Raw genomic sequence first — 114,889 nt, 5'->3', positions numbered from 1 at the left:
GTACGGCGCATCCAGGTGCGCCATCACGCTCCAGTCGAAGAGTGGCAGCGCCGGTGCGACCGAGTGGAGCTGCAGCATCTCGACCTCATCCCGGTCGTCGAATGCCTCGACCATGTCGGCGTGCCGGCGCGAGAAGATCATCGAGCCGGCGCTGGTGCCGAGGTAGACCTTCTCCTCGAGCAGTTCCTGCAGGAGTGGCGCCAGGCCGGAGGCGGTCCATGCGTGGGCCAGCCAGTGGTTGGTGCCGCCGTAGCAGAAGATAACGTCCGCGGACCTGAGTCGCTCCTCGATCACCGCTCGAGGGCCGCCGAACAGCGACATCAGGTCGAACTGCTCCCAGCCCAGAGAGTGGAGCTGCGTGAGGTGCTCGAGGGTCGAACTGTTGTCGCCGTCGAACGGCAGGATCGCGTCGATGATGACCGCGATGCTCGACTCGGCGGGAGGGCGATCGAGCAGCCCGAGGAAGGTCTCGCGGACGAGTTCGTTCTGGAGTCCGCTCGACGTCAGAAGCATGCGCATGACAGAAGCCTGCCACTCGCGCCTTCCTGAGTCACGCCCCCAGCTGCGCCGCGATCTGGTCCAGGTCGGCGGTGCCCGAGAACTCGACGACGCGCCCCTTGACCACCCGATAGAACCCGTACTCTGCTACGTTCACGTGCCGCCGGCTCGGCGCGATGCCGCGGAAGACGCCGGTGTGCGTCCCGCCCCCGCGCAGGTGCACGGCGAGGCGGTCCTCCTCGACGACCAGTTGGATGCGCCTCCACTGCCAGTCCGGAAACCCCTGGAAGAGGGAATCGAGGTCGCCGATCCACGCGTCCGCGCCTCCTGGCAGGTGTGCGCGCTTGACCGAAGAATCCACGAACTCGCGCACGTCATCGAGGTCGTGCCGATTGAGCGCCTCGAGATAGTCGGCGAACCACTCGCGCATCTCCCAGGGCTCCATTGTTCCATTATCGCCGCGAGCGAGCCGGGTCCTGTCGTTCACACAATGCACATCGGGGGTTAATCGACTTCCGGCCGCCCATCTTCCAGCATTGTCCGAACGGCAACGGCGCCGCGGTCCCGCCCACCTCGCGAAAGGCGTCGCAATGAACCGTCCCATTCGAGTGTTGTCGCTGTACGAAGGATTCTTCGCGGGCGGTGCGCGCATCCTGCACACCGATGTCATCGCCGGCCTGCACGGCGCGGGCGACCAGCATCACAGCGTCCTGTCGATCGCGTCGGCCGCCCGGCGCGACTCGTCCGTGCAGCACCTGCACCGAGACCCGCGCTACCTGCGCCTGAAGGCCGCCGGGCTCGAGATCTCGACCCTCGGTCGTGTTGCGGGAGCGGCCGCGTTCGAGCCGTCCACGTTCACCGACCGCGAGCTGCTCGTTGCCGCGCAGGCCGTGCGGCAGGCAGACGTCATCCTCTCTCTGAAGGAACAGCCGCTCGGCCTGCTGCTCGCACTGAGCGAGCGCGGGATGATGCCCCACATCCCCGTCGCCGCGTGCCTGCATCGATCCGACCCGCTGCACTCGGGGCCAGCCGTGTCCTGGCTGGGGCAGGCGGCCGAGACGGGCCTTCTGAGCGCGGTCATCTCGTGCGCGCAGTCGACGAGTGACGCATACGAGTCCTTCCTCGCTCCGACAACCGAGCGATTCGTGGTCGGCAACGGCATCGACACCGACCGCTTCCGCCCCGGCACCGAGGTCGAACAGGCGTCGACCCGCCGCCTGTTCGGCATACCGTTCGATGCGCCGGTCGTGGTCTTCGCCGCCCGCTTCGATGCGATGAAAGACCCTGGCCTGTTCCTCCGCTCCGTGGCGGCGTTCTCGAAGCGCCGACCCGACACACACTTCCTCGTCTGCGGCGCCGGGATGACGCTCGACAACGCCGCGTTCCTCGCGCTGCTCGACGAGAGCGGCGTGACGTCCGCGATGAATGTGCACGCCCTCGGAATCCGCGACGACATGCCCGACATCTACCGCATCGCCGACATCGTGGCGCTGACGAGTGCCTTCGGCGAGGCGTCGCCGCTGTGCCTGCTCGAGGGCGCGGCGTCGGGGGCGACGCCGGTCACCACGGACGTCGGCGACTCGGCGCTCACCGTGCGCGGCATCGGTTTCGTCACCGGCCACGACCCGCTCGAGATCGCGGCGACCTGGTCGGCTGTGCTGGACCAGCGAGCCGAACTGCGCGAGCGCAGCCTCGCGTCGCGCCCGCGTCTCGGGCGGCAGCGGATGATCACCGGCTACGCGGACGTGCTCAGCGCTTTGGTCGAGCGGGCTCGGGTCGCGGCCTAGGACGTTCCTCGTCCTGTCGTGGCGAAACGGTACATTAGGAGGAGTGAGACCAGCATCGGCCCGGACCCGTCTATGCGCTCTCCCTGTCGAAGGATGAACGTGGGGATTCCGCTTCGAGTATCGGCTGCCGAGCAGCAGCGTCTCATCGAGTGCGCTCGCGAGCCCATCCGCCGACCCGATTCGGTTCAACCGCACGGCGCGCTGGTTGTCGTCGACGCGGCGACATGGCAGATCGTCTCCATCAGCGATAACGCCGTCACTTTCTTCGGCCGTGAAGCGACGGATCTGCTCGGCCAGCACATTTCCCTGGTTACCGGAGTGGAGCCTCTGCCTGCCTTCGCCGAGGTGCTCGACAGCGCCACGATCGCGGCGAACCCGGTTCGGGTTGCCGTCGGCGAGCAGTCCTTCGACGCGATCCTCAACCGGAGCGGGTCGACGGCGTTGATCGATTTCGAGCCGGTGCTCAGCGACGTGGATTCGCAGGCGACCGCCGCGATCTTTGCGGCGATGCACCGCCTCGCCTCGTTCACGACGGCCGAGTCGCTGTGGGCGGCTGCGGCGCGAGAGTTGCACACGATCACCGGATTCGATCGGGTGATGATCTACCACTTCCACCCGGACGCCCACGGCGAGGTTGTGGCTGAGGTTGCGGCCGAAGGCATGGATCCCTACCTCGGCCTGCACTATCCGGCGTCGGATATCCCGTCGCAGGCCCGGGAGCTGTACCTGCTCAAGTTGTCGAGGGTCATCGCCGACAGCCGTGCTGCGCCGTCCGGCCTGCTGGGTCTGTCGGACCCCGAGGCGGTCTCGACCGTGGCGATCGACCTGAGTCGAGCCGAGCTGCGCAGCGTGTCCCCGCACCACCTGGAGTTCATGTGGAACATGGGGCAGGCGTCTACGATGTCGTACTCCCTCGTGCGTGACGGCGAGCTGATCGGCATGATCACCTGCGCCCACCGCACGGCGCGTCGCGTCTCCTTCGAGGTGCGCACCTCACTCGAAGTGCTGGCGAACCAGATCGCCCTGCAATTGAGTTCGATCAAGGCCCTCTCAGCGATGGCAAAGCAGATCGAACTGCGGAATGTGCGCACTCGCGTTGTTTCCGGCCTCGTGGACAACCCCGACATCTCCCGTGAGTTACTGGGCGGGCTCGCGACAATGCTCGACCTCATCCCGGCGGATGGCGCAACGGTGCGGCTGGGCGGCATCGTCGCGTCCGTGGGTGCGGCCCCCGGTGAAGACGGGCAGCTGCGCCTTACCGACGCGCTGCGTGCGCGCGTTTCGGGCCTCGCCTTCGCGAGCGACTCCCTGCTTCTCGACCACCCCGACCTCGCACCGATCGCACCCGCGATCGCCGGCGTGCTGATGGTTCCGGTGGGTGTCGAGGGTGACTATATCGCCTGGTTCCGTACCGAGAAGCTGCATTCGGTGAACTGGCTCGGCGACCAGTCGGCCTCCAACCGCGCGACCGTACTGTCGCCGAGAAACTCCTTTACCTCCTGGAGTCGGGATGTCACGGGCGTCTCCGCCCCCTGGGACGACTTCGAGGCGGAGGCGACCGAGCTCGGTCGCGACATCGAGCGGGTGCTGTTTCACCGTTCCGAGTCGCGGCTCGCTCTCGTCGCCCAGATCGACCCGCTCACGGGTCTCGCCAACCGGCGCCGGCTGCTCGATCGACTCGATCACGCGTTCGCCGGGCATCAGAGGGGGGATGACGTCACCGTGCTCTTCCTCGACCTCGACGGCTTGAAGCAGGTCAACGATTCTCTCGGCCACGACATCGGTGACGCCGTGCTCATCCGCGTCGCGAACCAGCTCGTGTCGACGGCGCGGGCCAAAGACACGGTGGCGCGCATCGGTGGCGACGAGTTCGTGATCGTCTGCGAGAACACCAGCCTCGAACAGGCCGAAGTGCTCGCGCAGCGCATCCTTCGCCTGATCAGGGTCACCGCTGGTGACGCCGAATACGCGTCGGTCGCGATCACCGCGTCCATCGGCATCGCGGATGCGGCCACGGCCGCCGACGGTCCCGATCTGCTGAAGCAGGCGGATGCCGCGATGTATCGGGCAAAGCTCTCAGGGCGCGACCGCAGTTCGCGCTAAGACCTAGTCGTCGGTCACGGTGATGGTGACCTGAATGTTACCGCGGGTCGCGTTCGAGTACGGGCAGAGCTGGTGGGCCTCGTCGGCGAGTTCCTGCGCGACGTCGTGGGGCTGGGTTGGGATCACGACTTCGAGGTGCACGGCGAGCTGCAGGCCGTCATCCACACTCACCAGTTCGACGCGCGCGCCGACCGTCGCGTCGGTCAGCTGGATCTTGCGCTGGCGGGCGACGCTGTTCAGGGCGGAGTGGAAGCAGGCCGCATAGCCGGCCGCAAACAGCTGCTCGGGATTGAAGCCCTCGCCGGATCCGCCGAGCTCCTTGGGTGCCCGCATCTCCAGGTCGACCATGCCGTCGCTAGTGGTGACGTGACCGTCGCGGCCGGCACCGGTGGAGAGGGCGTCGATGGAGTAGATCGTGGGCATGCAAGTTCCTTTGTTCGGGGGTGACCGTTAATGCAACGTGACTCGCGGCGACGAATTCCCTAGTCCTCGAGCGCGGCCCCGCGCAGGTCGGGCAGGGTGAGGGCGGCGAGCGCGGCCACCGCGAAGACGGCGGCGAACACCCCGAACGGCAGCGCGACCCCGCCCGCGGCGAGCAGGGCGGGCACACACAGCGGGGCGATGATCGAGGCGAGGCGCCCGAATCCGGCGGCCCAGCCGGCGCCCGTACCGCGCACGCGCGTCGGGTAGAGCTCTGGCGTCACGGCGTAGAGCGCGCCCCACGCGCCGAGGTTGAAGAAGGAGAGCAGTGCGCCGAAGACGAGGATCGTCGTGACGTCGCCAGCCGTGCCGAAGAACCCGGCCGACACCGCGGAGCCGGCGAGGAAGACCGCGAGCGTGACCCGGCGTCCCCACTTCTCCACCAGCCAGGCCGAGACCGCGTAGCCCGGCAGCTGAGCCAGCGTGATGATGAGTGTGTACTCGAACGACCGCACGAGCGAGAAGCCCTGCGCCACGAGCAGGGTCGGCAGCCAGATGAAGGCACCGTAGTAGGCGAAGTTGACGCAGAACCAGACCAGCCAGAGCGAGATCGTGCGGCGACGCAGGTGCGCGCCGAACAGTGTGGCGATCGAATTCTTCCTGGCGACGACAGGGGCCTCCTCAGCGGCCTCCGGCGTCTCGACTCCGGCCGCCTGCTCGAAGTCGGCGACGATCGCCTCGGCTTCGGCGTGACGGCCCTTCGCCTCGAGAAAGCGCACCGACTCGGGCAGGCGCAGGCGGATGAAGATCGCCCACACCGCGGGAACGGCACCGAGAGCCAGAGCCCAACGCCATCCCGAATCGCTGGTCGGAATGATGAAGTAGCCGATCAGGGCGGCGGCCGTCCAGCCGACAGCCCAGAACGATTCGAGGATGACGATCACGCGCCCACGAATACGCGCGGGCGCGAACTCGCTCACGAGCGTCGAGGCGACGGGTAGCTCCGCGCCGAGGCCGAGTCCCACGAGAAAGCGCAGCGCGATGAGTGCTCCGACCGAGAGCGCGAGCGCCGAGAGACCGGTGAAGACGCCGTATACCAGCAGGGTGAGGGCGAAGACCTGGCGGCGCCCGAGCCGGTCGGCGAGCAGGCCGCCGAGGCTCGCGCCGATCGCCATGCCGAGGAAGCCGGCGGAGGCGACGAATCCGAGCTGGCCGGCATCAGCCTTCCAGGCCACGGCGAGCTGCGCGATCACGAACGAAATGAGGCCGACGTCCATGGCGTCGAGTGCCCAGCCGACCCCGCTGCCGCCGAGGAGGCGGGAGTGCTTGCGCGTCCAGGGCAGTGTGTCGAGGCGTTGTGATCGCGTGCGGGGAGTGGCTGTCATGTGCGGCTTCCGTCGTCGAGGTCGCCCTGTTCGGCGAATAGCCGAGCCTAACGTGAGGCCGTTCGGCAACGCAGAAGCCCCGCGGTTCTGGAGAACCGCGGGGCTTCGTCGAATTGCGACTAGTGCGCGGAGTAACCGCCGTCGACGAGGTGGTAGCTACCGGAGATGAAGGATGCCGCGTCGCTCAGCAGGAACAGCGTCAGTGCGGCGACCTCCTTGTCGGTACCCAGGCGGCGCGAGGCATGCTCGCCTTCGAGGGCGGTGAGTGCTTCCGCCGACAGGCTGGACCGAACGAGGGGAGTGTCGATGAAGCCGGGGCCGACCGCATTCGTTCGCACACCGAGCGCGGTGTATTCGAGAGCTGCAACCTTGGTGAGGCCGATGAGGGCGTGCTTGCTGGTGACGTATGCGGCGTTCTGCGCGATGCCGACCGAGCCGAGAACCGAGGCCATGTTGACGACGGCTCCACCGCCGGCGGCGACGATCGCGGGCAGCTGGAACTTGAGGCCGTAGAAGACACCGTCGAGGTCGACGGCGCGTACGCGGTCCCAGGCGGCGATGTCGTAGTCGCCGATCGTCTGCGGTGCGGCGCCGATGCCGGCGTTGTTGACGGCGAGGTGCAGGCCGCCGAAGGTCTCGGTCGCGAAGGCGACGGCCGCTTCGGAGTCCTCCCACTGGGCGGTGTTCTGGGCGAAAGCGGCAGCCTTGCCGCCCGCGGCGACAATCTCGTCGACGACGCTCTGCGCCGCCTCGACCTTGATGTCGGTGATGACGACCGATGCTCCCTCGGCTGCGAGCTCCCGCGAGATCTCCGCGCCGATTCCGCTGCCGCCGCCGGTGACGATGGCTACCCTGCTGTCGAACCTGGCCACAACGACCACTTCCTTACTTATTCGATTGATGGAATTACGCACCAAATCTACATGCGTTCACATCGAATAACCGACAAACGTCGGATAAAATTTCCGACCGCGCTGATATGGCCGTGAGTCGAGAACTGCCACAATTTCAGTCGTCAGTGCGCGCGGCGATCGCGTGCATCGCCGCCGCGATCTCCTCGGTCTGCGGGATGTCGAACTCGACGTGCCCCGTACCGTCGCTGAAGATCAGGTCCCAGAGTCCGGGGTGCTGGATCAGCGTCACCGTCAGGTGCCCGCGCGTGAAGACTCGGATGTTGCGCAGCTGGATCTCGGAGTGGTCGACCCAGCCGACCAGGTCCTCTTCGCCGGGGAAGCCCGGCAGGCCGTAGGGATCCTCGTCGTCGGCGATGTGAACCATGGCCTCACCTTACGACCGAAGTTCCGCCGATGACTTTACAAGCGTTTACTTATGCTGTAGCTTCGAGGTGTAAGCAAACACTTGTAAACCTAAGGAGCTTCCCATGACCACCTCAACCATCTCCCGCGATACCTCGGTTCGCGCGCCGCTGTTCATCCAGATCGCGGCCTGGGCCATTCCGGTCCTACTGCTCAGCGGCTTCGCGATGATCGCGCTGCTTCCCGTGCTTGTCGCCCTGATCGGGAGCTTCACCGACCAGCGGGCGCGCTACCTCCGCTGGTGGACCACCGCGGTCGCGGCGCTCTACTCGATCCCGCTCGTCATTTTGAACGTGCGCCCCGACCCCGCCGGCAGCCTCACGAAGGACATGCACCCGGTATTCCTCGTGCTCATCGTCGTCTCGGCCGCCGCGCTGCTGGCTCGCCTGTACATCGGACGCCGCAAGTGACCGGCGTGTTGGAGGTCGTCATCCCGGCCATTGTGGAACCGTCGGAGTTCGAGTTGCGCGAGCGCACCCTCACCCCTCCCGGTCCTGACCAGGTCACCCTGCGCATGGAGGCGACCGGTGTCTCCTTCGCTGAACAGCAGATGCGCCGCGGTCGGTACTACGACCAGCCGGCCTTTCCCTTCGTCGGCGGATACGACCTGGTCGGCACGGTGGTCGCCGGTGCTGAAGACCTGCTCGGCCAGCGCTTCGCCGTCGTCACCAAGACCGGCGGCTGGTCGAGTCTCGTGAACGTGCCGGTGAGCGACCTGCTGCCCGTGCCCGCCGACGCGGACGCCGCCGAGGTGGAGACCCTGATCGTGAACGGCATCACCGCGTGGCAGATGCTGCACACCTCCGCCCGGGTGGCGGCCGGCGGAACGGTCGTGGTGCTCGGCGCCAACGGCGGGGTGGGCAACCTGCTCGTGCAGCTGGCTGTGACTGCCGGGCTGCGCGTCATCGGCACTGCGTCGCCCGCCCACCACGAGCTCGTGCGCTCGCTCGGTGCGGAGGTCGTCGACTACCGGGACCCCGAGCTGTACAGCGTCATCCAGAGTCTGGCGCCCGACGGCGTCGACGCTGTGTTCGACCACGTCGGTGGGCCGGGGCTGGTGGAGTCATGGCGATTGCTGCGGCGCGGCGGCACGCTCGTTTCCTACGGCAGCGCGTCCACGATGCACGGCACCGGCAGCGCGCAGCTGCCGATGCTGCAGGCCTTCGCGCGGGTCGTTCTGTGGAACACACTGCCCAACGGGCGGCACGCATCCCTCTACGACTTCTGGGCGGGCCGACGTCGTCGCGAGACCTACATTGCGAGGCAGCAGGATGCGCTCGGCAACCTGCTGCGGCTGGTCGCCGTCGGCGCGGTGCGTCCGCAGGTGGCCGCACGCATCCCGCTGTCGCAGATCGTTCGGGCGGTCGAGCTCGCCGAGTCTCGCACCGTCGCGGGCAAGGTCGTGGTGGTCGCCGATGAGTGAGCGCGGCCGCGCAAGGGAAACGGCTGTAACCTCAAGACCATGGTGACCACCGGCGAGCGACAGCGCAACGCGCGAGGTGAAGGCGCACGACTGCGGCTCGAGATCGTTGCCGCGACGCAGGCCCTGCTCGCGGACGGCGAGACGGCGACGCTGCGCTCGATCGCGCGACGCGCGGGCATCTCCGCGCCCTCCATCTACCGGCACTTCCCCGACGTCGATGCGGTGATGTCTGCGGTCGCCGATGATGCTTTTGACGAATTGGTCGACGCGCTCGTGCAGAAGCGCGATCGGCACACTGATCCCGTCGCCCGGCTCTGGGCGATCAGCGACGGCTACCTCGACTTCGCCCGCGATCGCCCGCACATCTACCGCGTGATGTTCGGCGGGGTGTGGAACGCGGCTGCCGCGCTCGAGTTGCACCCCGGCGAGGACGCGCACTTCCGCGAGATGGGCATGAATGCGTTCCGCCTGCTGGTCGCCGCGATCCAGGCCTGCGTCGACGACGGAACGTCGAGCAGCACTGACCCTCGGCGCGACGCCGCGGCCCTGTGGGCGGGCCTGCACGGACTCGCCCAATTACTCGTCACCGCTCCGCTGTTCGACTGGCCGGCCGAGACCGACCGCGCCGTGGTCCGTTCGCTCGCGCGACTGAAGGCCTAGCGGCGCATCGCTTCAAGCAGCACGTCTTCCGAACCCGCGTAGATGCCGTCCGGCCGGGGCCAGTGCGAGATGACGTCGGTGAAGCCGAGTTCGGCGGCCCGCGCGCTCTGGTCTTCGAAGGCGGCGACACTCGAGAGCGAGAAGACGCCGTTCATGTCGAGCGCCAGATATCGATCGATCGATCCGGGATGCCGCCCCACGGCCTCCGCCGCATCGTCCAGGCGACCCGCGAGCCCGGCGACGGCGCTCCACCACTCGTCGCCGTGCACACCGTCCGGTCCGGTGGTGACCCACCCCTGCGCGTGCTTTGCGACGAGCGCGAGCCCCTTCGGGCCGTTGGCCGCTAGTACGAACGGCACGCGCGGTGACTGGGCGGGGGCGCCGACCATCCGCGCGTTCACCGCCGTGAACCACTGGCCGTCGAAGGAGATCGCGCCGTCGGTCTCGAAGCGCAGCAGGGTGTCGAGGCTTTCGACGAACTCGGTGAAGCGCTCGTGCCGCTGGCGCGGGCTCAGCTCGGTCTGGCCGAGCACGAACGCATCGAAGCCCGTGCCGCCCGAGCCCACACCGAGGAGGACGCGGCCGGCGGCAACGTCATCCAGAGTCGCAAGGTCCTTGGCGAAGGGCACGGGATGACGGAAGTTAGGCGAGGCCACGAAGGTGCCGAGCTTGATCGTGGATGTCACTGTTGCCGCTGCAGTCAGCGTCGGAATCGTCGCGCCCCACGGTTCATCGGCGAGTGAGCGCCACGACAAGTGGTCGTAGGTCCACGCGTGATCGAAGCCGAGCTCCTCGGCGAGCATCCACTTGCGACGGGCCTCCGGCCAGAGGTCCTGCGGGAGGATGACGATTCCGTGGCGCATTACTGCTCGTGGGCCTTCGCGAGTGCCTGCTCGAGGTCGGCGATGAGGTCGTCGACGTGCTCGATGCCGGCGGAGAGGCGCAGCAGGTCGAGAGGCACCGGGCTGCCGACACCCTCGACGCTCGCGCGGTGCTCGATGAGGCTCTCGACCCCGCCGAGCGAGGTGGCGCGTTTCCAGAGCTTGGTATGCGCGGCGACGGCGATGGCCGCGTCCTCGCCTCCGGTCGCGCGGATCGCCAGCATCCCGCCGAAGCCGCCGGTCATCTGGCGCTTGGCGATCTCGTGGCCGTGGCTGCTCGGCAGGCCGGGGTAGAGAACCTCTGCGACGAGAGGATGCCCGTCGAAGTGCTCGGCGATGGCCAGCGCTGCCGAACTCGCGGCGCGCACGCGCAGGTAGAGGGTGCGCAGCCCGCGCACAAGCAGCCAGGACTCGAACGAGCCGAGCGTGCCGCCCCCCTGAGCACGCACGGCGCGCACGCGCTGCCAGTGCTCGTTGTCACCGCGAGTTGTCACGGTGCCGGCGGTCAGGTCGGAGTGGCCGTTCAGGTACTTGGTCGCGGAGTGCATCACGAGGTCGGCGCCCAGCTCGAGCGGCTTCGTGAGCACGGGGGTCGCGGTCGTCGAGTCCACGGCGAGCAGGGCGCCGGCCGCGTGCGCGATCTCGGCCGTCTCGGCGATGTCGGTGATCGTCCAGAGGGGATTGGCAGGCGTCTCCACCCACACGAGCTTGGTCATCCCGGGCCTTATTGCGGCCTGCACCGCGGATGGGTCAGTCATGTCGATCAGTTCGACGTCGAGGCCCCAACCGGTGGCGAAGCCCATCAGCCAGTTGCGCAGGCTCCAGTACATGACCTCCGGCGCGAGCACGTGGTCGCCGGGTCGCAGCCCTTGGAAGACGGCGGTTGCGGCGGCCATTCCGCTCGCGAACAGCAGTGTCTCGTGCCCGGACTCGAGGTTCGTGATCACGGCTTCGGCCTGGTCGAACGCCGGGTTCTGGTCGCGCATGTAGACGCGCCCCGAGCGGTACTGGTTGTCCTCGTCGCGCAGGAACGTGCTCGACACGTGGATCGGCGGGTTGATGGCGCGGGTGGTCTCATCGATCCAGCCGAGCGCTTGGGCGACAACACTCTCCGGTCGAATATTCTCGTTGTGCATGGCTCAATGCTAGACGCGCTCCCTCGTGCCGAAACTCAGGAGCAGACGGGCCAGGACCGGACTATCCAGTGCTGGGCGCTGTGCTCCTGAGTTTCCGTCCGGCTATCAGCGGCGAGTGAGCCGCCCGGCCAGGAACGCGCCTACCGCGAGAGCCCCGACCAGCACTCCGCCGATGCGCCGCCGCTGAACCCGCTGGGCGGCGGCCGGTTCGGGAGCCCACGCGTCTCCCTGCCCGCCGGTCGCATTGCGGGCGAAGAGAATGAGCCAGGCGAAGATCACGAGCACCGCGACCAGCTCGAGCGCCGTCAGGTTGTAGTACCCGATCAGGAACAGCACCCCGCCGACCACGATCACCCCGATCACCACGAACGTCGTGATGACGAAACCCTTCGGCAGACCCTTGAGCAGCGTCGGTACGAGCACGAGCAGCACGGCGAATCCGACGAGCGCCGTGCTGGAGAACGTGTTGTGGGCCAGCACGCTCACATCCACGGGTACCAGGCCGACGCCGGTCAGGGCGATGCCGATGATGATCAGCAGAATCCGGATGACGCTCACCCCGCGCAACCTCATCCCTCGCGGGCCGGGCCTCGACCGCAGGTCCATCGTGAGGTAGTCGGCAAGGGTGATCATGGCGAAACCGGCCACGATGATCGTGAGGTTAAAGGCCTGGGCGGAGCCGTTGCCGCCCATCCCGAGCGCGCTGAAATTGCGCTGCCACCAGGTGGCGTCGTCCGCGGTCAGCATGCTCGCGAACACACCCGCCACGAGGAAGAGCGCCAGCAGAGAAGCGAGCGTCTTGGTGGAGATCTGGCTCGCGATGAGGAACAGCGCATACGCGGTGACCCCCGCGGTGACCGCGACGAGGGTGCTCGAGGTGAGCGAGTTGAGAACGAGGTCGCGGAAGGCGAGCTGCAGCACCTGGAAGATCGAGCCGATCATCAGAACCGCGACGCCTACGCCGGTGAGGGTCAGGCCGAGCACATCGATGACGCGACGGTAGAGCGAGCGGCGGCGCCAGCGGATCTCGTCGGCCGACTGGCGGATATAGCCCAACACGAAGGCGATGGCGCCGACGATCGCGGACACCGCAGCCGCGAGGCCCGAGATCGAGCCGGATCCGCCGAGGCCGGTGAGCTGGCCGGAGAACGCGATGAATCCGGAGACGTATCCGACGACCGCACCGCCCGCACCAGCAATCAACGCGTAGGACTCGATGTTGCGGTTACCGGCCCGGGGGCCTTCCATGCCGGTCATGTCACAACGGTAGCAAGGTACAGTGAAGCGATGACGCGTCTCTCGCTGGGGATCCCGAGCGCCAGGCGTGACCCCGCTGCCCGGCCGCAGGCTCTCGGGCGCCCGCATTCGCCCGGCCTGATCGACCAGTTCGGCCGAACGGCCCACGACCTGCGGGTCTCGATCACCGAGAAGTGCTCGCTGCGGTGCACCTACTGCATGCCCGAGGCGGGGCTGCCGAACATTCCGCGCGAGAACCTGCTGACCGCTCCCGAGATCGCCCGACTCGTGGGCATCGGCGTGCGCGACCTGGGCATCACCGACGTGCGCTTCACCGGCGGCGAACCGCTGATGCGCGCCGACCTCGCAGAGATCATCGGGCTGAGCTCCGCGGTCGCCGAGGGCGCATCGATCTCGATGACGACGAACGGTATCGGCCTCGACAAGCGCATCGACGAGCTCGTGGCCGCCGGCCTCACGCGTATCAATATCTCCCTCGACACCGTCGACCGCGACCACTACGCGCGCCTCACTCGTCGCGACCGGCTGCCCGCGGTGTTCCTCGGCATCCGCGCCGCACAGGAGGCCGGGCTCACCCCCCTCAAGATCAACGCCGTGCTGATGCGCGACACCCTCGCCGGTGCCGCCGAATTGCTCGAGTGGTCGCTCGCCAACAACTGCCGCTTGCGCTTCATCGAGCAGATGCCGCTCGACGCCGACGAAGCCTGGGCGCGCGACAACATGGTGGACGCGGCCGAGTTGCTCGACGTGCTCGGCGCTCGCTTCGATGTGAGCTCTCCGAGCCGCGAAGACCCCTCGGCCCCGGCCGAAGAGTGGCTTGTGAACGGTGGCCCGCAGACAGTCGGCATCATTGCCTCGGTCACTCGCTCCTTCTGCTCAGCCTGCGATCGCACCCGCCTGACCGCTGAGGGCACCGTGCGCTCCTGCCTGTTCGGCGACGACGAGACCGACATGCGCGGTCTGATGCGCGGCGGTGCCGACGACGAGACCATCGCCGACTGGTGGCGCGCCGCCATGTGGGGCAAGCAGGCCGGTCACGGCATGGAGCGCGCCGACTTCGTGCGGCCCATCCGCAGCATGGGTGCGATCGGTGGCTGAGGTTCTCGTGCGCTACTTCGCCGCTGCAGCAGAGGCCGCCGGCACCGAGGAGGAGACGCTATCGGCGACCACGGTCGGCGAGCTTCGAACGATTCTGAAGGATGCGTACGGCGAGCCCATGCAGCGCGTCCTCGCCTCCGGATCCTTCCTCGTCGACGGTGTGGTGAGTCGGGATGACGCCCGTGCGCTCGGGCACCGCGTCGACGTGCTCCCGCCCTTCGCCGGAGGCTAGGGCATCCGCAGCAGCGCGACACCGCTCAGGTTGATGCGCGGGTGGCCGTCCACGTCGATGATGGTGAACAGCACATCACCGCAAGTCGAGCAGCGCACCACGGTGCCCGCGCCGCTAAGGTAGACGAGAGCGACCGCAAGCTCGGCGGTGTGGCCGCAGCCTGCGCACTCGCCCGCAGCGGTCGTCATGTCCTGCTCGAAGATCTCCGACAGGGTGCCGGCGAGCACGTTGCCATCAACATGAGTCATCAGGTTCCTCCGAAACGCTCGGTCTTGACGCGGGCGGGGTCGTGTCCGAGCTCCACGAGCCAGTCCGCGATGGCTTCGACGAATCCGGTGGGTCCGCACACGAAGACGCTCGGCCTCTCGGACGCGGGGATCGTGTGCTCGGCCAGAACCTCGCGCGTGACGCGACCGGGGAGCACGGGCCATCCAGTCGGCACTTCGCGGGTATAGACGGTGGTGCGTCCGTAGGTCGTGGTGAGCCCCTCGAGCTCGCTCGCGAAGAACACGTCGCTCGGCGTGCGCACCGAGTAGAGCAGCTCGAACCGGGCCCTACTGCCAGCCGCGGCGTGCGCGCGGATCATCGCCACGATCGGAACGATGCCCGAACCGCCGGCGATCAGTTGCACCGGTTCGGTCTGCTCGGGCTTCCAGACGAACCAGCCGCCGAGCGGTCCGCGCACCTCGAGCTCGTCGCCGACCGCGAGCACGTCGACGAGAAATGGCGACACCTCGCCGTCGGGCAGCCGGTCGACGGCCAGCTCGATACGGTCACTGCCATCGGCGCTCGCGATCGAATACGACCGGGTGGCGGTGTAGCCGTCCTCAGCGGTCAGTCGCACGTCCACGTGCTGGCCGGCGATGTTGCCGCCCCAGCCGGGCACGTCGAGCACGATGCTGCGGCCGCTCGGCGTCTCCTCGCGGGTGCTCACAACCCGGCCCGACTTCCAGCGGCCCACTACCAATAGCGCTGCTCCTGCCAGGGGTCACCGTAGATGTGGTACCCGTTCTGCTCCCAGAACCCGGGGTCGTCGTCCGCCGTCATCTCGATCGAGCGAATCCACTTCGCGCTCTTCCAGAAATACAGGTGCGGGATGAGCAGCCTCGCCGGCCCGCCGTGCTCCGGGTCGAGTGGCTCTCCGTCGAACTCGAACGCGATCCAGGCCTTGCCGTCGAGCAGGTCGTCAAGCGGAACATTCGTCGTGTAGCCGCCGTAGGAGTGCGCCATCGTGTAGTCGTACGAGGTCTCCACCTCGGCGAAGAGGGTGTCGAGCGAGACGCCGCGCCATGACGTGCCGAGCTTCGACCAGCGCGTCACGCAGTGGATGTCCGTGCTCACGTCATCGATGGCGAGAGCCTGCAGGGCCGCCCAGTCCCAGCTGTGCTTCTCGCCGGTCTCGGTGTTGATCGAGAACTCCCACTCGTCGAGGTCGACGCGGGGCGTCGGACCCGCGGAGAGCACGGGGAAGTCGTGGGTGAGGAACTGACCCGGAGGGAGCTCGGGGCTCTCCTCGCGCTGTCGTCCTGAGAAACCTCGAGTGAATCCAGCCATGGCGACTCCCAACCTGATTGTTGATCAGGCTAGTGCCGCGGTGCAGGAGTTGCCTAGAGCCCGACCCACTCGGTGGCGCCGTCGGCGAGGTGCTGGCGCTTCCAGATCGGCACCGTCTGCTTGATCAGGTCGACGAGGCGCTCGGAGGCGGCGAACGCCTCGCCCCGGTGAGCGGCGGCGACCGTCGCGACCAGGGCGACGTCGCCGATGCCCAGGGTGCCGATGCGATGGGCGGCCGCGACCCGCAGCCCTGTCTCGCTCGCGATCGCTGCGCATGCCTCGTGGAGGAAGCGCTGGGCTTCCGGGTGAGCCGAGTACTCGAGGGAGGAGACCGCCGAACCGTGATCGTGGTTGCGGATGATGCCGCGGAACGTCACGAGAGCGCCGTTCTCGTCGGAGGCTACGAAGTGCTCGAGCGCAGCGGCATCCAGAACATCGGTCGTCACGATCGCGAGCACGTCAGGCATGCGTACCGCCACCGGCGACCTGCGCCACGAGGTGTTCGAGCACGTCGGTGAGCACTTCGAGGCCGTCGGAGACGCCCCCGGTCGATCCGGGCAGGTTGACGATCACGGTGCCGTTGGCCGTGCCGACGACTCCACGGCTGAGTGCAGCCTTCGGGGTCTTCAGCAGGCCGCGCGCGCGGATGGCCTCGGCGATTCCGGGCACTTCCCGGTCGATCACGGCAAGCGTCGCTTCGGGGGTGCGGTCGGTGGGGCTCATGCCGGTGCCGCCGGTCGTGATGATCACGGCGGGTGCTGCAGCGAGCAGGCTCGCGAGCCCGGCGGCGACGTCGGCGTCGGCCACGATGGCCACCTCGTCGACCGCGTAGCCGCGCGCAATCAGCCAGTCGCGGATCGTCGGGCCGGTCGTATCGACACGTGTGCCTGCAGCTCCAGCGGTCGAGGCGACGAGCACCGCGGCGGTCGCGGGGCGCACCTCGGTGGATTCCTCGCGCGTCCAGTGCCCGCGCTTGCCGCCGGTCTTGTCGTCGAGCCTCACGTCGGTGAGCACGGCTGCCGGGTCGACGGCCTTGATCATGTCGTGCAGGGTGAGACCGGCGATGGCGACGCCGGTGAGCGCCTCCATCTCCACACCGGTCTGCCCGGTGGTGCGGGCGGTCACGGTGATGCCGATCGAGTCCTCGCCGAAGTCGAAGTCGACCTTCACCGAACTCAGCGGCAGTTGGTGACAGAGCGGGATGAGGTCGCTTGTGCGCTTCGCCCCCGCGATGCCCGCGATCCGCGCCGTGGCCAGCACGTCGGCCTTGGGCAGGTCGTCCGCTCGCACGAGGGCGATGACGTCGGGCCTGGTGACGAGGCGTCCACTCGCGGTCGCCGTGCGGTGGGTCACGGCCTTGCCGCCGACGTCGACCATCCGCGCGCGGCCGTCGGAGTCCAGGTGGCTGAGTTCGCTCATAGGGTCCAGGTCTCCACTGTGTCGCCCGCTTCGACACGTGTGGTCTCGGCCGGGATGTCGATCAGAACGTCGGATGCCGCGAGCCCCGCGACCAGGTGCGACCCCGGTCCCGACACAATGCTCACCGCGTTGCCGTCGGTGATGCGCCCGCGCAGGAACTGCCGCTTGCCGGGGACCGAGTCGATCGCCGTCTCCACCGTGTGATGCCTCTTCTCGGCAGGCGCGCGTCCCGCTGCCGCACGCAGCAGCGGCGCGACCAGCACCTCGAACGAGATCTGCGTGCTGACCGGGTTGCCGGGAAAACCGATCACGGGAATGCCGTGGAACGCCCCGAGCAGCTGTGGGCCGCCGGGCTGCATGGCGATCGTGCCGACCGTCGCGCCCAACGGTTCGAGAAGTTCGCGCACCACCTCGAACTCGCCCATCGAGATGCCGCCGGAGGTGAGGATGAGATCCGTGTCGACGGCAGCCTCGCGCAGCGCGAGGTCGAGCGAGGCGACCACGTCGTCGTCGTTGCGCACGAGCGCGCTGACGACCGCGCCGCTGGACTCGACGAGCGCCGCGAGGGCAACACCGTTCGCATCGAAGAGCTGGCCGAGGAGCGGCTCGACGCCCGGCGCGATGAGCTCGGCACCGGTGGTGACGACGGCGATCCTGGGAAGGGCACGCACGTCGACGCTCGCGATCCCGGCCGCCGCGAGCACGGCGAGGTGCCTCGGCGCGAGCGTGAGCCCCGCGGGCAGAAGTGTGTCGCCGATGCGCGCGTCGCTGCCGGCCTCGCGCACGAACTCACCCTGGGCTCGACTCTTCAGAACGGTGACCGTCGCGCCGGTGCTGGTCGTGTCCTCGACGGGCACCACCGCATCCGACCCTTCGGGGATGACCGCGCCGGTCATGATCTGCATCGCGGCCCCGGCGGGCAGGCTGGTCGGCTCGGCGGCCCCCGCGGCGATGATGCCTGCGATCGGGAGGGTGACCGGGGGGCTCGCGACATCCCGGGCACGAACTGCGAAGCCGTCCATCTGCGAGTTGCGGAACAGGGGCAGGTCGACGGGCGAGAGCACCTGGGCGACGGTGACGCGACCGAGCGCTTTTCCGAGGGCGACGGTCTCGGTGCGCGGGGCGAGGGCGTCGCGCAGGTGGTTGGCCACGATCGCGACGTACTCGTCGACGGGAATGCGGTGCATCAGTACCTCGCCATGGTCGGGTCGATCTCGCGAGCCCACGCGTCGATGCCGCCGGTGAGGTGCCGTGCACGATTGAAGCCGAGCGACTGCAGCAGGCCGAGCGCCTGCGCCGACCGTATGCCGTGGTGGCAGACGAGCACGATGTCGGCGTGGGGGTCGAGGGTCGGGGCGACCGACTCGAGTGATCCGAGGGGGATGAGCAGGCTGTCCGGCAGCGCCGCGATCTCCGCCTCCCAGGCCTCCCGCACGTCGATGATGAGCGGATGCATCCCGCTCAACTCACGCGCCGAAACATCGGTCGACCGCTTCTCGACCCCGCAGAACGCCTCATAGTCCACGAGGGCTGTCACGGCCGAGCGCTGCGGATCGGGGCCGAACTGGAGCTCCCGAAAGCTCCCGCCCAGCGCGTCGTAGGCGGTGACGCGCCCGACGAGCGGTGAGCCGACTCCAGTGAGCAGTTTGAGCGCCTCACCGGCCATGAGCGCGCCGATCACGGCGACCGTCGCGGGAAAGACGCCGCCCTCTTCGCAGGAGAGCACCGAGCCGGGAGAGGGCGGTGCGGGAAACAGGTCGCGGTAGCCGGGGCCGCCGGGCGTCGTGACGCTGAGCTGCCCACCGTATTGCGAGACGGCGCCCCACACGACGGGGATGCCACTCAGCTCGGCCGCGTCGGCCACGAGGTAGCGGGTGACGAAGTTGTCGCTGCCGTCGATGACGAGGTCGTGGTCGGCGAACAGGGGGAGAGCGTTGGCGGCGGTTAGACGTTCGCCAACCGGGGTCATCACGGCCGGAGCGATCTGCAGCGCCCGCGCGCTCGCCGACTCCGCTTTGTTGCGGCCGACGTCGGCCGTGGAGTGCACGTACTGGCGGTGCAGGTTGCTGAGCTCGACGGAATCGTCATCCACAACAGTCAGCGAACCGACACCGGCCGCGACCAGCGCGGGGATGACCGTGCTGCCCAGCCCGCCCGCTCCGATGACGAGCACGCGGGATGCCCCGAGCGCCTGCTGCGCCCCGCTCCCGAAGCCGGGGAGCGCGACCTGTCTCGCGTAGCGCGCGGTGTCCGACTCCATGTCGCCATTGTCGCAGGTCGCGCCGCACGGCTGAGAGTTCCGCATCCGCGCCATAATCGCGTGGAATGACCCGCACAGGCGGCAATAAGATCGACGCATGACGGATTTCCGAGTAACCGAAGCAGCCGCGCTGCTGGGAGTGAGTGACGACACCGTGCGTCGCTGGTCGGAGGCCGGTCGGCTCACCCTGCACAAAGTGCACGGGCGTTCGGTGATCAGGGGCGCCGAACTCGCCTCGCTCGCGCAGGAGCTCGCCGCCGAATCCGCACTCTCCACGGCGTTCCCGTCGTCCCGCGCCTCTGCACGCAATCGCATCACCGGAATCGTCACGAAAGTGACGAAGGACGGCGTGATGGCGCGGGTCGACATGCAGGCCGGACCGTTCCGCATCGTGTCGCTGATGAGCCGCGAAGCCGCCGACGAGCTCGGCCTCGAACCCGGATCGCTCGCAACCGCGAGCGTCAAAGCCACCAACGTCGTCATCGAGATCCCATGAGAAGGGTGCTCGCGGTAGCCGCCGTGCTCGCGCTAGCCGGCTGCGCGCCGGCGGAGCCCGCTCCGGCCGCGTCGGAGGACACCCTGAGCGGCAGCATCACCGTGTTCGCCGCCGCATCGCTCACGGAGTCGTTCGAGCAGCTCAAGAGCGAGTTTGTGAAGGCGCACCCCGACGTTGCGATCACCTTCAACTTCGGCGGCAGTTCGGCGCTCGCCGAGCAGATCGTGCAGGGCGCCCCGGTCGACGTGTTCGCCGCCGCCAGCCCCGCCACCATGGCGACCGTCGTCGACGCGTCGCTTGCGAGCGACCCCACCCATTTCGTCTCCAACATCCTCGAACTCGCCGTGCCGACCGACAACCCGGCCGGTGTGAAGGCGCTCGCCGACCTCGAGAACGCCGACCTGAAGGTGGCCTTCTGCGCTGCCGAGGTGCCGTGCGGAGCCGCGACCGTCACGGTGCTCGACGCAACCGGCCTGACGATCACCCCCGACACCTACGAGCAGGACGTCAAGGCCGTGCTGACCAAGGTCGAGCTCGGCGAGGTCGACGCCGGCCTGGTCTACAAGACCGATGTGCTCGCCGCCGGTGACGCCGTGCTCGGCATCGAGTTCTCCGAAGCGAGCGAGGCCGTGAACCTCTACCCGATCGCGACGCTCGCCGACTCGCAGAACGCGGAAGCCGCCGATGCGTTCGTCGCGTGGGTGCTTTCGCCCGAGGGCCAGGAGCTGCTGCAGACCTGGGGGTTCGGTGCGCCGTAGGTCTTCCTCGATTGCCCCAGCGCTCTGGATCCCCGCGGGGATAGCGCTGGGGCTTCTCGTTCTGCCCCTCCTCGGGCTCATCATCCGGGCGCCGTGGGCGCAGCTTCCCGAACTGCTCTCCCGTCCGACCGTGCTGCAGGCGCTCGGCCTCTCGGTCGGCACGGCGGGGCTCACGACCGTGCTCAGCCTGCTGCTGGGCGTCCCGCTCGCCTTTGTGCTCGCATCGTCGGTCGACTGGCCCGCCGTTCCGCGTCGGCTGGTGCGCGCCCTCGTCACGGTTCCGCTCGTGCTGCCGCCGGTCGTGGGTGGTGTGGCGTTGCTCCTCCTCCTCGGTCGCCGCGGTCTCATCGGCCAGCCGCTCGATGACTGGTTCGGGATAACGATCCCGTTCACAACCGCTGCCGTCGTCATCGCGCAGACCTTCGTGGCGATGCCGTTCCTTGTGCTCTCGGTGGAGGGTGCGCTCCGGGCATCCGATCGCCGCTTCGAGATCGCCGCCGGCACGCTGGGCGCGTCTCGCTTCACGATCTTCCGCCGCGTCACGCTGCCACTCATCGCGCCCGGCATCGGGGCGGGCGCCCTACTCTGCTTCACCCGCGCGCTTGGCGAGTTCGGGGCGACCATCACGTTCGCCGGCAGCTTTCCGGGGGTCACGCAGACCCTGCCGATCGCGACCTACCTCGAGCTGCAGCGTGATCCGGATGCCGCCATAGCGTTGTCCCTCGTTCTCATCGTCGTGTCGATCGTGGTGCTCGTGAGCCTGCGCGACCGCTGGACCGCAGGACTCAGCTCGTGACCCGCCTCGAAGTGGCGGTCCGGCTCGCGCGAGGCGGCTTCGACCTCGACGTCGTGTTCTCGCTCGCCGAGGGCCGCACTCTCGCGATCGTCGGACCGAACGGCGCGGGCAAGTCGAGCCTCGCCGGCGCCCTGGCCGGTTTCGTTGAGGTGCGGGATGGCCGCATCCTCGTCGGCGATCGAGTGCTCACCGATACCAGCGCCGGCACCGACCTGCCGATGGACAAGCGTCGGGTCGGCGTCGTCTTCCAGGACCATCTGCTGTTCCCGCACCTCACCGTGCTGCAGAACGTCGCGTTCGGCCCGCGCTCCATCGGTCGAGAGGATGCCACGGCGCACGCCACCGCCTGGCTCGACCGCCTCGGCATAACGTCCCTCGCGGCGCAGCGTCCCCGCCAGCTCTCGGGCGGACAGGCGCAGCGCGTCGCGCTCGCCCGCACTCTCGCGGCCGAGCCCTCCGTGCTGGTGCTGGACGAGCCCTTCGCCTCGCTCGACGTCGAGGTGCGCGCGGACGTTCGAGCGGAGGTCGCCCTCCACCTCGGGGGATTCTCCGGCCACACCATCCTCGTCAGCCACGACTATGAGGACGTGGTCGCTCTTGCCGACGAGGTGCTGGTCATCGAGTCGGGGCGGGTGTCGCAGCGCGGAACCCTCGCAGAGATCGAGGCGACTCCAGCAACCGCCTACATCCGACGACTGCTGAGCGGACGCGGCGAGGCCTGATCAGCTCGCGAGCCGCGCCATCCACATCTCCGGCTTCTCCAGCTCGCTGAAGCCGAACTTCTCGTAAAGCCCGTGCGCATCGGCCGTGACGAGACCCCAGCGTTTCAGATGCATGGGCTCCAGGATGTCGTGCACGCCGCGCATGAGGGCGACGCCGACGCCCTGGCCGCGAACGTCATCCGAGACAAAGACATCGCAGAGCCACGCGAACGTGGCGAAGTCAGTGATGACGCGTGCGTACGCGACCTGCTCGCCGGCCTCGTCGAACATGCCGAAGTTGAGGGAGTTGTCCATCGCCCGATCGTGCACGTCGGCCGCGCGGCCCTGGGCCCAATAGGACTCGTCGGCGAGCCAGCCGAGGATGCGCGGTCGGTCCATCTCGGTGGTCTCGGCGGAGAAGCGGAAGGTCATTGTCCGAGCCAACCGGCCCGGGCGCAACGGGGCAAGAGGCCAATCGGGTGTTGCTGGCCTTTCGTGCCACGATAACCCCATGGAACGCATCGGCATCATCGGACTGGGCCGCATGGGCGGGCCCATAACGGCACGCCTGACCGCCGCCGGGTTCGCCGTCGCCAGCTACGATTCGCGCCCCGATTCCGGTCGCACGATGGATGACGCCCAGGCGCTCGCCGCCTCCGTCGACATCCTGGTCACGGTGCTGCCCGGCACGCCCGAGCTCCGTGCGGTGATGGCCGAGATCACGATGACGCCGGGCACCCTGTGGCTCGACCTGACGAGCGCGGATCCGCGGGCGGCCATCGAGATCGCGAGTGCCCTCGCCGAGCACGGGGTCGCGAGTGTAGGCGCACCGATGGGCGGCGGGCCGGGTGCCGCGGCGGCCGGGGAACTCACGTTCTTCGTCGGGGGAGCCGAGACATCCAGAGACCGGATCGCACCGGTGCTGGGAGTGCTCGGCACGTCCACGATCATGGGCGACGACGTGACCGCCGGCTACACGACCAAGCTGCTCGCTAACACGCTCTGGTTCGGGCAGGCGATCGCGGTGGCCGAGGCGCTGCTGCTCGGGCAGGCGCAGGGCATCGAGCCCGGACCGCTGCGCGAGGCGCTCGCCGGAAGCGCCGGCGGCAGTGCGTTCATCACCCAGCACCTTCCCGCGCTGTTCGACGGCGACTATCTCGCGACGTTCGGCATCGACCGCGTCGTCGAGGAGCTCGACTCGGTCACGGCCCTCGCGCGCGAGCACGGCACCCCGATCGAGCTCACGGACCTGGTCGCCCGCACGCACCGCGAGGCACTCGACGAGTTCGGCCCGATCGACGGCGAACTGCTCGGGATGAAACTGCTCGAGCAGCGCGCGGGCCGCGAGCTGCGCTAGCCGAGCGCCGCGGGCAGCTCCGTCACGTCCGCAAGAACCACGTGCGCGCCCGCCGCCTCGAACTGGGCCCGGCCGTGCGCGCCGCTCAGTACCCCCGCGACCAGCCCGGCACCGGCTCGCAGTCCCGAATCGACGTCGCTCGTGGTGTCCCCGGCCACGGCGATCGCGGAAACCGAACTCACCTGCGCGCGAAGGGCGGCCAGCAGGATCATGTCCGGCGCAGGACGCCCCCGCCCCGCGTCCACGGGCGAGAGCGCGAAGTCGACCAGGTCGTGCCAGTGCAGGGCGGTGAGGATCGCATCCCGGGTCATCGGCGAGAATCCGGTGGTCAGGGCGACGGTGAGGCCCGCATCCCGCAGCGATCGAATCGTTGCAGCCGCACCCGGTATCTCGGTGATCCCGTCCTCGGCGACCAGCTCGGCGTACGCACCCTCGAAGGCGGCGGTCGCGGCCGTGGCGGCCGCCACATCCCCACCGCTCAGGTGCGTGAAGACGTCGATCTTCGACATGCCCATCGTGCGCCGCACGTAGGCGAGCGCATCGTCCCAGGGCAGGCGGTCGGCGACGCCCGTGCGCTCGGAGGCCCGCTGGAACGCTCGCTCGACCACCCCGCCGTCGAGCACGGTCGTGCCGGCCATGTCGAGCACAACGAGTTCGATCGCGGTCATGGTGTCCCTTCCGAGGCGACGGCGCCGAAACGCGCCGCGAGACTGTGTTCGGCGAGGCCGAGTCCTGTGGTCATGCCGATGCCCGTTGTCGCTGCGAGAACGAGGATGCCCGGCTCCGCCTCCACCCGCAGAAACTCGTCGGGGCCGCTCGCGTACACGCCCTGCCAGCGCTCGATCACGGTGGGGGCGGGTATCCCAAACAGGGATTGCGCCTCCGCGAGCAGCAGCTCGGCCGCGCCCTCGGGCTGGAAGGGCACTACGGACACCCCGCGCGCGTGGGTGTCGCCGATGATGAGCGACCCATCGGGCAGCTGCGTGTACATCTGGTTGAGGTCGAGCGCGCCCAGGTCGGGGCGCTTGGCGTGCAGCCTCTCCCGCACCGCGGCGGCTTCGGGCAGGGACGCGAAGCGGCTGTAGCGCACCAGCGACCAGCCGGTGAGGAGGGGAGCGTCGAGGGTGACCGTCGCGCGCACGCGAATCATGTCGAGCGAGCAGCGCACGATCCCGACGCGCTCGGCGAGTTCAGGCAGCAACTGGTCAATGTCGTGGTTCACCGCCACCACGATCGTTCCCGCCTCGACGACGCCGCGGGAGGTGTGGACGCGCCCGGGCTCAAGGCTGCCGACGGAGGTGCGCATCCGGAATTCGACACCGAGGGATTCGAGGTACGCGGCAATCGCGGGGGCCGCCGTGCGCGGGTTCACCTGCAGGTCGGCGGTGAGGTGTGCGCCGCCGACGGCGATGCCGGGAGCGATGGGCGCGGTGGTTTCGAACTCCGCAGCGCTGAGCAGTAGGAGTCCGTCGTCGGCCGAGGCCTGGAGAAGTGCGAATTCGTCAGCGTGCCGGGCGACGATGAGCGTGCCGGATTCGCGCAGCCAGAAGTCCGCGTCTCGCGACAGGCGCAGCCAGAGTTCGCGGGATGCGTCGGCGTACCCGCGCGCCTCACCCGACTGCGCGCTGATGCAGAGGTGCCCGAAGTTGCGGATGCTCGCGCCCTGCGGAACGTTCGTGCGATCGACCACGAGAACGCTGAGGCCGCGGCGAATGGCGGCGAAAGCCGAACCGAGTCCGACGATGCCGGAGCCGACCACCACGACATCGAAGGAATTGTTCATCGTGAACTCACCCTATCGAAACGAAGAGTCGCGAAAAGGGTCGTGATTGCTGCGAGAAGGCCGGGAGCGAGCCCCGCGATATTGCGCGAGATGCCCACGAGGGCGAGCATGAACACATAGGGACATCTACGTTGATGTCGCATCTGAATCGCGCAGGAATCCGGAGCTTCAGTCGCCCTTCGATCACGCAGCGTCGGGCCGTCACTGTTGGTAGGTGTGAGCACGCGAGTCAGTGATTGCCCTGTGTCCGTCGGGTCGGGCACAGGGCTTTACTCATGCCCGGCCACGGCAGGCCCACGCGGGTGCCAGTGCACTCCGCGCACGCTCTCCGGGTTGGCAAGAAAGCTCAGGATGCAGGCGAATCGCTCCTCGCGGTCGGTCGAACTCTCGAGCGTCACGTGCTCGCCGGTCTGCGGGTGCACGCCGATCGCCTTGTAGAAGACACTGCTCGAACCCCGGATGACGTGTTGGCGCACCCAGCCCACGAGCCGGCCGCCGTCATCCCGAAGCTCCCACAGCGGGCGCTGGTAGCGGCGCCGCGGCGGCACCTCGGTGATCGTGACCATGGCGGGCTCCCTGGTGTTTCGGAGCAGCCGGCCTCTGCGAGTCGATCGTACGACGCGACCACCGACAGAGGGTCAGTCGTGGTCGCCGTTGCCGTGATTCGCGGGCTCGGGAACGAGCCGCAAGCCGGACATGGTGTTGGCAGCGAGGGCCAGATCGTCGATCCAGCGCCGGTTGATCGTGGGCGGTCGGCTTCCCGAGAACTTGTAGACGAGCGGAATCATCGGATTCATCCAGAGCGAGGTGCGGGTGTCGGAGACCCTGCCCTCTTCGACCCAGCTGAAGTAGAAGCACTCTCCCCGTCTCAGCTTCGCGCCGATGACGATCTGCAGGTGCGCAAGCGCGCGATCGTCAAACTCGGCCACCTGTCCGTCGCCGTAAGAAAGTGTTCCCATTTTTGACTCCACCAACGGCGCGCCTCAATATACGGGTGATCGATGCAAACGCTTGGAAATGATCATAAGCACGAAAACAGCAAACGGCGAATAGTCGTCACGTATTTGAAGAGCTAGAGCGACGGCTCATCCTTCGCCGAGAGCGTCATCACGACCTCGCCGAGGAACTCGTGGCCCTCCAGCTCGCGCTCGAGCCAACGGAGGGTGAGGGCGACGTCATCCTCTGCCGCATTGCCGACGAGGTCGATCGCGGCCACGAGGAACAGGCGCTCCGGGCCGAGGAACTCGAGGTGCAGGTAGGTGACCCGGTCGATCTCGGGGCGATCCTTGAGGCGCTGCAGCACGAGCTCGCGCGTGGGTTCGTCGATCGCCTGGCCCAGCAGGAACTGGCGGTTGCGGTCGATGAGCACGATCGCCACGACCCCGAGCAGCAGTCCGACGGCGATGGAGCCGATCGCGTCGAAGACGGGGGAACCGGTGAGCTGGTGGGCGAGCACCCCGATAAAGGCGATGAGGAGGCCGGCGAGAGCTGCGGCATCCTCGAAGAAGACGGCACGAACCGTCGGGTTGGAACCCTGCAGCACCTGGCCAAGCAGCGAGCGCCCACGCTGTCTCGCCGACGACTTCGTCTGGCGGAACGCTTGCATGAACGACACGCCCTCGAGAACGAACGCCCCGGCCAGCACGATGTACGCGATGGCGAAGTTGTCGGCCGGCTCGGGGTCGATCAGCTCCTGGATGCCGTGCTGGATCGACACCACGGCCCCCGCCGTGAATAGTCCGAAGGCGGCGAACATCGACCAGATGTAGGCGTCCTTGCCGTAGCCGAGAGGATGCCGCGCGTCCGGCTTGCGCGCCGACCGCCGTTCCGCGATCAGGAGGAAGATCTCGTTGCCCGTGTCAGCCCAGGAGTGCGCGGACTCGGCCACCATCGACGCGGACCCGGTGAGAACCGCGGCAATCGTCTTGCCGATCGCGACCAGCAGGTTCGCCCCGAACGCGATCAGCACGGTGATCACTGGGCGGCGGCTTCCTGGCGGTCGATGCGTTCGAAGATGATGCGGGCGGCCTCGTCTTCGATCTCGTTATTGCGCACAGCCATGGAGACCGCGTCGCGCTGCGCGGTGAAGCCCTCTGCGGCGTCGGCGACGGCCTGCGCGGAGGCGAGCTGGCGCTCCTCCTCGGCGTCCTCTTCCGTCACGTCGATCTTCAACCGTCGGGCCAGCAGCGGAACGGTGAGACCCTGCAGCAGGAGGGTGCCGATCGCGACGGTGAACGCGATGAACTGAATCAGCGTGCGGCCCGGGAACTCCTCGCCGAACCCGTCGACCAGCGGGATGGAGCCGGCGGCGGCCAGCGTGACGATGCCGCGCATGCCCGTCCAGGAGACGAGCAGGCTCTCCTTCCACGACAGCGGGCGCGGGGGCTGCCGCATGTTCCGCTGGCGCTTCGGGCGCTCGATCTTCTGGCGGTCGGGACGTCGCTCCGCCCAACGCTCGTCGCGCTCGCGCCATCGTTCCTCACGCTCGGCCTGGCGCTGCTCCATGCGCTCGACCTGCTGCATACGTCGCACGACTCGCGGGTCAGACGGGTCGATCGCTGCCCGCTTCGCGAAGATCCAGGCGTCGAACAGCCCCTTGCCGTAGAGCGCGGCGACCCAGGCGATACGAATGAGGATGACGGCGAGCAGCACCAGCAACCCGAGGCCCAGGGCCTCGCCGAAGCTGTACTCGGTCTCCGCAAGATCCTCGATGACCCAGCGCACCTGCAGGCCCATATAGGCGAAGACGAAGGCTTCGAGCGCGGTCTCGATGACGGGCCAGACCTGCCGCTCCATGCTGCGGGTGCGGAAGTCGACTCCGCGGGTCTCGCGCCCCGGGTTGTACTGGGTGCCGATGCTCACGGTGAAGCCGGCGATGACTACCGCGAGCACCCCCGATGCGTGGAAGGACTCGGCGACGAAGTAGGCGGCGAACGGCAGGATCAGGCCGAGCGCCGTCTCGAGGGCCGGGCTGCCGAGCAGCGACCGCACGGTGATGGCGATCACTCCGAGCACCCATCCGATGACGATGCCGACGACGCAGCCGTAGACGAACAGCCAGAACGGGTTGCTGATGAAGGTGTGCGTGCCGGCCGCAGCGGCGACGGCGAGAGAGAAGAAGGTGAGGGCCGCGGCGTCGTTGACGAGACTCTCGCCCGTGAGGATCGCGACGACCCGGCGCGGCAGGCCCAGCTCCTTACCGTGGCTGACGATGGTCACGGTGTCGGGCGGGGAGACGACCGTGGCAAGCACAAACGCTCCGGCCACACCGATCGCGGGCACGATCCACGAGGTGAAGAAGCCGATGATCACCGTGGTCACGAGCACGAGGGTGAACCCGAGACCGACGATCGGCTTGAAGTTGCGCACGAAGGTGAAGAACGAGAAGTTGACGGCGGCCGCGTAGAGCAGCGGCGGCATCACCAGACCGAGGATGAGGTGCGGCTCGAGCTCAAGCCGCGGCACCGCCGGGATGAAGGATGCCGCTCCCGCGACGAGCAGGATCACGAGCGAGGGCTGAAAGCCCTTGCGGTGCCCGAGCGCCATGATTCCGAGTGCGATGACGGCCATCACGAGGAAAAGTGCGCCAGTCATTCCCTCGACGCTACTCAGCTTTGGCGCCGAGGCATACTCTGCGGGGATTGTTCCTCGCCTTCGCCTTCGCACTCGACCGAGCCGTTCCGGGCATGCTCCCAGTCCCGAGGTCGATCATGGCCCCATGACCATGAATGAGCCCGTCCAGGACGGCAGCAACGAATCCCTCACCAGCGCACAGATCGACGGGATCGTCGAACAGACCCGGGGAGACCTCGCCGCCGGGCACGTCACCGACCTCGTCGAAGCGCTCCGCCAGCGGTTCACCGACGCCGGCATCTCGGTGACCGAGGCGCAGCTGCACTCGATAGCGGGGGAGGCCCGCAGCTAGTCGGCGGGACCGCCCGACGCGGTGTCTTCTTCGGTCTCCGGGTTCTGGAAGTCCTGATCGTCGGACGTCGATCCGTCGGGCGTGGTGTCTTTGTCCTTTTCGGTGCTGATTTCAGTCATACCCCGACGGTACGCCGCGAGACGGCATCGGCCAATGGGTGACGTAGCGTTGTCACCGTGTCCACAGTTCTTCGAATAGTCGCAGCAGTGCTGGTGGATGACGTGGGCCGTGTCCTGCTTGTCCGTAAGCGCGGCACCACTTCGTGGATGCAGCCCGGCGGCAAGATCGAGCCAGGCGAGCTGCCGCAGAACGCCCTCGCCCGCGAACTCAACGAAGAGCTGGGCCTTGTGCTCGACCCCGGCGACTTCGAATACTGGGGCCGCTTCGAGGCGGAGGCCGCAAACGAGCCCGACCATACGGTCGATTCTGACGTCTTCTTCGTGACGGTCAACGGGCCGGTGGCCGTGGCCGCGGAGATCGAGGAGCTGCGCTGGATCACCCTCGGCGAGGATCACGGTCTCGTGGTCGCGCCACTCAGCGAACTGCACTTGTTCCCGCTGTTGGCCGAGCGCCGCGGATCTCGTCCTCTGGGCTGATGCAGTGCGGGGTCGTCATCCCTAGTTTTGAGGGGTGAGAACCGCACCCCTGCTCCCCGCGCGCGTCAATCTCACACTCGACCTCGTGCTCGCCCTGCTGTTCGGGGCGTTCGGCCTGTGGGTCACGACCGCGAGACTGCTGCCCCGTGCCACCTGGCTCGCCCTCGTCATCATGATCGCCGCGCTGATCTGCCGCCGCATCGCCCCGTCGGTGGCACTCGGTCTGGCCTGGCTTTCGGCGATGGCGCAGATCGCGACCGACCAGGACATCTCCTTCCTGCAGATCGGCACGGTCATCGTGCTGTACTCGGCCGTCGCGCACGGTCGCAAGTGGCTGCTCGTGATCGCCGCCATGTCGGTGCTCATCGGCACGGTGGTGGCGGTGATCTACCTCGCGCCCTCCTACTCGTGGGCGTGGAACGTCATCCCGGCCGACACCGGCTCGCTGCGCCGCCGCGTCGCCGTGCTGGTGATCGTGCCGGGCAGTGTGCTCGGCGGCGCGTGGCTCGCGGGCCTCGCCGCCCGGCTGCTGCGCCAGCGCCAGGCCATCACCGATGCGCGCCTCGCCGCCGAGGAGGAATCGCGTCGTCTCGCCGTGCTCGCCACCCTCGCCAACGACAAGGCCGAACTCGCGCGTGACGTGCACGACGTGATCGGCCACTCGCTCGCGGTCATCATCGCGCAGTCCGACTCGGTGCAATACATCGATGCTTCGGATGACGCAGCGATGCGCAAGGCCGCCGCAGCCATCGCCGACACCGCCCGCCGCTCCCTCGGCGAGGTTCGACAGGTGCTGAGCGATATCGAGGCGGTCGACACGGGCCAGCTGTCGCTGCGGCACAACCTCGACGGACTCATCGAGAACGTCACGCGGGCCGGCGCGCGCATCGACAGCACCGTGGCGGGCGACCCGCTGCCGCTCGACGCCCTGCGCGCCGAGACCGCGCACCGGGTTCTGCAGGAGGGGCTCACCAACGCACTCAAGTACTCGGATCGGGCGAGCGCTATCCGGGTCTCGCGCCGCTGGACGGCCGACGCGCTGCAGATCGAGGTGCGTAATCTCGTGCCGGTCGGCGGTGCCCCGACCATCGGCGAGCACTCCGGTTCCGGTCTGGCCGGGATGCGGCAGCGACTCGAGCGCGTGGGCGGTCAACTGCAATACGGGATCACCGACGAAGGTCGCGGAGGCAGCTTCATCCTCGCAGCGCGGCTACCGGTGGCCGCGCTGTGAGCGCGATACGCGTGGTGCTGGTCGACGATCAGGCGCTGTTCCGTGAGGGCGTCGGCGTGATCATCTCGGCGCAGTCGGACATGGAGGTCGTGGGCACCGCGGGCGACGGGGCGCAGGCGCTCACCGTGATCGAGGCGACTCGTCCCGATGTGGTGCTCATGGACATCCGGATGCCCGTTATGGACGGCGTGGAGGCGACCCGGCAGCTGTTCGAGCGCAACCCCGATCAGGCTCCGCGCGTGATCGTGCTCACCACCTTCAACCTCGACCTGGCAGCCGCGACCGCGATGCGTTTCGGGGCGAGCGGGTTTCTGCTCAAGGACTCGACCCCCGACTTCCTCTGCGCCGCGGTGCGGGCCGTACACAGCGGGTCGTCCGTGATCGCGCCTGCCGACCTCGCCGAACTGTTCGCGCCCCGGACAGCCGCTCCGACGCCGGCGCCCGCCACCTACGAGACGCTCTCGGCGCGCGAGCGCACGGTGTTCCAGTCGGCGGCGCGGGGGCTCAGCAACAGCGAGATCGCCGAGGAGTTCTTCCTCAGCCTGCACACCGTCAAATCGCACATCAGCACGATCCTCGGCAAGCTCGGTCTGCGCGACCGGGTGCAGCTGGTCATCTTCGCGCACGACCACGCGCTGCTCGAGTAGTTCCCGCGGTTCGCTCTGAGGGATGACGCCGTGCGTCCGCCCGGCCGATTCCGTGGCGTTCGCCGCTCCGTAGCGTCGAATCATGAAGAATCGCCGCCTGCTGATCGGGCTCACCGTCAGCTATCTCGCCCTCGTGGCCTTCGCCACTCTCGGCCCGACCTGGGTCGTCTCCGGCGCCCTCGACCTGTTCAGGGGCATGACCGAGCTGCTCCCCGGCAGCGCGCCCAGCCCGTCGAGCCTCGAGTTCGCGGCCAACGTGGCGATGTTCGTACCGCTCGGGATGCTGCTGCTCCTGCTGGCCGGACCCCGACGCTGGTGGCTCGCGTTGCTTCTCGTGTTCGGGCTGACCGCATCCATCGAGCTCGTGCAGGCGGGAATCCCGTCGCGCGTATCCGACCTGCGCGACGTGTTCGCCAACACGGGTGGCGGGGCACTCGGCATCGTTCTCGGCGTGCTCGCAACGCTGCTCCGGCGTCGGGTCGCGCTGCTCGGCGCGGCGGGCGTGGTCGCCCTGGGTGCAGTGCTGCTCTCGACCACCGGCGGCATGGTCGCGCCACCGCTCGCCCGCGCCGAGACGGGTCACGTCGCGGCGCAGCTCGACTACGTCGGCACGTACTGGAACTCCCGGAACGCCGGCGAGTACGGCGCCCTCGACACGACCGACTGCGTCAACTTCGCGAGCCAGACCCTCATCGCCCGCGGCTGGGAGCAGACCGACCAGTGGTGGCACCGCCGCTCGCCCGACGGCCACCACAGCTATAGCGACGCGTGGATCAGCTCGACCGCCCTGCGCGACTACCTCGCAGGCAAGCCCGAGTTGGCGACAGTTCTGGATGCCTCGGCGCGCGACCGCGTGACACCCGGCGACCTCGTGCAGTTCGACTGGGACAGCAACGGCAGGCCGGATCACACCGGCATCGTGGTGAGCGTCGCAGACGAGGGTTCAGGCGCGGTCATCCGCTACGCGAGCCACTCCAACGACCGCGAGCGGCAGGGCGTCGACGAGGCCCTCGCGAAAGACGGCCGCGGCGGCAGCTACAGCTTCTGGCACCTGGTCGACTAGACGCGCGGGTCGGTCTCCGGCGTGGGAGGGGCGGTCGGCTCGACGGCGGGAACCGCTGCGGCCGGCGGCACCTCGTAAGCGGGGATCGCGTTGAGGTCGGGCGTAACGGCCGGAGCAGTGCCGAACTGGGCGGCGGGCTCGGCGGGCGCCTCCTGCGCGAGCGGGAAGCTGTACGCCGCAGCGGGTGCGGCCTTCGCTTCGGCGAAAACGGCGCGCAGGGTGCCGAACGCGCCCAGCACTCCGAAGCCGAGCGCGAGCAGCAGGTTGAGGCCGTTGCCCTCGAGCATGGCGGGCAGGTCGAGACCGAAGAAGGTCCAGAAATCGGGGTAGGCGAGCGCGTCGAGCTGCGTTCCGCCGATCTCGGCGGCGATGGCCGCGGCGTAGTCGGCAACGAGTCCGCCGAGGAACGCGATCACGAGGGTTACGAGGGTGACGACCGCAACGACGATGACACCGACGAAGCTGACGCGACCGCCGGATCCCTTGCGGTACAGCCATACGGCGCCGATCGAGACGAGAGCGGCGATGATGGCAGCGATGAAGCCGAGGCTCCAGACGACGACCCAGAGGATCACGCCGACCGGGATGACGGCGAGCGAGAACAGGAGTCCGCGGCCGACATTCTCGGGCGGAAGTTCGTGAACGGTGGGCTTTGCCTGGGCGTCGGTCATCGGTGCTGCTTCCGTCGAGGTGGGTGGACTCCGGCAACCCTATCGACAAGGGCACCCGGTCTGTCTATCTTTTTGAGGAAATCCCAAAGGCGGAGGCGGATACCTCGCTGGGCTGACGCACCGGGCGAGACGGCTGCGTACCGTGGAGCGAGTGGGAATCCTCTGGCTGCGCATCGTGACGGCGCTGTACCTGGGCGCCGTGGCGGCAGCCACGCTGACCTCGGCCGGCTTCCCGACCCTCGTGTTCAATGCCCTGTTCCGCGGGGGTGTCGCGGCAGCGGCAACGTCATCCGGACCCCGCGTCGACGACGCCGACTTCCTGGCGAACATCCTGATGTTCGCCCCCATCGGACTGCTGTTCGTGCTGCTCACACGGCGGTGGATGCTCGCGCTGGGAGCGGCCGTGCTCGTGACGGTGATCATCGAGGTCGTGCAGCTGGGCATCCCATCCCGGATCGCAGATGTCAACGACGTGCTGTTGAACTCGGGCGGCGCGCTCCTCGGCGTGCTCGTCGGCGTCGCGCTGCTCAGGTTTGGCAGCGCGGGCACCAGAAGGTATCGCGCTGGATCAGCGGAGTCGGACCCAGCTTCCCCGTGAGGATCTTCGTACCGCAGCGGCGGCAGGGCTTGCCCGCCCGCGGATAGACCCAGGACTGCTTGCCGGGGCGCAGGTCGCCCGTGGTCGCGCGGATCGAGCGCGCCTTGTTGACGTTAATGAGCCGGTGGCCGAGGCTGACAAACGCGGGCAGGTCGACGCTCGACACCGGCCGGGTCGGCAGCACCCCGCGCAGGAAGCACAACTCGTTGACGTACTCGTTGCCGAGGCCGGCGAGGTTGCGCTGGTCGAGCAGCGCCACGTAGATCGGCACGTCGGGCTCGGCGGCGAGGTTCGCGAGTGCGCGATCGGCATCCCAGTCATCACCGAGCAGGTCGGGGCCGAGAAACCCGACGACCGTGTGCTCCTCCTCCCGCGGCACAACCTCGAGGGTGCCGAGCGAGAAACCGACGCTCGTCCACTCCTCGGTCGAGAGCACCGCCCGCGCGCTGTACGCGGGGCGGCGCCACGGCGTTCCCGGCCGGTACAGGTGCCACGAGCCCTCCATCTTGAGGTGCGAATGGATGCTGAAGTCGCCGATGCGATGCAGCAGGTGCTTGCCGCGGCTCACCACCTCGTGCACGATCTCGCCGCTGAGGTCGACTGTCGCGAAGGCGGGAACGCGCAGGTCGCAGCCGGTCAGCTCGGTGCCGGCCAGCGCGGCGTTGAGGTTGTGCGCGCTCAGCCAGACGGTATCTCCCTCGGGCACGGTCAGGCCCTCAGTCGCAGGCCGCTGGGATTCGGGCCGAAGCCGGCGCGCTGCAGCGAGTCGCCGAGTGGGGTGCCGATGGAGAACTCGCCGTCGACCTTCTCGATGCTGAGCTTGCCGATGCGGCCGCGCACCACCTCGGCGAGGGCGACGGCGGCGGGGTCGAGCTGGTCCTCGGTCGAGCCGAAGGTGAGCACGGTCTTGCCGCCGCGCTCGACGTAGAGCACCAGCTGCCCGTCGACGAGAACCACGATCGCACCCGCCTTGCGGCCCGGCCGGTGCCCCTCGCCCTGCGGCCAGGGCAGCGCGGCGCCATAGGGGTTGGCCGGGTCGGTCGCAGCGAGCGTCACCACTGTCGGCTCCTCGGTCTCGCCGGGTGCGCGGCCGAAACTGCGCAGCCGGTCGACGGTCGGCCCGGTCGCGAACTGCGCGGCCCCGAGCCCCTCGACGAAGTAGCCGCGACGCGCCTTGCCCGACTCCTCGAAGCCGCTGAGCACCTTGTAGGCAAGCGCAAAGCCGCCCCGGATGCCCTCGCTCACGACCGACCCCCGGGTCACGACCCCGTGCCGCTCGAGCAGCAGCTCTCCCATCGCCTTGGCGCGCACGGTCGGATCGCTCACGGCGTCGGGAAGCAGCGACCAGCGTCCGCTCACGACCGGCAGCCCGGATTGCGCAACCGCCGTCGAGACGCGTGGCCGGTAGGCGCGGCTGCGCTGCGCGGATCGGGGCCTCGAGGCGGCCGGTGCCTTGCCGCCGAGGAAGGATCGCAGCGGAGCCAGGGTGTCGTTGGTGATCCAGCCCGCCCAGACGAGGTTCCAGAGGGCGAGCTGCAGGTCGCGGTCCAGGGGAGGTGTGCCGTCGGTGGCGAGAGTGGACTGCAGCTGGCGGAAGAAGTACGCACCCCCTCCGCTCAGGGCGCTCAGCACGCCGCGCTCCAGCTCGGTGAGGTCGCCGCTTGCGGCGTCACGATCGAGAGGGGAAGGGAGCGTGAGGGGAGCGGCATCCGCCAACTGCAGGGAGACCCAGCCGTCGCTGCCGGGCAGCACGCCGGCACCGGCCCAGACCACCTCGCCCGACAGGGTCAGTTCGTCGAGCCAGGCGGGGGTGTAGTCGCGCAGGCGGGCGGGCAGCACAAGCGACTCCCACGCGGAGGCGGGCAGGGAGACACCGGAAAGCTGGTCGATGACCTGGGCGAGACCGTCGATACCACGCAGCTTGGATCCCACGTTCTGCCAGGCCGGCAGGAAGCGCGCGAGCGTGGGGGCGTCGACCGGCTCGACCTCGTGGCGCAGGGCAGCGAGGGATCGGGAACGCAGGCGGCGCAGTACCTCGGCGTCGACCCACTCGCTGCCGGCTGCGCCCGGGCGGAACTCGCCCTCGACCACTCGGCGATCGGCGCCGAGCCGTCGCAATGCGTCGAGCACCACGGCGACGCCGAGACCCAGGCGGGTGGCGACCTCCTGCGCGGCGAACGGGCCGTGGGTGCGGGAGTAGCGGGAGACGAGGTCGCCGAGCGGGTCGGGCACCGGCTCGATGAACGCCGCGGGAACGCCGATCGGCAGCGGAACGCCGAGCGCGTCGCGCAGCCGCGCCGAGTCCTCGATCGCGGCCCAGCGCTCGGTGCCGGCGATGGTCACCCGCAGCACCCGGTTGGCGCCGGCCAGCTGTGCGAGTTGATCGAGTAGGCCGCCCGCGGCCGTATCGAGATCCGGCACCAACCTCTCGTCGATCTCCTGCACCGACAGCGGCCCGAGCACACGCACGAGATCAACGATGCCCTCAACCCCCTTGGCGCGGCGGTCGGGAGCGAGGCGCTGCAGCTCGAGCTCGGTCTGCTCGAGCACCTTCGGGTCGAGCAGCTCGCGCAGCTCCGCGCGACCGAGCAGTTCGGCGAGCAGCCCGGAGTCCAGCGAGAGAGCGGCGGCCCGGCGCTCGGCGAGCGGCGAGTCGCCCTCGTACATAAAGGCGGCAACGTAACCGAACAGCAGGGAGCGCGCGAAGGGCGAGGGCAGCTCGGTCTCGGTTTCTACGATCCGGATGCGACGGCTCGCGATATCCGCCGACAGTCGGGTCAGTGCGGGCAGATCGTAGACGTCCTGCAGCACCTCGCGGATCGTCTCGAGCACGATCGGGAAGCTCGGGAACTTGCGTGCGACATCCAGCAACTGGGAGGCACGCTGCCGCTGCTGCCAGAGCGGGGAGCGCTTGCCCGGGTTGTAGCGCGGCAGCAGCAGTGCCCGGGCTGCGCACTCGCGGAAACGGGAGGCGAACAGAGCGGACCCGCCGACCTCGGTCGTGACCAGGTCCTCCAGCTCGCCGGGCTCGAACACGAACAGCTCCGCGCCCGGAGGCTCGGCATCGGTGTCGGGGATGCGCACGATGACGCCGTCGTCGCTGGCCATGGCAGCGCCATCCATGCCGAGGCGCTCGCGCACCCGCGCACCCACGGCGAGAGCCCACGGGGCGTGCACCTGCATGCCGTACGGGGAGTGCAGGATCACGCGCCAGTCGCCGAGCTCATCCCGAAACCGTTCGACGACGAGAGTCGTGTCGGTCGGCACGTGCCCGGTCGCCGCCTGCTGTTCGCCGACGAAGGCCACGAGGTTGTTGACGGCGCGCTCGTCGAGGCCCACCTCGGCCAGTCGCGCCCGGGATTCGACGCTGGTGCCGGTCGCGACATCGCGCGTGAAGGCGCCGATCGCGGCGCCGAGTTCGTAGGGGCGGCCGAGGCCGTCGCCCTTCCAGAACGGCACCTTGCCGGGCTGCCCGAAGGCGGGGCTCACGAGCACCCGGTCGTGGGTGATGTCCTCAATGCGCCAGCTCGTCGCGCCGAGCGCGAAGATGTCGCCGACGCGCGACTCGTAGACCATCTCCTCGTCGAGCTCGCCGACGCGGCGTCCGCCGGTGGTGGCGGACTCGGTGCCCACCATGAACACCCCGAACAGGCCGCGATCCGGGATGGTGCCGCCGCTCGTCACCGCGAGGCGCTGCGCTCCGGGCCGGCCGGTGATGGTGTTGGCGACGCGATCCCAGATGATGCGGGGCCGCAGTTCGGCGAACTCGTCGCTCGGGTAGAGGCCGGCGAGCAGGTCCAGCGTTGCGGTGTACGCGCTGTACGGCAGGGTCGCGAACGGGGCGCTGCGGCGCACGAGCTCGTACCACTCGTCCACACCGAGCCCTTCGAGCGCGACGGCGGCGACGGTCTGCTGGGCGAGCACGTCGAGCGGGTTTGCGGGCACCGAGATCGACTCGATCTGGCCGCTCAGCATGCGCTCCGTTGCGACCGCGGTGTGAATGAGGTCAGCCCGGTGCTTGGGGAACAGCACCCCGCGCGAGACCTCACCGACCTGGTGCCCGGCGCGACCGACCCGCTGCAGCCCGCTCGCGACACTCGGTGGAGATTCGACCTGCACCACAAGATCGACGGCACCCATGTCGATTCCCAGTTCGAGGGATGACGTCGCCACCACACACCGCAACCGCCCGCTCTTGAGGTCGTCTTCGATGTCGGCCCGCTGCTCCTTCGACACGGAGCCGTGGTGCGCGCGGGCGAGGAGGGGCGGGGCGCCGGAGGTGGAGCCGGCCTGCGCCATCATCTGGGCTGGAAGTTTCGCTGATTGAGTAGCTCGCTCCGCGAGCGCGGTGGAGCTAGGAGCAGCGCGCAGCGATGCCGCGACCCCAGCGCCGACCGAGCCTGCGAGGGAGGGAACCTCGAGCGTGTTTTCGGGATCGGAGGCGCGCTCCGCATAAATCTCATTCAGCCGCGCCGTCAGCCGCTCGGCCAGCCGCCGAGAGTTCGCGAACACGATCGTGGATGTGTGCTCGAGGATCAGGTCGACGATGCTCTCCTCGACGTGAGGCCAGATCGATCCTTGGGGCGCATTGCCCGCGGATGACCCCTCGAGCACCGCGGTCGTGCCGAGCTCGGTCATGTCATCGACCGGGACGACGACCCGCAGGTCGAACGTCTTCTGCGCGGGCGGCGCGACGATCTTCACCGGGGATGAGCCGCCGAGGAAGCGCGCGACCTCCTCGATGGGTCGCACGGTCGCCGAGAGACCGATGCGCTGGGCCGGCTTCGGAAGCATGGCGTCGAGCCGCTCGAGCGAGAGGGCGAGGTGGCTGCCGCGCTTGGTCGCGGCAACGGCGTGGATCTCGTCGACGATGATCGTCTCGACGCCGAGCAGGGTCTCTTTTGCGGCGCTCGTGAGCATGAGGTACAGCGACTCGGGCGTGGTGATCAGGATGTCGGGGGGCGTGCGCGCGAGCATCCTTCTGTCTTGCGTCGTGGTGTCACCGGATCGCACCCCCACCGTTACGGGAGGCGCAGGCACGCCCAGCCGCGCGGCGGTCTGGGTCACCCCGACGAGCGGGGCGCGCAGGTTGCGCTCGACGTCGACGCCGAGAGCCTTGAGGGGGGAGATGTAGAGCACGCGCGTGCGATGCATCACGTTCTCGGGCGGGGGCGACGACGCCAGTCGATCGATGGCCCAGAGAAAGGCCGCGAGGGTCTTGCCCGATCCGGTCGGCGCGACGACGAGGGCGTGCGAGCCGGAGGACACCGCCTCCCACGCGCCGAGCTGCGCGGCGGTCGGTGCCGGGAACGCGCCGAGAAACCACTCACGCGTCGCGGGAGAGAATCGGTCGAGCACGGTGGCCATCGGTATATCTTCTCGTGAACCACCGACGCCGCGGGAGTGTCGGGGCAGGCTCCTAGGATGTCCCCATGAGCGAAGCGATAGTGGAATCCCTGCGCGCGTCCATCCTTGCCGCCGATGACGGCATCACTGAACACGTCAAGTGGAACGCCCCCAGCTTCGTGTTCAACGACACGGACCGGGTGACCATGCGCATGCACCCGAAGGGCGGGGTGCAGTTGATCTTCCACCGCGGGGCGAAGGTGCGCGACGACACGTCATCCTTCACTTTCGACGACCCGAGCGGGTTGCTGAAGTGGGCGACGCAGGATCGCGGCATCCTGATGGTCGATACCGAAGAGGATGCCGCGGCGAAGGCTCCCATCATCACCGACCTCGTGCGGCGCTGGGTGGCCGTCGACTGAGAGCGCACGGGTTTCACCCGGCGATGGGTCACAATGGAGCATGAGCTCCGTAGGCACCCCCGACCCGAACTCCGGCTGGCTTTCCGATGAGGAACTCGCCGAGACCCGCCGTCGACTTCCGCTGCTCTACGTCGAGGCGGTGCCGGTGCGTGTCGACGGCCTGGGCCGCGTCAATGAGGTCGGGATGCTGCTGCGCGCGTCAGCCGAGGGCTCCATCACCCGCACGCTGGTCTCGGGGCGCGTGATGTACGGCGAGACGATCCGTGACGCGCTGTTCCGTCACCTCGAAAAGGATCTCGGGCCGATGGCGTTCCCCCTGCTGCCCGCCTCACCGGTGCCGTTTCAGGTGGCGGAGTACTTTCCGTGGCCGGGCGCGAGCCAGTTCACCGACCACCGCCAGCACGCGGTCTCGCTGGCATACGTCATCCCGGTCACCGGAACGTGCGAGCCGCGCCAGGATGCGCTCGAGCTGACCTGGATGTCGCCGAAGGATGCCGCGTCAGACGGCATCGCCGCCGACATGGAGGGCGGTCGCGGCGCGCTTCTGCGCGCGGCTCTCGCCTCGGTGGGCGTGCTGCCGTAGCGCCTGCCTATCCGCTGAAGCGTTCCTCTTCGAGCGGTGCGCCGAACAGGCTGCCCTCGCGGGCGACGCTGTCGGGGTAGAACTTCGCCTTCTTGTAGAACTGCTGCGCCGGGCGATTGCCGGCCCACAGCCAGGTGTAGTGCGCCTGCACGGTCTTGAGCAGCTGGCGGGCGATGCCCTTGCGACGATATTCGGGATGCACGTAGAGGAAGTACAGCTCGACAGCCTCCTCGTATCCGGGCTCGCGACCGGGCCCGATACCGGCGAAGGCCACGACCGCGCCATCCACCTCGGCCACGTACTGCTCGTAGGCTCCGCCGCGGGCGACGAACTTGGCCCACAGTCCCGACATCATGGCGGGGCTCAGCTCGTCGAGCACGGCTGCGGGAAGGACCGTGGGATACAGCTCGCGCCAGCATCCCGAGTGGAGTGCGCCGAGCGTCTCGACGTCTGCGGGTTCTGCACGACGGATCTCAGCTGCCATGCGCTTCATCGTATAGTCCCGACCTCCGCCGCGAACCCCCCTGAACTGGTGGGCGAGGCGCCCGTCAGCGGATCATGCGGAGCTCGACGAGGTCTTCCCAGGAGGGCTCGACCTTGCGGGTGCCGTCGAAGTCGAAGCCGTTGCGGCGGTAGAAGCTGTGGGCCCGCGGGTTGAGCTCCGCGACCCAGAGCGAGGCGGGCTCATCGCCGATCACGGCGTCGAGCAGCTCGGCGCCCGAACCGGATCCGTGCTCGGTCGCGTACTGGTAGATCGCGTACACTTGGTGGGCGCGCGGGGCATCCTCGTCGACGGTGGCGCCGCTCATCGCGAAGCCGCGCAGCTCGCCGTCGACCTCGAGCACGGCGACCCTGTCGTCGGCGCGGGGCTCCCCCAGGGTGCGGATCCAACGCTCGCCGCGTGCGACCGGGTCGAGTTCGGCCAGAAACCCGGGGCTGAGGAAGTGCCCGTACGATTCGCGCCAACACTCGACGTGCACGCGGCCGAGCGCTGGGGCATCCCGAATCTCAGCGGGGCGGATGACGCGGCTCATGCTTCACGGTACCCCCGAGCCGGGCCGTTAACCCACAAGCGCCCGACCCCGAGAGGCCGAGCGCGTGTGCTGTGGTGCTATCGGAATGTGAAGTTCTAGCGGCCGCCGCTGCGACGACGTCCAGCGCCGCCGCCCTGGCTCATGCCGACGAGTCCGCCGACCTTGAGGCCGCCGCTCGACGCCTGGCCGGAGCCTGCCGCGCGCTGCTGCGAGCTGCGCTGCTGGCGTCCGCCGCCCTCGGCTGCGGGGCGACCCGAGCGGTCGGTGCGTGCCGGCTGGCCGTCGCGGTTGGCGCGCTTGCGCTGGGCGTTGGCGCCCTGCGAGCGTCCACCCTGCGACTGTCCGCGCGGCTGCTCGGCAGCGCGGGGTGCGGGGGTGACGTAGGCAGCCACGTCGCCGACGAGCTTGTCGACGGCGGGCGAGGATGCGGTGACCTGCTGCGGGGTGACCGTGATGGCCGCCTTGCGCAGGAGCGCTGCGGTGTCGCGACGCTGCTCGGGGAGAACGAGGGTGACGACCTCGCCTTCCTTGCCGGCGCGGGCGGTGCGGCCCGAGCGGTGCAGGTAGGCCTTGTGCTCCATGGGCGGGTCGACGTGGATCACGAGCTCGATGTCGTCCACGTGCACGCCGCGGGCTGCGACGTCGGTAGCGACGAGAACGCGAACCTCACCCGAGGCGAAGGCCGCGAGGTTGCGGTCACGCGCGGGCTGCGAGAGGTTGCCGTGCAGGTCGACCGAGGGGATGCCCGCGTCGGTCAGCTGGCGCGCCAGCTTCTTGGCGTGGTGCTTCGTACGCATGAAGAGGATGCGGCGACCCGTGCCCGAGGCGAGCTTGCGGATGAGCTCGTTCTTCTCGTTCACCGACGGCACCTCGAAGACGTGGTGGGTCATGGCGGAGACGTGTGAGGTGGCCTCGTCGACCGAGTGCAGCACCTCGTTGTGGAGGAAGCGCTTGACGAGCTTGTCCACTCCGTTGTCGAGCGTTGCGCTGAAGAGCAGGCGCTGGCCGGACTGCGGGGTCTTGTCCATGATCTTGGTGACGACGGGCAGGAAGCCGAGGTCGGCCATGTGGTCGGCCTCATCGAGCACGGTGATCTCGACGGCGTCGAGGGAGACGAAGCCCTGCTTCATGAGGTCTTCGAGGCGGCCGGGGCAGGCGACGACGATGTCGACACCGGCCTTGAGGGCCGCGACCTGGCGCTGCTGCGAGACGCCGCCGAAGATCGTGGTGCTCTTGAGGCCGTAGACCTCGGCGAGCGGCTCGATGACGGCGGAGATCTGGGTGGCCAGCTCACGGGTCGGTGCGAGCACCAGCGCGAGCGGGCGGCCCGGGCGGCGGTTGCCACCGGCGAGCTTGCCGCCGAGGCGGGTGACGAGCGGGATGGAGAAGGCGAGGGTCTTGCCGGAGCCGGTCTTGCCGCGTCCGAGCACGTCGCGACCACTCATGGTGTCGGCCAGTGTGTCGACCTGGATCGGGAACGCCTCGGTCTTGCCGAGCTCGGTGAGCTTCGCGACGAGGGGTGCGGGCACGCCGAGCGCGCCGAATGAGATGTCAGTCATTAAAGGGGTGGTGCCTTTCGGGCATCAGTGCACGGACCATTCGATCCGTACTGGTGGCGAGAGCGACGATGGTCGCAATCGATCGCCGGAGAAGATATCTACGAGCCGGTTCGTGCACTGGCGGGTGAAGGCACAGGAGCAGAGGAACGAGCGAGAAGAGGGAGCGTTCTACGACGCAGGAAGACCGTCATGGTCTTGCAAGTGGTTCCACTCTAGCAGAGCGGGCCTAGTGAGCGCCGGAATACCGCTCGCCGACGGGGATCTCGACCGCGACCGTGTTGCCCGGCTGGGCGAGCGGGCAGGCCCACGCGGGGTCGTAGGCGCAGGACGGGTTGTACGCGAAGTTGAAGTCGAGCACGAGCGTGTTGCCGGTCGCGCCGAGATCCGCGCCCTTCACCGTGTCGAGCAGGTAGCGCCCGCCGCCGTAGGTTCCGCCCGGTGAGCCGGCCAGCGCATCCTTGAGCGGCAGGAAGATGCCGCCACCGTACGATGCGAGGCGCCAGACGTCGAGGGTGCCGACCGAGGGCACATCCACGACACCGATCAGGTCGAACGGCACGATGCCGTCGGTGCCCGTCTCGACCTCCATGCGCCGCGACTCCACCGGCTGCAACTCGACCTCGAAGCGCCAGTCGCGATCGTAGGGCCGCACCGGCAGCCCGGTGAATTCAGCCAGATCCTCCGGCAGAAGGGGGGATGACGGGTGGGTCGCAAAGAGTCGGTCCCGTTCGCGGCGCCACAGGTCGTGCGCGGCGTAGAGGTCGGTCGCCTCCCGCACCTGGGCGTACATCGCGAACACCTGGCGTCGCCAGTCGGCTACCTCGAGAGCGGTCATGCTGCAACGCTACTAGCGCCAGGTGGGCGCGAGCTGGCTCATGCGGAACGCGCGCCACTGCCAGAACGCCCAGAAGACGGGCCAGAGCAGGGGGGTGATCGCGCCCGCCGAGAAGCGCAGCTGGTCGCGGTAGAGCGTGCGCCCGTCGCCCGAGTCGGCGACCGCCATGGTGTGTTCCCAGGCGGTGACGAGGGCGAGTGGTCCGCTGAGACCCTCGCCGGAGTCGCGCACCATGCGCACCTTTCCGCGGCGGAGGAAGGCGAGGTCGATGGTCTGCTCGCCCATCGGCAGCACGCCGAACGCGCGACCGAACAGGTGGTGCACGCCCTCGGGCCAGGTCTCGGGGAATCCCTGCGGCTCGAGCGAGACGAAAGTGGTGAGCGGCGACGAGACGGCACGGAATACCCGTGGGTTGCGGATCGCGCGCCACGCGGCATCCGGTTCACAATCGAGCACGAGTTTCAGGACGATGCGCATGCCCTCAGTCTGTGGCACGCGGTAGAACTGAGCCATGAGATTCTGGCTCGGAGTAGTGCAGCGTAACCACGTCGAGAAGGGCTCGGCGCTCAGAATCGTACAGACCAACCACGGCGCGAAGGCCGGGATCCTGCGGATGCAGCCCGGCGACGGCCTCGTCTTCTACTCGCCGAAGACCGCGCACCCCGAGGGCGCGCCACTCAGGGAGTTCACGGCTATCGGCACGATCGCCGAGGGCGATATCTGGCAGGCGACCGACGGCGACTTCCGTCCCTGGCGGCGTGCGGTGGATTACGACACCGCCGCTCACGCCACACCGATCGCGCCCCTGCTCGACGTGCTCGAGTTCACCCGCGGCAACAGCAACTGGGGTTTCCAGCTGCGGCGGGGCAACCTCGAGCTCTCACAGCACGACTTTGACGTGATCGCGAGGGAGATGGGCTCGGCTACGGTGAGAGAGTGAACGCAGCGCGCAACCAGACCCAGTACCAGGTCCGTTTCGACTGGGGGCTCGAGGGCGCGGCCGCCATCGTCCCCGGGGCGCACATCCTGATCTGGGTGGATGCGCTGCCTACCGCCGGGGCTCCCGATCCGCTCGTCGTCGAGACCGATGCGGCCGTCATTGTGGGAACGGTCGGCAACAGCGCCGCGCTCGCCGCGTGGGTGCTCGAGCGTCAGGCCGATCTCGGAGACCGGGTGATCATCTCCGTCGTCGCGGCCGGCGCCGACGATGGGCGTTTCGCCGTCGAAGACCTGCTCGCGGCCGGATCCGTGATCGATGCGATCATCGCCGTCGGCCTCGACTCGACATCCCCCGAGGCGGCGGCCGCGAGTGCCTCGTTCGGCGGACTGCGTCATGCGGTGTCCCACCTGCTGAGCGCGAGCGTCACCGGCAAGGAGCTTGCGGCCGCCGGCGAGCAGCAGGTGCTGGTCGAGGCACGTACGGCAAACGCGCAGCCGGGCATCCTCGTTATGAGGGAATTCAGCTTTCGGGCTTAGCGTTGTCCCGCACACGACCCTAAGGAGAATCATGAAGGCAGTACTCGGCGATGTGGTCATCGCAGAAGCCCCCAAAGAAGACCTCATCTCGATCGAGGGCAACTGGTACTTCCCGCCGTCGAGCGTGAAGAGCGAGTACCTCGAGCAGAGCCCCACCCCTTACACCTGCCCGTGGAAGGGCGAGTGCCAGTACTTCTCCGTCAAGGACGGCGACACGCTGCTGCAGGACCGCGCGTGGAGCTACCCCACTCCGTACCAGGGCGGCATCGACCGCGTCGGCAAGGACTTCGCGAACTACGTGGCCTTCTGGAAAGAAGTACAGGTCACCGAGTAACCGCTAGCTGCTGATCGTTTCTTCGGTCAGCACGGACTGCTGCGGGTGCAGCACACTGGCGACGATCGCCTCGATGGCGAACTGCGATGCACGACCGAGGTCGACCGCGGTCGGCTCGAGCAGCCACTGCACCTGCAGTCCGTCCATCACGGCGAGGATTGCGGCCGAGGCGTCGGCAATATTCGCGACGTTATCGACGCCGCGCTCCTCGCAGACGACCTGAAATGCGTGGGAAACCTCATCACGGAGGTTGCGGTAGCGGTTCTGGAAGAACTCGCGCCCCGGGTGGTCGTCGGTGACCGACTCGGCCGACAGTACGGCGTAGGCCTGCACGATGCCGATGCGCTGGGCGTTCAGGAAGGCCGTCTTCACGAGGTGGCGGAATAGCGCCAGGCCGTCAGGGATGTGCTGCCCCTCCAGGTGCGCCACGTCCGTCTCGTCACGGTGCTCGAGCACCTCGAGCAGCAGCTGGTCCTTCGACCCGAAGTGGTGCAGGATGCCCGCGTGCGTCATGCCGACCTGTTCGGCGATCTCCTGCAGGGTGCCCCCGGTATAACCCTTGGCCCCGAATATGTCGACCGAAGCATCGAGGATCTCGCGTCGGCGGATCAGGGTCTCAGGGCGTGACCGAGGCTGGTGACGGGTCTGGACCACAGCACTTCCTTTCATCAGGGACAAGAGTACGCAGGCCGCGGCGTGGAATGTGTCGCGGCGCTTGTTTTACTTGCTGACTGGATTGTAAGCTAAATTTTGCAATCACCCTCAGTGCTGAGGTGACACTCTTTCGTAGTGATACTCGGCGCAGAGATCCATTTCACGAAGGAGAAGCAATGAGGCTTAGAACCACCGTCGTCGCCGCAGGCATAGCCGCGGCCCTTCTCCTGTCCGGCTGTGCCGGGACAGGAGCACCCGAGTCGACCGGCAGCGGCGCGGCTCTCACCATCGCCAAGCCCGACGGAGCGATCACCACCGAGTCGCACAACCCGTACCTCGGCGACTCGTCCGCATCCAAGTACGCCTATGGCAAGGTCATCTTCGAAACCCTCGCCCTCGTGAATCCCACCGGCGACCTCGGCACCACGCCGTGGCTGGCCGAGAGCGTCGAATGGAACGACGACTACACCGAGCTCACGGTTGTGCCCCGCAGCGGCGTCAACTGGAGCGACGGCACCGAGTTCACCGCCGACGACATCGTCTTCACCTTCGACATGATCAAGTCCGGCAAGCTCACCGACACCGGTGGACTCAACATCACCGACATCGCCGTCGATGGTGACGCGGTTAAGATCACCTTTGGTCTCTCCAAATTCACCGCCCAGGCGCGCGTGCTGCACACGCCGATCGTGCCCGAGCACATCTGGAAGGACATCGCCGACCCGAACACCGATCCCCTCACCGGCGAAGGCCTCGCTGTCGGAACCGGACCCTACGTTCTCGACAACTGGTCGACCGAGTCCGTGTCGCTGACCGCCAACCCCGACTACTGGGGCGGCGAGCTCGCTGTTCCGCAGCTGAACTACGTCTCCTACGGTGACAACGCGGCCCTCACGACGGCACTCGTCTCCGGCGACGCCGACTGGGCGCAGGCCTTCATCCCGCAGATCGAGGACAGCTACCTCGCCGCCGACGAGAAGAACAACCTCCTCGTCTCGCCCACCGCGGGTGCCGGCACGCTGTTCATGAACCTGCAGGAGAAGCCGTTCAACAACGTGGCGCTGCGCCAGGCCCTCGCCTGGACGATCGACCGCCAGGCCTACGTCGATGTCGCCCGTGAAGGTGCCAGCTCGGTGGTCTGGAGCAAGACCGGTCTCGGCGATCTCCTCGACGACGAGGTGCTCCCCGAGTACAAGGACGACAACTACAAGGTCGACATCGAGAAGGCCCGGCAGGTCCTCACCGACGCCGGCTACACGTGGAAGTCGGAGAAGCTGATCGACCCCGACGGCGAGGCCGTCTCGTTCTCGATCTCCGTGCCCGCGGGCTGGAGTGACTGGAACACCGAGCAGGCGCTTCTCGCCGAAGAACTCAAGGAGGGCCTCGGCATCGACGTCAAGGTCGACCAGCCCGACTGGGGCGGCTGGGATGCCGCTCGCCAGGAAGGCACCTTCGACGCGATCATCCACTGGCTCGAGGACACCGGGAACGCCTACGGCCTGTACACCTCGACGATGGACCCCAAGTGGATCGTCGACAACAAGGCCCAGTTCAACTTCGGTCGCTTCGACGACCCGAAGGTGACCGAGGCGCTGAACACCTACGCCAACACCTCCTCCGACGAGGAGCGCAAGGCAGCCCTCGCCGTTATGGAGAAGGCGTTCGTCGATGAGGTCCCGGCCATCCCGCTGGGATCCCACCCGCTCCTGGGCGAGTACAACACGCGTAACTACGTGGGGTTCCCGACCGAGGACGACCAGTACGCATCGGCAGATCCGACCCAGCCCGGCATCGTCCAGATCCTGACGAAGCTGAAGCCCGGCAACTGATCCACAGCAGCAGGGCGGGTGTACCCCGTGCACCCGCCCTGTCTGCGCGCCAGCGACTGAAAGCGAACACCCAACGATGAGCGACGCCCTCCTTTCCGTAAACAACTTCTCCGTCATGTACGACGTCGAACCGCCGGTCGAGGCCGTGCGGAATGTCGACTTCACTCTGCGGCGGGGAGAGATCCTTGGCCTCGCGGGGGAGAGCGGCTGCGGCAAGACCACACTCGCCTACGGCATCCAGCGCCTGCTCAAGGCGCCGGCCGTGATCACGAGCGGCTCGGTCGTCTTCCACGACGGCTCGGGCGAAGACGTCGAGATCAGCCAGCTCGATGTCGAGGAGCTGCGTCGTTTCCGGTGGGACAAGATCTCGATGGTCTTCCAGGGCGCCATGAACGCGCTCAACCCGGTAGCGACGATCGGTTCACAACTCGAGGACGTCTACCAGGTGCACCGCCCGGCCATGTCGAAGTCGGAGCGTCGCGACGCCGTCGTCGAACTGCTCGAAATCGTCAAGGTGGGAGGCGAGCGCCGTCGCTCGTTCCCGCACGAACTCTCGGGCGGCATGCGCCAGCGCGTCATGATCGCCATGGCCCTCGCGCTCCGCCCCCAGCTCATGGTCATGGACGAGCCGACCACCGCGCTCGACGTGCTCGTACAGCGCGAGATCCTGCGCCAGATCTCCGAGCTGCGCCACAAGTTCGGCTTCTCGGTCATCTTCATCACCCATGACCTCCCGCTGCTGCTCGAGATCAGCGACCGCATCGCCATCATGCGCGAGGGCGAGATCGTGGAGATCAACACGGCAGAGCGCATCTGGTCCGACCCGCAGGACGACTACACGAAGAAGCTGCTGTCGTCGTTCCCCCGCCTCACCGGTGAGAAAGGACTGGTCTCACGATGAGCCTCCTCGAATTCGACGCCGTCACCAAGATCTATACGGTTCGCGGCGCGGGCCAGATCAAGGCTCTGGATGACGTCAGCTTCACCCTCGAATCCGGACAGACGATCGGCCTCGTGGGCCAGTCCGGCAGCGGCAAGTCCACGATCGCCAAGATCCTCACGCAGCTCGAGACGCCCTCAAGCGGCGAGGTTCGTATCGATGGCACTCCGATCCCGCGGCACGGCAGCGGACTGCGCTCCTACCGCCAGCAGCTGCGTATGGTCTTCCAGGACCCGTTCGCCTCGCTCAACCCGTACCACTCGGTGCGCCACCACGTGGAGCGCCCGTTGCGCCTCGACCGCGTGGTGCCCAAAGACGAGCTCGACGACGAGGTCGCCCGACTGCTCGGCCGTGTGCGCCTGCCGTACTCCATCGCCGAACGGCGTCCCCACGAACTCTCTGGCGGCCAGCGCCAGCGCGTCGCGATCGCGCGCGCCCTCGCCTCCCGCCCGAAATTCCTGGTGGCGGATGAACCGGTCTCGATGCTCGACGTGTCGATCCGGTTGGGCGTGCTGAACCTGCTCGCCGACCTGCAGCGCGAGGAGGGGCTGGGTGTGCTGTACATCACCCACGATCTCGCGACGGCCCGGCACTTCAGCAACGAGATCATCGTGCTCAACCAGGGGCGCATCGTGGAGAGCGGGTCGGCCGATGACGTCATCCTGCGCCCACAGCACCCGTACACACAGCAACTGAGAGCCGCGAGTCCCGACCCGGAGAAGTTCTTCGCGTCGATGTCCGGAAGCTCGTCCGGTACCGCGGGAGGCGACCGATGACCGCACTGCAGCCCCAGATCCCCACCGAGGAAGCACCGCTTCCCTCGGGAGATAACAACACCGACACCATCGATGCTCTCGAGGTCGGCACCACCGCGACGACCGCGAGCAAGGGACACTCGCGCATCCCTTGGCGGTTCCTCGGCGGTCGCGCGCTGTTCTACCTGTTCACCCTCTGGGCGGCGGTGACGATCAACTTCTTCCTGCCACGCATGATGAAGGGCGACGCCGTCTCGGCCTACCTCGCCCGCAACCGCAACATCAGCCCCGAGGCGGCCGACGGATTGCGCGCGCTGCTCGGGCTGGACACCGACAAGTCGCTCTTCGAGCAGTACATCGACTACTGGTCGCACCTGCTGCGTGGCGACCTGGGCGTCTCTCTCCTGCATGGACTGCGCCCGGTGGCCGAGGTCATCAGCCAGTCGCTCCCGTGGACCGTGGGGCTCGTCGGGTTCGCCACGATCGTCTCGTTCGCGATCGGCACGATCGGTGGCGCGATCGTCGGCTGGCGACGTGGCAGCAGACTCGACGCGCTGATCCCGATCACCACCTTCCTCAGCACGATCCCCTACTTCTGGCTGGGGCTGCTCGCGATCGCCGTGTTCTCGGTCAACCTCAGGTGGTTCCCGATCGGCAAGGCCTACGGGGTCGGGATGAGTCCGGAGTGGACTCTCGAGTTCATCGGGCAGGTGCTGCACCACGGCTTCCTGCCCGCGGTGACGATCATCATCGCCTCGCTCGGCGGCTGGATGCTCGGCATGCGCAACATGATGCTCACCGTGCTCGACGAGGACTACATCATGGTCGCGCAGGCCAAGGGAATGCCGAACCGCCGCGTGCTGTGGGGGTACGCGGCCCGCAATGCCGTGCTGCCGCAGGTGCAGAGCTTCGCGCTGTCGATCGGCTTCATCGTCGGCGGCACGATCGTGATGGAGATGGTCTTCAGCTACCCGGGGGTCGGCAAGCTGCTGCTCGACGCCACCAACGCCAAGGACTACGCGCTGATGCAGGGGGTCTTCCTCGTCATCACGCTCTCCGTACTCGTCGCGAATGTGCTCGCCGACGTCGCCTACGCGTTCCTCGATCCACGTACACGCCAGACGGGTGCCTAAGCCATGACCGCTCCACTGACCATCGTCCCGACCTCGACCGTGCGCCTGCGGTTCGGTTCCGCCTTCGCGATGTTCCGCAACCGCAAGTCGATCGCGGGTCTCGTCATCCTCGGCTTCTTTGTGCTCGTCGCGATCTTCGCGGACGTGCTCGCGCCCTACAGCCCGACCCAGCTCGACCCCGGCGCGCGGTTCTCGCCGCCGACCCCCGAGCACTGGCTCGGCACAACCCACATCGGCGAAGACGTTCTCAGCCAGGTGATCCACGGCACCCGCGGCGTGATCGTGGTCGGCTTCCTGGCCGCGATCATCGCGACGATCATCGCGATCGTGGTCGGCGTGATCTCCGGCTACCTCAGCGGCTGGCGGAGCGAGGGGCTCTCGGCTCTGACCAACGTCTTCCTCGTGATCCCGGGTCTTCCGCTGATCATCATCGTGGCCTCGATGTTCGAGGATCCGCCGCTGTGGGTCATCGCGGCCGTGCTCGGCCTCATCGGCTGGGCATGGGGCGCGCGAGTGCTGCGCGCGCAGACCATGTCGCTGCGCAATCGCGACTTCATCCAGGCGGCGCGCGCCAACGGCGAACCGCTGCACCGCATCATCACTGTCGAGATGCTGCCGAACCTGATGGCCCTCATCGCCGCGAGCTTCGTCGGCACGGTGACCGCCGCGATCCTCGGCCTCACCACACTGTCGTACATCGGCGTGATCCCGGTGACGACCTACAACTGGGGCACGATCCTCAACTGGGCCAGCGCCCAGGGCGCGTTCCGGCAGAACCAGTGGTGGTGGTACCTGCCCCCGGGCCTCTGCATCGCCGCCATCGGCGTCGCGCTCTCCCTCATCAACTTCGGCATCGACGAGTACGTCAACCCGCGCCTGCGCTCGGCGGGCGAGCGTGCGCGCGCCATGAAGAAGAAGGGTCTCAACATCAACGACACCGTGACCGCAGTGCGCACGACTCCGACGAACGAAGCCCGATGACCCTGCACACCGACCTCCTGCCCTATCTCGACGTCTCGCTGCCGACCTCGGTGCGCGTCGCCGACCTCGTCGGGCGCATGACGCTGCCCGAGAAGGTCGGCCAGATGATGCAGTTCGACGCCCGGGAGGACCTCGATCACATCGTGCTCGAGCGCTTCGCCGGGTCGATCCTGCACACGTCGCCCGAGCGGGTGCTGCGCGCCGCAGAACTCACACGCGAGACGCGATTGCGCATCCCGCTCATCGTCGGCGAGGACTGCATCCACGGTCACTCCTTCTGGGAGGGCGCGACGATCTTTCCGACGCAGCTCGGGATGGCGGCCACGTGGGATCCAGCCCTGGTCGAACGGGTCGCCCGGGTGACGGCCATCGAGGTGGCGGCCACGGGCATCCACTGGACCTTCTCACCCGTGCTGTGCGTCGCGCGCGATCTGCGCTGGGGCCGCATCGATGAGACCTTCGGCGAAGACCCGTTCCTCATCGGCGAACTCGCTGCGGCCATGGTGCGCGGCTACCAGGGCGATGGCCTTGGCGACACGACAGCTATTCTCGCCACGGCGAAGCACTTCGCCGGGTACTCCGAGACGCAGGGCGGGCGTGATGCGAGCGAGGCCGACATCTCCCACCGCAAGCTTCGCTCCTGGTTCCTGCCGCCGTTCGAGCGGGTGGCGCGGGCCGGCTGCGCGACGTTCATGATCGGCTACCAGACCACCGACGGTGTGCCGATCACGCTGAACAACTGGCTGCTGAACGACGTGCTGCGCGGCGAGTGGGGCTACACCGGCACCCTCATCACCGACTGGGACAACGTCGGCCGCATGGTGTGGGAGCAGAAGATCCAGCCCGACCACGCGCACGCAGCCGCGGCGGCGATCCGCGCGGGCAACGACATGGTCATGACGACCCCGGCGTTCTTCGAGGGTGCCCTGGATGCGGTTGCGCTCGGCCTGCTCGCGGAGACGGATCTCGACCGGGCGATCGAGCGCATCCTGACCCTCAAGTTCGACCTGGGGCTGTTCGAGAACCCGCGGATGCCCGACGACGAGCGCATCGGGGCGGTCATGGCCGCACCGGATCACACCGCCCTCAACCTCGAGGTCGCCCGGCGTTCGCTCGTGCTGCTGCGCAATGACGGCACCCTCCCCGTGGAAGGCGCGGCACGCCGGATCGCCGTGGTCGGCCCCCTCGCCGACGACGCTCAGACCCAGCTCGGCGACTGGGCCGGGTCCTCCGGCCAGGTCGACTGGCTCGACGACGGTCACCCGCGCGAGCAGATCAGCACCGTGCTCGACGGGCTGCGGCAGCTCGCACCCGCCGACTGGACCGTCACCCACGAGGTCGGTGCAGACATCCTCACCCTCGCCGACAATCCGGCCGGCGCACTTTTCCTCGACGGACAGCCCCGGCCGCAGATCGTGGTGCCGGCCGAGCCCGACGCGCAGCGGATCGCCGCGGCCGTTGCTGCCGCGCAGGATGCCGACGTGGTCGTCGCCGTTGTCGGTGATCGCATCGAACTGGTCGGGGAGGGCCGCTCGACCGCGACGCTCGAGCTCATCGGCGGGCAGCGGGCCCTGCTCGAGGCGCTCGCCGCGACCGGCACCCCGCTCGTCATCGTGCTTCTCGCCTCCAAGCCGCTTGTGTTGCCCGACGCCGTGCGCGACGCCTCACTCGTGTGGGTCGCCAACCCCGGCATGCAGGGTGGTCTCGCGATCGCCGAGCTTCTGCTCGGTCGCATCGAGCCCACCGGTCGGCTGCCGATCTCCTTCGCCGAGCACGTCGGCCAGCAGCCCACCTATTACAACCAGATCCGCGGCCAGCACGGCGACCGGTACGCAGATCTCACCCAGCGCCCGGCCTTCGCGTTCGGCGAGGGGCTCAGCTACACAACGGTCGAGTACGACCGGGCGGCCATCTCGACACCGAGGGTGACCGCCGGTGACACGGTGCGTGCCACTGTCCGCTTGCGCAACTCGGGCACCCGCCCTGCCCACGAGGTCGTGCAGGTCTACGTGCGCGACTGCGTCACCTCGGCCAGCTGGGCGGACAAGGAGCTCAAGGCCTACCGCCACGTCGACCTCGCGCCGGGGCAGTCGATCGTCGTCGAGCTGGAGGTCTCCGTTGCGGAGTGCACCATCGTCGATGCCGCAGGTAACCGTGTGGTCGAGCCCGGCGAGTTCGAGCTGCTCATCGGTCCGTCGTCTCGGGATGACGTACTGCACACGGTTGGTTTCACCGTCGTGGAGTAGTCTCCCCGTCATGAAGCTCGCGCGCGCGACCCCGATCCTTCTGCTTACCGTTGTGCTCGCGGGTTGCGCGACAGTGCCCGAACCCGACGACGAGGCACTCGACCGATTCGGCGCCGCGCTCGCCGAGGAGCTGCAGGGCATCGACGGTCTGCAGATGAACCCGCGAGCCGACGAGGGCGAGCTGATCGACCGGATCGCGGGCCTGTCGATTGTCAACGACGTCTTTCTCTCGGACGCCCCCTTCGAGACCGTTGCGGCCGCCGCGACGAGTGTGAGCAACGGCAACCAGACGGTGCTCGACAGCGCGGTGACCATCGACGACTGGGAGGTTCTCGACAACACAGCCGAAAGCGTCACCGTGTCGTACGACGTGCACTTCACGCGCTCCCTCCAGGAGCTGGATGGCGACGCGTGGGAAGAGGTCATCCCCTACGAGGTGACCTTCGACCAGAAGCTCAGCAGGGTGAACTCGATAGTGATCCGCGACCTCGGCTAAGCGGTTTTCGCACGATGTGCGCGCACCTTGGCGCGGTTGCCGCATCGCTGCATCGAGCACCAGCGGCGATTGTTCGAGCGGGACTCGTCGTAAAAGACGATCTGGCAGTCCGCTGCGGCGCACTCCCGGATCCGCTCCCGACCGTCATCGCCGAGCAGGTCGACGGCCTCGCGCGCGAGCTCGGACATCGCCTGGCCGACGCGGGCGCGGGTTCGTCCCGCCTGGCGGGTGCCACCCTCGAGTGCGGGCGGGATGTCGGGCGTCGCCGCGAACAGGTTGATGACGTCCACGTCTTCGCCGTCGGGCGCCGCCCCGCGACTCACGGCGGTCACGGCCCGGGCTATTGCGCCGCGCAGGCCGAGGGCGTCGGAGAACTCGCGGTCCGTGACATCCCGTGTCACCTCGTCGAAGCGGCCCTCGAACCAGCTGGCGAGGTCGGATGCCCCGTGCATGAGCTCCCACGCACTGCGTCCGTCGCCCATTCCGCCCGTGTAGGCGAAGTCGAGCGCCTGCGCTCCGGAGTCGAACCACCAGCGGTGACCGTCACGCGAGGTGAACCACTGGCCGGTCGGACGGACGGGCCCTGTCGCGTGTCGCATGGTAACCAGTATAGTTGGTTACATGGCACACGCAGAAGACACCACCGGCAAGACCAAGGACGCGGGCTGGGAGGTCGGCGTGCGCACGACGGTACCTGCAGACCTGCCCGCGGTCTGGGAGTTCCTCATGGGCGAAGGTGTCGCGCTGTGGCTCGGCGAGGTCACGCTCCCGCGCGAGAAGGGCAAGCCCTATAAGACCCGGGATGGCGTTTCGGGCGAGGTGCGCAGTTACGGCGAGAATGCGATGATCAGGCTCACGTGGCATCCCGAAGACTGGCCGCACCCGACGACGCTGCAGGTGCGCGTCAAGGAGGCCGTGACCGGCACGACCATCTCCTTCCACCACGAGAAGCTCGCCGACCGCAACGAACGCAAGATGATGCTCGGCCACTGGAAGCTCGTCGCCGAGCACGTGGCGGGCGAACTGGGAGCTAGCGCTTCTTCCAGGTGATCGCGTGGTCGAGGCTGAACCGCCTCGAGCACTTGCCGCAGGCGAGCATTCGCGTGGGCGCCCGGTAGCGGTAGTGCACGTGACCGGCCGGGCAGTGCCCGACCCACGGGGCGAACTCGTCGGCGATCGCACCGGAGTGCAGGCGCTTTCCCTCGTAACCGAGATCGGCCGCAACGGACTTCCACTTCGCCCCGTGGCCCGCGCGCGAACCCGCCATGGCGTGGGCGACCTCGTGAAGCAGCACCTGGTGGATCTCGTCGTCTTCGTAGCGGGCGGCGAGGTACTTCGATACCGAGATGCGCTTGTCGGTGTAGTTGCAGAGCCCCGCACGGGTCTTGGCGTTGTCGAAGCGGAAGCTCCAGCTGTCGTCGAGGTGCAGCGCGATGAGGGCAACGGCCCAGTGGCGCACGCGGTCGAGATCAGCCATTCGTTAAGGCTAGCCCGAGCGGGTGACTCCCCGCCGCGAGCGTCCACAGGACTCAGCCCTCGACGAGCTCGTTCAGCCGGTACTGCAGCAGCTGGTCGGCACCCTCGCGCTGGTCACCGTTGCCGTCGGTGTTGCTCGTGAGCAGCCACAGTGAGCCGTCCGGGCCCTCGGCGGCATGGCGGATGCGACCGTGCTCGCCCTCGAACCACGACACCGCGCTCACCCGGTCGCCGTCGAGGTAGAGCACCCAGACGCGTTCGCCGCGCAGAGCCGCGAGAAAGAAGGTGCCCTGCGTGTAGAGCAGCCCGCTCGGGCTCGCCTGGCTGGTCGGCCACTGGTAGAGCGGGTCGACGAATCCCTCGACCTCGCCGATGCCCTCGACGATCGGCCAGCCGTAGTTGGATCCGGCGTCGATGCGGTTGAACTCGTCCCAGGTGTTCTGTCCGAACTCGGCGGCGAATAACTGCCCCTCGTCGTCCCACGCGATGCCCTGCGGGTTGCGGTGACCGAGCGAGTACACGGGGGAGCCCTCGAACGGGTTGTCGGTGGGGATCGCGCCGTCCGGCTCGACCCGCAGGATCTTGCCGCCCAGCGAGTCGAGCGACTGTGCGCGATCCGGGTCGCCGGCGTCGCCCGCCGTGATGTACAGCATGCCGTCAGGCCCGAACGCGATTCGGCCGCCGTTGTGGTTGCCGGCCTTCGCCATCCCCTCGAGGATCACCTCGGGCTCGCCGATCGACCAGCCGTCGTCGTTCGAGAGCTCTGCCCGCAGCACCCGGTTGTCGTCGGCCGCGGTCGCGTAGTAGTAGAGGAACTGCTCCTCCGGGTCGACCGCGATACCCAGCAGGCCGCCCTCGCCGCCCGGCACCACGTCGTCGATGACGAGGTCGTCGCCGTACTCCCCATCGGGCTGCAGCTGTCGCACGAGAGCGGTATCCCGTTCACTGATCAGCGTGCTGCCATCGGACATACGCACCAGCGACCATGGCGTGGTGAGGTCGCTCGCGATGACCTCGGCGTCTCCCGCGGGCTGCACACCCTCGGCGTCTCCCGGGGCGAGGCCATTCGGGCCGGGGCCGGGTGCGGTACAGCCGGCCAGCAGGGCGACGACGGCAATGCCGATCAGAAGAGGATGACGCGTCACTCGGGCTCCCCCTCGGGAGCGACCTCCGCCGCGATGCGGTCGAGTTCTGCCTTCTGCAGGTCCGCTTTCTCCATGAATGACTCGGTGACGGCGATGGCGACCATCGAACTGTCGATCTGGTCGCTCGGCGCCTTCACCTGCACGCGCAGGGTGAGCGAGTCACGGAAATCGGCGCGGGCCGCCGTGTAGTCCTCGAGGTCGAAGTGCACCTTGCCGCGGTGCTGCAGGGCGAAGGACTCGGCGGTTGCCCAGCCGTGCGCGTGCGCCTCGACCACACAATCGCTCAGGTCGATGAGGGCGGCGTCGAGCTTGCCCTGGAACTGCAGCACCTGGGCGCGACGCACCCGTGCGCGCAGCAGCTCCTCGCGGTCACCCGTGAAGCGGGCCTGGCGCATGGCCTCATTGGCGATCGTCCAGGCCTCGTCGAGCCGGCCGAGGATACGCAGCAGGCCGACCTTCTCGTTGAGGGCCTCGCGGCTGCGCAGCTCGCCGAGTTCGGCGAGGCGCTCTTCGGCAGCCTCAGGGTCGAACCTCTCACGAAGGGTGATGAGGTCGTAGCCGAGAATGATGGTCACGAGAACTCCAGATGCGATAGTGCTTGGTTCAGAATAAGCGTTCCACCCCGAGAACGGGTGGCAGCGACTCAGTCGGAGCGGGGCTTGACCTGGAAGATGCTCTTCGAGGGGAGCGGCGAGGGTGCCGCGGTGGCGTCCGTGGTCACGGAGGCGCCGGCGATGAAGTCGCGCAGCTCCGTTCCGGCTACGAGCTTGGAGGGGTGCGGGCCGCCGGCGAGGAGCCGCGGCATCCACTCGAGGGGGAGCGGCGCGTTCGATCCGACGAGCACCACGTTGCCGAAGCGGCGGCCCTTGAGAATCGACGTCTCCGCGAGGGCCGCGACGTTGCCGGTGACCTCGAGCAGCGTTGCTGCCTGCGACCGCGCGAAGGCGAGCCCCGGGCCATCCGCCACATTCACCAGCACCACACCGCCGGGGCGCAGGAGCGTGCACGCCTCGCGGTAGAACTCGACGCTCGTGACGTGGGCCGGGGTGCGGGCGCCGCTGAAGATGTCGATGACGAGCAGGTCGGCGCTCTCGCGCAACCCTTCGGGCAGGCGGATCACGACGTCGCGCGCGTCGCCGTAGCGCACCCGGATCGACGCGGACTTCGGCCACGGGATGTGCGTGCGCACCAGGTCGACGAGGTCCTGTTCGAGCTCGATCACCTGCTGCCGCGAGCCCGGGCGGGTGGCCTCGACGTAACGGGGGATGGTGAGCGCGCCGGCGCCGAGGTGCACCGCGGTCAGCGGCTGCCCGGGCAGGCCGAGCTGGTCGATCACGTGCCCCATGCGCTGGATGTACTCGAAGAACAGCTGGCTGGGGTCGTCGGCGTTCACGTGCGACTGGGGTGTGCCGTCGACGACGAGGCTGAAGCTGCCCGGAACCCAGCGGTCGTCCTCGATGACGGCGCGGTAGCCGCTGAGCTTCAGGTCGATCGCGGCGATTTCTGTCACCCCCCGACCCTGCCACACCAACCGACGGAAAGTGCTCCACCCGCCGCCCGGTGGAGCACTTTTCGCGGGTTCGGGGCGACCTGTGCGTTGGCTCCAAAACCTTGCGGGTGTTCGGTTTGCGTGCGACCGTGGAATAACCAAGGAACAAGGGAGTTTCCATGCGCCGCGTCATCCGCACGTCCATCGCCATCGGCCTCGCCGCCGTTCTGGTCGCCCCACCGCTGTCTGCAAGCGCCGGCGGGGGTGGGTCCGGAGACCGGCAGCTTCAGAGATACGCGAAGGACACCTGGACGTCCCTCGCAGCAATGACCGACCCGGCGACCGGCCTCACCGCCGACAACATCGAGGGCGATCTCAGCGCACCCGCCGGCTACACGAGCCCCACCAACATCGGCGGCTACCTGTGGTCGACACTGGTCGCGCGTGACCTCGGCATCATTTCGAAGAAGGATGCCCGCGCTCGCCTTGCCGCAACGCTCTCCTCCCTTGAGACGATGGAGAAGCACGAACCGAGCGGCATGTTCTACAACTGGTACGCGCCGAGCGATGGCGCGAAACTCGTGACCTGGCCGAGCAGCGGGGACGTCGTGCACCCGTTCCTCTCCACCGTCGACAACGGCTGGCTTGCCACGGCGCTGCGCGTGGTCGCGGAGGGGGAGCCGCGCCTGTCATCCCGAGCACTGTCGCTCTACGACGACATGGACTTCGGATGGTTCCATGACCTCAATGCCCGCGAAGGGGTCAGCCTCAACCGCGGCGGCTTCTGGGTCGCGCCTCCCGGGGACGGCTGCGCCGTGCCGGACAATTACGGTTCCACCGGCGCCGACGTCTTCTACACCTGCCACTGGTACGACACCTCGGTGAGCGAGGCGCGCATCGCGACGTACATCGGCATCGCGAAGGGCGACATCCCGCCGACCGCGTACTACGGCACCTACCGCACCATGCCCGACAAGGGATGCGACTTCGGCTGGCAGGAGCAGAAGCCGACCGGCGTCACCCGCAACTACCTCGGTGTCGATGTCTACGAGGGCACCTATTCCTACGCGGGCATGAAGCTCGTTCCGGCCTGGGGCGGCAGCATGTTCGAAGCGCTGATGCCCGACCTCTTCGTGCCCGAGGCCGACTGGGGTCCGCGCTCGTGGGGTCTCAACCACCCGGCTACCGTGAAGGCGCAGATCCACCACGGCATGAAGGAGGCCGACTACGGCTACTGGGGCTTCTCGCCCGCGAGTGACCCGTTCGCCGAATACCGGGAGTACGGAGTCGAGGAGATCGGCATCTCCTCCGACGGCTACGGCAGTGACGTCGAGAAGACGAACGTCGACGTCGGCTACGAGGGCTGCCGCGAGGCGACCAATCCCTCGCCGGAGTTCGGTGACGGCGTGGTGACGCCGCACGCCGCGTTCCTCGCCCTGCCCTACAACAAGAAGGCCGTGCTCTCCAACCTGTCCGGCATCAAGAACACGCTCGGCGCCTACGGCCCCGGCGGCTTCTACGATGCGGTCGCGGTGGGCAGTGACACGGTTGCCGACCGCTACCTGAGCCTCGACCAGTCGATGATCATGGCCGCAATCGGCAATGAGCTTCTGGATGACCGGCTCAAGGACTACTTCGTCGACAAGTCCTTCAGCTCAGCGGTAAAGCCCCTCGTGAAGGCGCAGGTCTTCGGTACGAAGCTGCGCTGACCAAACAGCGAAAAGTGCTCCACCCGTGTCGGGTTGGAGCACTTTTTGCTGTTTCGGGTCAGGAGGCGGGCGTGAACTTCACGAGCTCGACCGTTGTCGCGCCGGCGCCGAACAGGCCGGGGATCTCGGTGCGCACCATGCCGGTGCCCTCCGCGAGCCAGGTCGTCGTGTCGACGGTGAACGTCTCCTCGCTGAGGGAGGGCACCGAGATCTCGATCGACTGCGCGAGCTTGCGGGACTCGAAGTCGCCGGCCTTGACCGTCACCGATTCGACCCCGGCTCCGGTGATCGTGAATGCGGCGCTCAGGTCGAGCGATACGCCCGCGGCCTCGGAGGTCAGCTCGATGGTTCCGGTCTTCGGTGTCGCGGCCTCGAACTCCTTGGTGCTCGGCCAGACGAGCTCGCCGCTCTTCACGGTCACCTTCGCGCCCGAGGTGTCGGGCAGCGACTGGTACGGCACGGTGAGCGAGCCGTCCTCGTGGAAGACGTACTCGACGTCCTGTTCGAAGTCGGGGTTCATGCCGTTCTCGTAATGGAAGGAGCGCGCGATGGTGGCGCGCACCTCGTCGCCGTCCTGCTCGACCTTCGTCATGGTCTCGGTGTAGGTGACGATACCCACCGGGTCCGGGTAGGTCGCGGTGTACTCCCACGCGTTGCCCTCTGCCACCGGGTAATAGGGGGAGAAGTCGGACAGGTCGCCGGTCGTGGAGGAGGAGTCCGGGGCATCCGGAGCATCTTTCACCGGGGCAGGGGATGAACACGCGGCCACGGTGGCGGCCAGCAGCAGGGCTGTGAGGGACAGGACGGAGGTGCGGATAACGGGGCGCATGGCCAGAACTTTACCGGGGCATACAGGTCTGTCGCGAAGCCGGAGCGGTACTTATAGCCGAATCGAGGATGCAGGTCAAGATTTTGGTAGACACGGCGCGTCATTCCGGACTAGAGTGGTTCTTTGCGCTCCCAGGTCATCCACGTCGTCATATTGCGGACAACGTGAGCGCCCCGAGTATAACGGCGGGGCGGATCTCATCGAGTTCCCTGCGAGCAAATTCATTACCGACAGTCGGTTTCTACCGGCATGAGGACCCGACGGGGTCCACGGAGGTTATTTCCTTGGCTGCTGCGCGCACTGCGTCCACCAAAAAGTCCACCAAGAACGGCCGCGCAGCATCGCGGCTTTCTTTCGCAAAGATTACTGACACCCTGACGGTTCCCGATCTGCTCGCTTTGCAGACCGAGAGCTTCGACTGGCTCGTCGGCAACGATGTCTGGAAGACGCGCACGGCGGAGGGTGTGGCCCAGGGCCGCACCGACCTCCCGTCACGCAGCGGCCTCGACGAGATCTTCGAGGAGATTTCTCCGATCGAGGACCTCGGCGAGACGATGCAGCTGTCGTTCACCGGACCGGAGCTCGAAGAGCCGAAGTACACGATCGATGAGTGCAAGGAGCGCGGCAAGACCTTCGCCGCACCGCTCTACGTGAACGCCGAGTTCATGAACCACCTCACCGGTGAGATCAAGACCCAGACGGTCTTCATGGGCGACTTCCCGCTCATGACCATCAAGGGAACCTTCATCATCAACGGCACCGAGCGTGTCGTCGTGTCCCAGCTCGTGCGCTCGCCCGGTGTCTACTTCGACCGCACCCCCGAGAAGCTGTCCGACAAGGACATCTACTCCGCTCGCATCATCCCGAGCCGCGGCGCATGGCTCGAGTTCGAGATCGACAAGCGCGACCAGGTCGGCGTGCGCATCGACCGCAAGCGCAAGCAGAGCGTGACCGTCTTCCTCAAGGCCCTCGGCCTCACGAGCGAGCAGATCCTCGAGGAGTTCAAGGGCTTCCCGTCGATCGAGCTGACCCTCGAGAAGGACAACATCCTCACCAAGGAAGAAGCCCTCAAGGACATCTACCGCAAGCTCCGTCCCGGAGAGCAGGTTGCCGCCGAGGCCGCCCGCGCCCTCCTCGACAACTTCTACTTCAACTCGAAGCGCTACGACCTCGCGAAGGTTGGTCGTTACAAGATCAACCGCAAGCTCGGTATCGATGCAGCCCTGACCGACTCGGTGCTCAGCATCGAGGACATCATCGCGACCATCAAGTACCTGGTCTCGCTGCACGACACGTCCGCCCCGAACGTCACCGTTCACGACAACGCTCTCGCGACTGTCAAGGGTGTCCGTGACGGCAAGAAGGTCGACATCCGCCTCGACGTGGACGACATCGACCACTTCGGCAATCGTCGCATCCGCGCGGTCGGCGAGCTCATCCAGAACCAGGTCCGCACCGGTCTGTCCCGCATGGAGCGCGTCGTTCGCGAGCGCATGACCACGCAGGACATCGAAGCGATCACCCCGCAGACCCTGATCAACGTGCGCCCCGTCGTCGCCGCGATCAAGGAGTTCTTCGGTACCTCGCAGCTCTCGCAGTTCATGGACCAGAACAACCCGCTCGCGGGTCTGACCCACAAGCGCCGCCTGTCGGCGCTTGGTCCGGGTGGTCTGTCGCGTGAGCGTGCAGGCGTCGAGGTGCGAGACGTTCACCCGTCGCACTACGGCCGCATGTGCCCCATCGAGACTCCGGAAGGCCCGAACATCGGCCTGATCGGTTCGCTCGCGTCGTTCGCACGCATCAACGCGTTCGGGTTCATCGAGACCCCGTACCGTCGCGTCGTGGGCGGCAAGGTCACCACCACGATCGACTACCTCACGGCGAGTGAAGAGGACGACTTCGTTGTCGCCCAGGCAAACGCACCGCTGACGGCAGACGCTCACTTCGCCGACCCCCGCGTGCTCGCACGTAAGAAGGGTGGCGAGGTCGACCTGATCCCGACCGAGCAGATCGGCTACATGGATGTCTCGCCGCGCCAGATGGTGTCGGTGGCAACGTCCCTTATCCCGTTCCTCGAGCACGACGATGCGAACCGCGCACTCATGGGTGCCAACATGCAGCGCCAGGCAGTTCCGCTGCTGCGCTCGGAGAGCCCGCTCGTCGGAACCGGTATGGAGGGCTTCGCGGCCATCGACGCCGGCGACGTGCTGACCGCCGAGAAGGCCGGTGTTGTCGCTGAGGTCTCCGCTGACTCCGTCACGATCCAGCTCGACGAGGGTGGAACGCAGGACTACTACCTGCGCAAGTTCGACCGCTCCAACCAGGGCACGTCGTACAACCACCGCGTCATCGTCAACGCCGGCGACCGTATCGAGGCCGGAGAGGTCATCGCTGATGGCCCCGCGACCGAGAACGGCGAGCTCGCACTCGGAAAGAACCTGCTCGTGGCATTCATGCCGTGGGAGGGTCACAACTTCGAGGACGCGATCATCCTGAGCCAGAACCTCGTGAAGGATGACGTTCTCTCGTCCATCCACATCGAGGAGTACGAGGTCGACGCGCGCGACACCAAGCTGGGCAAGGAGGAGATCACCCGTGACCTCCCCAACGTCTCGCCTGAGCTGCTCGCAGACCTCGACGAGCGCGGCATCATCCGCATCGGTGCAGAGGTTCGCCCCGGCGACATCCTCGTCGGAAAGGTCACGCCGAAGGGCGAGACCGAGCTTTCCGCCGAAGAGCGCCTGCTGCGCGCGATCTTCAACGAGAAGAGCCGCGAGGTGCGTGACACCTCGCTCAAGGTTCCTCACGGTGAAGAGGGCACGATCATCGCTGTCAAGGAGTTCTCCGCTGACAACGACGACGAGCTCGGCTCGGGTGTCAACCAGCGCGTCGTCGTGTACATCGCCCAGAAGCGCAAGATCACCGCGGGTGACAAGCTCGCCGGTCGTCACGGCAACAAGGGTGTCATCTCGAAGATCCTGCCCGTCGAAGACATGCCGTTCCTCGCGGATGGCACGCCCGTCGACATCATCCTGAACCCGCTCGGTATCCCGGGACGAATGAACTTCGGCCAGGTTCTCGAGACCCACCTCGGGTGGATCGCGAAGCAGGGATGGGAAGTCAAGGGCAGCCCGAAGTGGGCAGCCGGCATCCCGGAGCACGCTCTCAAGGCTGCACCGAACACCAAGGTCGCGACCCCGGTGTTCGACGGCGCCCTGGAGCAGGAGATCGAAGGTCTGCTCGACTCGACCACACTCACGCGTGACGGCGAGCGCATGATCGACTCCACCGGAAAGACCCGTCTGTTCGACGGTCGCTCCGGTGAGCCGTTCCCGCAGCCCATCTCGGTGGGCTACATGTACATCCTCAAGCTGCACCACCTTGTCGACGACAAGATCCACGCACGCTCGACGGGTCCGTACTCGATGATCACGCAGCAGCCGCTCGGTGGTAAGGCGCAGTTCGGTGGACAGCGCTTCGGTGAGATGGAGGTCTGGGCACTCGAGGCCTATGGCGCCGCTTACGCACTGCAGGAGCTGCTCACGATCAAGTCCGACGACATCCTCGGCCGCGTCAAGGTGTACGAGGCCATCGTCAAGGGCGAGAACATCCAGGAGCCCGGTATCCCCGAGAGCTTCAAGGTCCTCATCAAGGAGATGCAGTCACTCTGCCTGAACGTCGAAGTGCTTTCGGCCGACGGCTCGGTAGTGAACCTGCGCGACACGGATGACGAGGTCTTCCGCGCTGCGGAGGAGCTGGGCATCAACATCTCCACTCGGTTCGAGTCCTCGTCCATCGACGAGATCTAGACCGACCCGAGTTCGACGAACCTACAGTTTTTTTCGAAGAGAGAAGATAAATTGCTCGACGTTCACGCGTTTGACGAAATCAAGATCGGTCTCGCTACCGCTGACGACATCCGTCGTTGGTCGCATGGCGAGGTCAAGAAGCCCGAAACCATCAACTACCGCACGCTCAAGCCCGAGAAGGACGGCCTCTTCGGAGAGCAGATCTTCGGACCGAGCCGTGACTGGGAGTGCAGCTGCGGCAAGTACAAGCGAGTGCGCTTCAAGGGCATCGTTTGTGAGCGCTGTGGCGTAGAGGTCACGAAGTCGTCGGTGCGCCGCGAGCGCATGGGCCACATCGAGCTCGCCGCCCCGGTCACCCACATCTGGTACTTCAAGGGCGTTCCCTCGCGCCTCGGCTACCTGCTTGACATGGCGCCGAAGGACCTTGAAAAGGTCATCTACTTCGCCGCGTACATGATCATCTCGGTAGACGTGGATGCGCGTCACGAGGACATGCCCGGACTTGAGAACGAGCTCCGCCTCGAGATCAAGACCCTCGAGGGCCAGCGCGACGCTCGCATCGCCGACCGTCTCCAGAAGCTCGAGGAAGACCTCGAAGCTCTTGAGGCCGAAGGCGCCAAGAGCGACCAGAAGCGCCGCACGAAGGATGGCGCCGAGAAGGAGATGGGTCAGGCCCGCAAGTCGTTCGACGAGCAGATCGCCCAGCTCGAGCGTGTGTGGGATGACTTCCGCAACCTCAAGGTCGGCGACCTCAAGCCGGAAGACGCTGTCTTCCACGACCTCCAGGACCGTTTCGGAACGTACTTCGAAGCGTTCATGGGTGCCGAGGCCATCCAGAAGCGCCTGCAGGCCTTCGACCTGGCCAACGAGAGCGTTGACCTGCACGACCAGATCGCCAACGGCAAGGGCCAGAAGAAGATCCGCGCCATCAAGCGCCTCCGAGTGGTCAACTCCTTCCTGCAGACCGGCAACTCGCCGGCCGCCATGGTGCTCGAGGTCGTTCCGGTCATCCCGCCTGAGCTGCGCCCGATGGTTCAGCTCGACGGTGGCCGCTTCGCGACCTCCGACCTCAACGACCTCTACCGTCGTGTGATCAACCGCAACAACCGTCTCCGCCGCCTGCTCGACCTCGGTGCCCCCGAGATCATCGTGAACAACGAGAAGCGCATGCTGCAGGAGGCCGTTGACGCACTGTTCGACAACGGTCGTCGTGGACGCCCCGTCACCGGTACCGGCAACCGCGCCCTCAAGTCCCTGAGCGACATGCTCAAGGGAAAGCAGGGTCGTTTCCGCCAGAACCTGCTCGGAAAGCGCGTGGACTACTCCGGTCGTTCGGTCATCATCGTCGGTCCGCAGCTCAAGCTCCACCAGTGTGGTCTGCCCAAGCAGATGGCACTCGAGCTGTTCAAGCCGTTCGTGATCAAGCGCCTCATCGACCTCAGCCACGCTCAGAACATCAAGAGCGCCAAGCGTATGGTCGAGCGTTCACGCCCGCAGGTGTGGGACGTGCTCGAGGAGATCATCCGCGAGCGCCCCGTGCTGCTGAACCGCGCACCTACCCTTCACCGCCTGGGCATCCAGGCCTTCGAGCCTCAGCTCGTGGAGGGTAAGGCCATCCAGCTGCACCCGCTCGTGTGTGCCGCGTTCAACGCCGACTTCGACGGTGACCAGATGGCAGTCCACCTGCCGCTGTCCGTTGAGGCCCAGGCCGAGGCGCGCATCCTCATGCTCGCGTCGAACAACATCCTGAAGCCGTCTGACGGTCGCCCGGTGACCCTGCCCACACAGGACATGATCATCGGTCTGCACCACATGACGACCCTCAAGGAGGGTTCGGAGGGCGAAGGCCGTGCGTTCTCGTCGATCGCTGAAGCGATCCTCGCGTTCGACCAGCACTCGCTCGACCTCAATGCCAAGGTGCGCATCCGTCTCGAGAACCTCCACTTCGCCGAAGGCGATGCACCCGAGGGCTTCGAGCAGGGCAACGTTGTGCTGCAGTCGACCACCCTCGGTCGCGCACTCTTCAACGAGGCTCTGCCGAGCGACTACCCCTACGTAGAGGCAGTCGCCGACAAGGGACAGATCTCCGCGATCGTCAACGACCTCGCCGAGCGGTACCCCAAGGTGGAGGTCGCAGCAGCACTCGACCGCATCAAGGACGCCGGCTTCCACTGGGCGACCCGCTCGGGCGTCACCGTTGCGCTGTCCGACGTGCTCACGCCGCCGAACAAGCGCGAGATCATCGGTGGTTACGAGAAGCAGGCCGCCAAGGTTCAGTCGCAGTTCGAGAAGGGCCTCACGACCGACGCCGAGCGTCGCCAGGAGCTCATCGAGATCTGGAACAAGGCAACCGCCGAAGTCGCCAAGGCGATGGAAGACAACATGCCGGAGAACAACACCATCAACCGCATGGTCACCTCCGGTGCCCGCGGTAACTGGATGCAGGTTCGCCAGATCGCCGGTATGCGTGGACTCGTGTCGAACCCGAAGGGTGAGATCATCCCTCGCCCGATCATCTCCTCGTACCGCGAGGGACTGTCGGTCGCCGAGTACTTCATCGCAACCCACGGTGCCCGTAAGGGCCTCGCCGACACCGCGCTCCGCACGGCTGACTCGGGTTACCTCACGCGCCGTCTCGTTGACGTCTCGCAGGATGTCATCATCCGCGAAGACGACTGCGGCACCTCCAAGGGCCTCGACATGCCGATCGCCGCACAGGATGCCGCTGGCGCCTGGGTGCTCGACTCCAACGTCGAGAACTCGGTCTACGCACGCAGCCTCGCCGCTGATGCAGTGGACGCCAAGGGCAAGGTCATCGCCGAAGCCGGCGCCGACGTCGGAGACGTTCTGCTCGACACGCTGCTCGCAGCGGGAGTGCACAACATCAAGGTGCGTTCGGTGCTCACGTGTGAGTCCGCTGTCGGTGTGTGTGCCGTCTGCTACGGTCGCTCGCTCGCTACCGGCCTGCTCGTCGACATCGGTGAGGCCGTCGGTATCATCGCGGCCCAGTCGATCGGTGAGCCCGGAACGCAGCTCACGATGCGTACCTTCCACACCGGTGGTGTTGCATCCGCCGATGACATCACGCAGGGTCTGCCGCGCGTCACCGAGCTGTTCGAGGCTCGTACCCCCAAGGGTGCGTCCCCGATCGCCGAGGCCGCCGGTCGCATCACCATCGAGGACACGGACCGCAGCCGCAAGCTGATCCTGACCCCCGACAACGGTGACGAGCCCATCGCGTACCCGGTGCTCCGTCGTGCAACCCTCCTCATCGAGGATGGCCAGCACGTCGAGCTCGGACAGCAGCTCCACGTCGGCAACCTGGACCCGAAGGAAGTTCTTCGCGTCAAGGGTGTCCGTGCCGTGCAGCTGCACCTCGTCGATGGTGTGCAGGGCGTCTACCGCTCGCAGGGTGTTCCGATTCACGACAAGCACATCGAGGTCATCGTTCGCCAGATGCTCCGCAAGGTGACTGTCGTCGACCACGGTGACACCGGGCTGCTGCCGGGTGAGCTCGTCGATCGCCTGAAGTACAACGAGGTCAACCGCGCTGTACTGACCGAAGGTCGTGCAACCGCGTCCGCTCGACAGGAGATCCTCGGTATCACCAAGGCATCGCTCGCGACCGAGTCGTGGCTGTCGGCCGCGTCGTTCCAGGAGACCACGCGTGTTCTCACGCAGGCCGCCATGGAGGGCAAGTCCGACCCGCTGATGGGTCTCAAGGAGAACGTCATCATCGGAAAGCTCATCCCGGCCGGCACGGGTCTCCCGCGCTACCGCGATGTGTCCGTCGAGGCGACCGAAGAGGCAAAGGCCGAGCGCTACCCGAACCGCATCTTCACGGATGACTCGGTATTCAGCGAGTCCGACCTGAGCTTCGTCGACTTCGACACGTTCTCGTCAGACGACTACACGCCTGGCACGTACAACTAACAAGTAGTACCCACAACTGGGGCCCGGAGCATTCACTGCTCCGGGCCTCAGCTGTTCCTGCCCCGAGGTGCCCTCAGTTATAGTTGAGCCACGGCGCGACACGGGGGTAGCCGAATCCTTCTATGGACCCAGCGGTCTATGGGCAACACCTCCTTGTTCACGCCCAGTCGCAGAGCTGCGCGAGATCAGTACCGCCTAACCCAGGAGTCGCCGTGTCAACGAGGTTGCCCGCGCAGCCGCCGGTGCTCGCCGGGTACACATACTCGCGCCTGCTCGGCTCCGGTGGTTTCGCCGATGTCTACCTTTTCGAGCAGAACATGCCGAAGCGCTCGGTCGCGGTGAAGGTGCTGCTGCAGAACATCGTCGACGAGAGTGTGCTGCGCACATTCAATGCCGAGGCCGATTCGATGGCCAGGCTCAGCGCGCATCCCTCGATCCTCACGGTCTTCGACGCCTCGATCTCCTCCGACGGCCGGCCATTCCTCGTGATGGAACTGTGCAAGGCCTCGATGGGCGGCCGGTACCGCAAGGAGCAGCTCACTGTGAGCGAGGTGCTCAACATCGGCGTCAAGATCGCGAGCGCGCTCGAGACCGCCCACCGCACAGGTCTCCTGCACCGCGACATCAAGCCTTCCAACATCCTCATCACGAGTTTCGGCACCCCGGTACTCGCCGACTTCGGCATCGCCGGCTCGATCGCGAACGCCGACAACGACGAGGTCATCCTCATGTCGGTGCCGTGGAGCGCCCCCGAGGTCGTCGAGCTGCGGTCATCCGGCTCGATCGCCACCGAGGTCTGGGCGCTCGGCGCAACCCTCTACACGCTGCTCGCCGGCCGCTCTCCGTTCGAGGCAGATGGCGCCGGTGCGAACGAGCAGAAGCAGCTGAGCTCGCGCATCTCAAAGGCGAAGTTCGTTGCGATTGCGCGACCGGATGTCCCGGCGCGCCTTCAGCAGGCTCTCGCCCGTGCCCTCAGCCGCGACCCGGCGATGCGCCAGGCGTCGATGCTCGAGCTGGCCACGGAACTGCAGCACGTGCAGCACGAGCTCGGCCTGATGCCGACCCCGCTCGAGGTCGCGACCGACGACTGGATCGCCGCCGACGCCCCCGTCAACTTCGACAACGCCGTGCACCGCGGACCGGTGGTGTCGACCGTCGCCCAGAACTCCCGCCGTTCGACCGCGGTCAACACCGATGCCAACCGTCGCCGGCCCGACGACGAAGCTGTGCTGACCCAGGGTCCCGCCCGCGCCCGCAAGTCCCCGCTCGTGCCGCTGCTCTGGGTCGCCGGATCCGTTGTGGTGCTCGCCATCATCGCGATCGTCGGCGCCGTTGTGATCGGCGGCCTGTGATGGCCCGCATCAAGCGCGGCTTCGGCCTGAGCCGCAAGGCTCGCGTCTCCCTCATCAAGGGTGGCGCGACCGTGGCAATCGTCGGCCTGCTCGTGGGCGTCGCGGTCGTCGCCGAGGGCTTCGACGTCAAGCAGACACCCGTCAACGACAGCTCGATCTGGGCACTCCAGGTCGGCGAGGCCAACCGCTACGCGCGCATCAATACCGACCTGCGCGAGCTCGACACGGTGCGCAACGTCAAGGCGCCGAGCGACATCGTGCAGACCGCGAACTCGGTGCTGCTGCTCGCCGAGAACAACACCAAGGTCGCCGATGTCGACGCGAAGGCCGCCGAGGACATCGACGGCGAGTCGAGCGCGATGCGGGACACCCCGCCCGGAACCGCGAGTGTCACGACGACGGGAAGCCTCGTCGGCTACCTGACCGGCGACGGCAACGTCTACGTCGCCGACATCGACGAGGGCGCGGAGGCGAACCCGGTGTCGGTCGACCCCTACGCCGACGACGAGGTGCCCGAGGGCGAGGATCCGCGCCAGTACGTCTCCGACGCTATCGCCATCGGCACTGACGGCATGCTCTACTCCTACTCGAGCCTCGACGGCACGGTGCTGCGCTACGACACAAAAACTGGCGAGATCGTCGGGACCGACCAGGTTGAGGACGGCCCGACCGAGGTCGGCTCCACCCTCACCGTCGTGGGCTCCACCTGGGTGCTGCTCGACGTCGATGGCGACCAGGTGCTGACATCCGCCCTGGGCGCGGTCGACACCGACCTGACCGGTGCCGGCGTTCTTCAGGCGTCGGCGCAGGGCGGCGACCGGGTCTATATCGCCGGCTCGAACATCCTGATCTCGATCAATCTGGGCGATGGGTCGGTGACCGACGAGTTCGGCGGCGACGCGGCGCTCGGTGTGCCCGCCCAGCCGATGGCGAACGGCGACACGGTGCTCGCGGCCTGGCTCGACGGCCCCTCCGGAACCCTGTGGAGCAGCGATACCCGCGAGAGCACGCCCCTCGACTATGCGGGTGCCGAGCTGGCAACCGACCCGCAGCCGCAGTTCCGTGGCAACGGTGCGCGGTACATCCTCAACGACGTGCAGAGCGGCTGGGTCTGGACGGTTCCCGACGGCGAGCTCGTGCCCTCCTCGCAGGACTGGGCGCTCACCGAGACGCAGGAGGAGAACCTCGAAGAGGACACCGAGACCGCGACGGAGGTGACCGAGGCCAAGCCCCCGGTCGCCGTCAAGGACTCGTTCGGTGTTCGCTCCGGCGCCCTCGTGCAGTTGCCCGTGCTGCTCAACGACCACGACCCGAACGAAGACGTGCTGACCGTCGCGCCCGGCACGCTGAGCGCCCTGCCCGCGTCGTTCGGCAAGCTCAGCATCACCAACAACGACCAACAGGTCACGGTTCAGGTCGCCGATGGTGCGAAGGGATCGGCGACGTTCTCCTACGCCGTGACCGACGGCACCCGCGAGGGCGGGCTGACGTCCGCGCCGACCACCGTGACCCTGACCGTCAAAACCGACCAGACCGCGCCCGTGTGGTGTGGGGTTCTCGAGTGCCAGCAGGAGTGGCCGTCCGTCGAGGTTCTGCCCGGCGGCTCCGTGCGCGCCAATGTGTTGAGCGCGTGGGTCGACCCGCAGGGCGACGCCCTCTACGTGAAGTCGGTGCGCAAGGAGAAGCCGTCCGACCTCGGCAGCGTCGCCGCAACGCAGGACGGCAACATCGTCTTCCAGCACCCCAACGCGAGCTCCGCACAGGGCGGCGCGATCCCGGTAGTCGTGAGTGTCGCCGACGCGCGCGGCGGCATCACCGAGAAGACCCTCAACATCCAGGTCACGCCGACGCCGAGCCTTGTCGCCGTGCCGTTCGCCGTCACGACTATCGCGAACGAGCCGATCACCATCGACCCGACCGACCACGTCTCGGGCGTCAACGGCGGCATCACGATCACGTCCGCCAATACGGGGGCGGATGACGGCTCTCTCGTCTCCCTGAACGACGGCCGATCCACCTTCCAGTTCCAATCGCCGAACGCGGGCAGCTTCCTCGTCGCCTACACCCTCAAGGATGCGGCAAACGAAGCCTCGTCCATCGTGCGCGTCACCGTGCTCTCCGCCGACACGCAGGCCATCACCACCGCGCCGGTCACCGTATTCGTGCGGCCCAAGCTCGACTCCACCGTGGATGTGTTCTCGGCTGTATCCAACCCGGCTGGACGGGTGCTGCTGCTGAGCGAGGCCCTGCCGCGTGCGGCCAACGGCGCGGGTCTCGACGTCAACGTCGTCGATCACCGCCTGATCCGCGTCAAGGGTGAGACGGCCAGCGGCCAGCCCGGCGTGCTCGGCACGGTGCGTTACACGATCACCGACGGAACCAACACGGCCGGCGGCACGATCCAGGGCGAGGCCACGATCATCCAGCTCGCTACATCGAGCTCGCAGGCGCCGATCGCGCTCGACGACGCGGTGTCGGTGCGCGCCGGCAGCTATGTCGACGTGCCCGTGCTCGAGAACGACGTCGCGGCCGATGGCAACGCGATGGTGCTCAACCCCGACGCGCTCGAGAACTCGGCGAAGTCCGGATTCGCCTTCACCCGCGGCTCGGTCGTGCGTTACATCGCCCCCGAGAAGGAGGGCCGCTACGAGCTCTTCTACGGCGTCTACTCGGCCGGGACCCCCGCGGCCTCCGACATCGCGAAGATCAGCATCACGGTCGTGCCCCGCGGAGCGAACGGCGATCCTCAGCCGCGCACGCTGACCGGGCGTGTGCTCGCGGGGGAGACGGTCTCCATCCCGTTCGACGACTACGGTCTCGACCCCGACGGCGACGCCGTGCTGCTCGACGGAATCGAGAAGCAGCCGACGAGCGGCACCGCGACCATCGCCGCCGACGGCCAGTCCATCATCTACACGAGCGTTACGGGCTTCAAAGGCCCCGTCGAGTTCCAGTACCGCGTCAAGGACGAGGTGGGCAAGACGGCGACCGCGAGCGTGCGCGTCGGCGTGCTCGATGCGCAGTCCGACCCGAGCCCCGTCACCTTCAGCGACTACGTCGAGGTGCAGGTCGGCGACGACAAGAAGGTCTCCGTCTACCCCGCCGCGAACGACATCGACCCGGCGGGCAAGGATCTCACCCTGGTCGACGTGATTCCGGATGCCCGTGCGGGCAGCGAGGAAGCCGCAGCCCTCGACGCACTCATCGGCAGTGTCGACGAGTCGGGCGTTCTGCTGAACGCCGGCACCGAGCTCGGCACCAAGACATTCATCTACACGGTCGTCAACTCCACGGGCGATACCGGCATCGGCCTCATCGTTCTCAAGGTCGTGCCGCAGGCCGTTCCCGACCGGCCGCAGATCGCCGATACCTACGTAACTCTCGACCAGCGCGCGGGCTTCGCTGACGGCATCGACGTCGTTACCGGCAAGGTGAGCTGGCTCTCCGGTGAACTGAAGAAGCTCAAGCTGAGCTTCTACGGAGACCAGGGCGACCTCGAGATCGACGGCTGGAAGATCAGTGGCGCGCTGCCCGAGAAGTCGGCGGTCATCCCGTTCAAGCTCGAAGGCGACAACTTCTTCGGGGAGAAGGTGGCCTCGTACGGCTACCTGCACATCCCGGGCCGCGACGACATCATCCTCGCGCTGGCGAGCGGCGTCGGACCGCAGAACGTCAAGGAGAAGCTCTCGGTCGAGTTCGACCTCGACCGACTGATGGCGATTCCGCGCGACGAGACGCTCGTCGTCGCGCCGAAGGCGAAGATCACCACGACCGGCGCTCGCGCGGAGGCCACCTGCACGCTCGTCTCCGGCACGAAGGTGCGCTACGACGCGGGCAAGGGTGAGCCATGGGTCGATTCCTGTACCGTCTCGGTCAAGCTCCAGGGCCAGAAGAGCTACTCCGATGTGCTCGTGCCGATCGCCGTCGAACCCGAGATCGCCCAGCCCGAGCTGCGTCCCGCCTCGCTCACCGTGAGCCCGGCCGCCGGCCCCAGCACCTTCGACCTGCACAAGATGACCGTGTGGCGCGGCAAGGAGCGCTTCGACGAGGTCACCTACGCGATCGAGTACTCGGGCGACCAGTTCGAGATCAGCCTGGGCTCCGACAACCGCACGCTGACCGTCGAGTCATTCGACACCTCAAAGCCGGGCAAGACGGAGATCGTCAAGGTCATCCTCACCAGCCACGACGGCACCTCTGGCACCATCTCGGTCAAGGTCGGCCCCGCGCCGACCGCCCTTCCGCAGGGCGGCACCATCAACGAGACCTGCGTTGTGGGCAAGGCCGACTGCGTCGTGAACGTGATCGGTCGCGGCGGCGAGGTCAACGTCTACAAGAACACCCCGCTCAAGCTGGTCAAGGTCGAGTCCTCCTCCACCTGCGAGGGCGTCACATTCTCCGTGGCCGACAACTCCCGCATCCGCGCCGCCTATGCGCCCGACGTCACCGGCGCCAAGTGCCAGGTGCGGTTCGTCGTCGAAGACGCGCAGGGCAAGTTGAGTACGGATGACGGTCGCGGCACGTTCATCCTCGATCTGCACGGCTACCCGAAGACGCCCGACTCGGTCGAACAGGCCGCATTCGACGACGGCAGCATCCGCCTTCAGGTCAGCCCCGGCGCCTCGGCGTCGGCCTACCCCGACCTCACCGGCTTCGTGATCAAGACCGGACCGAAGAAGGTCGGCACCTGCACGACCGCGGGAGTCTGCACGCAGATCACCGGACTCACCAACGGCGAGAAGCTCACCTACAGTGCGTACGCGGTCAACTCCGCAGGCGAGTCGCTCGCACCCGTCACCACTCTCGCCTGGTCCTACGCGACCCCGGTGCTGGGCACCGTGGAGCGCACGCTCGTTTACCAGAACGGTGTGACGAGCCAGGACCGCGGATCGGTGAAGATCTCGATCACCGGATCCGACCCGACCGTCGTCTCCTACCGGGTGACCGGCAAGGACAACGTGCTGCCCCGCACCGGCGCGCTCACCGAAACCACTGTCTCGCTGCCGGTCGGTGGCCAGCAGGTCTCGGTCACGCCGATCAGCCAGTTCGAGATCCCCCGAGGACAGGGCGACGCGGGTGGAACGAACACGCAGACCATGCAGGTGGCCGGCCTGCCGAACATCACCGACTCGGGCGTCGTCAACTCGGCAGAGGATTCGCTCACCCTCGCGGGCACGGGCGTGAACGACAAGTTCAGCGCGAAGCCGCCGCAGAGCATCTTCATCGCCTACCGCGGCACGAAGCCCACCTGCTCGATCAACACGACGACCGGTGGCGAACTCGTCGCCACGGCGCCTGCCAACAGCTACCAGTCGACGACCTCGACCATCACCGTGCCGAAGAACCGCGAGTACGGCGTCTTCTTCTGCTACTCGAACGGCTTCGGTCTCGCTGTCGGCGACGTGAGCCGCGGCTTCCCGTACGACCAGCCCGACGCCCCGACCGGCTTCACCTACAAGGTGCGCGACGGCAGCGGCGACGGCAACTACCGCATCTCGATCCAGGACGCGCCCGCTGGCGAAGACGGCTTCTACATCAAGTACCGCGGCTACTCCGAGGGCAGCGGCGCCGACATCACCGGCAGCGCACCCGCGATCGGCGCCGCCTACTGCATCAACGTCTTCGGCTCCGAGCGCTGCTCGGGCCACGGAACGGTCAACCCGGTCGATGCGAACCGCTCGTGGCAGATCAGCGTGAACGTCTCGGGCGTCACCTGCGTGCGCCCGCGCCTCAGCGTGAACGTCGGCGGCGGCGCCGGCGGATCCGCAACGATCGACCAGGCGCGCTACGAGCGCGCGAACGGCGACTTCATCACGCCCGACGAGGGTGCGAACCCGCGCGATATCCCGCTCACGGCGGCCACGGTGCGGAACGTCGCGGGAACCATCAACTGGGGCGGTGCCAACTCCGGCCTGCAGCCGTACCAGTGGACGGCGAACTCCGAAACCGACTGCAGCTTCTAACCTCTACCCCACACCAAAGGAACACGAACCTCCATGCCGATCACCCCAGAACAGTCCGTGTGGTTCGCCGAGACCTTCACGAAGATGGTCGACAACGTCGAGCAGGCCGTGCTCGGCAAGAACCACGTGATCGAGCTGGTGCTCTCCGCGATGATCAGCGAGGGCCACATCCTGCTCGAGGACTTCCCAGGCACCGGCAAGACCTCGCTCGCTCGCGCCGTGTCGCAGACGGTGGATGGCACGAGCTCACGCATCCAGTTCACTCCCGACCTGCTGCCGGGCGATGTCACGGGCATCACCGTCTACGACCAGAAGAAGGGCGAGTTCGAATTCCACAACGGACCGATCTTCGCCAACGTCGTGCTCGCCGACGAGATCAACCGTGCGAGCGCCAAGACGCAGTCCGCCCTGCTCGAGGTCATGGAGGAGGGCCGGGTCACCGTCGACGGCAACTCGCGCCCCGTCGGCCTGCCGTTCCTCGTGATCGCCACCCAGAACCCGATCGAGCAGGCCGGAACCTACCGACTGCCCGAAGCTCAGCTCGACCGCTTTATGATCAAGACCTCGCTCGGCTACCCGGACCGCGCGGCCACCGTGCGCATCCTCGAGGCCACCGCAGACGTCAAGCAGGACCTCGCTCCGGTCGTCACCCCGCAGGTGCTGCTCGGCATGTCCGACCTCGCCCGCCAGGCCTACGTCAACCCGCTGCTGTTCGACTACATCTCGAGCATCGTCGAGGCGACCCGCACCGCCACACAGGTGCGCATGGGAGCGAGTGTGCGTGGCGCCCGCGCCCTCACCAAGGCCGCGAAGACCTGGGCCGTTGCGCACGGTCGCACCTACGTGACTCCGGATGACGTGAAGCTGCTCGCCGAGCCCGTTCTCTCGCACCGTCTCGTTCTCGATGCCGAGGCCGAGTTCGACGGCGTGACGGCGAACGCCGTTGTCGCGCAGATCGTGCTCGACATCGTGCCGCCGGCCCGAAACGATCTCGTGTGACGTTCGACACCCAGTCCCGCATCTCCCGGACGGTCGCCTCCACCGGCACCGCCACGCATACCCGTTACGTCACCAAGCGTGGCGGGGGCCGGTTCGTGTCGGTCGTCGTATGGGGACTCCGCGCCTGGCGCTGGTTCGCGCCCCGTTTTGTGAGTGCCATGCGCTGGGTCGGCAACACCGTGACGCCCGCCGGCTGGCTCGTGCTCGCCGCCCTGGTCGCCCTGCCGCTCGGCCTCATCTTCGGCTGGACCGAGGTCACCGTCGCCGGCTTCGTCGCGGTGCTGCTGCTGGTCGCCGCCGTGCCGTTCCTGTTCGGCGGCCACTCCTACGAAGTCGACCTCGACCTCACGACCGAGCGCGTCGTCGCCGGTGGAGAGGTCAACGGCGGGGTGAAGATCACCAACGTGTCCAAGCGCATCGCGCTTCCCGGGCGCATCGACATCCCGACCGGCAAGGGACTCGCCGACGTGCACGTGCCGTTGTTGCGCTCCGGCCACACCCACGAGGAACCGCTTGTCATCGCGACCCCGCGCCGCGGCGTGATCCGCGTCGGCCCGGTCACCTCGGTGCGCACCGATCCGCTGGGCATCCTCAAGCGCGAGGTCGCCTGGGTCGACCTGCACGACATCTTCGTGCACCCGCAGACGGCATCGATCCCGAGCACGAACGCGGGGTTCATCAAGGACCTCGAGGGCATGGCCTCGAACCAGGTCGTCGACTCCGACATCTCGTTCCACGCGATCCGCGAGTACGCGCAGGGTGACGCGCGCCGGCACATCCACTGGAAGTCCACCGCGAAGATGAACAAGCTCATGGTGCGCCAGTTCGAGGAGACGCGCCGCACGCGCCTCGCCCTCGTGCTGAGCCTCGACGAGTCCGAGTTTGCGAACGACGACGAGTTCGAGCTCGCCGTGAGCGTCGCCGGTTCGCTCGGTGTGCGCGCCATCCGTGACGCTCGCGACATCGCCGTCGTCGCGAGCGAGGAGATTCCCGAGTTCATCCGCGAGTCGGTGCAGTCGGTGCGCAGCCTCAACATCCTCAGCACACGCGGCCTGCTCGACGACCTGAGCACCGTCGAGTCCGGTGCGGCAGTCATGCCGATCGAGCAGGTCTGCTCGCTCGCGAGCCAGGTCGTGCACGACATGTCGATCGCCTTCGTGCTCTGCGGCTCGCTCGTCACCCCGCGTCGCCTGCAGTCCATCGCCGCGAAGTTCCCCACGAACGTCGCCGTCGTCGCCGTGGTCTGCGACCAGTCGGCCGAATCCTCGATGCGCAACCTGAGCGGGCTGAAGGTCATCACGATCGCTCTGCTCGACGACCTCAAGCAGCTGATGGCGAGGTCGGCGCGATGAGCGAACGCAGGCGCCGTGCGGCGACGAACGTGCGCAGCGAGGGCCGTTTCCTCGCAATCAATGCGGCGTTCCTGATCGGGATGATCGTGCTCGGCGCCGTCGCCGCGTGGCCGATCTACGAGACCCCCGCGTTTGTGATCCTGGTCGCGGTGAGCGTTGTGCTTGCCGCGGCGGTCGCCTTCACCGCGTTCATCCGCTCCTGGTCCTGGCTCACCGTTGTGCTGCTGACCCTCGGTGCCTACCTCGTGATCGGTGTGCCGCTCGCGGTGCCCGACGCCCTCGCGAGCCTCGGCGAACTGGTCGGCGGATTCCTCACGCTACTCACCGCCTCGGTCTTCGGCTGGAAGCAGCTCGTCACCGTCACCATCCCGGTCGGCACCTACCAGGGACTGCTCGTTCCCGCGCTCCTGGTCTTCCTATTCGGTACGGTCGGCGCGCTCTCGATCGCCTGGCGCGCGAAGAAGACCTACTGGATCGCCCTTCCGGTCGCCTTCGCGGTGCAGCTGTTCGGCCTCATCTTCGGCTCGGCCGTTCCCAGCGGATCCTCCACAATCGCCGGCCTTCCGCTGCTCGACCCGCGCGAACTCGCGCTCGGTCTCGCGAGCTTCCTGCTCGCCCTCGGCTTCCTGGTCTGGCGGGTGAGCTACGCGCGACGCGTTGCCGTCCGCCTCGCGCAGAGCGAGGGCGGTGTGCGCCAGGGCCGCTCCGGTCTGGGTGCGCTCGTGCGTCGCGTGAGCCTTGCGGTCGTCATCCTGCTCGTCTCTCTCGGTGCTTCCGCTGCGCTGCTGCCGGTCGTCGCCGCGACCAACGAGCGCGAGGTGCTGCGCACCACGATCGAGCCCGAGGTGCGCCTGCGCGACTACACGAGCCCGTTGTCGCAGTACCGCAGCTACTTCGACGAGCAGAGCTACGACTCCGAGTTGTTCACCGTCGAGGGGGAGCAGCCGGCCGGAACGCGACTGCGGCTCGCCGTGCTCAGCTACTACGACGGCGAGGTGTTCCGCGTCACCGACCCGAACGCCGACGACACGAACGAGAAGACGGCGTTCATCCGCATCCCGTATCGACTGAGCCCGGATGCTGGCGGCGGAAGCGAAGAGAAGGTCGCCGTCACCGTCGGCGACTATTCGGGTATCTGGATGCCCACCGTCGGGTCACTCGTGAGCGCGAGCTTCGAGGGCGCAGGATCCACCGCTCTCACCGAGGACTTCTTCTACAACGAGGCCACGTCATCCGCCGTCAATCTGGGTGTGCTCGCAAAGGGCGACAGCTATGTGATCGACGCGGTCGTGGGCGCTGGCACAGCCAGCCTGGGTGACCTCGTCGCCCCCGACTCGCGCGAGGGTCTCGTCGACGAGGCGCTGATTCCGAAGAGCCTCGTCAACTGGGTGCGCGCACAGGAGCTGTCGTCGAGCGGCTCCGGCCTGCAGGAGCTGATCGAGCGCCTGCGCGCCCGTGGCTACCTGAGCCACGGTCTCTCCGTCGGCGAGCCGGTGCCCGAGGGCGAGGCCGAGGAGGCCGAACCGCTCGCGCCGACCTGGGCCGACGACCTCGGCGACTACTCGTTCAAGCCGAGCTTCGCGGGCCACTCCGTCGGTCGCATCGACGAGCTGTTCACGTCGCTGCTCGAGAAGCAGAACTCCACCAACGACACCGCGGACACCCAGCTCGTTTCCGCGGTCGGTGACGACGAGCAGTTCGCCGTGGCCGCCGCACTCGTCGCGCAGCACCTCGGCTTCCCGGCGCGGGTGGTGCTCGGCTTCGCCCTCGACGACGTCGGGCAGACCGGCGAACCGCTGCCCGCCTGCGAGGCCGGCGTGTGCGAGGGCAAGAACCTGACCGCGTGGCTCGAGGTGCAGGGCGCGAGCGGCGAGTGGGCGACCGTGGATGTCACGCCGCAGCACAGCGACCCGCTCGACCCGGTCAACGAGAACCTGCGCGACCCCGAGAACTCGACCGAGGTCATCCAGGACTCGGCCACCGAGCAGCTTCCGCCCGACGCGAGCCCGAGCGGCGGCGACCAGCAGGACAACAGCGACGACGACAACGGCATCGACCTCGCCTGGCTCGCAGCGGTGCTGCGCATTGTCGGGCTTTCGCTGCTGGCGCTCCTCGTGCTGCTGTCTCCGTTCGTGACGATCCTCGTGGCGAAGGCCACCCGCCGCCGCGACCGCATGAAGGAGACGGTGCCCGAGAAGCGCATCGTCGGAGGGTGGGACGAGTACGTGGATGCCGCCCTCGACCACGGCCTTCCCGCGCCGACCACGCAGACCCGCACCGAACTCGCCCGCTCCTACGGCAGCCCACGCGGCGTGCAGCTCGCGCGCTTCGCCGACCGCGCGGTCTTCGACGCGACCGAGCCGGTGGACGCCGACGGCGACACCTTCTGGGAGATCGTCGAGGCCGAGCGCCTCGCCTTCTCGGCCGGGCTGACCCGTTGGCAACGACTCAGGGCGGCGCTCTCGCTGCGGTCGTTCACCAACTACCTGCGCTCTCAACTACCGACCACAAAACGATAAGGTAAGGCCACATGGACCCCACATACTCGGATTCGGCGGCAGTCGGTGCCGCGATCGTCTCCATGCTCGTGAGCGTGGTCATCTCGGCGGCGTTCTACGTGTGGCTGTCCCTCTCGCTGTCCAAGGTCTTCGTGAAGCTCGGCAAGCCGGCCTGGAAGGCGTGGGTTCCCTTCGTCAACTCGATGGTGATCCTCGAGCTGGGCGGCTACAACGCGCTCTGGGCGTTCGCCACCCTGCTGCCGATCGTGAACATCGTGGCCGCGATCTTCCTCTTCCTGTCGATCCACAAGATCAACGAGCGTTTCGGCAAGGGCATCGGTTTCACGATCCTCGCCATCGTGGCCTTGCCGGTCTGGGCGACGATCCTCGGTTTCGGTTCCGCGACTCCCGCCGGGGGAGCCGCGCAGCCGCTTCCGTATCGTTCCGGCATGACGGGCGGGATGCCCCCCGCTCTCCCCGGGCCGGTCGACCCGTACACCGCGAACCCCGTTTCCTCATCGCCCCCGCCGCCTGGTCCGCCCGCACCGCCGCAGTCCTCCATTCCCGGAAGCCTCCCGGCCCCGCCTCCGCCGCCCGCTCCCGCCTACGCGGCTCCCGCCCCGCCGCCCCCGCCCCCTGCGGCACCGAAGTACTCACCCCCGCCGCCGCCTCCCGTGGTGAGCGCCCCGCCGCCCCCGCCCGCTGTCATCGCACCTCCGCCCGCCCAGGTCGAGATCGTCATGCCGCCCGCCCTGGTCGAGCCGCCCACGCCTACTCCCGTCGTTCCTCCCGTCGCGCCGGCCGCCGACCCGTGGGCTCCGCCCGTGTCGTCGATACCCGGCATGACCGTCTCGCCGCCGCCCCCGGCACCCGCGCCGCCCGCTCCCGCGCCGGTCGTAGAGCCGGTCCCTGAGCCCGAGCCGGTTGCTCCGCTCGAGCCCGTACCGGAACCCGAACCGGTAGCGCCTCCCGAGCCGGTCGCCCCGCCCGCCGTGGTGCAGGCTCCCGCGGCGCCGGTCGCAGTCGCCTCACCGGCCCCCGTCACTGCTCCCGCGCCCGTAGTCGATGCCGCGGACCTGCCCGACTTCGACGACACGGTCATCGCGGGTCGACGCGTGCAGGGCTGGCTGCTCACCCCGGTCGGTGGCACCCCCATCCGCATCGAGGGCACGAGTGCTCTCATCGGCCGCAACCCGGCGGCCCGCGGCTCGGCCGCCGACGCGCAGCTCGTTCCCGTGCCGGACCCATCCAAAACCGTCTCGAAAACCCATGCCCTGATCACGCTCGCCGACGGCGTGTGGTCGATCATCGACCTGGCGTCGACGAACGGCGTGTACCTGCTCGACTCGGCGGGCGAGGAACTCGAGCTGCAGCCGAGCGTCTCGACGCCGCTCAGCGACACCTTCAAACTGGGGGAACAGACCTTCAGAATGCAGCCGGAGGCCTGACCATGTCATCGACCGACTCCGCGACAGCACCTGTGGCGCTTCACCTCGCCGTGGGTTCCGGCACGGATGTCGGCCTGCGCCGCAAGGTCAACGAGGATTCGCTGCTCGCGCAGCATCCCGTCTACATCGTCGCCGACGGAATGGGCGGCCACGAAGCGGGGGACAAGGCCAGCCAGGCCGTTGTGCTCGAGCTTTCGGGTCTCGTCGGCAAGGACGCGGTCACCCCCAACGAGCTCGCCGATTCGCTCGACCGTGCGCACGCCGCGGTGCGGGTCATCGCCGAGGGCACCTCGCGCGGTGCGGGCAGCACCCTCACCGGTGTGGTGATCTCCGACCAGGGCGGCCGTCCGCACTGGCTTGTCTTCAACATCGGCGACTCGCGCGTCTACCTGCTGCGCTCGGGCGACTTCGTGCAGCTCACCGTCGACCACTCCATCGCGCAGGAGATGATCGACGACGGCACCCTCGCCCGCGAGGACCTCGCGACCTACGCGGGACGCAACGTCATCACGAAGGCCGTCGGTGCCGACCACAGCGACGCCGACTTCTGGCTCTACCCGATCGTCACCGGCGACAGGCTCGTGCTGTGCTCCGACGGGCTCAGCGGTGAGGTCACCGACGAGGGCATCGCCGCACACCTCGTGGCAAACCTCGACCCGCAGGCCGCCGCCGATGCCCTCGTGGCCGACGCGCTCGCCCACGGTGGTCGCGACAACGTGACGGTTCTCGTGATCGATGCGATCGCCGGCGGCATCAGCGTCGATATCGAGGAGGCGACGATCGCCGCCGAAGCCCGACCCGCCGAGATCGACGACATGCTCGAGGACACCACGATCGAGCTCCCGCGAAGGGGCGGTCGTGGAGTCGTCTGAGTACCGCGCCGGACCCAACCCCACGATCATCGGGGCGAACGTCGTCGCGATGCTGGCCGGCCCCGGTGCCGGCAGCGCCTCCGCCTACATCTCCGCGGTGGTCGCCTCGGCCCGCGGCACCGAAGAAGTCGTCGCGGCCATTCTCGAGGCTCCCGGCACCAAGCGCCCCGACTTCGTCGTCGCGCAGTTCTTCGGACCCTCGGTGCGCGCGCAGTTCCGCGGTTCGCGCCTCGGCATCCGCGTGGTGCGCCGTGATGGCGGCCGCGTCGTCTACACCGGGCAGGATGTCGAGACCTGGGCGAGCCTCCTCGAGACCAGTTGCCTGACCGCCGAGCTGTTCGATACTGCTCCGGATGCCGCGACCTCCGCGTCCCGCATCGCTCTCCCCGGCTCGCTCTCCACCGCGAGCCTCACCTACTCATCTGAAGCGTCGGTCCTCCCCGAGGCCGTTGCCCTCGTCGCGCCGGAACCGGTCACCCGTCCGTCCGCGCTGCCCGAGCGCACGGTCGTCATCCCGGCCCGCAATTCGACGGCGGTGGCGACGCTCGAGTTCACCGACGGCAACCTGGTCGACGTCGACCGCACAGTCATCATCGGACGCAGCCCCCGTGCCGAGCGCTCGACCTCCGCGCTGCTGCCCACGCTCGTTCCCGTCGCGAGCCCGCGCCAGAAGATCTCGCGCACGCACCTCAAGGTCTCGGTCGACGGCACCCGGGTGGTGCTCGAGGATCTCGGCTCGAAGAACGGCACAGAGGTGACGGCGACGAACGGCATCGCGTTCCGCGTAATTCCGGGGGAGCCTGCCGAGCTCAGCGACGGCATGATCGTCGCGATCGGCGACCAGGTCGCGTTCAAGGTCGTGGCGCGCTCGTGACCGACCACGACGATCTTTTCGAAGAGACCATCGTGGTGCCGCGAAGCACTCCGCCGGCCGACGAGACCGTGATGGTGCAGCGCACCCAGCCGCCAGCCGACGAGACGGTGGTCGTGCAGCGCAGCGCCGTGCCCGATGACGAGACGATCATGGTGCAGCGCGAGGCGCCCGCGGACGAGACGGTGATGGTGCAGCGCGAGGCGCCCGCCGACGAGACGGTGATGGTGCGCCGCGAGGCGCCCGCCGATGAGACCGTCATGGTGCAGCGTGCCGCCCCGGCCGATGAGACGATCATGGTGCATCGGGATGCGCCCGCCGACGAGACGGTCGTTGCGCAACGCGGCGGCCCGGTCGAGGACTCCACGATCGTCACCCAGCGTCCGGCGAAGCCGAAGCCCGACATTCCGCGCGGGGATACCCCCATCACGGGCGGGCGCATCGCCTTCCAGCCGTCCCGGCTCGGCGAGGGGCAGCGCGAGAGCTACGGCATCCGCGCGACGGTCACCGACGTTCCGGTCGTGCGTGCGGATGTCTCCGCGCCGCCAATTGTGCGACGCTCCACCCGAACCGTCGAGCAGCTCGCGGCCGAGCAGGGCAGGGCGCGACGCTCGAGCGGACTGAGATTCGTGGTGGTCGGGGGCGTCATCCTCACCGTTCTGATCATTGCGGGGGTCGTCATCGGCGTTCTTCTGGCAACGAGCTGACGTATACCACCAGTCACACGAGTCACATGGCCCCCACGTGAGGGTGTAGTCAAGAGGCGACCGACGGGTTAGGTTGACTACCTAGAGTTATTCGTACTCATGGTTGCCGCGCCTGGGGGGCCCACGGCATCACTACTCGTGAGGAGAGCGCAATGGCAACCCTTACTGAGATCCTTATTCTTCGTGGCGTCGTCCCGATTGAAAACCTCGACTCGATTTCGGGTCAATGGGGTGAAGACGAGGATGCCGTGCGCTCGCTCGTCGAGAAGGGCATCGTCACCGAGGTGCAGCTCGCGTCAGCGCGCGCTGCCCAGGCCGAGCTTCCCTTCGTCGAACTCCTCGAGTTCCCCGTAGACCGCACCGCGGTATCCCTTGTGCCCGCGGCCATGTGCCGTCGCTACCAGGTGCTGCCCATCGGCGTGATCGGTGACATCCTCACCCTCGCCATGGTCGACCCCGGCGACGTCTTCGCGATCGACGACGTGCGTGCCGTCTCCCGCATGCAGGTCAAGGCCGTTGTCGCCGCACCCGGTGACCTCAAGACCGCCATCGACCGGTTCCACCGCGCCGACGGCGAACTGAGCGACCTCACCTCCGCGCTGGAGGAGGAGAGCAGTGGCACCGAGATGGTCATGGCGGGTGACGCCCCCATCGAGGACGACGCACCCATTGTGCGCTTCGTCAACCTGCTCATCAGTCAAGCCATCCAGGACAAGGCCTCCGATATCCACATCGAGCCCGGTGAGCACGAGATGCACGTGCGCTACCGCATCGACGGTGTGCTGCACGAGATGCAGTCCGCGCCGAAGGCCATTCAGAATGGCGTGACCTCGCGCCTCAAGATCATGAGCGACATCGACATCGCCGAGCGTCGCAAGCCCCAGGACGGCCGCATGTCGGTCAGCCACGGTGGCCGCAAGATCGACCTCCGCGTCGCCACCCTCCCCACCGTCTGGGGAGAGAAGGTGGTCATGCGAATCCTCGACAACACGTCGAGCTCGCTCGCCATGGAGAACCTGGCGCTGCTGCCGCGCAACGCCGAGGCGTACCGCAACTCGTACACCAAGCCGTACGGCATGATCCTCGTGACCGGCCCGACCGGTTCCGGCAAGTCCACGACGCTGTACACCACGCTCCAGACCGTCGCGAAGCCCGAGATCAACGTCATCACCGTCGAAGACCCGGTCGAGTTCCGGATGCCCGGAATCAACCAGGTGCAGGTGAACAACAAGGCCGGACTCACGTTCGCCAGTGCGCTGCGCTCGATCCTGCGATCCGACCCCGACGTCGTTCTCATCGGTGAGATCCGTGACCACGAGACGGCCCAGATCGCCATCGAAGCCTCGCTCACCGGTCACCTCGTGCTGTCCACGCTTCACACCAACGACGCGCCGAGCGCGATCACGCGACTCACCGAGATGGACATCGAGCCGTTCCTCGTGGGTTCCGCCCTCGACTCTGTCGTCGCTCAGCGCCTCGCCCGTCGCCTCTGCGACAGGTGCAAGCAGGCCTACAACCACGACCCGCACGAGCTGGCCGCGCTGCGGTTCGGCTACGACATCAGCATGCCGCTGCCGGTGCTCTACCGCCCCGTCGGCTGCACCAACTGCTCGAACACCGGATACCGCGGGCGCATCGCGCTGCACGAGGTCATGGTGGTCTCCGAGCAGATCGAGCGTCTCGCCGTCACCCGCGCCTCGGCTGCGGAGATCGGTCGCGTCGCCGTCAGTGAGGGAATGCTGACGCTCCGCCTTGACGGTTGGGCCAAGGTCCAGATGGGTATGACTTCGGTCGAAGAGATTATGAGAGTTGTCGTATGAACAAGCCCGTGTATGAGATCCCGATCGGCGACGGCGAGTCCTGGCCGGCACCCGTGCCGGGTACGGCTTCGCCTGCACCGGCCCAGACCGAGTTCGAGCGCTTCAACACGCCCGTCTCCTCGGGACCGGTGCACGACCTCGGTGGATACGACGCTCCCGGCGCCTCGCCCTTCGACGCGCTCCTGAACCCCTCGGCTCCTCCCGCGCCGTCGTACGCCTCGGCTCCGCCGCCCGCGTACCCCTCGGCCCCGGCCTTCCCGCCGCCGTCGTTCGACGCGTCCTTCCCGTCGATGCCGCCGCCCTCGGCGCCGCACGCCGCGCCCTCCGCACTCGAGGCGGCTCCCACCGCTGCGTTTGCGGCTCCCGCCTTCACCGCGCCGTTCCCGGTTCCCGCCTCAGCGGCGCCGGTTGCCGCCCCTCCGGTCGCAGCGCCTGTTGCAGCTCCTCAGCCCGACCTTGCAGCGGCTGCTGCCGCAGCCGCAGCCGTCGAGGCCGCTGCAGCCGCGACCCGCAACGGTCCTGCCCACAAGCTTCCCGAGGTCTCCACCGCGCCGGCTGCCGAGGCAGTCATCGACCTGTCACCGCAGGTCGGCGAGGGTGAAGAGGGCAGCGACCCCGACCTCGTCGCCGCGCTGAACGCCGTCGTCACGGCCCGCGCCTCCGACCTCCACGTCACTGCCAAGTCGACGCCCATGATCCGCGTCGACGGCGGCCTGCGCCCCGCACCCGGCATGGAGACCTGGGACTCTGAGAAGGTCGCCAAGGTGCTGCACAGCATCATGTCGCCCAAGAACCGCGAGATCTTCGAGGAGAAGCTCGAACTCGACTTCGCCTACCGCCTCTCGGACAGCGCGCGATTCCGCGTCAACGTCTACCAGCAGCGGCACTCGATGGGTGCGGCCTTCCGTCTTATCCCGACCGAGATCAAGCAGTTGTCCTCGCTCGGTATCCCCGAGAGCATCGCGCGCTTCGCGACCCTCGCCCGCGGACTCGTGCTCGTCACGGGCCCGACCGGTTCGGGAAAGTCCACAACTCTCGCGGCCCTCATCGACCTCGTCAACTCGACCCGTGCCGACCACATCGTGACGGTCGAAGACCCGATCGAGTTCATGCACACCAACAAGAAGTCGGTCGTCAACCAGCGCGAGGTCGGCGCCGACACCCACAGCTTCCAGAACGCGCTCAAGCACGTGCTGCGGCAGGACCCCGACGTCATCCTCATCGGTGAGCTTCGAGACCTCGAGACGATCTCGGTTGCCCTCACCGCCGCCGAGACCGGTCACCTCGTCTTCGCGACCCTGCACACGCAGGATGCCCCGCAAACGATCGACCGTGTCATCGACGTGTTCCCGCCGCACCAACAGGGCCAGGTGCGAGCCCAGCTCGCGGCAACCCTGCAGGGCGTGGTCTGTCAGACCCTCGTCAAGAAGATCGGAGGCGGCCGAGCGGTCGCCACCGAGGTGCTCATCACCACACCCGCCGTCGCGAACCTCATCCGTGAGGGCAAGACCTACCAGGTGCAGTCCGCCATGCAGGCCGGTCGTGAGCTCGGGATGCACACCATGGACCAGCACCTCGCCGACCTCGTGAACGCGGGCCAGATCAGCTACTCGGCAGCAGCCGAGAAGGTGCACGACGAAGAGGTGCTCAAGCGCCTCGTCACTCGCACGGGTGAGTCGAGCGCCGCAGCGGTCAACTTCGGCGACAGCTACTCGAGCGGCAACTGATGGCCACCGCAACGACCTCAGGGGTCCGGGCATTCGCGTACTCCGGTCGCGGTACCGACGGCAAAGTCGTCAAGGGCAAACTCGACGCTGCCTCTGAAGGCGCCGTTCTCGCCAAGCTCCGCACCCTCGGCATTACGCCTATCGAGGTCAAGGAGACCGCGGGCGGATCCGGGCTCAGCATGGAAATCAACGTCTCCTTCCTGGAGAAGCAGGTCGGGCTCAAGGATCTCGCCATCATGGCTCGCCAGATGGCGACGATGACCGCGTCGGGACTCTCGCTCATCCGAACGCTCACGATCCTCTCCGAGCAGACCGAGAACAAGATCCTCGGCAAGACCCTCGACACGGTGCGCAACGAGGTCGAGTCCGGACTCTCGCTCTCCGACTCGATGGCGCGCCAGAGCAAGATCTTCCCGCCGCTGATGGTCAACCTGGTTCGCGCGGGCGAGACCGGCGGTTTCCTCGAGAACGCGCTCGAATCGATCGCGGTGAGCAACGAGAAGGACGTCAAGCTCCGCTCGACCATCAAGTCCGCCCTGACCTACCCGGTAACCGTGCTCGCCCTCGCCTTCGTCGCCGTCATCGGCATGCTCATCTTCGTGGTGCCCGTGTTCGAGCAGATGTTCGCAAACCTCGGTGGCGAGCTGCCGCTGCCCACGCAGTTCCTCGTGATCCTCTCGAAGAACATGATCTGGGGCGGGCCGCTGCTGCTCGTGTTAATCGTCGGGTTCACCTTCTGGTGGCGCACCAACAAGAACAATCCCAAGGTGCTTGCGGTCATCGACCCCTGGAAACTGAAATTCCCGGTTTTCGGCGACCTGTTCAAGAAGGTCGCGATCGCGCGCTTCACTCGCAACTTCGGCACCATGATCGGCGCCGGCGTCCCCATTCTCCAGTCCCTCGCGATCGTCGGCGAGACCTCGGGCAACTACGTGATCGAGCGGGCGCTGGTGAAGGTCGGAGAGTCGGTCCGTGCCGGCAAGTCGATCTCCGGTCCTCTTGCGGAGGAGCCGGTGTTCCCGTCCATGGTCACCCAGATGATCTCTGTCGGCGAGGATTCCGGTTCACTCGAGACGATGCTCGAGAAGATCGCCGACTTCTACGACCAGGAGGTCGAGTCGACCGCCGAGCAGCTCACCGCGCTCATCGAGCCGCTCATGATCGCCGTCATCGGTGTCGTCATCGGTGGAATGATCGTCGCGCTCTACCTGCCGATCTTCAGCATCTTCGACCAGATCAAGTAGCGCGCCCCCTACTGGGGGCAGTAATCAGCGACATACCCCCACTTCGCGGGGTTACGGAGCAATGGTCAGTACAGCACGATGTGTGTGGGGGTCAGTTTCTTAATGGGGGCCACCTGTCCAAACACCAGTTTCACCTGACAGGAAAGAGATCGTAATGATCGCAACAATCAACAACTCAATCGCGAAGAAGCGCGAGAACGGCGAAAAGGGCTTCACGCTCATCGAGCTGCTCGTCGTTATCCTCATCATCGGCGTTCTGGCCGCGATCGCCATCCCGGCGTTCCTCAACCAGCGCCAGGGTGCATGGGCCTCGCAGGTCGAGTCCGACATCAAGAACGCGGCAATTGCAGCAACGCAGTTCTCGGTCGAGCACAACGGATCCTACGTTGACGGCGCCGACACCCTCGTGGGTGCGGTCTCCAACGGCACCGCCGCTTCGGTTCCCGCAGCATGGTCGGACGCTGGCTTCAACAGCACCGAGGACGTCACGCTGACGTTCGCACTCGACACCGCCAACCCGGGCGAGTACACCCTCACCGGTGGACACCTGCAGCGCACCGGCGACGTCTGGACCTACTCCAGCGCAACCGGCGTTATCGACGCTCCGTAAGTCTGAGCTAGCTCAGTGATGCTGGCCGCCGCGAGAGCGGCGGCCAGCATTTCCAATTGCACGAGTTCCACTACGATGGCAATGCCTGGGGGGAGGCGCACATGAAGCGACTGCGAGAACGACTGCTGGCCGAAGACGCCGGCTTCAGCCTTGCCGAGGTTGTCGTAGCGATGATGATCTTCGCCCTCGTCTCCACCGGCACGCTGTACACGATGATGGCGATGATGGAGCTCACACGCGACACCCGCGTGCGCCAGGTCGCCGTCAACCTTGCCGCCGAGGAGATCGACCGGGCCCGCGAGGTCGACAAGGTCGCCGACCTGGTGTCGTGGAACACCGACCCGGCCGTCGTCGGTGGCCTGTCTCTCGACGACCCGAACGATCCCAAGGATCGCAAGGGCGTCATCACCATCAACGGTGACAAATTCCACGTCAAGCGCACAGTGCAGTGGGTCTCCGACCCCGCCTCGAGCCTGCAGTGCGGCGCCTCTGCCTCGGGCACTTCCCTCCGCTACAAGCGCGTCAACGTCGAGGTGCGCTGGGACGGCATGAGGTCGCCCGAGAACCCGGTGCAGGCCGACACCGTCATCAACCCCCGCCAGCGCGTCAACGACCCGGCGAAGGGCTCGCTACTCATCTCCGTGCTCGACGCCAACGGCAACGGCGTTTCGGGAATCACCCCGGTCGTCAGCCCGGCTTCGGGCGTTGTCGCCCAGCCCACCGACATCGAGGGTTGCAGCTACCTCATCAACGTCACGCCGAACACGTACTCGATCACCCTGAGCAAGGCCGGCTACCTCGACGAGACCCAGAACGCATCGCCGTCGGCGACCGGAGTCATCGTCGACGCAGGCTTCACCAACTCCCGCAAGTTCCAGTTCGACCAGTCGGGCAAGTACACTCTGACTTTCCCTGCCGCGCGTCCTGCCACCTTCATGGCGTCGTTTATGACCGCCGAGCGCACGTTCGTACAAAATCTTCCGGCAAGCGGCGAGATGCCCATGTTCCCCGTCGCCTACCGCATCGTCGCGGGCGACGTTACCAAGTGCCCGGCCGCCGACCCGGCACGGTGGAGCACGGGCACCGACGGTCTGCTTCCCCCGGTCAATCTTGTGCCGAATGAGCCGGCCCCCTACGTCGTGTCCCCTGGTGGCAGCATTACCGTTCCGGTCGAGGCCGGTCAGCTCAGGGTTCCCTCTCTGCCCAATAACGGAGCGATCCGCGCCGTGTCATCTACATTCGTCGGTGTACCCGCCTGCACGACCGCGATGACGCTGAACTTCCCGGTCAACCAAAAGACGATCTCGCTTCCCTATGGCAACTGGAAGCTCAGCAACGTGGGATCCGGAACGTCCGCAATCCTGCCCACGGCCATCCAGCTGGTCTCTTATGGCCGGATCAATCTCGATGGCTCGGTTACCCTCGACCCGAGGACGGTCGGCTGATGCTCGCAATCTCGCAGAGACTCAAGCGCTCCGAATCAGGCTTCACTCTCATTGAGCTCATCGTGGCCATGGCGATCTTCGCCGTTGCCATGACCCTCATTGTCGGACTCTTCACTGGATTCACGACACGTTTCACCGAGCAGCGCGCGGCCACCGACAGCGCGGCGGTTGCTGCGCTCGGAATGAACGAACTCACCAAGGTGGTGCGAGCGGGAACGAAGATCAAGGTCAGGAACGCCGACCCGCTCGAGGCTTTTGTGTCCGCAACCGACAAGTCGATGGTGCTCTACGCCTACCTCGCGAGTGACGCGGCGCTCAGCGATGACACTCTGGGTTCCGCGCCCGTTCGAGTGCGCTTCTCGATCAGCGCGACCGGCGAGCTCACCGAGGAGCGTTGGGACGCGATACGGTCCGACGAGTACTGGACCTTCAGCGCTCTGCCCGCCAGCGCGGTGAAGCCTCGCGTCGTAGCGCGCAAGATCATCCTGCCGACCGCGGCTGCTGTACTCGCAGGCAATGCGTCCCATCTCTTCACTTATCTCGATGTCGACGGCAACCCCATCCCGACGCCGATCACCACCCGAGCCAAGGATATTCGTACCGTCAAGATCACCATGAGCGTGCAGGCAGACGTCACGTCGCGTGCCGATCCGGTGCAGATACAGAACCGGGTAGGACTACCCAACCTCGTCAGTTCACGAATGGGGAAAGACGGATGATGCGTCGACTAATGCGCAGGGTGCACTCAGAAGAGTCGGGCATCGCGCTGGTATCGGTAATCTCACTGAGCTCGATCCTGGCCCTGCTCGCCGTGGCGGGAATCGCCTTCTCCGTCTCGAGCTACACCAAGGCGCGCGATGACCAGGACTACAACGGCGCGCTGGCAGCAGCCTACGCCGCAGTTGAGGAGTACCAGAGCCGCCTGGCGAACAACCCCGCATACGTACGTTTTGGCAATCCAGCATCAAAATACACGTCTTACGTGAACCCGACGACGCCGAGCGACACCAGCGATATGAGCATCGTCTCGTTGCCCGCGACGACCAATCCCGCGTTCGGTGTGGGCAAGACCGGCACCTGGGCGGACGTGCCCGGTAGCAGTTCAAATGCGCAGTACCGCTATGAGGTCAACAACGCACACTACGACAGCGAGGGCACGCTCACGTTGCGTGCAACCGGTCGTGTGGGTAGCGAGACGCGCAGCATCGTCGCCGACCTCAAGCAGGACGGATTCGTCAACTACGTCTACTTCACCGACTTCGAGACGTCCGACCCTTACGACGTGACCAGCTCCTGTTACAAGTACGCGTGGGGGACCGGAACCGCACAGCGGCCCACGTCGTGCGGCGAGATCCAGTTCGGTGCCAACGACGTGCTCGACGGTGCGGTGCACTCGAACGACAAGATGGTGTTCTGTGGCGCCGAGTTCAAGGCGAAGGTCACCACCGAGTGGAACCCGGTCGGAACCAACGTGCGCTACAAGAAGGGTTCCGGCTGCGCCAACCCGAAGCCCGCGACCCTCGTTGTCGAGGCCAGTGAGCACATCGAGATGCCGAAGACGAACCTCGAGCTCAAGAAGGAGACGCGGTACGACCTCATCGCCTCCGACGTGCCGAACCCCGGTTGCCTCTACACCGGGCCGACGAGCATCGTGTTCAAGGACAACGGCGACATGGTCGTCAAGTCGCCGTGGACGAAGTTCACCCAGGTCGGTGCGGCACTCCCCGTCGCCAACCAGGGCCGCAACCTGATCGTTGGTGGCAAGTACGTCTGCGGCAACCCGACGGACCTCGCTTCCGCTGCCGGCGCGACTGTCAAGGTGCCCGACAACAACCTGATCTTCGTGCAGGATGTGCCCGCCCTCCGAGCGGGCAACGCCGCAGCGCAGGATCCGAACTACACCGTGAAGACGTCACCCCCGAACACCACCGTCAAGTGCGACGGCTACTACACCGGACCGACCAACAACCGCGTGTGGAACCGACCGAATAACGGCCTCGGCTACCCGATCCTCGGCGAGAATTACGCCAAGGAGACCGGCGCTCCCGCCAACGCCTACAAGTGCCAGTCGGGCGACCTCTTCCTCGAGGGAAAGCTCAAGGGCAAGCTGACCGTCGCGGCCCAGAACTTCGTTTACGTCGTCAACGACGTTACCTACAAGACGCCCGCAGACGACGTGCTCGGCATCGTCGGGCAGGAAGCCGTCGTCGTCTGGAACCCGTCGACCGGCGCGGCATCGAACGGGTGCATCACGACCGTCTCGGCGTCCATCCCGAACTCCTGTGACTCAGTAGCCAACGGCCGCACCATCCAGGGCGCCATCCTCTCGGTCGGACACACCTTCACGGTGCAGAACTATGCGTCGATCGGTGACCGTGGAAAGCTCAACCTGCTCGGGTCGATCGCGCAGAAGTTCCGCGGTCCGGTGGGAACCGGTGGAGATCCCGGAACGGGCTATGACAAGGTGTACAAGTACGACACGCGTTTCGTGAACATCGCACCGCCCAAGTTCCTCGCTCCGGCGAGCACCACATACGGCGTGAGCACCTGGAGCGAGATCAACCCCGTCTACAACTCGGACGGCACGTATAAATAATGTTGCTCGACCCTGCTTTCGCCGTCGCCGTTGTGGTTCTGACGGGCATCTTCGGCACGATCATCGGGTCGTTCCTCAACGTTGTGGTCTGGCGACTGCCGCGCGGCGAATCCCTCAGCCACCCCGGTAGCGCGTGCCCGAACTGCGGTCACCCGATTCGCTGGTGGGACAACATCCCGGTCGTTTCGTGGATTGTGCTGCGCGGAAAGTGCCGTGACTGCGGCGCCCCCATCTCGTCACGCTATGTGCTCGTCGAGACGGCGACCGGACTGTTCTTCGCCGGAATCGCTTTCTGGATTCTCAGCGGAGGCCTCGGCCTGGTCGAGCCGGTCGCGCTGATACTCGCCGGTGTCGCCTTCCTCTACCTCGCTTCGATCTCGGTCGCCCTGGCCCTCATCGACCTCGACACGCACACCCTGCCCAACCGCATTGTGCTGCCCTCCTACATCGTCGGCGCCGTGCTGATCGTCGCCGCGAGCCTCGTCGAAGGCGACCTCGGCTCGTTGATCCGCGCTGGCATCGGTCTTGCCGCGATGTTCGCCGCATACTTCCTCATGGCCATCGCGTACCCGGGCGGCATGGGATTCGGCGACGTCAAACTCGCCGGCGTTCTGGGGCTGTACCTGGCCTGGCTCGGCTGGGGCGAGCTCGCCATCGGATTCTTCGCCGCGTTCGTGCTCGGCGGCGTGTTCTCGCTCGTGCTGATCCTGGCGAAGAAGGCCAGCCGAAAGTCGGGTATCCCGTTCGGTCCGTGGATGCTGGTGGGCGCGTGGGTAGGAATTTTCGTCGGAGACGCCATTGCGCGCGGTTATCTGGCATTGTTTGGTCTGGCGTTGTGAACGTGCACATTGCGCGCCGCACGCAAGCGGGGGGATAAGGAAACACATGGTTCAGGGAATTGTCGGAGTCGACATCGGCAGCAACATGCTGCGCGCCGTCGAAGTCACGGATGCGGCGGGTTCGAAGCCCTCCATCCTCAGGTACCACGAGGTGCCCCTGCCGGAGGGCGCAGCCGCCAGCGGTGAGGTGCTCGAACTCAACACTGTGGCCACGGCCCTGCGGTCGCTGTGGACCACAGGCGGCTTCAAGAGCAAGGACGTTGTGCTCGGGATGGGCAACCAGCGCGTGCTCGCGCGTGACCTCACGGTTCCCAAGATGTCGCTCACCCAGATCCGCGAAGCTCTGCCCTTCCAGGTGCAGGACCTGCTTCTTGTGCCGGTCGCAGACGCGATCCTCGACTTCTACCCGATCTCCGAGGGACAGGGAGAGAATGGCCCGGTCGTCAACGGACTGCTCGTCGCGGCCGTCAAGCAGGCGGTGCTCGCGAACGTGCGCGCCGTCGAACTCGCCGGGCTCAACCCGGTAGGCGTGGACCTCATCCCGTTCGCACTCAACCGTGTGCACCTCCGTGGTCCGTCGGCTCGTGGCACAGTCGCCCTGATCGACGTCGGATCGACCACAACGAGCGTCATCATCTCGACCAACGGGATCCCGCAGTTCGTGCGCATCATCCCCGCCGGTGGCAATGAGATCAGCCGTGCACTCGCCACGCGCCTCGAGGTCAACCCCGTGCAGGCCGAGCAGATCAAGCGTGGCCTGGGACTCTCGACAGTCGGCGTCGCCGCTGAACACCGCGTGGCCGTCGAGACGATCTTCGAGTCGGCCAACCAGCTGCTCACGAGCCTCCGCAACACGCTCAGCTACTTCGTCAACGCACGCCAGCAGGAGGGGATCGGACGCATTCTGCTCTCCGGCGGAGGGTCGAGACTGCGCGGTTTCGATTCCGCGCTGTCCGAAGTCACCAAACTTCCGGTCTCGCTGAGTGCCGGCTTCGGTGAGGTGCCGGTCAGCAAGGCCGCCGCCAAGACAGAAGTGTCCATTGACAGCATGTCCGTCGCCCTCGGGCTCGCACTGGGGAGCAAGGCATGAGCGCCAAGGACTCCGGCCCCATCGTCTTCGGTGGTGTGCCCCGCATCGACTTCCTTCCGTTGGAGGTCAAGCAGCGCAAGGCCAACCGCCGTTCGCGCCGTTCCCTGATCGGCCTCGTGATCGTCGTTCTGGCCGCCTGCCTCGCCGGCTACGCGTTCTCCGCGTACCTGGCCATCCAGGGCCAGATGTCGCTCGTGGCAGAGCAGGCGAAGACCCAAGAGCTGCTCGAAGCCCAGACCGAGTTCATCGAGGCGAAGAATGCCGCCGACGCTCTCGCGGCTGCGACGAACGCTCGCCTGGTGGCGTCATCGCCCGAGATCCTCTGGAAGGCCTACTTCGCGGAGCTCGCGAAGACCATGCCGGGCAAGGCGACGATCCTGTCCTTCGCCGTCGATGCCCAGAATGTTCTCGAGCTGGACTTCGGTGGAGCCTCGACCGTCCCGCTCGAGAACCCGCGCATCGCGACCATCGAGTTCACCGTGCGCACCGCCACACTGCCCATTGCCGACAAGGTGATGATCAACCTGCGTGGCATGACCGGTTACGCGGACGCCGCCGCATCGACGATCCAGGCGGATGACGACGGTGGCTACATCATGAGCATCACGCTCAACGTCAACTCCGAGGCCTTCGAGCGTCGGTTCTTCCTGATGAACCTCGACGGCACTCCCAAGGATGGTGCAGTCGTGGTCGAAGAGGAAGAGGAGACCGCCGAGGAGGACGCGGCCGGCACGCCGACCAACACCCCGACACCGAATCCCACCAGCACCTCGACCGAGGATGAGGACTGATCATGAACTCGAACCGTATCTGGCTCTTCGGAGCAGTCGCCCTCATCCTCATCCTCCTGGCGGGAACATTCTTCCTCGGCGTCTCGCCGCAGTTGGAAGCCGTCGCGAAGTCCAACACCGAACGCGAGACCGTCGAATCCCAGAACCAGGTGCAGCAGGTGAAGCTTGCCGCGCTCAAGAAGCAGTTCGAACAGATCGACTCGCTTCGCGCTGATCTTGCCGCGATGCAGGCGCAGGTTCCGACCGGTGCCAATCTGTCCCCGTTGATCGGCCAGCTCGACAAGCTCACGCAGAAGCACAGCGTCGACGTCGAATCGGTGACCTTCTCGGACCCCTCCGCCTACATCGAGCCGATCCCGGTCACCACCGAGGACGCCGTTCCTGTCGAAACTGATCCTGAACTCGCCACCGCCATGATGAGCGTCAACGGCAGCAACTTCTTCATCATCCCGGTCGAGATCGCCGTAACCGGCAAATACAAGAACGTGATGGACTTCGTTGACAGCCTGCAGAAGGGCACCCGCCTCTTCCTCGTGCACGGCCTGAGCCTCGATGAGACGACCGTGGAACCGAACTCACCTGCCGAGATGACCATCTCCGGCCAGGTATTCGTTCTGCTCGACGGTGCGGGCGCTCCGCCCGTGCTCGACGCCGAGAGCACCACGACCGAAGAAGGCTAGTCGCCCGCCCGGCTTCCGCTCGGGCATCCGTTGGTAGAGTAATCACCGTTCTATCCGGATGCCCGAACGGGCCAGGAAGAGGAGCTCGCCATGGCTACCCACACGCCCGAACCCACCGAAGACGACAGCGAGCCCGTCATCGCGACGATCGACGAGACCGGGCAGGTCGAGGCCGTGCCGGACAGCCAGGTGGCAGTCGTCGACAGCTCCTACATCGATGCTCCGGATGCCCCGGCTCCCGCCCCCGGCCCGCAGATCGTCTACGTGACCGAGCCCAGCGCCCCCGTACGCAAGGGCAACCGCGGCCTCGGCTCCCTCATCGCCGTCGGAGCTGCGCTCGTCTACGGCGTGCTGCTCGCGATCGTGTTCCTCATCTACGCGTCTGCTGTCGTGGGACGCCCTACGTTCTCTCTTCTGGCCAGCCCCGCTCTCCTCATCCCGATTCTGCTGTTCGCAGTCGCGCTCGTTCTGCTCGTGCTGATCGTCAACCGCGCCGGCTGGTGGAGCTACGTCTTCGGCAGCGTTCTCGTGGCTCTCGCCGTGTACTTCGGCACGGCCGGAGCGCTCGCGCTTGCCAGTGGAATCGTGCTCGAGACGCCCGAAGGCGCCAGCCGTCTCTATGGTGAACTGCTGCTCAACCCGCCCGTGATCATCGCCGCGCTGCTCGCCCGCGAGGTCGCTGTCTGGGCCGGAGCGATCATCGGATCCCGCGGACGCCGGGTGCGCACCCGCAACGCCGAGGCGCGTGCCGCATTTGACGCCGAGAAGGCCGCTCGACGGGCCCAGGCGTAACCGTCGATCATTTGACCGGGGCCCCCAGCGGTACTAGTATTTTCTGGGTGTGCGCTTTGTCGTGCGCTCCCTGCGTGCCCGCGATCTGATCGCTCGTTCAGGGGGCCTCAATAGCCACACATCGGGTGCGTTCGACGAACGCCCCCCACGGCATACCTGGCCGGATCACAAGAACTCCCGTAATGGACAGTCTGCGTGCTCGGCCGGGTCCAGATGAACTCGACACTCTTCTATTACGAAGCGAGTCGAATGCTAATCACGACGCTGTCACCGTGCAGCAAATACAAGGAGTTACTTAGTGCCCACCATTCAGCAGCTGGTCCGCAAGGGTCGCAGCCCCAAGGTCGTCAAGACCAAGGCGCCTGCCCTCAAGGGCAACCCGCAGCAGCGCGGCGTTTGCACCCGCGTCTACACGACCACCCCGAAGAAGCCGAACTCGGCTCTCCGCAAGGTCGCCCGCGTCAAGCTTTCCAACGGAACCGAAGTCACCGCCTACATCCCCGGCGAAGGTCACAACCTTCAGGAGCACTCGATGGTGCTCATCCGCGGCGGTCGCGTAAAGGACCTCCCCGGCGTGCGTTACAAGATCGTGCGCGGCGCGCTCGACACCCAGGCCGTCAAGAACCGCAAGCAGGCTCGTAGCCTCTACGGAGCAAAAAAGGATAAGAAGTAATGCCTCGTAAAGGACCAGCACCGAAGCGTCCCGTAGTAGCGGACCCGGTCTACGGAGCCCCCATCGTCAGCCAGCTCGTCAACAAGATCCTTCTTGATGGCAAGAAGGGCCTCGCAGAGCGCATCGTCTACGGCGCGCTCGAAGGCGTATCGGCCAAGAACGGCCAGGACGCAGTCGTCACCCTCAAGAAGGCGCTCGACAACGTGCGCCCCACCCTCGAGGTCCGCAGCCGCCGCGTCGGTGGCTCGACGTACCAGGTCCCGGTCGAGGTCAAGCCTCACCGTGCCAACACCCTCGCCCTGCGCTGGCTCACGAGCTACGCAAAGGGACGTCGTGAGAAGACGATGACCGAGCGTCTCACCAACGAGATCCTCGACGCATCGAACGGTCTCGGCGCCGCTGTGAAGCGTCGCGAGGACACTCACAAGATGGCCGAGTCGAACAAGGCCTTCGCGCACTACCGCTGGTAACAGCTTCGAGCTGGTTGAGTAAGCCGCCCGCGGCTGTATCGAAACCTGGTTTCGATACGCGCTGGCGCGCTACTCAACCAGCTCAACCAGCAGCACCCCACCCACAACTTTTCGGAGGAACTCCGTGGCACAAGACGTGCTCACCGACCTGAACAAGGTCCGCAACATCGGCATCATGGCGCACATCGATGCTGGCAAGACCACGACGACCGAGCGCATCCTGTTCTACACGGGTGTCAACCACAAAATCGGCGAGACCCACGACGGCGCCTCGACCACCGACTGGATGGAGCAGGAGCAGGAGCGTGGCATCACGATCACCTCTGCGGCTGTTACGTGCTTCTGGGACAAGAACCAGATCAACATCATCGACACCCCCGGCCACGTGGACTTCACCGTCGAGGTGGAGCGCTCGCTCCGCGTTCTCGACGGCGCTGTCGCAGTGTTCGACGGCAAGGAGGGCGTTGAGCCCCAGTCCGAGACCGTCTGGCGCCAGGCCGACAAGTACGACGTTCCCCGCATCTGCTTCGTCAACAAGATGGACAAGCTGGGCGCTGACTTCTACTTCACCGTAGACACGATCATCAACAAGCTCGGAGCCAAGCCGCTGGTCATCCAGCTGCCCATCGGTTCCGAGAGCGCCTTCGTCGGCGTCGTCGACCTCGTCGAGATGCGTGCACTCGTGTGGCCCTCCGACTCCAAGGGTGACGTCACCATGGGAGCCAAGTACGAAGTCCAGGAGATCCCCGACGACCTCAAGGAGAAGGCTGCGGAGTACCGCCAGACCCTCCTCGAGACGGTCGCCGAGACCGATGACGCGCTGCTCGAGAAGTTCTTCGGCGGCGAAGAGTTGACCGTTGCTGAGATCAAGGCCGGCATCCGCAAGCTCACCGTGTCGAGCCAGATCTACCCGGTTCTCTGCGGATCCGCGTTCAAGAACCGCGGCGTCCAGCCGATGCTTGACGCTGTCGTCGACTACCTGCCGAGCCCGCTCGACGTGCCGGCAACCGAGGGCACAGACCCCCGCGACGAGGAGAAGGTCATCGAGCGTCACCCCGACGCTTCCGAGCCCTTCGCCGCACTCGCGTTCAAGGTCGCCGTTCACCCGTTCTTCGGTCGCCTCACCTTCATCCGCGTCTACTCGGGTCGTCTCGACTCAGGCGGACAGGTCGCCAACTCGACCAAGGGCAAGAAGGAGCGCATCGGCAAGATCTTCCAGATGCACGCCAACAAGGAGATCCCCGTCGACAGCGTGACCGCCGGTCACATCTACGCGGTCATCGGCCTGAAGGACACCACCACCGGTGACACCCTGACCGACCCGAACCACCAGATCGTTCTGGAGTCGATGACGTTCCCCGAGCCCGTCATCGAGGTTGCCATCGAGCCGAAGACCAAGGCCGACCAGGAGAAGCTGGGTATCGCTATCCAGAAGCTCGCTGAAGAGGACCCGACCTTCCGCACGGAGCAGAACCAGGACACCGGCCAGACGGTCATCAAGGGAATGGGCGAGCTTCACCTCGACATCCTCGTAGACCGCATGAAGCGCGAATTCAACGTTGAGGCAAACGTGGGCAAGCCCCAGGTCGCCTACCGCGAGACCATTCGCCGCATCGTCGACAAGCACGACTACACGCACAAGAAGCAGACCGGTGGATCCGGCCAGTTCGCGAAGGTGCAGATCTCTCTCGAGCCGATGGAAGTCACTCCCGAGAAGATCTACGAATTCGAGAACAAGGTCACCGGCGGTCGCATCCCGCGCGAGTACATCGGTTCCATCGACCAGGGTTTCCAGGCGTCGATGGCAGTTGGCGTTCTCGCCGGCTACCCCATGGTCGGCGTGAAGGGCATCATCCTCGATGGTGCCGCTCACGATGTCGACTCGTCAGAAATGGCGTTCAAGATCGCCGGTTCAATGGCATTCAAGGAAGCGGCCCGCAAGGCGCAGCCCGTGTTGCTCGAGCCGCTGATGGCCGTCGAGGTTCGTACCCCTGAGGAATACATGGGCGACGTCATCGGTGACCTCAACTCGCGTCGAGGACAGATCCAGTCAATGGAGGACGCCACCGGCGTCAAGGTCATCACCGCGAAAGTTCCGCTGTCCGAAATGTTCGGTTACGTGGGTGACCTGAGGTCCAAGACCTCCGGCCGCGCCGTGTACTCGATGACCTTCGACAGCTACTCCGAGGTGCCCCGCGCGGTCGCCGACGAGATCATCCAGAAGAACAAGGGCGAATAGCGCCCGTACACGCGGCCGTCCCGGCCCGAGTAACATAAATACACACCAATCCGCGAAGCATCCGATATTTCGGATGCCCAGCAACGAGTCCTGAGGAGGACCCACTGTGGCTAAGGCCAAGTTCGAGCGGAGCAAGCCGCACGTAAACATCGGAACCATCGGTCACGTTGACCACGGAAAGACCACGCTGACTGCAGCGATTTCCAAGGTCCTCGCCGACACGTTCCCGTCCGCAACCAACGTTCAGCGCGACTTCGCGTCGATCGACTCGGCGCCGGAAGAGCGCCAGCGCGGTATCACGATCAACATCTCGCACGTCGAGTACGAGACCGCGAAGCGCCACTACGCACACGTAGACGCTCCCGGCCACGCCGACTACATCAAGAACATGATCACCGGTGCCGCTCAGATGGACGGTGCAATCCTCGTGGTTGCAGCGACCGACGGTCCCATGGCGCAGACCCGCGAGCACGTTCTGCTCGCAAAGCAGGTCGGCGTGCCGTACCTGCTCGTCGCGCTCAACAAGTCCGACATGGTCGATGACGAAGAGATCCTTGAGCTCGTTGAGCTCGAGGTTCGCGAGCTGCTCTCGAGCCAGGGCTTCGACGGCGACGAGGCACCTGTTGTCCGCGTCTCCGGCCTGAAGGCCCTCGAGGGCGACGAGAAGTGGACCAAGTCCATCCTCGAGCTCATGGAAGCCGTTGACTCCTCCGTGCCCGACCCGGTGCGCGACAAGGACAAGCCCTTCCTCATGCCGATCGAGGACGTCTTCACGATCACCGGTCGTGGAACCGTCGTGACGGGCCGCGCCGAGCGTGGAACGCTCGCGATCAACTCGGACGTCGAGATCGTCGGAATCCGCCCGATCCAGAAGACCACGGTCACTGGTATCGAGATGTTCCACAAGCAGCTCGACGAGGCATGGGCCGGCGAGAACTGTGGTCTCCTGCTCCGTGGCACGAAGCGTGAAGATGTCGAGCGTGGCCAGGTTGTTGTCAAGCCCGGTTCCGTGACGCCTCACACCAACTTCGAGGGCACCGCCTACATCCTGTCCAAGGAAGAGGGCGGCCGTCACAACCCGTTCTTCACGAACTACCGCCCGCAGTTCTACTTCCGTACCACCGACGTCACCGGCGTCATCACGCTGCCCGAGGGCACCGAGATGGTTATGCCCGGCGACACGACCGACATGACCGTTGAGCTGATCCAGCCCATCGCCATGGAGGACGGCCTCCGCTTCGCTATCCGCGAGGGTGGCCGCACGGTCGGTGCAGGAACCGTTACGAAGATCATCAAGTAGTTCCGACTACTCGATAGCAGGGCCCGCGACTTCGGTTGCGGGCCCTGTTTCTGTTTAACCGGCCAATCAGGTTCGGGATGACGCGGCGCATGCTGTTCATGACGCCGACAGTTGCCCCTAGACCGCTCCGTCCGCCATACTCAAGGAAATCTTGATTTCTGGGGGGTCCAGCCGTGTCTTCACGTGTTCCTATTCGCATGCTCACGAGCCTTGCCGCGTTCGCGCTGATCGCGGGCACGCTGAGTGCGACCCCCGCCATTGCGGACGAGCCGACGCCGACGCCGACGGTTGTCGCGACCCCCGAGGCCGAGCCCACTGCCGAGCCGACAGGCGAGCCCACGGCGGAGCCGACCTCGGCCCCGACGCCCGAGGCCACCCGCGAGCCCGCGCCCCAGGCCACAGGAACGAAGAACGTCACTCTCGTCGGTCTGCTGACGCGCCTTACCGAGCACTCGGCGGGCGCCGCGACATCCCGAACCCTGTTCTTCAGCATCGCCGGCCAGGGTGACCTGCTCGTCGACCTGACGAAGATCGACCTCGGCGCCGAGAGCCCCACCGACGCCGCGCTGACCCTCGAGATCCCCGCGAGCCTCGACCTGGGCGAGTCGGACACCTCGGAGTTCGAGGCCCTCGAGACGTTCTTCCTCGCGAACGGGCCCATCCCGGCCGTCGACTACTCCACGGCCTCCGAGCAGAACGTCGCCGGCCGCATCAACCAGACGCCCGCTGCGACCGCAGTGCACAAGGTGTACACCGTACTGGTCACCCCCAAGAACTTCAACACGACGGCCCCCACGGCCGGACAGACTGTAGCCGGGACCCAGGCGCAGGTCGCGCAGGCGAGTGCCTTCTGGTCGGCTCAGTCGGGCGGCGTGGTGTCGTTCCAGTGGGCGGGTACCGTTCCCCACTACAAGAGCGCGTACAACTGCACGGTCGGTGGAACCGCCGAATCGGACGCGATCAATGCCGCAGGGCTCTGGAGCGAGGCGGCCGCGATCGCGAAGACCCAGCTCGGGTACAAGCCCGGCCCGAACGCGCACCTCGCGCTCTTCTTCCCCGAGCGCAGCGAAGCCCCGAGCAATACGACGTATTCGTGTGGCGGCGCAGCCGGACTCGCGCGCTATGGCCAGTCGATCAACACCGGCGGCCCCTCGTGGTCGATGGGAACCTCCTCGGCGTACTCCAAGTCGACCTTCACCCACGAGCTCGGTCACAACCTGACGCTTGGCCACGCCAACTGGGCCGACTGCACCTCCGCTACTCCGCAGCCGGGCTTCCTGGGAAGCGCGGGATGCAGCGTGTACGAGTACGGCGACGTCACCGACGTGATGGGTGGCGGCACGGTAGACGGAACAGGCGGTTCACTCTCAAGCCCGAATGCGATCCGAGCCGGACTGTGGTCGTCGACCGCTTACGCCTATGCGCCACCTGCCAGGGTCTCCACCTACACGCTCAACTCGGTGAGCTCGAACAGCGGGTTGCGCTCGGTGATCGTCGAAGACAACACCGGGTCCAACTACTTCGTCGAGTACCGCAACATGACGGGGGTCGATCAGCAGTACACCGTTTACGGCTGCCCCGTCTCGGCGAGCATGTATGACGCGTGCTCTTCCACGGCAGGCGTCCGGATCCTGCGCGCCGAACAGACCTACCGCGGCGAAATCACGGGAGGCGCCTACGTCAAGGGGCGCGCCGCCGACGGCACCACCCTCATCGGTCGCACGGTCAACGGCGTCAAGAAGGCCTCGTATACGGCTGGCGAGTTCTTCTCGACGGCGGGCATCACCATCACTGTGACCGCCGTCACCTCCACCACCGCAACCGTCACCGTCAAGCGCCCCGCGACGGCTCTTGCCGGTGGCGTGGTCAAGGTCACGCGTTCGGCGTTCACCGACAACTACTTCCGCGTCGGCGATGTCTTCACGGCACTCATCGGTGCCTCATGGGAGGCGGACTCCTACTCGTTCCAGTGGTTGCGCAACGGCAAGGCCATCAAGGGCGCGACGAAGACCTCGTACACCGTGTCGGCCGCCGACAAGGGCAAGGCGATCAAGCTGAAGGTCACCGGCAAGGTCGGCAAGAAGGTCAAGGTCACCACGGACCCGTCATCCGCCTATTCGGGATTCGGTCCGATTCGCGCGGGAGTGCTCGCGCAGGGCACCGTATCGATCAACTCGACCAACCCGACCTTCCTCGCGGCGCCCCTCGGCTGGGACACCCCGTCGACGGTGTTCTCGTACCAGTGGCTCCGTAACGGTGCCGCGATCAAGGGTGCGATCAAGGCGAGCTACACGCCCGCTGCCGCGGACTCGAACACCTCGCTGTCCGTGCGGGTGGTCGGCTCGAAGGCCGGCTTCAACAGCCTCGCGGCGACCTCGGCCGCCAGGAACTACACGACGGTTCTCACCGGTGGCACGGTCGGACTGACCGTCGGAGCACCTGGCATCGCGCGAGTGGGCGTCACCCTCTCGGCGACAAGCACGCAGACCTTCACGACCCAGTCGACCGGTGCACCCGTGGTCGGACCAGTGCTCTCGTACCAGTGGTACCGCAACGGCGTGGCGATCGCTGGGGGCACCAACAGCACCTACACGCTCGTCGCCGCGGACTACAACACCGTCACCACGGTCCGCGTGAGCGGTCGCAAGGCCGGTGACGCGGCCGTCGGCACGCTCTCGGCGCCGACGGTGAAGATTGCGAAGGGCGTTATCGCCGGCAACCTTGCCCTGCCCGTCGTCAGCAAGAACGTCATCCCGGAGCTGACTGCGGCGCTGCCCGCGGGCAGCGTCACCGAGGCGGGCGTGGTGATCGGGTACCAGTGGTATCGCGGCACCGCCAAGATCGCCAAGGCGACCAAGGCGACCTACAAGCCGACGGCCCTCGATGCACGCGCTGCGGTAAAGGTCGTCGTCACGATCACCAAGCTCAACTACACCCCGGTTGTGCTGCAGTCGGTCGCGAAGAACTACGGCATCCAGATCGTCGCTGTGCCCACGATCACGGGCCTGCGCCAGGTCGGCCGACCGCTCACGGTGCTGTCGCCGACGGGCACAGCGCTGTCGTTCACCACCGCCGACGGCGGAGTATCGCCGCTGCTGACCTACGTCTGGTACCGCGACGGAAAGGCCATCCCGGCCTCCAACAGCGCGACCTACGTCACGACGAACGCCGACTTCGGCAAGAAGCTTGTCGCCCGAGTGATCGCGATCAACCCGGGATACCTGACCTGGGATAGCCGGGCGGCAACCACGGCGAAGATCGGCAAGGGTACCTTCACCGGCAGCGCGGCGGCTCCCACCGTCACGGCCAACGGGCTGGTGCTCACCGGAGCGCTCACCGCCGGCAGCGTCAGTGAGACGGGCACCGTGCAGACATACCAGTGGTACCGCGGCTCGGCCAAGATCGCGAAGGCGACAAAGGCCAGCTTTACGTTGACGGCAGCCGACTACGGCAAGACAGTGTTCCTGCGCATCGTTGTGGCCAAGAAGAACTACGTGAGCAAGGCGTACGACTCGGTCGCGCGTAACTACTCGGTGACCCCGAACACCCCGCTTCCGGTCATCGCCGGAAACCTCTCGACGGCCACGACTGTCACCGTCCCGGGGCGCAGCTACTCGGTGAATGGAACCGGAGTCTCGCCGATGGTGGACTACCAGTGGCTGCGCAACGGCAAGCCGATCGTCGGTGCAACGGCAGCGGCCTACGCGCTCACCGCCGAGAAGGGCAACTCGATATCGGTGCGCGTCACCGCCGTGTTCGCCGGTGCGTTGACGTCGGTGTCGACGAGCGCGGCGACGCAGAAGATCGGTGACAACTACCTCGCCGGCGGCACCAGCACCACACCGGTGGGGATCACCCGAAGCGCGGGCGTCTCCCTGCTGACCTCCGCCGATTCGCAGATCACGGAACCCGATGTCGTTCGCGCGTACCAGTGGTACCGCAGTGGTGTCGCGATCCCGAAGGCCACCGCGGCCACCTACACGCCGGTCGCCGCGGACTACGGCAAGGGCATCTGGGTGCGGATCATCTACACCAAGCCCAACTACACGACCGTGGTGCGGTACTCCGCGACCGTCGAGGTGTCGGTGATTGCCTCCGCGAAGCCGGTGATCAGCTCGTCACTGCCGAAGCGCGGTAAGCCCGTGACGGTCTCGACCCCGACATTCAGCGGCCCCGGCGGGGGAGACATCCCCGTCACCGTCAGCTACCAGTGGTACCGCAGCGGCAAGAAGATCGTGGGAGCGACTCTCGCGACCTACAAGCCCGTGAGTGCGGACAAGGGCAAGAAGCTCACGGCTCGTGTGGTCGCGACCAGCCCCGGCCTCGTCGCCGCGGTGCTCACGAGCGCCGCCACCAGGGCGATCAAGTAGCCGAACGGTCATGAGGCCTCGCGACACGAGTCGCGAGGCCTCACCCCGTTAAAGTGGATCCATGGCCCGGCTCCCCGCAGAACACAGTTTCACGGCGGGCCTGCTGATGCTCACGGCCTCCACCGGCATCATCGACGCCGCGAGCTACCTCGCGCTCGACCGGGTGTTCACCGGCAACATGACCGGCAACGTGCTGTTCATCGGCTTCGCGCTGGTTGGCGTCGCGGGAATCCCGTTGCTGAACAACGTCATCGCGCTCCTCGGCTTCGTCGTGGGATCGATCGTCAGCGGCCGGATCATCGGGCGGGGTCACCGGAAGGGGCTGCCCGCGACATCCGCAGCAACTCTCGCCGTCGCCGCGGTGATCATCGTCGCGCTGGGGCTCGCACTCGTCTTCGTCGGTGACCTGCCCGAGTGGGCGCTGCTCGTGGTGACCTTCGTTCTCGCGAGCACCATGGGCGCCCAGGTCTCCGCGGTCAAACCGATCGGTAATAGCGACGTCACCACGATCGTGGTCACCAACACCGTCGCGAACCTCGCTCGCGACAGCCGCCTCGGCGGTGGCAGGGGACAGGCCTGGCTTCCCCGCCTGCTGGCGGTCGTCGCGATGGGACTCGGCGCGGCAATCGGCGCCGGCCTCATCCAGCTCTTCGGCGGAGGTGCGGCCCTGCTCGCGGCGGCCGCTGTCTTCGCGGCGGGCACGGGCATCCTCGTCGCAACGAACCGCCGGTAGAACTGCGCGGTGCCCCCGGTTCGGGGCGTAGCAGACGCTTCGTCGCCTTCGGGACAATGGTGCAACCGCACAACGGCCTTGGGGGTCCCCGACGTGACTGTTCACGCCACGCTTCGACGCGTCGCCCTGCTCGTGAGCGGGGTCCTCGTGATGGGCACCGTGGGCATCCTGCCGGCCCAGGCCGCGCCAACGACGCGCGTGGTCACCCTGTCGGGTGCGATCGCCCAGATCTCCGATCAGGATGACGCCTCCCTCGAACGCGCCTTCCGCGTGACCGGCCGCGGCTACCTCGCGCTCGATTTCGCGGCCGAGCCGGCCGCGCTCGAGCTGTCAGGCCCGATCAGCGTGCAGGTGACGGTTCCGAAGACCCTCGCCCTGGGCGCCACCCCGGAGTCCGAGTTCCAGGCGCTGCAGGACTTCTCGCAGGGCGCGAAACTGCGCGTGGCCGCGTTGGTCTCCTCCGATGGCGTCGGCGCGATGATCAACACGGTGCCCGCGACACCTGGCATCCACTCCGTGTACGCCGTGCTCGTCACGCCGGCCAACGTCTCCGGCACAGCACCCGGCGCGGGACAGACCGTGGCGGGCGTCCAGGCGGCGGTCGACTACGTCGACGGCTTCTGGCTCGGCGAGTCCGGCAATCGCGTCGGCTTCGAGCTCGCCGGCACCGTGCCGCACTACAAGAGCGCCTACAGCTGCGCGTCGATCGCGGGCAGTCTCTCGATGTGGAATGAGGCAGAGGCGAGAGCGCGAACCCAGCTCGACTACCTGCCCGGCGAGAACACCCACCTGTCCCTGATCTTCCCCGACAGCGCGCAGGGCTGCAGCGGCGGTGGGCTCGGTGACGTCGGCACGTCGATCAACTCGGGCGGACGCACCTGGAGCCTCGGCAGCGACACGGCGCAGGGTAGGCGCATCCTCGCCCACGAACTGGGCCACAACCTCTCGTTCGGTCACGCCAACTGGCTGGACTGCTTCGAATCGGAGCCGTACCTCGGCGCCTCGGGCTTCGACGCGGACTGCTCCAACGTCGAGTACGGCGACCAGTTCGACACGATGGGCGGCAGCGTCGGGGGCAAGACGGGCGGATCCGTCTCGAGCCCCAACGCCATTCGCTCGGGCCTCTGGACCTCGGCCGACTACAGCGTCGCCCCGACCGGCAGCACCACCTACACCCTCGAGTCCCTGGGATCGAACGCGGGCAAGCGCGCGGTGGTCGTGGAGGACAGCCTCGGACTCAACTACTTCGTCGAGTTTCGTACCTTCACCGGCGACGACGCCCAGTTCTCGGGTGGAGCGGGCAATTGTGCGTCTGGCGCCGGATGTGTTCCGTCCACGCCGGGTGTGCGCATCCTGACTCTCGAGAAGAAGCTGGTGAACGGCACTACAACCTTCAAGGGCCTGTGGGGTGACGACACCCACCTGCTCGGCCGGACGGTCGGCGGCGCGAAGCTGCGCGACTACAAGCAGGCCGACGTCTTCCGCAGCCAGTCGACCGGCGGGGTGACTGTCACGGTCGACCAGGTCGGCCCGACGACGGCAACGGTCACGGTGAACCGCCCGACGAACGGCCTCACGGCGGACGCGACCAACGGCAACCCCTACGACGTCGACGACCCGAAGGGTGCGTGGATCGCCCGCACCCACGGGGGTTTCGACAACTACTGGCGCGTCGGCGACACCCTGACCGCGCTGCTCGGTGACGCGTGGGTGGCGGAGAGCTACTCCTTCCAGTGGTACCGCTGGCCCTCTGGCGCGAACGGCGCTGTCGCGATCGCGGGCGCGACCGACCAGAGCTATACGCTGCTCCCGGAGGACAAGGGTTCGGTGCGGGTCATCGTCACCGGCGCGGTCGGTGCGAGCTCGAGCAGTGTCACGCTTCCCGACGTCACGTACACCGGCTTCGCCGTGAAGGAGGGCATTCTCGTCCAGGGATCGGTGTCGATCTCCCAGGCGTCATCCACCCTGACCGCGAAGCTCAAGAACTGGACGACAGCCGGCGCGAGCTACAGCTACGAGTGGTACCGCGGCGCGACGGTTATCCCGGGCGCGACCGGGGCGACCTACCAGCGGGTGGCGGCAGACAGCGGCCACGCCCTCAGGGTGCGGGTCACGGCGAGCCGGCCCGGTTTCGCCTCGCTCACCGCCGAGTCCGCTGCGGTGGCGGATGACGCTCCTGCCCCGACCGAGAACCCCGCCATCACGGCGACCCTCTCGCCGATCGCGCTGAGCGCCGCCTTCCCCGCCATCACGTCGACCGGTGCCGTGACCACCCAGCAGTGGCTGCGGGGCGACTCCCCGATCGCGGGAGCGACGAAGACGACCTACGCCCCGGTCGCAGCCGACGTGGGCACGCGCCTGAAGCTCGTTGTCACGACCACGCGCCCGGGGCTCGACGCGCTGGTGCGTTCCTCCGCCCCTGTCTCCTATGCGACGGATGACGTTGCCCTCCCGCTCGTCACCGGAACCCCGCGCCTCGGTTCGACCCTCACCGCTACCGCACCGACCTACACGCTCGAGGGTGAGACCGTCGAAGCTCCCGTCCGCCGGTTCCAGTGGTACCGCAGCGGTGCCGCGATCGCCGGGGCTGCCGCGCAGACCTACACGCTCGCGGCCCTCGACGTGGCGAAGACGATCACCGTGCGGTCGACCGGTCGCGCCCCCGACGGCACGGTGACGGTCTCGGCGCTGTCGGTGAAGACGCCGGTCATCGCCAAACGCCTGATTGCCGGGACACTCGCCGTGCCGCAGGTAACCCAGAAGAAACTCGTGCTCTCGGCGGCTCTTCCCGCGGCCAGCGTCACCGAGAGTGGTGTGCTGCGCTCCTGGCAGTGGCTGCGCAACGGAGTAGTGATCAAGAAGGCCACCAAGCCGACGTTCACTCTCACCGCTGCCGACCGCAACAAGGTCATCTCGGCTCGCGTGACCCTGAGCAAGACCAACTACGCGACGACGGTGCTCGTCTCGGCCGTGACGAACTACACCGTCACCGCTTCGGCGCCGATCGTGCTCAGCGGCACGGCGAAGATCGGCGGGGGAGTGCTCACAGTGAATGAGCCCAGCTACTCGCTCAAGGCCCTCCCTGTCACGCCGACCGTGACCCGCACCTGGTACCGCAATGGCGTGAAGTTCACAAACGCTGGAACCAGCTACACGATCAAGCCGAGCGACTTCGGAAAGTCGATCAGGGTCACGGTGACGGCGACCGCCGCGGGATCTCTCAGCTACTCGGCCTCGACGCCGAAGCGCGTGATCGGCAAGGGCGAGCTGACCGGCACACTGGCCGTGCCGACCATGGGCCGGGTGGCAGGCAGCCTGGTCCTCACGGCGATCCCCGCCCACACGACCAACCAGGCTTCTGCCACGAGCTGGCAGTGGCTGCGCAACGGCGTCGTCATCAAGGGCGCGACGGGCAAGGCCTACAAGCTCACGATGCTCGACCGCAATAAGACGGTCGGACCGCGTGCCGTCGTGACTCGCAAGAATTACGCGACGGTGGTGCTGACCGCCGTTCCTTTCAACTACACACTGCAGGCAGAGACCGTGCCGGTTGTCACGGGGACGGTCCGCGTCGCGTTGCCGGTCACGGTCAGCTCGGTGGATTACTCGAGCCTGGATTGGCCGGTCGCGGCACCCGTGCGCAGCTACCAGTGGCTGCGGGCCGGGGTCGTCATCCCGAAGGCGACCGGCGCGAGCTACACGCCGGTGGCCGCAGACAAGGGCAAGCTGCTCTCCGTGCGCGTGATGGCGACGTTCGCGGGTCTCCTGCCCTCCATCGTTGTTACTCCGGCCGTGCTCGTGGCGCCCGGGGTGCCCGTGGTCCCGTCGACTCCGCTTCCGCAGCTGACCACCAACGCCGTGGTCGGCGCGACGCTTTCGATCGCGCCGCGGGAGTACAGCGAGAACGCGGCCGCCGCCTACCAGTGGCTGCGAAATGGCGTGGCCATCCCGAAGGCGACGGCCTCGAGCTACCTGCTGGTCACGTCAGATCGCGGCACAGCGATCTCGGTGCGGGTCACGGCGTCGGCGGCGGGCTTCCTGCCCTCGGTCAGCACAAGCGCCGCAACCCTGCCAGTCGGGCTGTTCACGTTCGGTGACGAGGCGATCGCTGCGCCGGTGCAGGTGAGCGCGGTCGGCGCGGGCTACGTGGTGGGGGACACCGGGATCGGTGCCCCGGCGGTCAAGGCGTTCCAGTGGTACCGCAACGGGACGGCGATCGCCAAGGCGACGAAGGCGGGCTATACGCCGGTTGCAGCGGACGCGGGCAAGACACTCACCGTGCGCGTGATCCACACCCGGCTGAACTACACAACGGTGGTCAAGTGGGCGAGTACTGATTCGTTCTCCGAATAGCCCCGTTTGCCTTGCAGGTAAGGGTTGACTAACCTACGAGGGCAGCATCCCGACTCCTCTCAGAAACTCAGCCATGTACCGCCGCGCCTCGGCCTCTCTCGCCCTCGGGCCCCTCGCTATCGCAGCGAACGCGAGATGATGACGACTCCGGATGCCCCGGCCCCCCTCGTTCGTCCACGCCCCGCCCGCACGGCTCTCCTCATCTCGGGGCTCACGATCGGCGTCGTCATCACCGCCCTCGTGTCGGTGGGGAGCGGCCAGCTCAGCATCAGCCCGCTCGAGGTGCTGTCGATCCTGCTGGGTTCGGTCGGGATCGACCTCGGCATCGTGACCGAGCACCCGAACGCGGAGGCCGCGCTCTGGACGATTCGCCTGCCGCGCGTGGTCATGTCGCTTGTGATCGGTGCCGCGCTCGCCGTGGCCGGAATGCTCATGCAGGCGATCTTCGGCAATCCGCTCGCCGAGCCGGGCGTCGTCGGCGTCTCGAGCGGTGCAGCTCTGGGCGCGTGCTCGGCGATCGTCTTCGGCCTCAGCTTCTTCGGCGAGTGGACGACAGCGGTGCTCGCCTTCGGGGCTGGGCTCATCACCACGCTCGTCGTCTACGTCTTCTCGCGGTCCCGCGGCAAGACGGAGGTCGTGACACTCATCCTCACCGGAATCGCCGTCAACGCATTCTGTGGTGCCGGCCTCGCCTTCCTGACCTTCATCGGTGACACCGCGGCCCGCGAGCAGATCGTGTTCTGGCAGCTCGGCAGCCTCAACGGCAGCCGCTGGGTGCAGGTCGCCGTGGTCGTGCCGTGCGTGCTGATCGGAGTCGCGGCGTCCTTCGTGCTGGTGCGCCGCCTCGACCTGCTCGCCCTCGGCGAGAAGTCGGCCCGACACCTGGGCGTGAACGTCGAGGCGCTGCGCATCGTCGCGATCGTGCTCGTCGCCCTGTTGGTCGGTGCGGCGGTCGCCTTCGCCGGCATCATCGGATTCGTGGGGCTCGTAGTGCCGCACCTCATGCGCATGATCATCGGCCCGGCCCACCTGCCGCTGCTCGTCACCAGCACTCTCGGTGGAGCCCTGCTGCTGATGCTGGCCGACCTGTTCGCGCGCACCGCCATCACCTACGCAGACCTGCCGATCGGTATGCTCACCTCCCTCGTCGGCGGACCCTTCTTCTTCTGGCTCCTCCGCCGCACCCGCAAACGGTCGGGGGGCTGGGCATGAGCCGCCGGCTGGTTCTGCCCGAGCGCATCGCGCTGGGCGATGTCGCCCTGAGCGCGCGGGGCGTGAGCGTGGCGATCGACGGCACCACGATCCTCGACGGGGTCGACCTCGACGTCATTGCGGGCGAGGTGCTCGCCCTCGTCGGGCCGAACGGTGCCGGCAAGTCGACGCTGCTCGGCGTGATCGCCGGGGACGAGAAGTCGAGCGGACAGATCGAGCTGGCGGGGCATCCCCTCTCGCACTGGACGATCGCTGAACTGGCCCGACACCGCGCGGTGCTGCAGCAGGAGAACCTGCTGTCCTTTCCGTTCACCGTGCTCGAGGTCGTCGAGATGGGCCGCGCCCCGTGGTCGAGAAGCGCGCTCGAAGACGAGGATGACGACGCCGTGCTCGACGCCATGACAGCGACAGCCGTCACCGGCTTCGCCCCGCGGCACTTCCCGACCCTGTCGGGCGGCGAACGCGCGCGGGTATCCCTCGCGCGGGTGCTCGCCCAGCGCACCGGAATCGTCATGCTCGACGAGCCCACCGCGGCCCTCGACCTGCGCCACCAGGAGGACGTGCTGCGCGTCGCCCGGGAGCGCGCCGCCGCCGGGGACGCCGTGGTCGTTGTACTGCACGATCTCAACCTCGCGGCCGCCTACGCGGACCGCATCGCCCTGCTCGAGCGCGGCCGCCTGCGCGCCGTCGGAGCGCCGGCAGTCGTGCTCACCGCCGAGCTCATCAGCGACGTGTACCAGTACCCCGTGAACGTCATCCAGCTGCCGACCGGCGAATCG

103 protein-coding genes (2 of these 103 only partly in view) are annotated in these 114,889 nt (G+C 67.2%); 64 read left to right on the top strand and 39 right to left on the bottom strand.

Translation table 11 applies throughout. The features are described from left to right. On the bottom strand, window positions 1–519 hold the 5' portion of the coding sequence (locus EYE40_RS11275; protein WP_130982040.1) for a Type 1 glutamine amidotransferase-like domain-containing protein. It extends 171 nt beyond the left edge of the window; 519 of the gene's 690 nt are visible here — the first part of the coding sequence; it begins with the start codon at window positions 517–519; the stop codon falls past the left edge of the window. 31 nt (window positions 520–550) lie between these two features. Next, window positions 551–943: an ester cyclase gene (locus EYE40_RS11270; RefSeq protein ID WP_130982039.1), complete on the bottom strand. Its 393-nt coding sequence runs from the start codon at window positions 941–943 to the stop codon at window positions 551–553. 145 nt (window positions 944–1,088) lie between these two features. On the opposite strand from EYE40_RS11270, the gene EYE40_RS11265 reads away from it, so the two are divergent. Together EYE40_RS11265 and EYE40_RS11260 are read left to right on the top strand one after the other, a co-directional pair. Then, on the top strand, window positions 1,089–2,285 hold the full coding sequence (locus EYE40_RS11265; protein WP_130982038.1) for a glycosyltransferase: 1,197 nt from the start codon (window positions 1,089–1,091) through the stop codon (window positions 2,283–2,285). A gap of 99 nt (window positions 2,286–2,384) precedes the next feature. Next, the gene (locus EYE40_RS11260) at window positions 2,385–4,388 is read left to right on the top strand and encodes a bifunctional diguanylate cyclase/phosphodiesterase (protein ID WP_161972385.1); all 2,004 of its coding nucleotides are present in this window, start codon (window positions 2,385–2,387) and stop codon (window positions 4,386–4,388) included. Between the two features lie 3 nt (window positions 4,389–4,391). Here the strand turns inward: EYE40_RS11260 and EYE40_RS11255 are convergent, their stop codons facing one another. From EYE40_RS11255 to EYE40_RS11240, 4 genes are all read right to left on the bottom strand, one after another. Continuing rightward, window positions 4,392–4,811, bottom strand: a complete 420-nt coding sequence (locus EYE40_RS11255) for an organic hydroperoxide resistance protein (protein WP_130982036.1) — start codon at window positions 4,809–4,811, stop codon at window positions 4,392–4,394. A 59-nt stretch (window positions 4,812–4,870) separates the two neighbouring features. Then, the gene (locus tag EYE40_RS11250) at window positions 4,871–6,193 is read right to left on the bottom strand and encodes an MFS transporter (protein ID WP_130982035.1); all 1,323 of its coding nucleotides are present in this window, start codon (window positions 6,191–6,193) and stop codon (window positions 4,871–4,873) included. Between the two features lie 119 nt (window positions 6,194–6,312). Continuing rightward, window positions 6,313–7,065 (bottom strand): SDR family NAD(P)-dependent oxidoreductase, encoded by a 753-nt coding sequence (locus EYE40_RS11245; RefSeq protein ID WP_130982034.1) that lies wholly within the window; start codon window positions 7,063–7,065, stop codon window positions 6,313–6,315. A gap of 136 nt (window positions 7,066–7,201) precedes the next feature. Then, window positions 7,202–7,471, bottom strand: coding sequence for a hypothetical protein (locus EYE40_RS11240; protein ID WP_130982033.1), 270 nt, complete (start codon window positions 7,469–7,471; stop codon window positions 7,202–7,204). A 103-nt stretch (window positions 7,472–7,574) separates the two neighbouring features. On the opposite strand from EYE40_RS11240, the gene EYE40_RS11235 reads away from it, so the two are divergent. From EYE40_RS11235 to EYE40_RS11225, 3 genes are read left to right on the top strand one after another with little or no spacing between them, the layout of a single operon-like run. Further along, window positions 7,575–7,919 carry a hypothetical protein gene (locus EYE40_RS11235; RefSeq protein WP_130982032.1) on the top strand — a complete coding sequence of 115 codons (345 nt, stop codon included), beginning with the start codon at window positions 7,575–7,577 and terminating at the stop codon, window positions 7,917–7,919. Then, complete coding sequence (locus EYE40_RS11230; RefSeq protein WP_130982031.1) at window positions 7,916–8,932, top strand: zinc-binding dehydrogenase; 1,017 nt, start codon at window positions 7,916–7,918, stop codon at window positions 8,930–8,932. Before EYE40_RS11235 ends, EYE40_RS11230 begins: the two co-directional genes overlap by 4 nt. A 39-nt stretch (window positions 8,933–8,971) precedes the next feature. Continuing rightward, window positions 8,972–9,592, top strand: coding sequence for a TetR/AcrR family transcriptional regulator (locus tag EYE40_RS11225; protein ID WP_130982030.1), 621 nt, complete (start codon window positions 8,972–8,974; stop codon window positions 9,590–9,592). Here the strand turns inward: EYE40_RS11225 and EYE40_RS11220 are convergent. The 3 genes from EYE40_RS11220 to EYE40_RS11210 form a co-directional block, all read right to left on the bottom strand. Continuing rightward, window positions 9,589–10,455, bottom strand: a complete 867-nt coding sequence (locus EYE40_RS11220) for an LLM class flavin-dependent oxidoreductase (RefSeq protein ID WP_130982029.1) — start codon at window positions 10,453–10,455, stop codon at window positions 9,589–9,591. The genes EYE40_RS11225 and EYE40_RS11220 overlap by 4 nt on opposite strands. Further along, window positions 10,455–11,609 (bottom strand): trans-sulfuration enzyme family protein, encoded by a 1,155-nt coding sequence (locus tag EYE40_RS11215; protein ID WP_130982028.1) that lies wholly within the window; start codon window positions 11,607–11,609, stop codon window positions 10,455–10,457. The genes EYE40_RS11220 and EYE40_RS11215 overlap by 1 nt, the downstream gene beginning before the upstream one ends. A gap of 105 nt (window positions 11,610–11,714) precedes the next feature. After that, window positions 11,715–12,866: a DUF998 domain-containing protein gene (locus tag EYE40_RS11210; protein ID WP_161972384.1), complete on the bottom strand. Its 1,152-nt coding sequence runs from the start codon at window positions 12,864–12,866 to the stop codon at window positions 11,715–11,717. A gap of 30 nt (window positions 12,867–12,896) precedes the next feature. On the opposite strand from EYE40_RS11210, the gene moaA reads away from it, so the two are divergent. Both moaA and EYE40_RS11200 read left to right on the top strand, forming a co-directional pair. Beyond that, window positions 12,897–13,964, top strand: coding sequence for a GTP 3',8-cyclase MoaA (gene moaA / locus EYE40_RS11205; protein ID WP_130982026.1), 1,068 nt, complete (start codon window positions 12,897–12,899; stop codon window positions 13,962–13,964). After that, window positions 13,957–14,196, top strand: coding sequence for a MoaD/ThiS family protein (locus tag EYE40_RS11200; RefSeq protein WP_130982025.1), 240 nt, complete (start codon window positions 13,957–13,959; stop codon window positions 14,194–14,196). Before moaA ends, EYE40_RS11200 begins: the two co-directional genes overlap by 8 nt. Here the strand turns inward: EYE40_RS11200 and EYE40_RS11195 are convergent. From EYE40_RS11195 to EYE40_RS11165, 7 genes are read right to left on the bottom strand one after another with little or no spacing between them, the layout of a single operon-like run. Beyond that, the gene (locus EYE40_RS11195) at window positions 14,193–14,444 is read right to left on the bottom strand and encodes a DUF6510 family protein (protein WP_130982024.1); all 252 of its coding nucleotides are present in this window, start codon (window positions 14,442–14,444) and stop codon (window positions 14,193–14,195) included. The two genes, EYE40_RS11200 and EYE40_RS11195, sit on opposite strands and share 4 nt — an antisense overlap. After that, window positions 14,444–15,157, bottom strand: a complete 714-nt coding sequence (locus tag EYE40_RS11190) for a ferredoxin reductase (RefSeq protein ID WP_338029029.1) — start codon at window positions 15,155–15,157, stop codon at window positions 14,444–14,446. Before EYE40_RS11190 ends, EYE40_RS11195 begins: the two co-directional genes overlap by 1 nt. Further along, window positions 15,157–15,750: a sulfite oxidase-like oxidoreductase gene (locus EYE40_RS11185; RefSeq protein ID WP_130982022.1), complete on the bottom strand. Its 594-nt coding sequence runs from the start codon at window positions 15,748–15,750 to the stop codon at window positions 15,157–15,159. Before EYE40_RS11185 ends, EYE40_RS11190 begins: the two co-directional genes overlap by 1 nt. Before the next feature lie 53 nt (window positions 15,751–15,803). Beyond that, on the bottom strand, window positions 15,804–16,217 hold the full coding sequence (locus EYE40_RS11180; protein WP_130982021.1) for a molybdenum cofactor biosynthesis protein MoaE: 414 nt from the start codon (window positions 16,215–16,217) through the stop codon (window positions 15,804–15,806). After that, a complete protein-coding gene (moaCB, locus tag EYE40_RS11175) occupies window positions 16,210–17,169 on the bottom strand; it encodes a bifunctional molybdenum cofactor biosynthesis protein MoaC/MoaB (protein WP_130982020.1) in 960 nt (319 codons plus the stop codon). The genes EYE40_RS11180 and moaCB overlap by 8 nt, the downstream gene beginning before the upstream one ends. Further along, complete coding sequence (locus EYE40_RS11170; protein WP_130982019.1) at window positions 17,166–18,356, bottom strand: molybdopterin molybdotransferase MoeA; 1,191 nt, start codon at window positions 18,354–18,356, stop codon at window positions 17,166–17,168. The genes moaCB and EYE40_RS11170 overlap by 4 nt, the downstream gene beginning before the upstream one ends. Beyond that, window positions 18,356–19,429 carry a ThiF family adenylyltransferase gene (locus EYE40_RS11165; RefSeq protein ID WP_240034798.1) on the bottom strand — a complete coding sequence of 358 codons (1,074 nt, stop codon included), beginning with the start codon at window positions 19,427–19,429 and terminating at the stop codon, window positions 18,356–18,358. Before EYE40_RS11165 ends, EYE40_RS11170 begins: the two co-directional genes overlap by 1 nt. Window positions 19,430–19,526: 97 nt before the next feature. Here EYE40_RS11165 and EYE40_RS11160 point away from each other — a divergent pair, with 97 nt between their 5' ends. The 4 genes from EYE40_RS11160 to EYE40_RS11145 are packed head-to-tail and all read left to right on the top strand — an operon-like array spanning window position 19,527 to window position 22,201. After that, the gene (locus EYE40_RS11160) at window positions 19,527–19,925 is read left to right on the top strand and encodes a TOBE domain-containing protein (RefSeq protein WP_130982017.1); all 399 of its coding nucleotides are present in this window, start codon (window positions 19,527–19,529) and stop codon (window positions 19,923–19,925) included. Further along, window positions 19,922–20,683, top strand: coding sequence for a molybdate ABC transporter substrate-binding protein (gene modA / locus EYE40_RS11155; protein WP_130982016.1), 762 nt, complete (start codon window positions 19,922–19,924; stop codon window positions 20,681–20,683). The genes EYE40_RS11160 and modA overlap by 4 nt, the downstream gene beginning before the upstream one ends. Beyond that, window positions 20,673–21,479 carry an ABC transporter permease gene (locus EYE40_RS11150; RefSeq protein WP_240034797.1) on the top strand — a complete coding sequence of 269 codons (807 nt, stop codon included), beginning with the start codon at window positions 20,673–20,675 and terminating at the stop codon, window positions 21,477–21,479. Before modA ends, EYE40_RS11150 begins: the two co-directional genes overlap by 11 nt. Then, window positions 21,476–22,201, top strand: a complete 726-nt coding sequence (locus tag EYE40_RS11145) for a sulfate/molybdate ABC transporter ATP-binding protein (RefSeq protein ID WP_161972383.1) — start codon at window positions 21,476–21,478, stop codon at window positions 22,199–22,201. The genes EYE40_RS11150 and EYE40_RS11145 overlap by 4 nt, the downstream gene beginning before the upstream one ends. On the opposite strand, the gene EYE40_RS11140 is transcribed toward EYE40_RS11145, so the two are convergent. Beyond that, on the bottom strand, window positions 22,202–22,612 hold the full coding sequence (locus tag EYE40_RS11140; RefSeq protein ID WP_130982013.1) for a GNAT family N-acetyltransferase: 411 nt from the start codon (window positions 22,610–22,612) through the stop codon (window positions 22,202–22,204). Between EYE40_RS11140 and EYE40_RS11135 the strand changes: the two genes are divergently transcribed. Beyond that, on the top strand, window positions 22,563–23,537 hold the full coding sequence (locus EYE40_RS11135; RefSeq protein WP_130982012.1) for an NAD(P)-dependent oxidoreductase: 975 nt from the start codon (window positions 22,563–22,565) through the stop codon (window positions 23,535–23,537). The two genes, EYE40_RS11140 and EYE40_RS11135, sit on opposite strands and share 50 nt — an antisense overlap. On the opposite strand, the gene EYE40_RS11130 is transcribed toward EYE40_RS11135, so the two are convergent. The 6 genes from EYE40_RS11130 to EYE40_RS11105 all read right to left on the bottom strand — a co-directional run bounded on the left by EYE40_RS11130 (window position 23,534) and on the right by EYE40_RS11105 (window position 28,914). Beyond that, the gene (locus EYE40_RS11130; RefSeq protein WP_130982011.1) at window positions 23,534–24,205 is read right to left on the bottom strand and encodes an HAD family hydrolase; all 672 of its coding nucleotides are present in this window, start codon (window positions 24,203–24,205) and stop codon (window positions 23,534–23,536) included. The genes EYE40_RS11135 and EYE40_RS11130 overlap by 4 nt on opposite strands. Next, on the bottom strand, window positions 24,202–25,320 hold the full coding sequence (locus EYE40_RS11125; protein WP_130982010.1) for a TIGR03364 family FAD-dependent oxidoreductase: 1,119 nt from the start codon (window positions 25,318–25,320) through the stop codon (window positions 24,202–24,204). The genes EYE40_RS11130 and EYE40_RS11125 overlap by 4 nt, the downstream gene beginning before the upstream one ends. A 269-nt stretch (window positions 25,321–25,589) precedes the next feature. Next, window positions 25,590–25,886, bottom strand: a complete 297-nt coding sequence (locus tag EYE40_RS11120; RefSeq protein WP_130982009.1) for a hypothetical protein — start codon at window positions 25,884–25,886, stop codon at window positions 25,590–25,592. Window positions 25,887–25,958: 72 nt separating this feature from the next. Then, window positions 25,959–26,279 carry a DUF7882 family protein gene (locus EYE40_RS11115; protein WP_130982008.1) on the bottom strand — a complete coding sequence of 107 codons (321 nt, stop codon included), beginning with the start codon at window positions 26,277–26,279 and terminating at the stop codon, window positions 25,959–25,961. A gap of 113 nt (window positions 26,280–26,392) precedes the next feature. After that, window positions 26,393–27,298: a cation diffusion facilitator family transporter gene (locus EYE40_RS11110; protein WP_130982007.1), complete on the bottom strand. Its 906-nt coding sequence runs from the start codon at window positions 27,296–27,298 to the stop codon at window positions 26,393–26,395. Continuing rightward, a complete protein-coding gene (locus EYE40_RS11105; RefSeq protein WP_130982006.1) occupies window positions 27,295–28,914 on the bottom strand; it encodes a cation:proton antiporter in 1,620 nt (539 codons plus the stop codon). Before EYE40_RS11105 ends, EYE40_RS11110 begins: the two co-directional genes overlap by 4 nt. Window positions 28,915–29,038: 124 nt before the next feature. On the opposite strand from EYE40_RS11105, the gene EYE40_RS11100 reads away from it, so the two are divergent. After that, window positions 29,039–29,245, top strand: a complete 207-nt coding sequence (locus EYE40_RS11100) for a hypothetical protein (RefSeq protein WP_130982005.1) — start codon at window positions 29,039–29,041, stop codon at window positions 29,243–29,245. On the opposite strand, the gene EYE40_RS15755 is transcribed toward EYE40_RS11100, so the two are convergent. After that, a complete protein-coding gene (locus EYE40_RS15755; protein WP_275669402.1) occupies window positions 29,242–29,364 on the bottom strand; it encodes a hypothetical protein in 123 nt (40 codons plus the stop codon). The genes EYE40_RS11100 and EYE40_RS15755 overlap by 4 nt on opposite strands. Window positions 29,365–29,421: 57 nt before the next feature. On the opposite strand from EYE40_RS15755, the gene EYE40_RS11095 reads away from it, so the two are divergent. The 4 genes from EYE40_RS11095 to EYE40_RS11080 all read left to right on the top strand — a co-directional run bounded on the left by EYE40_RS11095 (window position 29,422) and on the right by EYE40_RS11080 (window position 32,782). After that, window positions 29,422–29,841 carry an NUDIX hydrolase gene (locus EYE40_RS11095; RefSeq protein WP_130982004.1) on the top strand — a complete coding sequence of 140 codons (420 nt, stop codon included), beginning with the start codon at window positions 29,422–29,424 and terminating at the stop codon, window positions 29,839–29,841. A 34-nt stretch (window positions 29,842–29,875) separates the two neighbouring features. Further along, entirely contained in the window at window positions 29,876–31,072 is a 1,197-nt protein-coding gene (locus tag EYE40_RS11090; protein ID WP_130982003.1) for a sensor histidine kinase, read from the top strand. Beyond that, on the top strand, window positions 31,069–31,719 hold the full coding sequence (locus EYE40_RS11085) for a response regulator transcription factor (protein WP_130982002.1): 651 nt from the start codon (window positions 31,069–31,071) through the stop codon (window positions 31,717–31,719). Before EYE40_RS11090 ends, EYE40_RS11085 begins: the two co-directional genes overlap by 4 nt. A gap of 82 nt (window positions 31,720–31,801) precedes the next feature. Beyond that, window positions 31,802–32,782 (top strand): amidase domain-containing protein, encoded by a 981-nt coding sequence (locus EYE40_RS11080; protein ID WP_130982001.1) that lies wholly within the window; start codon window positions 31,802–31,804, stop codon window positions 32,780–32,782. On the opposite strand, the gene EYE40_RS11075 is transcribed toward EYE40_RS11080, so the two are convergent. Continuing rightward, a complete protein-coding gene (locus EYE40_RS11075; protein ID WP_130982000.1) occupies window positions 32,779–33,453 on the bottom strand; it encodes a hypothetical protein in 675 nt (224 codons plus the stop codon). The genes EYE40_RS11080 and EYE40_RS11075 overlap by 4 nt on opposite strands. Window positions 33,454–33,604: 151 nt before the next feature. On the opposite strand from EYE40_RS11075, the gene EYE40_RS11070 reads away from it, so the two are divergent. Next, the gene (locus EYE40_RS11070) at window positions 33,605–34,051 is read left to right on the top strand and encodes a VanZ family protein (protein WP_130981999.1); all 447 of its coding nucleotides are present in this window, start codon (window positions 33,605–33,607) and stop codon (window positions 34,049–34,051) included. Here the strand turns inward: EYE40_RS11070 and EYE40_RS11065 are convergent. Both EYE40_RS11065 and EYE40_RS11060 read right to left on the bottom strand, forming a co-directional pair. Beyond that, a complete protein-coding gene (locus EYE40_RS11065) occupies window positions 33,981–34,757 on the bottom strand; it encodes a DNA-formamidopyrimidine glycosylase family protein (protein ID WP_130981998.1) in 777 nt (258 codons plus the stop codon). The two genes, EYE40_RS11070 and EYE40_RS11065, sit on opposite strands and share 71 nt — an antisense overlap. 2 nt (window positions 34,758–34,759) lie before the next feature. Then, complete coding sequence (locus EYE40_RS11060; protein ID WP_130981997.1) at window positions 34,760–39,418, bottom strand: ATP-dependent helicase; 4,659 nt, start codon at window positions 39,416–39,418, stop codon at window positions 34,760–34,762. 65 nt (window positions 39,419–39,483) lie between these two features. Here EYE40_RS11060 and EYE40_RS11055 point away from each other — a divergent pair, with 65 nt between their 5' ends. Further along, complete coding sequence (locus EYE40_RS11055) at window positions 39,484–39,819, top strand: DUF1801 domain-containing protein (RefSeq protein ID WP_130981996.1); 336 nt, start codon at window positions 39,484–39,486, stop codon at window positions 39,817–39,819. A 40-nt stretch (window positions 39,820–39,859) separates the two neighbouring features. Continuing rightward, window positions 39,860–40,402, top strand: coding sequence for an NUDIX hydrolase family protein (locus EYE40_RS11050; protein ID WP_130981995.1), 543 nt, complete (start codon window positions 39,860–39,862; stop codon window positions 40,400–40,402). A 7-nt stretch (window positions 40,403–40,409) separates the two neighbouring features. Here the strand turns inward: EYE40_RS11050 and EYE40_RS11045 are convergent, their stop codons facing one another. From EYE40_RS11045 to EYE40_RS11025, 5 genes are all read right to left on the bottom strand, one after another. Beyond that, window positions 40,410–40,886 (bottom strand): GNAT family N-acetyltransferase, encoded by a 477-nt coding sequence (locus tag EYE40_RS11045; protein ID WP_161972381.1) that lies wholly within the window; start codon window positions 40,884–40,886, stop codon window positions 40,410–40,412. A gap of 64 nt (window positions 40,887–40,950) precedes the next feature. Further along, complete coding sequence (locus tag EYE40_RS11040; RefSeq protein WP_130981993.1) at window positions 40,951–41,436, bottom strand: GNAT family N-acetyltransferase; 486 nt, start codon at window positions 41,434–41,436, stop codon at window positions 40,951–40,953. A 95-nt stretch (window positions 41,437–41,531) separates the two neighbouring features. After that, window positions 41,532–42,995, bottom strand: coding sequence for a DEAD/DEAH box helicase (locus EYE40_RS11035; protein WP_130981992.1), 1,464 nt, complete (start codon window positions 42,993–42,995; stop codon window positions 41,532–41,534). A 226-nt stretch (window positions 42,996–43,221) separates the two neighbouring features. After that, window positions 43,222–43,830 carry a DUF1684 domain-containing protein gene (locus EYE40_RS11030; RefSeq protein WP_130981991.1) on the bottom strand — a complete coding sequence of 203 codons (609 nt, stop codon included), beginning with the start codon at window positions 43,828–43,830 and terminating at the stop codon, window positions 43,222–43,224. Window positions 43,831–43,842: 12 nt separating this feature from the next. Beyond that, entirely contained in the window at window positions 43,843–44,307 is a 465-nt protein-coding gene (locus EYE40_RS11025; protein WP_130981990.1) for a hypothetical protein, read from the bottom strand. 34 nt (window positions 44,308–44,341) lie between these two features. On the opposite strand from EYE40_RS11025, the gene EYE40_RS11020 reads away from it, so the two are divergent. The 3 genes from EYE40_RS11020 to EYE40_RS11010 are packed head-to-tail and all read left to right on the top strand — an operon-like array spanning window position 44,342 to window position 45,640. Beyond that, the gene (locus EYE40_RS11020; protein ID WP_130981989.1) at window positions 44,342–44,770 is read left to right on the top strand and encodes an EVE domain-containing protein; all 429 of its coding nucleotides are present in this window, start codon (window positions 44,342–44,344) and stop codon (window positions 44,768–44,770) included. Beyond that, entirely contained in the window at window positions 44,767–45,306 is a 540-nt protein-coding gene (locus EYE40_RS11015; protein ID WP_130981988.1) for a 2-phosphosulfolactate phosphatase, read from the top strand. The genes EYE40_RS11020 and EYE40_RS11015 overlap by 4 nt, the downstream gene beginning before the upstream one ends. Window positions 45,307–45,337: 31 nt before the next feature. Then, window positions 45,338–45,640 (top strand): DUF427 domain-containing protein, encoded by a 303-nt coding sequence (locus tag EYE40_RS11010; RefSeq protein ID WP_130981987.1) that lies wholly within the window; start codon window positions 45,338–45,340, stop codon window positions 45,638–45,640. A 3-nt stretch (window positions 45,641–45,643) separates the two neighbouring features. Here the strand turns inward: EYE40_RS11010 and EYE40_RS11005 are convergent, their stop codons facing one another. Further along, complete coding sequence (locus EYE40_RS11005; protein WP_130981986.1) at window positions 45,644–46,294, bottom strand: TetR/AcrR family transcriptional regulator; 651 nt, start codon at window positions 46,292–46,294, stop codon at window positions 45,644–45,646. 176 nt (window positions 46,295–46,470) lie between these two features. Between EYE40_RS11005 and EYE40_RS11000 the strand changes: the two genes are divergently transcribed. The 7 genes from EYE40_RS11000 to EYE40_RS10970 all read left to right on the top strand — a co-directional run bounded on the left by EYE40_RS11000 (window position 46,471) and on the right by EYE40_RS10970 (window position 54,674). Further along, window positions 46,471–48,123 carry an ABC transporter substrate-binding protein gene (locus tag EYE40_RS11000; protein ID WP_130981985.1) on the top strand — a complete coding sequence of 551 codons (1,653 nt, stop codon included), beginning with the start codon at window positions 46,471–46,473 and terminating at the stop codon, window positions 48,121–48,123. A gap of 76 nt (window positions 48,124–48,199) precedes the next feature. Continuing rightward, window positions 48,200–49,024 carry an ABC transporter ATP-binding protein gene (locus EYE40_RS10995; RefSeq protein ID WP_130981984.1) on the top strand — a complete coding sequence of 275 codons (825 nt, stop codon included), beginning with the start codon at window positions 48,200–48,202 and terminating at the stop codon, window positions 49,022–49,024. Continuing rightward, the gene (locus EYE40_RS10990) at window positions 49,021–49,839 is read left to right on the top strand and encodes an ABC transporter ATP-binding protein (protein WP_130981983.1); all 819 of its coding nucleotides are present in this window, start codon (window positions 49,021–49,023) and stop codon (window positions 49,837–49,839) included. Before EYE40_RS10995 ends, EYE40_RS10990 begins: the two co-directional genes overlap by 4 nt. Beyond that, a complete protein-coding gene (locus EYE40_RS10985) occupies window positions 49,836–50,951 on the top strand; it encodes an ABC transporter permease (RefSeq protein ID WP_130981982.1) in 1,116 nt (371 codons plus the stop codon). The genes EYE40_RS10990 and EYE40_RS10985 overlap by 4 nt, the downstream gene beginning before the upstream one ends. A 3-nt stretch (window positions 50,952–50,954) precedes the next feature. Further along, window positions 50,955–51,932: an ABC transporter permease gene (locus EYE40_RS10980; protein WP_130981981.1), complete on the top strand. Its 978-nt coding sequence runs from the start codon at window positions 50,955–50,957 to the stop codon at window positions 51,930–51,932. Beyond that, entirely contained in the window at window positions 51,929–54,178 is a 2,250-nt protein-coding gene (locus EYE40_RS10975; protein ID WP_130981980.1) for an exo-beta-d-1,3/1,6-glucosidase, read from the top strand. Before EYE40_RS10980 ends, EYE40_RS10975 begins: the two co-directional genes overlap by 4 nt. 10 nt (window positions 54,179–54,188) lie before the next feature. Beyond that, window positions 54,189–54,674, top strand: a complete 486-nt coding sequence (locus tag EYE40_RS10970) for a hypothetical protein (RefSeq protein ID WP_130981979.1) — start codon at window positions 54,189–54,191, stop codon at window positions 54,672–54,674. Here EYE40_RS10970 and EYE40_RS10965 read toward each other — a convergent pair. Beyond that, entirely contained in the window at window positions 54,671–55,273 is a 603-nt protein-coding gene (locus tag EYE40_RS10965) for a CGNR zinc finger domain-containing protein (RefSeq protein ID WP_130981978.1), read from the bottom strand. The genes EYE40_RS10970 and EYE40_RS10965 overlap by 4 nt on opposite strands. A 22-nt stretch (window positions 55,274–55,295) precedes the next feature. Between EYE40_RS10965 and EYE40_RS10960 the strand changes: the two genes are divergently transcribed. Next, entirely contained in the window at window positions 55,296–55,724 is a 429-nt protein-coding gene (locus tag EYE40_RS10960; RefSeq protein WP_161972380.1) for an SRPBCC domain-containing protein, read from the top strand. Here the strand turns inward: EYE40_RS10960 and EYE40_RS10955 are convergent. The 4 genes from EYE40_RS10955 to EYE40_RS10940 all read right to left on the bottom strand — a co-directional run bounded on the left by EYE40_RS10955 (window position 55,705) and on the right by EYE40_RS10940 (window position 58,781). Continuing rightward, entirely contained in the window at window positions 55,705–56,151 is a 447-nt protein-coding gene (locus tag EYE40_RS10955; RefSeq protein ID WP_130981976.1) for a SprT-like domain-containing protein, read from the bottom strand. The genes EYE40_RS10960 and EYE40_RS10955 overlap by 20 nt on opposite strands. A gap of 52 nt (window positions 56,152–56,203) precedes the next feature. After that, on the bottom strand, window positions 56,204–57,295 hold the full coding sequence (locus EYE40_RS10950) for a PQQ-dependent sugar dehydrogenase (RefSeq protein ID WP_130981975.1): 1,092 nt from the start codon (window positions 57,293–57,295) through the stop codon (window positions 56,204–56,206). After that, window positions 57,292–57,870: a hypothetical protein gene (locus EYE40_RS10945; protein WP_240034796.1), complete on the bottom strand. Its 579-nt coding sequence runs from the start codon at window positions 57,868–57,870 to the stop codon at window positions 57,292–57,294. Before EYE40_RS10945 ends, EYE40_RS10950 begins: the two co-directional genes overlap by 4 nt. 68 nt (window positions 57,871–57,938) lie before the next feature. Continuing rightward, window positions 57,939–58,781 carry a spermidine synthase gene (locus tag EYE40_RS10940; protein ID WP_420810070.1) on the bottom strand — a complete coding sequence of 281 codons (843 nt, stop codon included), beginning with the start codon at window positions 58,779–58,781 and terminating at the stop codon, window positions 57,939–57,941. A gap of 182 nt (window positions 58,782–58,963) precedes the next feature. Here EYE40_RS10940 and EYE40_RS10935 point away from each other — a divergent pair, with 182 nt between their 5' ends. Continuing rightward, the gene (locus EYE40_RS10935; protein WP_130981973.1) at window positions 58,964–60,493 is read left to right on the top strand and encodes a glucoamylase family protein; all 1,530 of its coding nucleotides are present in this window, start codon (window positions 58,964–58,966) and stop codon (window positions 60,491–60,493) included. A gap of 58 nt (window positions 60,494–60,551) precedes the next feature. Here the strand turns inward: EYE40_RS10935 and EYE40_RS10930 are convergent, their stop codons facing one another. Further along, window positions 60,552–61,322 carry a TapB family protein gene (locus tag EYE40_RS10930; protein WP_130981972.1) on the bottom strand — a complete coding sequence of 257 codons (771 nt, stop codon included), beginning with the start codon at window positions 61,320–61,322 and terminating at the stop codon, window positions 60,552–60,554. 284 nt (window positions 61,323–61,606) lie between these two features. On the opposite strand from EYE40_RS10930, the gene rpoB reads away from it, so the two are divergent. From rpoB to EYE40_RS10770, 32 genes are all read left to right on the top strand, one after another. After that, window positions 61,607–65,131, top strand: a complete 3,525-nt coding sequence (rpoB, locus tag EYE40_RS10925; protein ID WP_130981971.1) for a DNA-directed RNA polymerase subunit beta — start codon at window positions 61,607–61,609, stop codon at window positions 65,129–65,131. Between the two features lie 51 nt (window positions 65,132–65,182). Beyond that, window positions 65,183–69,064, top strand: coding sequence for a DNA-directed RNA polymerase subunit beta' (locus EYE40_RS10920; protein ID WP_130981970.1), 3,882 nt, complete (start codon window positions 65,183–65,185; stop codon window positions 69,062–69,064). 212 nt (window positions 69,065–69,276) lie between these two features. Next, window positions 69,277–70,416, top strand: a complete 1,140-nt coding sequence (locus tag EYE40_RS10915; protein WP_240034795.1) for a serine/threonine-protein kinase — start codon at window positions 69,277–69,279, stop codon at window positions 70,414–70,416. Next, on the top strand, window positions 70,416–76,379 hold the full coding sequence (locus EYE40_RS10910; protein WP_130981968.1) for an Ig-like domain-containing protein: 5,964 nt from the start codon (window positions 70,416–70,418) through the stop codon (window positions 76,377–76,379). Before EYE40_RS10915 ends, EYE40_RS10910 begins: the two co-directional genes overlap by 1 nt. Before the next feature lie 33 nt (window positions 76,380–76,412). Next, on the top strand, window positions 76,413–77,378 hold the full coding sequence (locus tag EYE40_RS10905) for an AAA family ATPase (protein WP_130981967.1): 966 nt from the start codon (window positions 76,413–76,415) through the stop codon (window positions 77,376–77,378). Then, entirely contained in the window at window positions 77,375–78,730 is a 1,356-nt protein-coding gene (locus EYE40_RS10900) for a DUF58 domain-containing protein (protein WP_130981966.1), read from the top strand. Before EYE40_RS10905 ends, EYE40_RS10900 begins: the two co-directional genes overlap by 4 nt. Beyond that, a complete protein-coding gene (locus EYE40_RS10895) occupies window positions 78,727–81,249 on the top strand; it encodes a transglutaminase TgpA family protein (RefSeq protein ID WP_130981965.1) in 2,523 nt (840 codons plus the stop codon). Before EYE40_RS10900 ends, EYE40_RS10895 begins: the two co-directional genes overlap by 4 nt. An 11-nt stretch (window positions 81,250–81,260) precedes the next feature. Continuing rightward, window positions 81,261–82,676 carry a DUF5684 domain-containing protein gene (locus tag EYE40_RS15750; RefSeq protein WP_130981964.1) on the top strand — a complete coding sequence of 472 codons (1,416 nt, stop codon included), beginning with the start codon at window positions 81,261–81,263 and terminating at the stop codon, window positions 82,674–82,676. Window positions 82,677–82,678: 2 nt separating this feature from the next. Next, complete coding sequence (locus EYE40_RS10885) at window positions 82,679–83,548, top strand: PP2C family protein-serine/threonine phosphatase (RefSeq protein WP_130981963.1); 870 nt, start codon at window positions 82,679–82,681, stop codon at window positions 83,546–83,548. Further along, window positions 83,535–84,422: an FHA domain-containing protein gene (locus tag EYE40_RS10880; RefSeq protein ID WP_161972379.1), complete on the top strand. Its 888-nt coding sequence runs from the start codon at window positions 83,535–83,537 to the stop codon at window positions 84,420–84,422. The genes EYE40_RS10885 and EYE40_RS10880 overlap by 14 nt, the downstream gene beginning before the upstream one ends. Next, the gene (locus EYE40_RS10875; protein ID WP_130981961.1) at window positions 84,419–85,126 is read left to right on the top strand and encodes a hypothetical protein; all 708 of its coding nucleotides are present in this window, start codon (window positions 84,419–84,421) and stop codon (window positions 85,124–85,126) included. Before EYE40_RS10880 ends, EYE40_RS10875 begins: the two co-directional genes overlap by 4 nt. 152 nt (window positions 85,127–85,278) lie before the next feature. Further along, a complete protein-coding gene (locus EYE40_RS10870; protein ID WP_130981960.1) occupies window positions 85,279–86,946 on the top strand; it encodes a GspE/PulE family protein in 1,668 nt (555 codons plus the stop codon). Further along, window positions 86,943–88,673 carry a type IV pilus twitching motility protein PilT gene (locus EYE40_RS15830; protein ID WP_193554506.1) on the top strand — a complete coding sequence of 577 codons (1,731 nt, stop codon included), beginning with the start codon at window positions 86,943–86,945 and terminating at the stop codon, window positions 88,671–88,673. Before EYE40_RS10870 ends, EYE40_RS15830 begins: the two co-directional genes overlap by 4 nt. After that, window positions 88,673–89,917 carry a type II secretion system F family protein gene (locus tag EYE40_RS10860; protein WP_130981959.1) on the top strand — a complete coding sequence of 415 codons (1,245 nt, stop codon included), beginning with the start codon at window positions 88,673–88,675 and terminating at the stop codon, window positions 89,915–89,917. Before EYE40_RS15830 ends, EYE40_RS10860 begins: the two co-directional genes overlap by 1 nt. Before the next feature lie 154 nt (window positions 89,918–90,071). After that, window positions 90,072–90,527, top strand: a complete 456-nt coding sequence (locus tag EYE40_RS15740) for a type IV pilin protein (protein ID WP_130981958.1) — start codon at window positions 90,072–90,074, stop codon at window positions 90,525–90,527. A 101-nt stretch (window positions 90,528–90,628) separates the two neighbouring features. Continuing rightward, window positions 90,629–91,972, top strand: a complete 1,344-nt coding sequence (locus EYE40_RS10850) for a type IV pilus modification PilV family protein (RefSeq protein WP_130981957.1) — start codon at window positions 90,629–90,631, stop codon at window positions 91,970–91,972. Next, window positions 91,972–92,691: a type II secretion system protein gene (locus EYE40_RS10845; protein WP_130981956.1), complete on the top strand. Its 720-nt coding sequence runs from the start codon at window positions 91,972–91,974 to the stop codon at window positions 92,689–92,691. Before EYE40_RS10850 ends, EYE40_RS10845 begins: the two co-directional genes overlap by 1 nt. Window positions 92,692–92,702: 11 nt before the next feature. Beyond that, window positions 92,703–94,568, top strand: coding sequence for a hypothetical protein (locus EYE40_RS10840; RefSeq protein WP_130981955.1), 1,866 nt, complete (start codon window positions 92,703–92,705; stop codon window positions 94,566–94,568). After that, window positions 94,568–95,407, top strand: coding sequence for a prepilin peptidase (locus EYE40_RS10835; protein WP_130981954.1), 840 nt, complete (start codon window positions 94,568–94,570; stop codon window positions 95,405–95,407). Before EYE40_RS10840 ends, EYE40_RS10835 begins: the two co-directional genes overlap by 1 nt. Before the next feature lie 46 nt (window positions 95,408–95,453). Next, window positions 95,454–96,497: a type IV pilus assembly protein PilM gene (pilM, locus tag EYE40_RS10830; RefSeq protein ID WP_130981953.1), complete on the top strand. Its 1,044-nt coding sequence runs from the start codon at window positions 95,454–95,456 to the stop codon at window positions 96,495–96,497. Next, entirely contained in the window at window positions 96,494–97,288 is a 795-nt protein-coding gene (locus tag EYE40_RS10825; protein WP_130981952.1) for a hypothetical protein, read from the top strand. The genes pilM and EYE40_RS10825 overlap by 4 nt, the downstream gene beginning before the upstream one ends. Window positions 97,289–97,290: 2 nt before the next feature. Next, window positions 97,291–97,968: a type IV pilus inner membrane component PilO gene (locus EYE40_RS10820; RefSeq protein WP_130981951.1), complete on the top strand. Its 678-nt coding sequence runs from the start codon at window positions 97,291–97,293 to the stop codon at window positions 97,966–97,968. A 90-nt stretch (window positions 97,969–98,058) separates the two neighbouring features. Continuing rightward, entirely contained in the window at window positions 98,059–98,760 is a 702-nt protein-coding gene (locus EYE40_RS10815) for a hypothetical protein (protein WP_130981950.1), read from the top strand. A 298-nt stretch (window positions 98,761–99,058) separates the two neighbouring features. After that, the gene (rpsL, locus tag EYE40_RS10810; protein WP_130981949.1) at window positions 99,059–99,433 is read left to right on the top strand and encodes a 30S ribosomal protein S12; all 375 of its coding nucleotides are present in this window, start codon (window positions 99,059–99,061) and stop codon (window positions 99,431–99,433) included. Then, a complete protein-coding gene (gene rpsG, locus EYE40_RS10805; protein ID WP_130981948.1) occupies window positions 99,433–99,903 on the top strand; it encodes a 30S ribosomal protein S7 in 471 nt (156 codons plus the stop codon). The genes rpsL and rpsG overlap by 1 nt, the downstream gene beginning before the upstream one ends. Before the next feature lie 124 nt (window positions 99,904–100,027). After that, window positions 100,028–102,142 carry an elongation factor G gene (fusA, locus tag EYE40_RS10800; protein WP_130981947.1) on the top strand — a complete coding sequence of 705 codons (2,115 nt, stop codon included), beginning with the start codon at window positions 100,028–100,030 and terminating at the stop codon, window positions 102,140–102,142. A 106-nt stretch (window positions 102,143–102,248) separates the two neighbouring features. After that, window positions 102,249–103,442, top strand: coding sequence for an elongation factor Tu (gene tuf / locus EYE40_RS10795; RefSeq protein WP_130981946.1), 1,194 nt, complete (start codon window positions 102,249–102,251; stop codon window positions 103,440–103,442). A gap of 173 nt (window positions 103,443–103,615) precedes the next feature. Then, window positions 103,616–107,812, top strand: a complete 4,197-nt coding sequence (locus EYE40_RS10790; RefSeq protein WP_130981945.1) for a zinc-dependent metalloprotease family protein — start codon at window positions 103,616–103,618, stop codon at window positions 107,810–107,812. A 61-nt stretch (window positions 107,813–107,873) separates the two neighbouring features. Further along, on the top strand, window positions 107,874–108,545 hold the full coding sequence (locus EYE40_RS10785) for a YoaK family protein (protein ID WP_130981944.1): 672 nt from the start codon (window positions 107,874–107,876) through the stop codon (window positions 108,543–108,545). A gap of 93 nt (window positions 108,546–108,638) precedes the next feature. Continuing rightward, complete coding sequence (locus EYE40_RS10780) at window positions 108,639–112,898, top strand: hypothetical protein (RefSeq protein ID WP_130981943.1); 4,260 nt, start codon at window positions 108,639–108,641, stop codon at window positions 112,896–112,898. A gap of 135 nt (window positions 112,899–113,033) precedes the next feature. Beyond that, window positions 113,034–114,110, top strand: a complete 1,077-nt coding sequence (locus tag EYE40_RS10775; protein ID WP_420810042.1) for a FecCD family ABC transporter permease — start codon at window positions 113,034–113,036, stop codon at window positions 114,108–114,110. Continuing rightward, a protein-coding gene (locus EYE40_RS10770; RefSeq protein ID WP_130981942.1) for a heme ABC transporter ATP-binding protein crosses the window boundary here: on the top strand, window positions 114,107–114,889 show its 5' portion. It continues 30 nt past the right edge of the window; 783 of the gene's 813 nt are visible here — the first part of the coding sequence; the start codon lies at window positions 114,107–114,109; its stop codon lies beyond the right edge, outside the window. The genes EYE40_RS10775 and EYE40_RS10770 overlap by 4 nt, the downstream gene beginning before the upstream one ends.

The sequence above is a fragment of the Glaciihabitans arcticus genome (genome assembly GCF_004310685.1).
GTDB lineage: Bacteria > Actinomycetota > Actinomycetes > Actinomycetales > Microbacteriaceae > Conyzicola > Conyzicola arctica.
This window is presented reverse-complemented; position numbering and strand designations above follow the sequence as displayed.

Bases quoted from the DNA above. Each gene is read 5' to 3' on its own strand.
- EYE40_RS11270 (WP_130982039.1), bottom strand. From the start codon at position 943: ATGGAGCCCTGGGAGATGCGCGAGTGGTTCGCCGACTATCTCGAGGCG.
- EYE40_RS11265 (WP_130982038.1), top strand. From the start codon at position 1,089: ATGAACCGTCCCATTCGAGTGTTGTCGCTGTACGAAGGATTCTTCGCG.
- EYE40_RS11255 (WP_130982036.1), bottom strand. From the start codon at position 4,811: ATGCCCACGATCTACTCCATCGACGCCCTCTCCACCGGTGCCGGCCGC.
- EYE40_RS11250 (WP_130982035.1), bottom strand. From the start codon at position 6,193: ATGACAGCCACTCCCCGCACGCGATCACAACGCCTCGACACACTGCCC.
- EYE40_RS11240 (WP_130982033.1), bottom strand. From the start codon at position 7,471: ATGGTTCACATCGCCGACGACGAGGATCCCTACGGCCTGCCGGGCTTC.
- EYE40_RS11235 (WP_130982032.1), top strand. From the start codon at position 7,575: ATGACCACCTCAACCATCTCCCGCGATACCTCGGTTCGCGCGCCGCTG.
- EYE40_RS11225 (WP_130982030.1), top strand. From the start codon at position 8,972: ATGGTGACCACCGGCGAGCGACAGCGCAACGCGCGAGGTGAAGGCGCA.
- EYE40_RS11220 (WP_130982029.1), bottom strand. From the start codon at position 10,455: ATGCGCCACGGAATCGTCATCCTCCCGCAGGACCTCTGGCCGGAGGCC.
- EYE40_RS11215 (WP_130982028.1), bottom strand. From the start codon at position 11,609: ATGCACAACGAGAATATTCGACCGGAGAGTGTTGTCGCCCAAGCGCTC.
- EYE40_RS11210 (WP_161972384.1), bottom strand. From the start codon at position 12,866: ATGACCGGCATGGAAGGCCCCCGGGCCGGTAACCGCAACATCGAGTCC.
- moaA (WP_130982026.1), top strand. From the start codon at position 12,897: ATGACGCGTCTCTCGCTGGGGATCCCGAGCGCCAGGCGTGACCCCGCT.
- EYE40_RS11195 (WP_130982024.1), bottom strand. From the start codon at position 14,444: ATGACTCATGTTGATGGCAACGTGCTCGCCGGCACCCTGTCGGAGATC.
- EYE40_RS11185 (WP_130982022.1), bottom strand. From the start codon at position 15,750: ATGGCTGGATTCACTCGAGGTTTCTCAGGACGACAGCGCGAGGAGAGC.
- EYE40_RS11180 (WP_130982021.1), bottom strand. From the start codon at position 16,217: ATGCCTGACGTGCTCGCGATCGTGACGACCGATGTTCTGGATGCCGCT.
- moaCB (WP_130982020.1), bottom strand. From the start codon at position 17,169: ATGAGCGAACTCAGCCACCTGGACTCCGACGGCCGCGCGCGGATGGTC.
- EYE40_RS11170 (WP_130982019.1), bottom strand. From the start codon at position 18,356: ATGCACCGCATTCCCGTCGACGAGTACGTCGCGATCGTGGCCAACCAC.
- EYE40_RS11165 (WP_240034798.1), bottom strand. From the start codon at position 19,429: ATGGAGTCGGACACCGCGCGCTACGCGAGACAGGTCGCGCTCCCCGGC.
- EYE40_RS11160 (WP_130982017.1), top strand. From the start codon at position 19,527: ATGACGGATTTCCGAGTAACCGAAGCAGCCGCGCTGCTGGGAGTGAGT.
- modA (WP_130982016.1), top strand. From the start codon at position 19,922: ATGAGAAGGGTGCTCGCGGTAGCCGCCGTGCTCGCGCTAGCCGGCTGC.
- EYE40_RS11135 (WP_130982012.1), top strand. From the start codon at position 22,563: ATGCGCGGTCGGTCCATCTCGGTGGTCTCGGCGGAGAAGCGGAAGGTC.
- EYE40_RS11140 (WP_130982013.1), bottom strand. From the start codon at position 22,612: ATGACCTTCCGCTTCTCCGCCGAGACCACCGAGATGGACCGACCGCGC.
- EYE40_RS11130 (WP_130982011.1), bottom strand. From the start codon at position 24,205: ATGACCGCGATCGAACTCGTTGTGCTCGACATGGCCGGCACGACCGTG.
- EYE40_RS11125 (WP_130982010.1), bottom strand. From the start codon at position 25,320: ATGAACAATTCCTTCGATGTCGTGGTGGTCGGCTCCGGCATCGTCGGA.
- EYE40_RS11120 (WP_130982009.1), bottom strand. From the start codon at position 25,886: ATGGTCACGATCACCGAGGTGCCGCCGCGGCGCCGCTACCAGCGCCCG.
- EYE40_RS11115 (WP_130982008.1), bottom strand. From the start codon at position 26,279: ATGGGAACACTTTCTTACGGCGACGGACAGGTGGCCGAGTTTGACGAT.
- EYE40_RS11105 (WP_130982006.1), bottom strand. From the start codon at position 28,914: ATGACTGGCGCACTTTTCCTCGTGATGGCCGTCATCGCACTCGGAATC.
- EYE40_RS11100 (WP_130982005.1), top strand. From the start codon at position 29,039: ATGACCATGAATGAGCCCGTCCAGGACGGCAGCAACGAATCCCTCACC.
- EYE40_RS15755 (WP_275669402.1), bottom strand. From the start codon at position 29,364: ATGACTGAAATCAGCACCGAAAAGGACAAAGACACCACGCCCGACGGA.
- EYE40_RS11080 (WP_130982001.1), top strand. From the start codon at position 31,802: ATGAAGAATCGCCGCCTGCTGATCGGGCTCACCGTCAGCTATCTCGCC.
- EYE40_RS11075 (WP_130982000.1), bottom strand. From the start codon at position 33,453: ATGACCGACGCCCAGGCAAAGCCCACCGTTCACGAACTTCCGCCCGAG.
- EYE40_RS11060 (WP_130981997.1), bottom strand. From the start codon at position 39,418: ATGGCCACCGTGCTCGACCGATTCTCTCCCGCGACGCGTGAGTGGTTT.
- EYE40_RS11055 (WP_130981996.1), top strand. From the start codon at position 39,484: ATGAGCGAAGCGATAGTGGAATCCCTGCGCGCGTCCATCCTTGCCGCC.
- EYE40_RS11050 (WP_130981995.1), top strand. From the start codon at position 39,860: ATGAGCTCCGTAGGCACCCCCGACCCGAACTCCGGCTGGCTTTCCGAT.
- EYE40_RS11045 (WP_161972381.1), bottom strand. From the start codon at position 40,886: ATGGCAGCTGAGATCCGTCGTGCAGAACCCGCAGACGTCGAGACGCTC.
- EYE40_RS11040 (WP_130981993.1), bottom strand. From the start codon at position 41,436: ATGAGCCGCGTCATCCGCCCCGCTGAGATTCGGGATGCCCCAGCGCTC.
- EYE40_RS11035 (WP_130981992.1), bottom strand. From the start codon at position 42,995: ATGACTGACATCTCATTCGGCGCGCTCGGCGTGCCCGCACCCCTCGTC.
- EYE40_RS11030 (WP_130981991.1), bottom strand. From the start codon at position 43,830: ATGACCGCTCTCGAGGTAGCCGACTGGCGACGCCAGGTGTTCGCGATG.
- EYE40_RS11025 (WP_130981990.1), bottom strand. From the start codon at position 44,307: ATGCGCATCGTCCTGAAACTCGTGCTCGATTGTGAACCGGATGCCGCG.
- EYE40_RS11020 (WP_130981989.1), top strand. From the start codon at position 44,342: ATGAGATTCTGGCTCGGAGTAGTGCAGCGTAACCACGTCGAGAAGGGC.
- EYE40_RS11010 (WP_130981987.1), top strand. From the start codon at position 45,338: ATGAAGGCAGTACTCGGCGATGTGGTCATCGCAGAAGCCCCCAAAGAA.
- EYE40_RS11000 (WP_130981985.1), top strand. From the start codon at position 46,471: ATGAGGCTTAGAACCACCGTCGTCGCCGCAGGCATAGCCGCGGCCCTT.
- EYE40_RS10995 (WP_130981984.1), top strand. From the start codon at position 48,200: ATGAGCGACGCCCTCCTTTCCGTAAACAACTTCTCCGTCATGTACGAC.
- EYE40_RS10990 (WP_130981983.1), top strand. From the start codon at position 49,021: ATGAGCCTCCTCGAATTCGACGCCGTCACCAAGATCTATACGGTTCGC.
- EYE40_RS10985 (WP_130981982.1), top strand. From the start codon at position 49,836: ATGACCGCACTGCAGCCCCAGATCCCCACCGAGGAAGCACCGCTTCCC.
- EYE40_RS10980 (WP_130981981.1), top strand. From the start codon at position 50,955: ATGACCGCTCCACTGACCATCGTCCCGACCTCGACCGTGCGCCTGCGG.
- EYE40_RS10975 (WP_130981980.1), top strand. From the start codon at position 51,929: ATGACCCTGCACACCGACCTCCTGCCCTATCTCGACGTCTCGCTGCCG.
- EYE40_RS10970 (WP_130981979.1), top strand. From the start codon at position 54,189: ATGAAGCTCGCGCGCGCGACCCCGATCCTTCTGCTTACCGTTGTGCTC.
- EYE40_RS10965 (WP_130981978.1), bottom strand. From the start codon at position 55,273: ATGCGACACGCGACAGGGCCCGTCCGTCCGACCGGCCAGTGGTTCACC.
- EYE40_RS10960 (WP_161972380.1), top strand. From the start codon at position 55,296: ATGGCACACGCAGAAGACACCACCGGCAAGACCAAGGACGCGGGCTGG.
- EYE40_RS10955 (WP_130981976.1), bottom strand. From the start codon at position 56,151: ATGGCTGATCTCGACCGCGTGCGCCACTGGGCCGTTGCCCTCATCGCG.
- EYE40_RS10935 (WP_130981973.1), top strand. From the start codon at position 58,964: ATGCGCCGCGTCATCCGCACGTCCATCGCCATCGGCCTCGCCGCCGTT.
- EYE40_RS10930 (WP_130981972.1), bottom strand. From the start codon at position 61,322: ATGCGCCCCGTTATCCGCACCTCCGTCCTGTCCCTCACAGCCCTGCTG.
- EYE40_RS10910 (WP_130981968.1), top strand. From the start codon at position 70,416: ATGGCCCGCATCAAGCGCGGCTTCGGCCTGAGCCGCAAGGCTCGCGTC.
- EYE40_RS10905 (WP_130981967.1), top strand. From the start codon at position 76,413: ATGCCGATCACCCCAGAACAGTCCGTGTGGTTCGCCGAGACCTTCACG.
- EYE40_RS10895 (WP_130981965.1), top strand. From the start codon at position 78,727: ATGAGCGAACGCAGGCGCCGTGCGGCGACGAACGTGCGCAGCGAGGGC.
- EYE40_RS15750 (WP_130981964.1), top strand. From the start codon at position 81,261: ATGGACCCCACATACTCGGATTCGGCGGCAGTCGGTGCCGCGATCGTC.
- EYE40_RS10885 (WP_130981963.1), top strand. From the start codon at position 82,679: ATGTCATCGACCGACTCCGCGACAGCACCTGTGGCGCTTCACCTCGCC.
- EYE40_RS10870 (WP_130981960.1), top strand. From the start codon at position 85,279: ATGGCAACCCTTACTGAGATCCTTATTCTTCGTGGCGTCGTCCCGATT.
- EYE40_RS15830 (WP_193554506.1), top strand. From the start codon at position 86,943: ATGAACAAGCCCGTGTATGAGATCCCGATCGGCGACGGCGAGTCCTGG.
- EYE40_RS10860 (WP_130981959.1), top strand. From the start codon at position 88,673: ATGGCCACCGCAACGACCTCAGGGGTCCGGGCATTCGCGTACTCCGGT.
- EYE40_RS15740 (WP_130981958.1), top strand. From the start codon at position 90,072: ATGATCGCAACAATCAACAACTCAATCGCGAAGAAGCGCGAGAACGGC.
- EYE40_RS10850 (WP_130981957.1), top strand. From the start codon at position 90,629: ATGAAGCGACTGCGAGAACGACTGCTGGCCGAAGACGCCGGCTTCAGC.
- EYE40_RS10845 (WP_130981956.1), top strand. From the start codon at position 91,972: ATGCTCGCAATCTCGCAGAGACTCAAGCGCTCCGAATCAGGCTTCACT.
- EYE40_RS10840 (WP_130981955.1), top strand. From the start codon at position 92,703: ATGCGCAGGGTGCACTCAGAAGAGTCGGGCATCGCGCTGGTATCGGTA.
- EYE40_RS10835 (WP_130981954.1), top strand. From the start codon at position 94,568: ATGTTGCTCGACCCTGCTTTCGCCGTCGCCGTTGTGGTTCTGACGGGC.
- pilM (WP_130981953.1), top strand. From the start codon at position 95,454: ATGGTTCAGGGAATTGTCGGAGTCGACATCGGCAGCAACATGCTGCGC.
- EYE40_RS10825 (WP_130981952.1), top strand. From the start codon at position 96,494: ATGAGCGCCAAGGACTCCGGCCCCATCGTCTTCGGTGGTGTGCCCCGC.
- EYE40_RS10820 (WP_130981951.1), top strand. From the start codon at position 97,291: ATGAACTCGAACCGTATCTGGCTCTTCGGAGCAGTCGCCCTCATCCTC.
- EYE40_RS10815 (WP_130981950.1), top strand. From the start codon at position 98,059: ATGGCTACCCACACGCCCGAACCCACCGAAGACGACAGCGAGCCCGTC.
- rpsG (WP_130981948.1), top strand. From the start codon at position 99,433: ATGCCTCGTAAAGGACCAGCACCGAAGCGTCCCGTAGTAGCGGACCCG.
- EYE40_RS10785 (WP_130981944.1), top strand. From the start codon at position 107,874: ATGGCCCGGCTCCCCGCAGAACACAGTTTCACGGCGGGCCTGCTGATG.
- EYE40_RS10775 (WP_420810042.1), top strand. From the start codon at position 113,034: ATGATGACGACTCCGGATGCCCCGGCCCCCCTCGTTCGTCCACGCCCC.